The sequence below is a fragment of the Haloarcula salinisoli genome, from assembly GCF_019599405.1.
Lineage (GTDB): Archaea > Halobacteriota > Halobacteria > Halobacteriales > Haloarculaceae > Haloarcula > Haloarcula salinisoli.
Genome location: NZ_RKLQ01000002.1, coordinates 758,052 through 871,294, shown reverse-complemented (window position 1 = coordinate 871,294; position 113,243 = coordinate 758,052). Strand labels below are relative to the sequence as shown.

Sequence of the window (113,243 nt, the reverse complement as noted above, 5' to 3'; positions counted from 1 at the left end):
CGTTCTTGCGGGTCGGGGCGATGTGGTCCGGCCCCTGCCGGGCGTAGTAGTCGGCGGTGAGGACGATATCGAGCAGTTCGGCGTGGGCGTCGAGACGTGATTTTCCACCCTCCAGCTGGACGATATCCAGCAACTCGGAGTCGTTTGCGAGCATCTCGTCGCCGACCGATTGCAGTATCTCCGCTCGTTCCGCCACCGGGCGCCCGGCCCACTCGGACTGGGCCGCTCGCGCCCGGGAGACGGCCTCGGTGACGTCGGCGGGCTGGCAGGCCGGGACCGTTCCCAGTTCGCTGTCGGTGAAGGGGCACCGAACGACCAGCGAGTCACGGTCCGTGACCCGCGGTATCTGCTCTTGCAACCGCTCGACTGTCTGCTCGGACAGCGACGACGAAACGTTCAACCCGGTCATTGTTTCTCGAACAGGCGGACGACTTATCCTTCTTTTGTCGGTACTCCAAGAGGGCTGGCGCGAACCACGCCGTTTTAGCCCGCTGGCCGACCACTGGGGACCAATGAGCGACCACGAGGACCGAGAGACGTTCTGTCACGACCCCATCGGCCACGCCGAGGCCCGCGCGGGCATGACCGTCGGTGAACTGGCCGACAGCTACGGCGAGGCCGGTATCGGCGCCGCCGACATCCACGAGGCCGTCGACATCTACGCCGAGATGCTAGACGACGACGTGACTACCTTCGTCGGCCTGGCGGGCGCGATGGTACCCACGGGGATGCGAGCCATCGTTTCGGAACTCATCCGGGACGGCCACGTCGACGTGCTGGTGACGACCGGGGCCAACTGCACCCACGACACCATCGAGGCTATCGGCGGCAAGCACCACCACGGCGAGGTGACCGCCGAGGGTCACACCGAGCGCGAACACGACGAGAACCTGCGCGACGAGGGCGTGGACCGCATCTACAACGTCTATCTCCCGCAGGAACACTTCGCGCTGTTCGAGAACCACCTCCGCGAGGAGGTCTTCACTGTCCTCGAAGACGAAGGCGCGGTCTCTATCCAGCGGATGACCGAGGAGCTCGGTCGGGCCAACAGCGAGGTCAACGAGGCAAAGGACGTCCACGAGGACGCCGGGGTGTTGGCCGCCGCCTACGAGCACGACGTCCCCGTCTACTGCCCCGCTTTCCAGGACTCCGTGCTGGGCCTGCAGGCCTGGATGTATTCACAGACGAGCGACTTCACTGTCGACGCGCTCGCGGACATGACCTCGATTACGGACGTCGCCTACGAGGCCGACAGCGCCGGGGCGCTGGTCGTCGGCGGCGGTGTCCCGAAGAACTACGTCCTCCAGACGATGCTCGTCTCGCCCGACGCCTACGACTACGCCGTCCAGTTGACGATGGACCCCGCCAACACCGGCGGGCTCTCCGGGGCGACCCTGGACGAGGCCCGCTCGTGGGGGAAACTGGAGAAGGACGCCCGCAACGTCTCAGTCTACGCCGACGCGACCATCACGCTCCCGCTGGTCGTGGCCGCTGCTCGCGAGCGTGTCGGCGAGTAACCCGCCCCTGGCACGCTGGCCGACCTACGGTCCTGCCGGGACGGCGAACACGTAGGCTGCGCCGACTCTCCGACAGTCGGCTCCGTCGTCCACCCGGGCGCCGACCAGCGCGGTGCGCCCGTCACCAGCCAGGGCGACCGGGGTGCCGAAACTCCGCGATTCGTCGTCCGGGGTGAACGTTTTCACTGCGCTCCAGCCATCGGCCGTTCTGTGTAACAGCTGTGGGCCAGCCGTCGGGGTCCCGTCCGCCGAGTCCGGGAGCCGCCCACCGACCAACGCCGTGTCGCCGTCCGCGGACACGGCCACTGCTGTCGCGAAGCCCGACGCGGTATCCCCGTCGGCGGCGAAGCTATCGAGACGCCGCCAGCCGTCGGGACGGTGCTCGAACACGTGCGCTGTCGGGTCGACAAGGGGTCCCGTGTCGGTTTTTCGATCGGAGCCGATCACCGCGGTCGTCCCGTCGTCCGACAGCGCGACGCTGATGCCGAAGTGGTCGCTGGATTCGGCGGGCGGCATCTGTAGTGTCTCGCCACGTGTCGGGGCCCCGTCAGTCAGCCTGTAGTCGTACACTTCCCCCTCGCGACGACCCTCGGGTCCCGGTGCCTCGCTGTTCGCGATGAGTGCCCTGGTGCCGTCACCGTCGATGGCCAGTTCCGCGCCGAACCAGCTCCCCGTCGCGTCAGCTGGCGGGCTGAGACTGTGCTCCCGGGTCCACCCCGCCGCTGTTCGTCGGAACACGGGGACCGTCGAAGAGAACCCGCCCACGAGGACGGTGGAACCGTCCGACGCTATCCCGACTGCCATCCCCAGACTGTCATCGTCGCTGTCGCTCGGACCGAGTTCGGCTTCCTGACTCCAGCCGTCGCCTGAGCGACCGAAGACGTAGGCCTTCCCCGCCCCGCTCGCACCGACGACGGCGGTCGAACCGTCCGCCGAAACCGCGACTGCCTCGCCGAAGTCCATGCTCGACTCTCTGTCGTCCGGTGTGAGTTCGGCCGCCACGCTTCCGGTCTCGCCGTCGACCTCGAACACGTACGCGACGCCGGCCTCGACCGTGGGCGTGCGGTCGCGCCGCTCGGCACCGACGATTGCGGTCGAACCGTCCGCCGACATCGCGAGGGCGTTCCCGAAGTTGTCGTCGGTGTTACCGTCGGGGCCAAACAGTTTGTTCTTCGGTGGGGCCCCGTCCGTATCGGTGGCTGGCTCACACGCTGTCCGTCCCTGCCCGCCCACACAGCCCGCCAGCAGCCCGATACTCGAGAGGCCGACGGCGCCGAGGAGCTGGCGCCTCGTTCGTTCCATCCTGTCGCTCTCTGAGATAAACAACTCGGTCGGAACGTTTCAATACTTCCCTCCCCACCTCGAGTGTGACGGCGACGGACTGCGTCGACGAGTTGGCCCTCGTCGCGATAGCTCACGGGCCGTGAGCAGAGTCCCGCCACTATCGGGAGCTGGTATCGGACCCACCAAGTGGTCGCTTGTCGGTTCGCGGACTACTCGGGTTCGATGGCCGGCGACGGCCGGGTTCGGCCTCAGTTTTGCTGCCAGAGGAACTCGTCGTCCTCGACCAGTTCCTCGAAGTGGCCCTGCTGGAGATAGCCGCCGAAGACGAGCACGCCGATGCCGAGGGCAGCCAGCGGCAGCGCCCAGACCGTGCTGGCGCCGCTGACGACGACCGAGGTCGCCGACACGAAACAGAGCGCCCCGGTCGCGACGGTGATAGCGAAGAGGACGCTCCGGCGGGCACCGGTCTCCGTCTCGTCGAACAGCTGTTGGTCCATAGTGGGTAATGATGGTATATGTGCCAATGCACCTTATTTATAATGGCTAAACGGCGGGGCGCTACGGGCGGAGATGGTCCGACCAGCAACTGCCGTGTGTGGCACTTTCACGCGCTCTCGCTCGGTTTGGCAATCCTTTCGCCTCTCTTCGCGTTCTATCCCCCAATGAGCTACAAGATCGGACTCGTCGGCAAGCCGCCGTCGGACCTGCGGTCCGACGAGGATCGCGAACCTCCGGTTCGCTCACCCTCTGTCGGCAAGTCCACCTTCTTCAACGCTGCCGTCAGAGCAGCGCTCTGACGAGCCGCAAAATCGCATAACGATTTTGCGACGGCGACGATGAACGACGCGTTTTACCCGTAGCAGAGTTGGTGTGGTTGCGACTCTCACGCGCTCTCGCTCCATTTGACAATCCTTTAGCCCCTCTTCGCGTTCTATCCCCCAATGAGCTACAAGATCGGACTCGTCGGCAAGCCCTCTGTCGGCAAGTCCACCTTCTTCAACGCGGCGACGATGAACGACGTGCCGGAGGGCGCGTATCCGTTCACGACTATCGACCCGTCGATGGGCGAGGCCTACGTCCGTGTCGACTGTGCGGCCCCGGAGTTCGAGCACAGCTGTACCCCCAACCACGGCTACTGCGAGGACGGGGTGCGGTTCGTCCCGACGAAACTGGTCGACGTTGCCGGGCTGGTTCCCGGTGCCCACGAAGGGAAAGGACTGGGCAACCAGTTCCTCTCGGACCTCAACGAGGCCGACGTGCTCATCCACGTCGTCGACTTCACCGGCGAGACGGACCTGGAAGGCGAGCCGACCGAGGACCACGACCCACGCGAGGACATCGACTTCCTGGAGAACGAACTCGACATGTGGTATCTGGACGTCTTAGAGAAGGGTATCGAGCGGTACCGCTCGGGCTACCACGGGGAGGACGGCGATATCGAGGTCGACCTCGCGGAACAGCTCTCGGCGTTCAAAATAAACGAGGACGAGATCAAGCAGGTCATCCTCTCGCTCGACCTCGAACTGGACCCCGACGCGTGGGACGACGACGACCGCTTCGAGCTCGCCCGCGAGATTCGCATCCGCACCAAGCCGATGGTCATCGCGGCCAACAAGATGGACACCGAGGCCGCACAGGACAACTGGGAGACCGTGACCGAGGACCCCGACTACGAACACCTGACCTTCGTCCCCGTCTCGGCTCACGCCGAGAAAGCCCTCAAGAACGGCGCCGAGCAGGACGTGCTCGACTACCGCCCCGGCGACACCGACTTCGAGGTGACGGCGGACCTCCCCGAGGCAAAGGCCGCAGGGCTCGAACAGATTCGCGACTTCGTCACGTCCTTCGACGGCACCGGCGTCCAGCAGGCCTTAGAGACCGCGCTGTTCGAGGAACTCGACGCGATTGCCGTCTTCCCCGGCGCGCGCAAGCCACAGGAGGACGGTACCTTCCTGCAGGACTGTTTCGTCCTCCCCGACGGGTCGACGGCCGAGGATTTCGCCTACTTCCTCCACACCGACATCGGCGACGGGTTCCTCCACGCCCACGACGTGCGCTCCCAGCGCCAGATCGGCGCGGACACCGAACTGGACCACCGCGACGTGGTCGAGATTACGACGACGAACTGAGCCGGACAATTTCACTCCTGATAACCGGGTCTGGTAGCTTTTCACGCCCGATTCCGTCCGTTCGGGTATGTCTGACCTGTCACCCTGGCAGCGCTTGTCGTCGTTCGCCGTGAATTACATTGGAGGGCCAAGATGACCGGAACGGCCGATGACCGGCTCGTCGGTCGCTTGCTCGTCAGTATCGGCGCGATTCCCATGGCTACAGAGCCGTACCTCCCCGAACCGCTCCGCAGGGACTTCGGCGTCCGGCTGTTCCTCCTGGCGTTCGTCTCCGTGTTCGTCGGTCCCGCTATCGCTGCCGTGCTGTTTACCGACGCGCTCCCTGCCGTCACGTTCGCTGCCTTCATCGTGCTCTGTACCGGATTCCTGGGGTACTGCGAGCTGTACCGCGCGATAATCGAGATCAACGAGAAAGCTACCGCCGTCGACGGCGGCGACTACGACATCGACTTCGGCGTCGACCGGGTCGACGAAATCGGCGAGACCTACGACACGCTCGAACGGACGGCCCGTTCGCTGGGCGAGTCCCTCGCCGAGGCGAACCGCGCACAGTCCGACTCGGACGCGGCGCGAAAGGACGCCGAGGCGGCCCAGCGAGACGCCGAGCGCGAGCGCACCGAGTTGGAAGCGCTCTCGGACCACCTCGAACAGAAGGCCACGGACTACCGGGACGCTTTATCGGCGGCCGCCGACGGCGACCTGACGGCCCGCGTCGACGCCGACAGCACGAGCGAGGCGATGGCGGCGGTCGGCGCGGCGATAAACGAGACCCTCGACGCGCTCGAACGAACTATCGGCCGCGGACAGTCGGTCTCGCGGCGCATCGCCGACGAGAGCGACCGCGTCGCCGACCAGGGGGCACAGCTCCGGACCGAGACGCGGACGGTCACCGAGCGGGTCGGGTCGATATCGGACAACACGGAGACCCAACGACGGCAGCTCGACGAGGCAGCCGACGAACTGAGCGACCTCTCCGCGACCGTCGAGGAGATGGCCTCGTCGGTCACCGAGATAGCCGAGCACAGCGGCACCGCCGCCGAACTGGGACGGGACGCACAGCGCACCTCGTCGGCGGCACAGAGCGCCGTCGACGAGATTCGACACCAGTCGATGAGCGCCGCCGGGGAGGTCCGACAGCTCGACACCATCGCCGAGGACATGGCCGAGATCGTCGACGTCATCGACCGTATCGCCGAGGAGACGAACATGCTGGCGCTGAACGCCTCTATCGAGGCCGCCCGCGCCGGTGCGGCCGGCGAGGGGTTCGCGGTCGTCGCCGACGAGATCAAGCAACTCGCCAGCGAGACACAGGAGGCCACCGGCGACGTGGAGGCGCTCATCGACTCTATGCGCTCGCAGGTTGGCGACTCCGTCGACGCCATGAGCGAGATGGAGTCCGCGGTCGACCAGGGGAGTGACACCGTCTCCGAGACGATAACCACGCTCGAGGACGTGGTCGACGCCACCGTCGAGATAAACGACAGCATCCAGGAGGTCGACCGCGCGACCGACCGGCAGGCCGAGACCACACAGGAGGTCGTCGGGCTCGTCGACGACGTCGGTGAGATAGCGACTGAGACCGCCTCGGTCGCCGACGACGTCGCCTCTGCCGCCGCCCAGCAAGACGCCACGCTCGGCGAGATGGTCGACGACGTCTCGTCGTTTGCCACTGACGCGGGGACGATGCGCGAGGAGCTCTCGCAGTTCGAGACGGCGGCCGACGAGACGGCGGGGTACTCCCCCGGTGGGCAGCCGGTCTCGACCGACTGAGCCGGCTACAGCAGGAGATACGCGAGCAGGGCCACGATAGCGACCTTCTTCACGAGGACGACGCCGATGATGGTCTGTGTCATCGTCAGTCCCCGAACACGCTCGATGCCGCGCCGGAGGACGGCGGGTGCGGTCGCGAGTTCCCGGACGAGCAGTCGGGATTCGGCCCGGAAGGTCTCGACGGCACCGCCCTCGCCGTCGGTGTAGGCGGCCTCCGCCGTGGGGACCCACTCGTCGCCGGTGTAGGCGAGTTCGACCAGCGTTCCCTCGAGGTGGGCGGCCTGCTCGAAGTCGAACCCGTTGGTCTCACACAGCGATTCGAGGCGCGCCACGTCGCGGTCGCTGTCGAGGTCGTAGCGCCGGCAGACGCGCTCGCTGGTCCAGTCGAAGCCGAACCGACAGACGACCTCGTGCTCTCCGATCCACACGTCGACCACCTCGGCCAGTTCGGCCGTTCCCTCCGTCTCCTTGCGCTTTCGGCGCAGATGCTCGTAGTCGCTCGCAGACCCGTCCTCGGTGGTCGTCACCTCTGACATACTCGGTACACCGTGGTTCGGTTGGCCGCCTGAAAACTGTTCGCTTGGATGTCAGATGTCGACCGGACAGCCGTTTATCTCGCCGCCGCGCATCCCGTCGGCCAGCCAGTAAATCGACAGCGTCAGGACGACCAGCGCGCCGAGCGCGAACTCGAGGCCCTCTAACGGGAGAAAGAGCAGGCCGCCAGTCACGCCCAGCAGCGACAACAGCCCGACCAGAACCGCGGACCCACAGGCCGCACAGCCCGCACCGAGCGTCCCGAGGACGAGTCCCGCCGCCCCCGCACCGCCCTGCTGGAGGTCGAGCCCGTGCTCGCGGAAGTGGTACGCCGCCATCGCGACGTCGACGCCGGTCAGCAGCGCGACCGCCACCAGCAGGAGCCCCTGCGTTGCGGTGAAGTTGGCGCCGACGAAGGGGTACAGCTCCCCGAGGATGGTCAGCCGGCTCGAGAGCGGGAGCGAGCCACCGACCACGAGGTCCAGCACGATGGGCACGTTCAGCGAGACGACGAACGCGGTCAGCGAGAGGGCGCTGGCGAGGACGGCGATGACCGCGTAGGTCGGCACCGTGAGCACGAGCCGCACGGTCCGGCCCATCAGCTGCCAGTCCCGGGGCCGAGTGGGGAGTCGCACGCCCCGCAGCGACCGCCCCACGGCGCCCATCAGTTGACCTCCAGCGCGTTGGCGATGAGGTCGTAGCTCACGCTCCCGTTGGCCCGCGTGGCGAACTGGCCGTCGCGAAAGAGCAGGACGATGGGCGTCTGCTGTGGCAACTCGGCGTCCTCGGCGGCCGTGATGTCCGCCTGCACCGCGTCGTCGTGGGCCTCGTTTCTGGCGTCTGCGACCACCGACGACCCGTCTATATCCGTCGAGTTCGTGAGGAACTGTTCCGTGCGGTCGAGGACGTTGTCGTCGTTGAACTGTCCCTGCTCGGCAAAGTAGTGGTTAAACAGCGCCCAGAACGCCCCCTCGCTGCGGGCAAAGGCCGACTCCAAGGCCTGCGTCGCCGGCTTCCCCCAGGGATAGATGATTGGGTAGGTCCGAACGACGTAGGCCCCCTCGCCCGCGTCGACGATGTTTTCCTCGATTTTCGGGACCGCGTTCTCGTGGAACCGCCGACACTGCGTACACGAGGGGTCCTCGAAGGCGAGCACGACGTTCCCGCCGAGGTCGCCCTGTCGGGGCTGGGCCTCGAGGTTCGCCGCCGCCGGGTGGTCGTCGATGGACTGGCCGCCGTTGCTCCCGTTGGGTCCGCTGCCGCTGCTGCCGCCACAGCCCGCGAGCGAGCCGACGACACCCGCGCCGGCGAGTGTCAGATATCGTCGCCTGTTCATGGCTACTCCGAGGTTCTGGGGTCCTTTAGCCCTTGTTCCAATTTGCACCCGAAAGGGACAACCGCCAGCGACCGGTAGGTGCGGCCGGCCGATGACGAGCCAGTGTTCCGAGCCGGGGTGACTCCCCGGCGGTGACGAACCCTATGAGTGCCGAGGCCCACCACGCAGCCACCGAGCACGGCCACACGGACGACCGTCGCCCGCTCGCTCTGTCGGCTGATTCCTGCGGTTCGCGGGCGGAAGAAATTAGTGACACCTCTCCCGATACCAGCCATGAATTTTCAGCGACGACGGCTGTTGGAGGCGAGCGGAGTCGCACTTGCCGGACTGGCGGGGTGTGCCGACCTCGACAGTGACGACGGGCGGTCAGCCGGCAACGGCGGGCAGTCGTCGACGGCGGGTGAGCCCCTGGAGCTCGACTTCGGCGAGGGAGCGCGGTTCTCGAACGACAGCGGCGTGGCCCTCTCCGTCGAGCTGTCGAACCCCCGACTGCTGGAGACCGTCTCCGTCGTCCGAGACGGGGAGATATACGTCGATTCGCCCGAGTCCAGGCCCTACTTCCTGTTCGTCACGGTCCGGGTGGCAAACGAGGGGAGCTCGGCAATCGACCCTCCGCGCGGGCTGTTCTTCGAGGCAGAGGGCCGGGAGGTCGACGGTGCCGCCATCCGCACCCAGGGCCAGCGGTACCGCGACATCGGCGAATTGGCGCCCGGCGAGGGCGCCGAGGGGACTATCGCCTTCCCCGCCCCCGACGGCGACGGGGCCGGGACGGTCTCGCTCAAGTTCCAGGTCCTGCTCGAGTCCCCGCCGGCGCGGTGGACGTTCGACTTCGCCGACGTGCCTCGCGAGACGGCCGACCTCGAGAAAGAGGGGCTGGGCGAGACCGCCACCGTCCGCGCAGGCAACCACGCCTACGAGTTCACGCCGACCGCCGTGCGGGTGACGACCGCCTACACGGACGGTGACGGGAACGAACACACCGCCCCGTCCGGCTCGACGTTCGTCCTCGTCGAGGCCCGTTCGGAGAACGTCGGCAGCGAGCCCGTGAAGCTGCCGAACCCGTACGACGTTCGGCTGGCGGCCGACGGCTCGGTCTACCGAGGGGGCCAGTACAAGGACGCCGCCGAGCGCTACGAGGGACAGGTCGACCCGTACCCGCCCGGGGAGAGCCAGGCGGGCGTGTTCCTGTTCGACGTGCCCGACGCCGCGTCGAGCCTCACGCTCCAGCTCGCAATCGGGAACCAGACGTTCGTCACCTGGCCGGCCGAGCCAGGCGGCGGCTGACCGACGGCGACAGTCCGCTCACTGTTCCCGTTCGGTTACGCGAACGACGGCAACACCTCTTCCTCGTACAGCTCGACCATCGCCTGCTGGTCGTCGCCAATCTGCATCGTGTAGACGTGGTCGTAGCCGGCGTCGATAGCTTCCTGGATGCTGTCGATGTGGGCCTGTGGGTCGGGGTCGGTAATGATGCTCCCCTCGGCGATATCGTCCTCGGAGACCATCTCGACGGCCTGTTCGAACAGCGCCGGCGTCGCCAGCTCGGTGCTCAGTTCGCCCGGGAGCGCCGAGTTGGGCCACCTCTCGTAGGCGGTCGCGACGGCCTCGGCCTCGGTCTCGGCGACACAGGCCTGGAGCTGACAGAAGCGGGGCCCCTCGCCACCGTGGTCGTCCCAGGTCTCGACGGTCTCCTGTGGGCCGACCGACCAGAACCCGTCACCGAAGTCGGCCGCGGCGGTCGCGGCTCGCTCGCCGTAGGCGGAGACGCAGACGGGCGGTGGCTCCTCGGGCAGCGTGAACAGTCGGGCGTTCTCGACGGTGTAGTGTTCCCCGTGGTGGCTGACCTCCCGGCCCGTCCAGAGGCGCTTGCAGATATCGACGGCCTCCTCGAGCATCTCGATGCGGACGGCGTGTTCGGGCCAGCGGTCGCCCAGGACGTGCTCGTTCAGGTTCTCGCCGGTGCCGACCCCGGCGTAGAACTCGCGGCCGTCGAACATCGCGGCGACGGTGGCGACGGCCTGGGCGTAGACGGCCGGATGGATGCGGATGATGGGCGCCGAGACGCCGACGCCGACGTCGATGTCGTCGGTCGCGGTCGCTATCCCGCCCAGCGTCGACCAGACGAACGGGGCCTCACCCTGCTCGCTGACCCACGGGTGGTAGTGGTCCGAAACCGAGAGGAAGTCGAAGCCGGCGGCCTCCGCTCGCCGCGCGTGCTCGACCAGGTCGGTCGGGCTGTGCTCCTCGCTGGATACTGTGTAGCCTATCTCTGTCATCGTTCTCGGGACCTAGCCTCACCCGTTCCGGGAGTGAGCCCACTGCCGGCAGTCGAAAGGCGGTTTTGGGTAGTCGCGACACCAGGTGAACCGTCCGCCCTGCTCGGCCCCTCGAAGTGGTCCTCGCGTCGCCGGCCCCGACTGTTTCGGGCGGCCGTGCCCACCGACACCACGACAGTCCTCGCCGGAACACGTCGGTGGCCAGCGCCGACCGCTCGGGGTGGCGCGCAGTTGCAACCCAGCGGCTCATTGCTCGCTCGCCCGAACCCGAACGTGGCCATGACAACTGACTCGATTGAGCAACTGCTCGTCGAAGGCGTCCAGGAACTGTACTACACCGAACAGCAGCAGGTCGACGCGCTGGATGCCCTCGCCGAAGAGACGGGCATCCAGGCGGTCAGTCACGCCTTTGCCAGCCACCGCGAGGAGACCGAGGCGCAGGTCCAGCGGCTGGAGCAGGTGTTTGAGGCGATGGGCGAGGAGCCTGAAGCCAGAGAAGACATCGTGGTAACCGCGATGCTAGACGAACACGACAAGTTCGCCGGGGCAAACGACGGCGAAGTACTGGACCGGTACAACATGGGAATGGGACAGAAGACCGAACACTACGAGATAGCGGCCTACGGCAACCTCGTCTCGCTGGCGGAGAAGACCGGCCACGACGAGGCCGCCGAACTACTGGTCGAGACGCTCCGGGAGGAACAGGACGCCCTCGAGGAGCTGACGGAGGCCAGCGAGCAGTTCGACGAGCAGCAGATAGCCAGCGACTGAGCGGGACGGTCCCGGAACAGTGTCAGGTGGGCGACGATGGTCCGGCTCTCCAGCCCGCCCGCCATCGCCCCCGAGCGGGCGCCCATAGAGTGCTGGCTCCGCGCGTCCCGGTTCGGGACTCACTCGTCGCGCAGATATCTCATATAGAGAATACTTTTGGCTCTGGCAGAACCGTGAGAGCCGTGTGGCTGGCCTTCGAGGACGCGGTATGGACAAGCAGGCCATCCGCGAGCGGGTGTGGGACCGGCTGGAGGCCGACGGGGTCGCCCGGTTCCCGTTCCCGCCACACGACCGGATACCGAACTACGAGGGGGCCGCCACGGCCGCCGAACGGGTGACCGAGACGGCCGTCTGGGAGCGCGCCGAGACGGTGAAAGCCAATCCCGACTCCCCCCAGCTCCCGCTTCGCCGGGCCGCGCTCCGGGCGGGCAAGACGGTGTACATGGCGGTCCCGCGGCTTCGGGACCGGCGCTGTTTCTACGAGCTGGACCCGACCGAACTCGACGATATCGAGGCGGCCCCGGCCGTCTCGAACGTCGCCGACAACGCCAGGCAGGTCGGCCCCGAAGCCGTCGAGAGCCTCGACCTCGTGGTCTCGGGGTCGGTCGGGGTGACCGAAGACGGCGCCCGTATCGGCAAGGGCGAGGGGTACAGCGACCTCGAGTACGCCGTGCTCGCCGAACTCGGACTGGTCGACGACTCCACGCCGACGCTGACGACCGTCCACGAACTCCAGGTCCTCGACGGCCCCGACAGTGCCGTTCCCGACGCCACCGTCCCCGTCGACGCCCACGACGTGCCGATGGACTACGTCGTCACGCCCGAACGAACCGTCGAGACCGACACCCCGTATCCGCGCTCCGACGGCGTCGACTGGGCCGCCCTCGACGCCGACCGACTCGCCGAGATTCCGGTACTGGCCGACCGCGCGCCGGAGTGAGTGGCTCCCGCCCCCGGTAGGTCGACTCCGGCCACTCCTGACGGTGATTGATAAGGCTTAATGTAGGCCCTGCTGTCGTAAAAACAAGCTATGGGTGCGTGGTTATGACTGGGGTAAGTCGACGGGAGTATCTCGGTATTGTCGCGGCCAGTGGGGCCGCTGGACTGGCGGGCTGTGGGTTCCTCCCGTTTGGGGGGTCCGAGTCGGCGGGCTACTGGACGTTTGGCGGCGACCTGGCGCGGACGGGCTCGCTGACAGTGCCCGATGGCGAGGGGACTCCGGTGCCCGAATCGGGGCCGAGTGACGGCACGAAGCAGTGGACCTACGAGACGCGTGCAGCCGGCTACGAACCGACTGGGGCGGCCGTCGGTGACGGGACTGCCTACGTCGGGAGCGAGGCCGGTGTTCTGACAGCCATCGACCTCGGGAGCGGTGACATCGAGTGGGAGGTCCGATTCGACTCCGGTCTCGGGGTCGCGCCGGCCGTCGCGGACGATACGGTGTACGTACCCAGTGGCAACACGCTCTACGCGCTGGCCACGGGCGACGGGAGCGAACGCTGGCAGGTCGACACCGGCGACGGGAAGTCGTTCAGTCCGACAGTCGTCGACGGGCGCATCCTGTACTCCGTCGACTACAACCTGGCGGCGCTAGACACCGACGACGGCACGGTTCTCTGGTCGACGGACATTTCGGCCAACGCCGCCCCCGCCGTCCGGGACGGTGTCGTCTACGTGGGCAGCGACAGGGGTGTTGCCGCGGTATCGGTCGCGGACGGTACCCAGCAGTGGACGGCCTTCGACGGTTCGACAGCGGAGGGCGTCGACGTCGACGCCGACAACGTGTACTTCACCGAGGGAGCGTTCGTCACGGCACTGACCAGGGACGACGGCAGTAGACAGTGGCGCCACGAGCTCGGCGACAACATAGCCGTCCCACCGACTGTGGCGGACGGGACGGTGATAGTCGGTCTGTTCGGGGACAGGATAGTCGCCCTGTCGGCCGCGGACGGCAGCGAAAAGTGGCGCTACGACGAGGCGTTCGGACTGGAGGCGTCGGTAACCGTCGCCGACGGGACGGTTTACGCCGGGGACGCGGGCGGGACGTTACACGTCGTCTCGCTGTCCGACGGGTCTCAGCAATGGACCTACGAGGACAACCTCCGGATGCACAAACCGGTCGTCGTCGGTGACACCGTCGTCGCGACCGGCGGGACCGGACGCATCTTCGCCTTCGACAGGGGCTCAGGGACCAAACAGTGGGTCGTCCAGACGTATATGCGGGTCGAGTCGGCACCGGCTGTCGTCGACGGGACCGTCTACTTCGGGGACAACGACCGCGCGGTCAGGGCCGTCGACGCCGCCGACGGCTCCGAACAGTGGGTAAAGTCCGTCGATGCGGCGGTCAAGTGTCCGCCGACAGTCCGAGACGGGACGGTCTACGTCGGGGACAGCGAGGGGATGATACACGCGCTGAACGCGGCAAACGGGAAGAAACAGTGGAGCGTCGACATCGAACACCGCGTGCTGGGGTCGCCCGCGGTGGTCGACGGGACGGTGTACGCCCCCAGCGACGCCGGCCATCTGGTCGCCCTCGACACCGGTGACGGCTCCGAACAGTGGCGCTACGAGCCCGGCGACGGAATCCTCGCTGCCCCGGCTGTCGTCGACGGTACCGTATACGTTTGCGATACGGACGGCAACGTGGCGGCCGTCGCCGCCGGCGACGGGTCGGAACAGTGGACCGCGTCCATCGACGAGGCATATCTCGAGTACACCCCTGCCGTCGGTGCGGACCACCTCTACGTCCCCATCGACGAGACGGTCAAAGCCTACGACCTGGAGAGCGGCGACGAGGCATGGGAGAGCGACGAGCTCCACATCCTCAGGACCGCACCCGCCATAACCGACGAGATGGTGTACGTCGGCGACAACGACGGCACGCTCTACGCCCTGGAGGCGGACGACGGCGACGTCGAGTGGTCCACCGAAATGGGTCAGCGAATCAATGTCAGTTCGCCGCTCGTTACTGTCGACACCGTCTACGTGGGTACCGGCGACGGTGAGCTTCGCGCGCTCGGCACGGACGACGGCGAGGAGCAGTGGTCGGTCTCGACCCAGAGCGGTGTCGAGACGTCGCCGGCTATCGTCGATGAGAAACTCTACGTCGGGGGCTTCGGTCTCACAGCCATCAAGTAGCTGTCGGGCCAGGCAGCTCGTGGGACGTATCGAGCGGGCTCGGACAGACGCACACTCGGCGACTCGCTCGGGCGTCGCGGGTGATGGCGGCGTCGACCCGCCTGCGCACCGATGTCGGCCGCGGCGATAGTGCCACTGCAGGGCGGCCGGGACCTACGTTTATGGACGTGTGATTTCTATAACACGATATGGCACACCAGCCAGAGCGTCCGAAGGAGTACGTCTGCGAGAACTGTAACAACATCGTCGCGGGCGTCGTCGACGGGGAACCGCCGGACCATACGTACCAGCCGCCCAGAGATTGCCGGGCCTGTGGCAACTCCGAGTTCGTCGAACTGGACCGCTATCCGTCGACGCCCCAGCAGTAACGTTACCCCTCCAGCTGGGCCACACAGTCCCGGACCAGCCCGTCGAGATTTTCGGGGAGCGTCGGGTGGTATGCGCGGTCCGGAATCGCTCGCACGTCGAGTCCGAGTTCGACGACGACCTGGAGCGTCTTCGCGAAACTATCGGCGTGGTAGTGCAGTCCCTGCCACCCCAGTACCGTGCCGTCCGTGGCGTCGACCACGAGCTTTGCGAGTCCCTCGGACACGTCCTTGGATTTGAAGACGCCGTCGTCGCTGGCCTGCCGGGTCGCCGACACCACATCGTACCCCGCCTCGCGGGCGCTCTGTTCGCTGTGGCCGACGCGGGCGAACGGATAGACGCCCAGCCCCGAGAAGATGACGTGGTGGTGGACGTTCTCGTAGGGCAGGGGTTGCTGGCCCGACTCCTGGCGCAGGATGTTCTGTGCGGCCCTGAACCCTTGCTCCTTGGCGACGTGGAGAATCGGTTCCTTGCCGTTGACGTCGCCGACGGCGTAGACGTGGTCGGCGTCGACGGTCTGCATGGTGTCGCTGACCCACTCGCCCTCGGTCGAGATTGACGTCTCCGCCAGACCCAGGCCGTCGAGTGTCGGTTTGCGGCCCGTGAAACAGAACAGCTGGTCGGCCTCGTACTGCTTTTCGCTCCCATCCTCGAACTCCACGTACAGCCGGACACCGCCGTCGTCGGTCGGTTCCAGCTCGCACTCGTAGCAGTTCGTCGGTATCTCGACGTCCCAGTTGGCCTCGTAGATGTCGCGGGCGGCGTCGCCGAAGGCGGGGTCGGCCTCGTCGATGGGCCGGGCGTCGTGTTCTATCACCGTGAGCTCCATCCCGCCGGCCTCTGCCAGGTACGGCACGAGTTCCATCCCGATGTAGCCAAAGCCCATCACGATTCCCGAGTCGGGCAGTTCCGTCGCGTCGAGCACGTCGGCGCTGGTCATGTAGTCGACGGTCTCAATACCGGGTGTGTCGGGGACGTAGACGGTCGAACCAGTGGCGACGACGACGTAGTCGGCCTCGAAGGTTCGCCCGCCCGCGCGGACGGTATAGTCGTCGACGAACTCGGCGGTGGCGTGGACAAAGTCGACGCCCTCGTACTCGGCGAGTTCGTGTATCCCCTCGCGGCGGTGCTGGGCCCAGCCCAGCACGTGGTCGTCCTTCCGTTCGACGGTCGCTTCGAGGTCGACCTCGGGCGGGTCACCGACGAGCCGTTCGTCGTGGCGCGCCTGGAACCGGTGGGCGCCGGCCGACAGCACTTCCTTCGACGGCATACACCCCTTGAGGATGCAGAGCCCACCGCCGGGGTCCCCGTCGTCGACGAGCGTGAGGTCGATTCCGTCTACGGGGGCGAGTTCACCGGCGACGGCCGCGCCGGCGCTGCCGTACGCACCGATGATGACGACGTGGGTCATACCTGGCCACTAGCTATCCGGTCTGATAAAGGCACCCGCGGCGTGTCCGGTTCGAGCACGACCGCTCACCCTTAATCGTCGTCGCCCGGGAGAACCGATCGGCGGCGGCTGAGGCTCCGGAAATCGCCGGGCCAGACGTTCGTCACACGGGACCAGACGACCAGCACCGACGGGAGGACCAGCAGGGAGGTGAGGAAGGCATAGACGATAGAGAGCGCCGTCAGGATGCCGAACTGGCCGATAGCGGGGAAGACGGCGAGCGCGAGAACGCCGATGCCGAAGACGGTGGTGAGCATGCTGCCAAACAGCGCACCGCCGGTGCCACGCACCGTGCGGTCGAGCGCGGTCACGAGGTCGGCCGTGTGGTACTCGTCGGCGAAGCGATGGACGACGTGGACAGAGTAGTCCACGCCAAGGCCGATAGTCAACGCCAGCATCGTCCCCGTGATGGCGTTCAGCGGGATACCCAGATAGCGCATGGTCCCGGCCAGCAGGGCCACAGTGACGATGACCGGCACGACGTTGACGATACCGAGCGAGGGGCGGCCCTCGATGACCCAGTAGATGAACACGAGGAAGATGGCGGTCCCGGAAAGCGCGATGGCCAGCGAGACGATGGCGGACTCGAAGATGACGTCGGAGACGGCCTGGAAGACGACGGTGCCACCCGTCGCCGTCGCCTCGAACCGGAACTCGTCGGCGACCGTCTGGGCGTCCTCGGTCACCGCACTGTCGCTGGCGTCGCCTTCGACCTGGTAGGTAATCCGGGTCGCCCGGTAGTCCTCGGTGATGTAGTTGAGCGCCTGCGACCGCGACGACGAGGACAGGAGATACTCGTATATCTCCTCTAAGTTGTCGTCCGGGACGCCGTTGTCGTTGTGGTCGTTGCGGGAAACGAGCGCCCGGAAATCGGGGTCCCGTTCCGCGCGGTCCATGATGACAGTGACGATGGAGGTCGAGTCGGCGCGGCCGTCTTCGCGGACGAACGAGTCGGGCGGGTCCTCGCCCGCCCGATGTATCTGTTCGAGGGCGTCGTCGCTCCGCATCGGCCCCTCGACGTATATCGTCACGTCACCGCCCTGGCTCGAGGTGAATTTCTCGTCCAGGAAGTTCGTCGTCTCGGTGACGGTGTAGTCGTTCGGGGCGAAAGGCTCGGGCAGTGACTCTATCCAGTCGGGGTTGTCCTCGGGCGGGAGGAAGTCGTCCTGGGAGAACGAGGTCGAGATGCCGGTCGCGTACATCCCGGCCCCGCCGGTGACGACGAGTATCACCAGCAGGAAGACAACGGGGGCGCGCTCGGCGATGACGACGCCGCCCCGCAACACGCCACCGAGTCGCGACCCCTCCGAGCCCAGCGGCCGCTGGCTGAACGTGGGGATGGGGTAGCGCTCGCGCAGGCGGTCCAGTTCGACCTTCGCGGCGGGGAGGAAGACGCCGAAGATGAGGAAGGTAAAGACGATGCCGACGGCGGCAACGTAGCCAAAGTCCTGGATGGGCGGGAGGTCACTGGAGAGATTCGAGAGGAAGCCGATGACCGTCGTCCCGGTGACGATGCCAAAGGCGACCAGCAGCTGGTCGGTCGTGATACGCATCGACCGGCCGATATCAGTCCCGTTCTCGCGTTCCTCGCGGTAGCGGTTGACCGCGTGGATGCCGAAGTCGATGCCGACCGCGAGCAGGAGCGGCGGCACCGCGATGAGCATCTGCGAGAAGGGGATGCCGGCAAGCCCCATGAACCCAAAGGTCCAGACGATGGCCATGAACAGGGCGCCCAGGCCCAGCGCCATGTCGGCGAGGTCCCGATAGGCGATAGAGAGAAAGAGGAGGATGAAGATGAGCGCCGCGGGCACCGTCAGAATCAGGGAGTCGGCGACGACGTTGGAGAACTCCTCGGCGAGGATGCCCGCGCCGAAGACGGTTAACGACCCCGCCCCCGTCGTGTCGACGGTGAACTCGGTCTGTCGCTGGATGTCGGTCAGGGGGCTATCCCCGCCCTGGCCCGACCCAGACGAGAGCCCGGCCGGCAGCTCGTGGGTGACGACGCCGATGGTGGCCGACGCGGCGGCGGACTTGCGGTTGAAGTCGTTGCTGAGCAGGCCCGTGAACTGCGGGTTGTCGGCGACATTACGAACGGCGGCGTCGATTTCGCTGTCGGTCGACCGTTCGAGCGTCCGAATCTGGGCCTCGGTCGTCGTCGCCGACGGGTTCAGTTCGCGGGCGACGATCGCGGCCGCGGACGACGTCGAGGTCACCCGGAGGTCGTCGTTTTGCTCCAGGGACTCCTGGGTCCGGAGCATCCGCAACATCGCGGGTTTGGCGAGGACGTTCGTCTCCGACTGGATGAGCTGTGTGCTCCCGGTATCTGCCGAGAACGCCGGCGAGAACTTCGTGTTGACCTCTTCGAAGGCCTCCTCGGCCGGCAGTCCGGTCGTGAACTGCTGGGTGCCGGCGTTCGTCGAGATGTTACCCAGTCCGGCGCCAAAGAGCACCGTCACGACGAGAAAGGCCAGGATTACCTTGCGGGAGTCCTCGACGATGCGGTCGTCGGCCCAGTCGATGTAGCGCTGGTAGTTCATCGGGTCGGTGCGCTCCGGGCCGCGCGGCGGTCGGCCGGCGGCCAGTCGGTAGTCGACACGTAGGGACCGCAACTGGATAAACGCTTCATCACGCCGGTCACTCGTCGTGCTCCGGCGCTGCAGTCCTGAGCCCCTGGTCCGTGGTCACGCCCGGCTCGTCGGTCCACGGGAAGATGGAGTCGGCGACGGTCCCGCTGGAGCCGTCGTACCGCTGGAGACGGTCCCAGATGACCAGCACCGACGGGAGGATGAACATCGACGCCAGGTATGCGTAGATGACCGACAGCGCCGTCAGTAGCCCGAAGGCCCCGAGAATCGGATTCAGCGCGAGCACCAGCACCCCGATGCCGCCGACTGTCGTGAGCATACTCCCGGTCAGCGCGCCGCCGGTGCCGACCACGGTCCGGCGCAGTGCGGGTTCCAGCGCCCGCTCTTCGCGCTCGTCGGCAAAGCGGTGAACGATGTGGACGGCGTAGTCGGTCCCCAGGCCGACGGTGATGGCGAGGATACCGCCGTTGAGGGCGTTGAAATCGATGCCCAGGTACCGCATCGTCGCGACGATGGCGACGACGGCCATCAGGATGGGGATGACGTTCACGACACCGAGGCTCGGCTTCCCTTCGAGCAGCCAGTAGATGCCCACCAGGAACAGCGACGACCCGACGAGCGTTATCAGCAAGCTCTGGAGGACCGTATCGAGGATGAGCGCCCCAGCATCCTTGAAGACGATGGCGATGCCGGTCGGCGAGGCGTCGGCCTGGTAGTCGGCGGCGACCTGGTCACCGGCCCCCGCTATCTGGGCGTTCGTCGCGGTGCCGTCGGCCGTGTAGATGACCTGCGTGCTCCGGCGGTCCTCGCTGAGGAACTGCTCCAGCTGGCCGGGGCTGTCCGCAGCCAACGCGTCGTAGATGACGGGGAGATTGTCGTCCGGAATCCCGTTGTCGTTGCGGTCGTTGCGGGAAACGAGCGCCCGGAACTGCGGGTCACGTTCGGCGCGGTCGCGTATCACCGTCACGAGGCTCGTCACCTCCGCCTCCCGCCCCTCGCCGTCGATTGTCTCGGGCGGGTTCTGGCTGGCGCGGTGGAGTGACTCGAGGGCGCTGTCACGGCGCATGTTCCCCTCGACGTAGACGATCACCTGTTCCTCCTGGTCGAAATGACGGTCACGGAGGTTCCGGTTCTTGACGGACTGGAACTCTTCGGGCGGCGCGAGCGGGCCCAGATACTGGAGGAAGTCGGGGGGCTCCTCCGCGGGGCGGAAGTCCTCGCTGTCGAACTCGGTGCTGACGCCGGTGGCGTACCCGCCCGCGACGGTCGTGGCCACCAGCGCGACGATCAGGAAGATGACCGGGGCGCGCTGGGCAACGGTGACGCCGCCAGAAAGCAGCCGGCCGACGACGGACTCCTCGGAGCTGACCGGGGACTGGCTGAAGACGGGGATGGGGTACCGCTCGCTCAGGCGGTCGACGTACACCTTTGCGGCCGGCAGGAAGATGCCGAAGATGAGGAACGTAAAGACGATGCCGATGGCGGCGACGAGGCCGAAGTCGCGGTTGGGCGGGAACGCGCTGACGAGGTTCGAGAGGAAGCCGATGACCGTCGTCCCGGTGACGATGAAGAAGGCGACCAGCACCTGTCTGTTCGTCACGCCCATCGCCGCGCCGATGTCACTGCCCGTCTCGCGCTCCTCGCGGTAGCGGTTGATGACGTGGATACCGAAGTCGATACCCACGGCTATCAGCAGCGGCGGCACGGATATCAGCAGGGGATTGAACGGGATGTCAGCCAGTCCGATGAACCCGAAGGTCCAGATGAGCGCCATCACGATAGCACCGATACCCAGCAGGAGGTCCACGAGGTCCCGGTAGGCCACGACCAGGAACGTCACGATGAGAACAAAGGCCGCCGGGAGCACGATGCCGAGCGACGTCGCGATGTTGTTGGGGACCTCCCCGAGCACGCGGATATCACCGCCGACGGTGCCGACGATGTCCCTGACTCGCTCCTCTCGGTTGTCGATGTCGGCGGCGTCGTGTGTGACAGTGGATTCGGTCACCGAGGCCGACGCTGCCTCCCGGTTGAAATCCTCGCTGACCGACGACGTGAACGTGGGGTTCGTCTCCGCGGTCGTCCGGACGGCCTGGTCTATCTCGCGTTCGGTCGCGCCCTCGAGGACGTCTATCTGCGCTTCGAGCGTCGTGGCGTTGGAATCGAGGGTGCGTGCGACCTGCCGGGCCGGCGAACTCGTATCGCCGACGCGCATCTCGTCGCTGTCGGCGATGCGTTCCTGTGCCCGCAAGGACCGGAGTAGCGACTGTTTCGACAGCGCGTTGTCGTCCTTCTGCAGCAGCGTCGTGGTGGTCGTCGACTCGCCGAAGGAGGCACCGAAGTCCCGCTGGATATCCTGGAACGTCTCGTAGGACTCCAGGTCCTCGATGAACTGCTCCTGGCCCGCTTCGGTCTCTATCGCGCCCAGCCCGCTGGCGAAGGCGACCGTGACGACCAGAAACAGCAGGACGATGCGACCTGGGTTCGCGGTGATACGCTCGTTCACCCAGTCGATGTAGCGCTGGTGACCCATCCGTGACTATCGGAACCGCATGTATCCGCCGACAGCCAGTACCAGGACCAGCGCGACGCCGCCGATGGCCGTCAGGGGCAGCCCGCCGCCACCGTTCGGGTCGGTGACTTCGATGGGGACCCGGTAGGTGTCGGAGATGGACGAGTCGCCGTCGGGCTCCTCGTAGCGGAAGTCAATCGAGACGGGGTAGGCCTTCTGGAGGGCGCTGCCATCGGCACTGACGCTGAAGGTGATGGTCTTGGACTCGCCGGGCGCGAGCGAATCGATGTAGGACTCATCGTCGTCGGCGTTGATGGGCGAGGAGGTAAACAGCTTCGCCGTGATGTCCGAGAAGGTCTGGTTGCGCGTGTTCGTCACCGTGACCTCGATGTTGCCGGACTGGCCGACGCCGATGGAGGTGTTGGCCGATTCGATGCTGAACTCGTCCTGACTGGGCGCGACCGCTGCCTGGGCTTCGAGGGTGTCGCTCTCCTCGCGGTCGCCGTCGGTGTTGCGGTAGCTCGCGACGAAGTCGAACTGCTTCGACCCCGCCTGGGCGCTATCGGTCGCATCGACGGTGAACGTCACCTCGGTCGAGTCGCCGGACGCCAGGTTCCCGACCGCCTCCTGGGTCTCCTGTGGCGAGAGGTCGTTCTTGTCGCTCGCCCAGTTGATGACGACGTTGTCGACGTCGCGCGGGCCGTCGTTGGTCACTGTCGCGGTGATAGTTCCCTCTTCGCCGGCTCTGAGCGTGCTCTCGACGTCCGAGAGCGTGAACGTCTGTTCGGGGTCAGGCGTGACGCTCACCGAGGTGCCGGTAGACTCCTTGCGGACGCCGTCGGGGTCGTCGAACGCGACGTTGAGCTGGAAGGGATACGAGTCCACCTGGGCGTCGTCGGTCGCGGTGACGTCGTACCGGAACGTCCGGCTCTCGCCCGGCGCCCACGAGTCGACCGAGCGAGTGCTCTCGGTTCGCTCGCCGAAGGTCAGGTCCCCGTTCTGGCTCGTCAGCGTGACGTCGCTGTTGTTCGCGGCCGTCTGGCCGGTGTTCTCGACGGTGACGGCGACGGTGCCAGTGGAGCCGACCTGTGCGTTGGAGTCGACGTTCGTCACGTCGAAGGTGGCGTCGTCGCTGACGGTGACGGTGACAGTTCGGGTCCGCGTGACACTGCTCTCACTTCGCGCGCCGCTGTCGGCGATGGAGTCGTAGTATCTGTAGCTTAGCTCCACCGGGACGCGGTACGTGCCGGGTTCGGCGTCTTCGTCGACGCTAATATCGAAGGCGGCTGTGGTCGGGGCATCGGTCCCAAGCGAGCCAAGCGACCGGGTGCCGGTGGTGATGGATATCGGGGCACTGCTATCTTCCATCTCGACGGTCAGCCCGCGGGCGGTCGTCACTTCGCTGTTCGGAGGGTTCTGCCCGCTGCTGAAGTCGATGTCGCCGCTGTTGACGAGCACGACCTCGAGTGTCGTCTCATCGCCGGCGGCGACGGTGTCGTCCTGAAGCGAGGCGGTGATATCGGGACTGCCTCTGACGGCGGCGGCAGCGGTTCCGGTAGCTATCACGAGCGCGGCGATGGCCAGCAACAGAGGGATGGTGCGTTTATGCATTGATGGCGGGTAGGGCGTTTTCGGGGGTTTTCAGCTCCGCAGCGACCGACCACACCCCCGTGGTGTATCGGCGCTCCGGTTTTGAGCGCATACTCAGTCAGGTGTAACTGAGACACAATTCGTTAATTAGCCTTGTGATTTTCACCTGCCGACGACTCGCGTTGCAGCGGTCCTGCCGGCTGCCGTCCCCGTGATGGCCCTGAGGCTGGTATCAATTCGATTCTACCCTAACTTTAATATGATAAACGAACGTTCGTTCGTCTACGTGGCCGAACGAACGTTCGGCTACGGGGAGTCGAAGACACAATGACAGCAGACACATACGTTGGCGCGATCGACCAGGGGACCACGGGCACGCGGTTCATGGTGTTCGACCACGCTGGTCAGGTCGTCGCCAACGCCTACGAGAAGCACGAACAGATTTACCCGGAGCCAGGCTGGGTCGAGCACGACCCGATGGAGATCTGGGAGAACACCAAAGAAGTCGTTCAGCGGGGCCTCTCCCAGAGCGACCTCGACGCCGAGCAGCTGGCGGCGCTCGGCATTACGAACCAGCGTGAGACGACTATCGTCTGGGACGCCGAGACCGGCAAGCCAGTCCACAACGCCCTGGTCTGGCAGGACCGTCGGACGACGGACCGGGTCGAGGAGATTCAGGACGAGGGCAAGGTCGAGTGGATCCGCGAGAAGACCGGACTGGAGTGTGACGCGTACTTCTCGGCGACCAAGACCGAGTGGATTCTCGACAACGCAGAGCCGCTGAAGATGGACGCCTCCCGCGGCGAGGACGTCCGCGACCGGGCCGAGAACGGCGAGCTGCTGATGGGGACTATCGACACGTGGATGATATACAACCTCACCGGCAACCACATCACGGACGTCTCCAACGCGTCGCGGACGATGCTGTACAACGTCCGCGAGCTGGAGTGGGACGACGAACTCCTCAAGGAGTTCAACGTGCCCAAATCGATGGTGCCGGAAGTTCGACCGTCGTCGGACGAGAACCTCTATGGCCACACCGACGCCGACGGCTTCCTCGGTGCCGAAGTTCCCGTCGCCGGTGCGCTGGGTGACCAGCAGGCCGCGATGTTCGGCCAGACCTGTTTCGACGCCGGCGACGCGAAGAACACCTACGGCACTGGGTCGTTCTACCTGATGAACACCGGCAACGAGGCGGTCGAATCAGACCACGGTCTGCTGACAACCATCGGCTTCCAGATGTCCGGTGAGCCGGTCCAGTACGCGCTGGAAGGGGCGATATTCATCACCGGCGCTGCCATCGAGTGGCTCGAGGACGTCGACCTCATCAACAACGCCGCCCAGACCGCCGAGCTCGCGAGCTCGGTCGACTCGACCGACGGCGTCTACATGGTCCCGGCCTTCACCGGCCTGGGCGCGCCCCACTGGGACGGGCGCGCCCGCGGGACCATCGTCGGGATGACCCGTGGCACCCGCAAGGAACACATCGTCCGTGCGACGCTGGAATCCATCGCGTACCAGACCCGCGACGTCGCGGAAGCGATGGAAGCCGACTCGGGCGTCGAGACGACGACGCTCCGTGTCGACGGTGGCGCGGTCAAGAACAGCTTCCTCTGTCAGCTCCAGGCTGACATCATCGGCACCGATATCGCGCGTCCGGAGGTCGACGAGACCACGGCGCTCGGTTCCGCCTACGCCGCCGGCCTCGCCGTCGGCTACTGGGACACCGTCGACGAGCTACGGGACAACTGGCAGATCGACCAGGAGTTCGAACCGGAGATGAGTGCAGACGAAGCAGACAAGCTATACAGTCGCTGGGACGACGCCGTCGAGAAGTCCCTCGACTGGGCACAGGAGGAATAAAACATGGATCCAGTACTCCTTCAGATCGACGCGCTGGGCGGTCGAACCGCTGTGGAGTTTACCTACTGGCTCATCGCCGCGTTCGCCGGCGGTGCGTTCGGTGCCGCTATCGGTGCGCTCCCGGCGTTCTGTTTCACCGGCTTCGCCGTTATCGCCGGCGAAGCGGCCAACGCGATCGGCATCACCGGCGCAGGCTCCGGTGCCGAACTCGGCGCGTCCGGGCTGACCGGGCTCGTCGGCTTCGGTCCGGTCTTTGGCCCCCACATCGCCTTCGCCGGCGGTGCGGCCGCGGCCGCCTACGCCGCGAAGAAAGAGGGTGCCATGCCGCCCCAGGAGGACGGTGGCTACCACCCCGGTAAGGACATCGCCTACGCGCTCGGGACGCGTCCCGACGTCCTGGCCGTCGGTGGCCTCTTCGGTGTGTTCGGCGCGACACTGAACACTCTGGCCGCCAGTCTGGTGAGCCCGATTGTCGGGTTCGACACCATCGCCTTTACCGTCTTCACCTCCGCGCTCGTCCACCGCATCGTCTTCGGCTACTCGCTGTTCGGCTCGCCCGGCGGCAGCGGCTACTTCGACATGACGCCGTTCGAGAACGGCGAGGAAGTCGCCGCTGACGGTGGGAGCGAGGTGATGCGGCCGGCCGTCGAACCGTGGCTCCCCCACCAGTACAAGTGGAGCGGTGTGACCATGATCGGCCTCGTCGGTGGGCTGCTCGGTGGCTTCCTCGTCATCACGACGGGGAGTATGTTCCTGAGCTTCGGTATCTCCGCGGCGTCCCTGACCTTCCTCAACCTGGGCGTCGAGAAGATTCCGGTGACCCACCACATAACGCTGAACGGCAGCGCTGGTGCGGCGGCGTTCGTCGCTGACCCGACCGGCTCGTCCCAGCTCGTCGCGCTGCTCCTGGGCGGTGTCTTCGGCGTCCTCGGCGCACTGGTCGGTGAGGCCGGCCAGCGCGTCTTCTACGCACACGGGGACACGCACGTCGACCCGCCAGCGTTCGCGCTCCTCGTAGTCACGCTTCTCATCGGCGTGCTGACGGTCGCCGGTGTCACCGTGCGAGGCGTCTACGTCCCGTTCTAACTAATCCGACCACCCTCGGATATCCATTTTTGTACGAACCCCGCAGCCTGAAACCTCAGTCACAATGGATCTCGACACCCGAATCACGCGACGCCAGCGCGACGAGACCGGGCTCGTCATCGACGACGAGGCCATCAGCCCGGTCGCCCACGTCGCAGAGCCCATCGGTCGTGGTCCGGTGTTCGAGACGCTGCTCGACTACCTCGACCCGGTGCTCGACGGCGACCTCCCGCCGGACGCATACGTCTGGGGGCCCACCGGGGCCGGCAAATCCGCCGTCGTCACCGCCCTTTTCGCCCACCTCCGGCCCCGCCGCTCCAGGCTCGGCTCCATCGTCCACACGGCGACCCACGACGGCCCCGGCCGCCGTTCTGCCCCGTCGTTCGTCTACGTCGACGCCCGGGCAGCCACCACCGATTTCGGTCTCTACCACACCGTCCTCGACGGCATCGTCGAGGAGTCGGTCCCGACACAGGGGGTCCGCACCGAGACGCTGCTGGACCAGCTCCGCGAGACGCTGGCCTCGCCGTCCTGCCGCGCCGTCGTCGCCGTGGACCACGTCGGCGAGTCCGAGACCGATGCCCTGTCGGCGTTCGCCGAGCGCCTCGACGGACTCGGGGACGCACTCGCCTGGCTGGCTATCGGCCGCACACCGCCGGCCGACCTCGAATCGCTCCCCCCAACAAAGCGCATCGAAGTGCCGGCCTACGACACCGGGACCCTCGCCGATATCGTCACCAGCCGGGCGATGTCGGGCCTCGACGCCCACGCGCTCACGTACCAGCAGTCCCGCGCTATCGCCGCGTGGGCGAACGGGAACGCACACGACGCGCTGGCCGCGCTCTTTGCCGCCGCCGACCGGGCGAACGAGTGTGGCCGGTCCCGTATCGACGACGAAGACATCGCTCACGCACGCGAAGCGATTCAGCGCCCCTGTGTCCCGCTCGCGCAGGTGCTCACGCTCGCCCCCAACCGCCAGCGAGTGCTGTCCGCGTTGCTGGACGTCGATGCGGGCGACCGCTCGTCGGTCGAGGACACGGCTGCCGCCATCGCCGGCGACGTCGACCTCTCGGCCGGGACGGTCAAACGCTACCTGTACGAGTTCGCCGACGACGGCATCGTCGACCGCGTCCGGACGGACGGGTCGACGAGCGGTCGGCCCCCGAGTCGCGTCGAGCCACGGTTCCCGACGCGGGTGTTCCGGCGGCTCCACGAACGGGGCGGGCCCGATACCGTGTGAGGTGCTGTCGGCCCCGACGGGTACAACGCCGTTGCTGTGAGTCGCTGACGAAAGTATTTCACCGCCAGTGGCGTAAGGCGGTGTATGGCCGGTGACGCTGCGTTCGGGGGCGAAGCCACCGACACGCGCGAAGAGATAATGCACGCCACGTACGCCGCCCTCCAGAAGCACGGCTACGCGGGCATCTCCATCTCGCGTATCGCCGAGGAAGCCGACCTCTCGAAGTCGTCGTTCTATCACCACTTCGACGGCAAACACGATATCCTGCTCGCCTTTGCCGACTACATGCTGGAGGACTTCGAGCGAGCCATGGGAATCGAGTCCACCGGCGACCCGGTCGAGGACCTCTACACGTTCCTCAACCTCATTCTCGGAGTCTATCCGACCGAGCGGGCCGCCCCGGACCAGGTCGAGCGCCTGGGCGCGTTCCTCGAAGTGCGCTGCCAGGCCATCAACGACCCCGAGTTCCGCCAGAAGTTCACAGAGAACCCGGACCGCTACGTCGCCCACCTGACCGAGATCATCGAGGACGGCATCGAGCAGGGCGTGTTCCACGATGTCGACGCCGAACGGACCGCAACCTTCCTGCTGACTATCGTCGACGGCATCATCGTCGAAGCCACGACGCGGACCGACGACCCGCGAGAGGACCTCTGGGAGTCGTTGAGCGAGTACATCGAGGACAACGTCGTCCGTCGGCGGACAGACACCGACATCGCCAGCTGGCGCCAGCGACCGGGCCGGCTGACGACCGGCGGCACGCAGAACAACGCCGACCCGCGGCTGACGACCGGGAGCCCGGGCGACCACCCCTTCTTCCCGTCGAGACCCCTGAAAAAGGACCTGCGTGACCCCGACGACGAGACTGAGGAGTAACACGTCGGGCGCGAGCGACCCGCGCTCCCGACGTGCCCGTATTTCGGCCCGAAAGAACGCAAACGAATTTGATATAATTGTCGTTGCCTAACATTAATATGTCAACCAAGTGTCTTCTCAAATACGCGGAGTTGAGAGACACAATGACAGACACATACGTCGGTGCGATAGACCAGGGAACGACAGGTACGCGGTTCATGGTGTTCGACCACAGCGGACGGGTCGTCACCAGCGCCTACGAGAAACACGAACAGATTTACCCGGAACCCGGCTGGGTCGAGCACGACCCAGTGGAGATCTGGGAAAACACCAAGGACGTCGTGACCACGGGTCTCGACGAGGCAGACCTCGACCCCGGGCAGCTCGAAGCCATCGGTATCACCAACCAGCGCGAGACCACGATCGTGTGGGACAAGGAGACCGGCAAGCCAGTCCACAACGCGCTGGTCTGGCAGGACCGCCGGACGACGGACCGGGTCGAAGAGATTCAAGCGGAGGGGAAAGTCGAGTGGATTCGCGAGAAGACGGGGCTGGAGTGTGACGCGTACTTCTCGGCGACGAAGGCCGAGTGGATTCTCGACAACGCCGAGCCCCTGAAGCTGGAAGCCGCCCGCGGCGAGGACGTTCGCAAGCGAGCCGAGCAGGGGGAACTCCTCATGGGGACCCCCGACACGTGGATAATATACAACCTCACCGGCAACCACATCACGGACGTCTCCAACGCGTCGCGGACGATGCTGTACAACATCCACGAGATGGAGTGGGACGACGAACTCTTAGAGGAGTTCGGCGTGCCAGCGTCCATGCTACCGGAAGTCCGTCCCTCTTCGGACGAGCAAACCTACGGCTCCACGGACGCCGACGGCTTCCTCGGCGCGGAAGTGCCGGTCGCCGGCGCGCTGGGTGACCAGCAGGCCGCGATGTTCGGCCAGACCTGTTTCGACAAGGGTGAGGCCAAAAACACCTACGGGACCGGTGCGTTCTACCTGATGAACACCGGCAACGAGGCGGTCGAATCGGACCACGGCCTGCTGACCACCGTCGCCTTCCAGATGTCCGACGAGCCGGTTCAGTACGCGCTGGAGGGGTCCATCTTCATGGCCGGGGCGGCCATCGAATGGTTGGAGGACGTCGACCTCATCAACAACGCCGCCCAGACCGCAGAACTGTCTCGTTCGGTCGACTCGACCGACGGCGTCTACATGGTCCCGGCTTTCACCGGCCTGGGCGCGCCCCACTGGGACGGGCGCGCTCGCGGGACTATCGTCGGAATGACCCGTGGGACGCGCAAAGAGCATATCGTGCGTGCGACACTCGAATCTATCGCCTATCAGACCCGTGACCTCGCGGAGGCGATGGAAGCCGATTCGGGCGTCCAGACGGACAAACTCCGGGTCGACGGTGGTGCGGTCAAGAACAACTTCCTCTGTCAGCTCCAGTCCGACATCATCCAGACGGACATCGCGCGACCCGAGGTCGACGAGACCACGGCCCTGGGGAGCGCCTACGCCGCCGGCCTCGCCGTCGGCTACTGGGACACCGTCGACGAGCTGCGGGACAACTGGCGAATCGACCGCGAGTTCAGCCCAGAGAAGAGCTCCGAGGAAGTCGACAAGCTCTACGACCGGTGGGACGACGCTGTCGAGCGGTCTCTCGACTGGGCACAGGAGGAGTAACTGCCGACGGAGCACTGCATACGCGGTCCGCCGTGGTGTAGGGGCCGCACACTCCCGACACAACCTTATTTTACAAGCACGCGTCCGTTCCTGGAGAGAGATGCTCCAGGCACTCGCTGTCGGCGGGTTCGGGCCAGCGACGCTTCTGACCGTCGCGGCCGTCGTCTTCCTGGGCGGTCTGGTGAAGGGGACCGCCGGCTTCGGCTACGCCATCGTCTCTACCGCTGTGCTGGCGACGCTGTTCTCGCCGACCGTCGCCGTCGTCGTGATGATACTCCCGATGCTCGTGGGTAACCTCCGACTGCTCGGCGAACTCGACCGGGCCGAGATTCCCCAGTGTGTCGCTCGGTTCTGGCCCTACGTCCTCGGCGCCGCCGTCGGGACGCTGGCTGGGATGGCCATGCTCGGCCGGATTCCCCGACCGGTGCTGGCGCTCGGACTCGGGCTGTTCACGCTTGCCTACGTCGCCGCCACGCAGCCCTGGGTCGTCCTCCCGGGCGAAGCGTGGACGCGCGAGCGGTGTTTCCGACCCGGCACCGCAGCGAAGGTCGGCGTCGGACTGGTCTCCGGTGTCGTCTTCGGTGCGACGAACGCCGCCGTCCAGGTCGTCGCCTACCTCGACAGCCTCGACCTGGACCGCTCGACGTTCGTCGGGGTCCTGGCCATGATACTCGTCGGTATCTCACTGCTCCGGCTCGGGGCGGCGTGGGGACTGGGGCTGTTCGCCGCCGGCGACGCGGCCCCTGTCACCCTCCTCGCGCTCTCGGCTGTCGCCGCCGTCCCCGGCCTCGCGGGCGTCGCCGCCGGCCAGCGCCTCCGGCGACGGCTGGCAGACGGTACGGTGACCGCGGGTGCGCTCCTTTTGCTCACGCTCATCGGCCTGAAGCTCCTCGCTGACGGCGCGACCGGGCTTTGATAGTGATTATTGTATATCATTTCCGGATAGTGCCGACCCCCGGGGTCGGCGCGTACCGGCAAATCGCTACACGAATCACGACGAGTGGCTGCCGTGTGCCGAAAGAGGTTAACAGATGGACCGACGATTGCCACTCGAATGAGCGAGCAACCGAACAGGGGGACCAGCGGGGGGCCACAGCTGGGGAACCTCCTCACGGTCGTGGGGTGGATCGCGATAGGTGCGGTGTCGCTCGCCACCGTTCTGGTCGTCCTCGGAACCATCGTCGTGCTTCCGTTCTCCCGGGAAGTCGCCATCGGCCTCGGGCTCGCACTCGGGGGCGGTATCGGCGGCGTCGTCCGCCTCTTCCGGGCGTCCGAGGGAGTCGAATCGCCCGATCAGACGATGACAGTCGGCGTCGACACCGCCGAGCCGACGGCGCCGGAGCCGGCGGACCTCTTCGACGGCCATCCCGACCCAGTGCTGTACTACGCCGCCGAGGGCCACGGGCCCATCGTCCGGGCGGCCAACGACGCGTTCGGCGAGACGTTCGACGTGCCCGTCGAGCGCATCGAGGGAACGCCGCTCTCCGAGGCGCTCCTGGTCGCCGGCGAGGAGACAGTCGACGCCGACGCGGTCACTGCGGGCGGGCTCGACCGTATCGTCGACTGTGAGACGACGGCCGGGACCGAACGGTTCCAGCTCAGAACGATCGGCGACGGCGAGACCGGCTACCTGCTGTACACGCCACAGACCTAGGTCAGCTCGGCCGCCGTGTGATATCACGGAACGCGGTGTCGATATCCTCGAAATCCGAGAGCGCGTCGTCCATCTCCGCCTGCAGCGTCTCGGCCCGCTGCTCGAGCGATTCGACCTCCTCGTTGCCGTCCAGCGTCTGGGGCGTCTTCTCCCCTTTCAGCAGGGCGAGTTTCGACGTGACTTCCAGATACTCCGCGAGCCGGTCGTCGTACCGCCGGGCGGCCAGCTGCTGGTCGATGGCCGCCACCAGGTCATCCTTTTCGACGGGTTTGCAGAGATAGTCGTCGAAGGGCATATCGATGATGTCGAAATCGGGGTCGACAGCCGTTATCATGATGACTCGCGTCGAGATATCCCGGTCGCGAATCTCTTCGAGAACCTCGTCGCCGCCCACGTCGGGCATCCGCCGGTCGAGCAACACCACGTCGACATCGTCGTCCAGCCGATCGAGCGCGGCCGCCCCCCCGTAGGCGGTCTCTGTCTCGTACCGGTTGCGGAGACGCAGCGCGTAGACGTCAGCCACTTCCGCCTCGTCGTCGACGACGAGGACGGTTGCGTCCGCAGTAGACTCTGACACAGTAGCCTATACTGTCGGGGGATGGCATATAACTATTTGTGAGCCACGTAGTGTCGGCCCCTGTCAGAGTCCCGTCGAAGCGCGGAACGGAACTTTAAAGATTGCGTCACGGCCAGTTTCAGCATAGGAATGCTCGCGCCACCGCTGCAAGTCATCGACAGCTTTCTGCTGAACTACACCATCGGTGACGTCCTGTTGCTCGGGTTCGTCCTCGGTGCCGTCGGCATCCTGCCGACGCGCTCGCTGAAGATGCTGGGTGTCCACACCGTCTCCATCGGTGTGTTGTTGCTGTTGATACCCGCCTCTATGATGGCACCGAACGCCGGCAGCTTGCTCTCGTCATCCTTCGCGTACAAACTCGTCGGGCTCGTCCTCCTCGCGCTCGCGCCCGTCCTGTACTCCGTCGGCCGGAAATAACTACCCCAGTTTTCTCAGTGCGGTGAAGAAATCCAGCGGTGGGCCAGCCAGCCGAATCGGTTCGCTCGCCCGCGTTATCGTCACTTTCTCCGGTGGTGAGAGCTTCTCGCGCACCCGACCGTCACTGACGACGACACCCTCGTCGGCGGCGGTGACCGACACCGTCACGTCGCTGTCGACGTCGGCCACGAGCGGGGGCATCCCGTCGGTCTGTGCCATCCCGGTGATGACCAGCCCTCCGACGGCGGGGTGGACCAGCGGCCCGCCCTCGCTCAGGTTGTAGGCCGTCGAGCCGGTCGGTGTCGCCACCAGTACCCCGTCGGCGTGGCCGCTCGTGTACAGCGAGCCGTCGACGCGGACCTCGAACTCCCCTCCCCCGCCGCTGCCACGGTGTGCGCCCTGCACCACGACCTCGTTGAGCGCGGGCGAGAGCTCCCAGCCGTCGCCGGTCGCCCGGAGTCGCGGCATCGCTCTGGTCCGTGCGCTCCCGGTCTTCTGGATGTGCTCGACCTCGGCGACGACCGTCTCGACGGCCTCCTCGGGCGCCAGCGCGTTCAGAAAGCCCACCTCGCCGAGGTTGACGCCCATGATAGGCGTCGACCCGGCGCCACGGGCGGCATAGAGGAAGGTTCCGTCGCCCCCAATGGAGACGACCAGGGTACACTCGCTCATCTCCTCGACCGGTCGGGTCGACGGGGTCGTGGCGTTCCACGCGTCGTGGTCCTGCAGCGCCCCGCCGGTGGTCTCGTCGACGACGACGGTCGCCGAGACCTCCTGGAGCCGATCAGTCAGCGTACTCGCGAGCGCCATCGCCCGGTCGTTATCCCGCTGTGCGACGATGCCGACGGTCATGGTGGCCGTTCCCGCCGGGTGATTATAAACCCTCCACGACGGCAAGCTTATATTTGTCTGCACGACAGTGTGCATCCATGGCTGTCTGTGGCCGGTGGTCGCGCGAATGAGCGAGGGCCCGGAGGACCGCGACGACGACTGGTTCGAGAGCGCGTTCGACGACGAAGACGAGAGCGACGCGACCGACGCGACCGACGCGACCGACGAGTCCGGCGACGAACCCGACGCCGATAGCGACGCGGGGAGCGAGAGTCCGTTTGCCGGCGACGACGGCGGCAGTCCGTTCGAGGACGATAGCGGTAGTCCATTCGACGACGATGGCGGCAGTCCGTTTGAGGACGATGATGCCAGTCCGTTCGAGGACGACGGCGAACCCGACGGGAACGACGGCGGGAGCCTTTTCGGCGACGACTTCGCGACAGCGTTCGAGTCAGCGGGTTCGCCGGGCGGCGGCGGTGGCGGCTCGGGCACCGAGTTCGAGGACGAGGACTTCGACTCGGATATCCCGCGTATCGATATCGGCATCGAAGGCCTCGACCGGATGATACAGGGCGGGATTCCACGGCGGCACCTGATTGTCAGCATCGGCTCTGCGGGGACCGGCAAGACCACGTTCGGGCTGCAGTTCCTCCATCACGGGCTCGAGAACGGCGAGAACTGCGTGTTCATCACGCTCGAACAGTCCCACGACGACATCATGGACACGGCCGACGACCGCGACTGGGGGTTCGACGAGTACGAGGCCAACGACCAGCTGGCCGTCGTCGACCTCGACCCGGTGGAGATGGCCAACAGCCTCGACAACATCCGCGGCGAACTCCCGGGACTCATCGAGGACTTCGACGCCGACCGGCTCGTGCTGGACTCGGTTTCTCTGCTGGAGATGATGTACGACAACCCCGCCAAGCGCCGCACCGAAGTGTTCGATTTCACGCGGTCGCTGAAGGCCGCCGGGGTGACGACGATGCTGACCTCCGAGGCCAGCGAGGACAACCCCTACGCCTCCCGCCACGGCATCATCGAGTACCTGACCGACGCCGTCTTCGTCCTCCAGTACGTCCGCTCGGAGACCAGAGAGACCCGCCTCGCCGTGGAGATTCAGAAGATACGCAACGCCAACCACTCCCGTGAGACCAAGCCCTACGAGATAACGATGGACGGCATCAGCGTCTACCAGCAGGCCAATATCTTCTGACGGGCCACGCCGTGCCAGTGTTCACCAGGTGACGGCCAACGGAGAGCCGACCGGCAACCACCTTTTATCCGTCCCACCGGCGAACCGTCGGGCATGACGCTACTCGTCCCGTTCGACGGCTCGGCGCTCTCGGAAGCCGCCCTCGAACGCGCCACGGAGTTCGCGGAGTTTACCGGCGAGGACGTGCTCGTGCTGACGGTCGTGCCCGACGAGCCCGAATACGCCCTCTCTCGGAACTGGCTCGATGCCAACGACCCGTTCGACCCGGACGCTATCGCCGAGCGGCTCCGCGAGCGCGTCGCCGACATCGCTCCCGGGGCCGACTTCCGCTACGAGATTCCGGAGGACGTGAGCTCGATGGCCTCCTGTACGACCGACGTGATTCGGACCATCCGTACGGTTGCCCACGAAGTCGGGGCCTCGATTGTCTTCATCGGTAGCGAGAACGCCGGCCGCGTCTCCTCACCCGTCTCCAGTGTCGGCGCCCCAGTCTCCGAGGACCCGGGATACGACGTTTACATAACTCGGCACGCGTGAGCGCGGCAGTGCAGCCGCGCTCTCTCACGCGGATTAGCGGCAGTGCAGCCGCGCTCTCTCACGCGGATTAGCGGCAGGGAGACCGCTTACCGCACGACGGTCACCGGCACCGTCGCTCGGCGGACGACGATTTCGGCGACGCTGCCCAGCAGAATTCTGGACATCCCCGAGCGGCCGTGGCTCCCCATCACAATCTGGTCGATGTCGTGCTCGTCGGCGTACTCGACGATGGCCTTGGTCGGCCGGCCGACTTCCACGACCCGTTCGACGGACTCGACGCCGCCCTCGCGGGCGATAGCCGCCAGTTCGTCGAACCGGTCGCTGGCCTCGGCCTGTTTCTCCTCGTACCACTCCTCGGAGAAGGAAGGGACCGACGCCTGCGCGCTGTAGCCCGCCTCCGCGGGGTTGATGACGTGGAACAGCACCACCGTGGCGTCGGGGAAGTTCTCGACGGCGAAGGCGGCGGCCGCCTCGGCCTGTTCGGAGCGGTCGATCGGGACGAGAACGCGCTTGGTCATACCTCCCATGCCACCGTCGGCGGCTTGAATGTTCGGCCCGTCGGCAGCGAGGTGGTGACCGCAGTGACCCTCCTCGCTACTGCTCCGCGGGTCGCGTTGCTCCCCGCTCCGCTACGAGATGTCTCGCGATGCCAGACATCTCGCTACTGCTCCGCGGGTCGCGTTGCTCGCGGTTCCACCGCTCGCTTCGAGGCGCTTCGCGCCTCGCTCTCCCCGCGTCGCTATCCGAGGTTTTCGCTCACTCCGTTCGCTCAAACCTCGCTACTCCCTGCCGTGCCGTGTCACACACGTCGAGAGCCCGATGAGTTCCACGGGCTCGGAGTTGTCCGGTGAGTAGACCACGCGCTGGCCCTTCTCCATGTAGGGGACCTTCGATTCGAGGTTCGTGGGGATGTTGACGGCCTTGATGGCGTCCTCGTCGCCGAGATTCAGCACCATCGTCGTGTTGATTTGCTTGAATACCGGGTCGGCGATGTCCTGTGGGTCCTGCGTGATGAGATACAGTCCCAGTCGCTCCTTGCGGCCCTGTTTCGCGGCTTCGGTGAACTTCCCGATGACCTGTCGGCCCTGGACGCTGTCGGCGTCGGTGAGGAAGTTGTGGGCCTCGTCCATCCCGAGCACCAGCGGCGTCTCCTTGATGCGGTCGTAGGTGGGGTCGTTCGAGAGCTTCTGGTCGATGAGCAGGCTGGAGACGGCCAGCACAATCGTCGACGCCGTCCGGGAGTCCGTGATGTGGTAGGTGGGAATCACGGTCAGCCCGCCGTCCCGAACCAGCTGTGAAATCTGGTCGGTGATGGGGCGGGCGTCCTGGTCGAAGACGCTCCCGAAGCCCTGGACCCGCCGTTTCACGGCGTCGAAGGTGGCCTCGTGGATGTCCCCGGTCTCGTCGAGCTCCTCCTTGAGCGCGGGGTCGCTCAGGAAGGTCGTGAACTGGTCATACGTGGCGCTGCGCCCGTATTCGCGCTTGAACCGCGGCAAGAGTGTGTTCGTCAGCGCGGTGTACTGGTTGTCGTTGAGGCTGGAGCCGGCGATGAGCCACGGGTTCGAGTGGACCAGCGAGAACGGGATGGTGAACTCGACCTGTTCGGCGCGGTGGTGACTGGCGTTGTACTCGGCGCCTGCTACTTTCGGAACGAAGGCGATGGTGTCGTCGTGCCCGCCCGTCTTGACGCCCTCGCGCTCACAGCGGCGGGCAAAGTCGTCCGTCATCTTGGGGTTGTCGTCGTGCATCTGGGCGTACTCGTCCTGGGGGTCGAACTGGACGACGGCGAGTTCCGGCGTGCGGCCGTCGCCCATCTCGTAGGTGCGACCCAGATACTGCCGGAGGACGTTCTTCGAGCTGTGGGTCTTCCCGGAGCCGGTGCCACCAGCCACGAGCGTGTGCCGGAAGACGAGCGGGTCGCCCGACTCGTAATCGTCTTTGAGTCGATAGTCGATGGTCGGCGGGCTGGCGCTGGTCTTGACCTTCTCGCCGCCGACGGAGAGGTGGCCCAGGAAGACGCCGTCCTCGGGGATCTTCAGCCCGGTCTTGATCTCGGATTTGTCGGTCGCCTCGCGGACGACGGTCTCGGGTTTGGGGACGCGGTCGGTCATCCGGCGCTTGAGCTCGCCGTCGTCGGAATACAGCACCGCGATGGGGTCCAGTGCCGCCATGAACTTGAAGTCCTGCTCGTCGATTTCCGCCTCGCGCATCGCCCGTCGGGCGTGTATCTCGGTGGCGTCGTCGGCGCGGAACTCCTGGGCGTACTCCAGGGCGGAGATGCGACAGAAGAGCCGCTCGCCGTCGGGATAGGGAATCAGGAGGTACTTCCCCAGACGGACCCGTGAGCGGTTCTGGACGGTGACGTAGGCCTGCAGGTTACACTCTTCGTCGTCCTCACTGATGCGGAGCCCGTCGGCCGCCGAGAGGACGCCCAGCCCGGTATCGGTGCCGGCCGGCGTCACGTCCATGGTCTCGAAGTCGTCGTCCGCGGTGTCGCCGACGGCGTCTGTGGTGGTGGCGACGCCGTCGGCAGCGTCGCTGTCGGCCGCCGCTGTCCCATCGGCCGACCCGTCGCTCTCGTCGTCCTCGCCGTCGAAATCAGTGAAATCCCCGAGGTCGGACATACAGCCACCCACGGTAGCCGGGGATTAACACCTTTCCCCAGCACGCCGGATTGTGTTTAGTTAGGAGTCTTCGAGTTCGAACAGCCAGAAAGCCCCGGCTGTCCTCGGAAGCGAAGCTTCCGATTGCCCGCGAGAGCTATGCTCTCGCCCTGGCTGAACTCGGAGGTGGTTCGAAAGACGGCGGCGCCGTCTTTCGTCATCACGAGAGAGGTTCGCTCTCTCGAACGACCTCGCTGCGCTCCTCGGCCTTCGGCCTCCGGTGCTTACTTCGTCCGCCTTCGTTCAGCCAGCCGCCGGGAGACCAAAGGTCTCCCGAGCTCGCGGGCGGCTGTGCCACCCGCGAACGCCCCTTTCAGTCCCTCCCGTCCCCTGGTTGACCAGCCGGCACGGGTGGGGTTTTCTGGCACTCCAAATCGGTTCAAGCTAAGGTAAACGTTACAGTCCGACGGCAAGCCGAGCTTATCGGGGCTCTCCGCGGGGCCGGTGACCGACAACGCGGCGATAACAATAGACAAGTAGTCCTTCCTGACGGGTGATGCAAGTCACATACCTCGAATCGGCGGCGGTGCTGATCGAGACCGAAGACACGTCGGTCCTCTGTGACCCGTGGCTCGTCGACGGCGCGTACTACGGCTCCTGGGCCCACTACCCCGAACCCGATTTCCAGCCGGAGGATTTCAACGACGTGGACTACATCTACGTCTCCCACGTCCACCCGGACCACTTCCACCCGGACAGTCTGGCACGCATGGACGACGACATCCCCGTCCTCATCCACGACTACCGCTGGGACTACCTCAGAGACGCCGTCGAGGAGCTGGGCTTCGAGGCCGTCGAGCTGCCCCACGCCGAACGATACGACCTCGGCAGCGACACCCACATCCAGATTCTCGCCGCCGACGGCTGTGACCCAGAGCTCTGTGGCAACTTCTTTGGCTGCTCGTGGTACGACAAAGAGGCCGACCAGGACGGCTCGACGCAGGTCGACTCGATGGCCGTCATCGCCGACAGCGAGGAGACGGTGGTCAACACGAACGACTGCCCCTACCCCATCGCCGAGTCCAGTTGCAAGAAAATCAAGTCTGAGTACGGCGACATCGACCTGCTCGCCCACCAGTACAGCGCCGCGCAGTTCTACCCACAGGCGGTCACCAACTACACTCACGAGGAGAAAATCGAGGAGCGCGACCGCGTCATCCAGGAGAAACACGACCTCGCCCTGAACTTCATCGACCTGTTCGAACCGACGTACTACCTCCCCTTCGCCGGCGAGTACGTCCTGGCCGGCGACCTCGCCGAGCTCAACGAGTACACCGCCAACCCGCCCCGCATCGAGGCCAAGGCGTTCTTCGAGGAACACACCGGGCCGGAACACGAGTGTGTCTTCCTGAACACCGGCGAGCACATCGACACCGCGACCGGCGAGCGCTCGGCCCCCTTCGAACCAATCGACCAGGAAGCCAAACAGGAGTACATCGAAACCGAACTCGCTCCCCGCGAGTTCGACTACGAACACGACCCGATGCCGAGCCTGCAGGAGTTCCGTGCGTACGTCCCGCTGGCCTACGAGAACATGGAGGGCAAGCGGGCCAACATCGGCTTCGAGAGCGACACCACTGTCCTGATTCCGCTCGTCGCCGACGCCTGTCTGGAACTGTCGATGGACGGGTCGGGCTTTTCCTACACCCGTGACCTCGACACGGACGACTACGACGACGGCTGGGTGAAGATGGATATCGACCCCCGCCTGTTGATGCGCCTGTTCGAGGGCCCCCATCGGGCCTACTGGGCCGACGCCAAAATCGGCTCCCACATCGGCATCAGCAAGGAACCCGACATCTACGAACGGGGCCTCTACAACGCGCTGGGCGAGTTCCACGCCGACGGCGCCGACGTGCAAGCGACCGCGAGTCACGCTCGGGCCGGGTCGGACTGATAGGGACTGCCCTATTTTCGAAGGTTCGTCACATCCATCACGTCCTGAAGCAGCTCGGTCTGAAAGTCGCTGTCCGCGACGACGAGCTCGTCGCCTGTCGACCGCGCAGTTGCGGCAATCAGCATATCCGTCGTCGCCAGTCGGTTACCCTTCTCCAGCAACGCGTCTTGCAGCCGTGCCGCCTCAACGGCGATAGGTTCGTTCAAATCGAGCGTCTGCACGTCCGCTATCTCCTGACGAACGGCGAGTACGTCGGTCTCACCGGTCCCGAGCCGTCCGTTGATATACTCGAAGGCACAGATAGTCGAGGTGTACCACGGACGCCCCCTTTCGAGGTACTCTACGGCCCGCTCGTCGCCTCGCTGGTAGGCGATGATGCCAGAGGTGTCGAGAAACATTACCGGTCGCGTCCCTCGCGGACGATATCCATGGCGTCCTCGGCCTCATCTTCAGATAGCGTCCCCGGAGACATCCCATCGCCAGTCGCAGCGACTATCCGGAGCAGGAACTCGTCCCACGTCTCGTCGTCGCGTTTCGACTCGTCAAGTCTGGCTTTCGTCTCCGAGTCGAGGGGAATTGACGTTCGACTCATATGAATTCGTAGTGAATTCGTGTACCTATCAGTTTCGGCGGCCTCTATGTTGCATGAGGAGACAGAGCGGTGGCCGGGCGCGGCCTCCGTGCCGCGCCGACGGGGAAAGGCAGGCTGTCCAGAGTGAGCATCCGGCGGCGGAGCCGCCGGTTCACCGGACGCGAGCGTGGCGAGCGTCCGGCAGTTTTTCCCCAAGTTTTTGCAAGGAATGGTGTCCGGAGGGCCGCGAAGCGGCCCGAGGACACCCGACGCAGTAAAAAGTGGGTGCCCGTTAGGCGAAAGCAACGGGCTGGCTGCCCGTCTCCTCGTCCTGGTCGATCTTCTCCAGGGCGTCGTAGAAGTCGGCCTGCTCGATGGTGGTCCGGTCGTCGCGGATGGCGAACATCCCGGCCTCCGTCGTGAGCGAGGCCAGCTCGGCGCCCGAGAGGCCCTCGGTCTCGGCGGCGAATGCGCCCAGGTCCACGTCGGCGCCCAGATTCATCTCCTCGGTGTGGATTTCGAGGATGCGCTCGCGCCCCTCGACATCGGGGTTGGGCACCTCGATGAGGCGGTCGAACCGGCCCGGACGGAGGATGGCGCGGTCGAGCATGTCGAAGCGGTTGGTGGCGGCGATGATGCGAATCTCACCGCGGTCGTCGAAGCCGTCCATCTCACTGAGTAGTTGCATCATCGTCCGCTGGACCTCGGCGTCGCCGGAGGTCTTCGATTCGGTTCGCTTGGCGGCGATGGCGTCTATCTCGTCGATGAAGATGATGGCGGGCTGGCGCTCGGAGGCGAGTTCGAAGAGGTCACGGACGAGGCGGGCGCCCTCGCCGATGAACTTCCGGACGAGCTCCGAGCCGGCCATCTTGATGAAGGTAGCGTCGGTCTCGTTGGCGACGGCTTTCGCGAGCATCGTCTTGCCGGTGCCGGGCGGACCGTGCAACAGGACGCCGCTTGGCGGCTCGATACCGACGTCTTTGAACTGCTGGGCGTTCAGCAGCGGTTCCTCGACGGCCTCTCGGACCTCGATTAGCTGTTCCTCGAGCCCGCCGATGTCCTCGTAGGTGACGTCGGGCGAGGACTCGACCTGCATCGCCTGGGCGCGCGAATCCGTCTCGGCTTCCAGAATCTGCTTGACGCTGAAGGAGTCGTTGATGGCGACGCGGTCCCCGGCTTCGAGCGTGTCCCGAATCGACGGGGAGACCTCGGTCAGGACCTCCTGGTTGTTGCCGTGCTGTTTGACGACGACGCCGTCGTCGGTCAGCTCCTCGGCGGTCGCGATGTACAGCGAGGACGTTTTGAGTGTCTCGTTTTCCCGTTCGAGCTGGTCGACGTCCTCGGAGAGGTCGGCCTGGCGTTCCTGGGCGCTGTCGAGCTGGTCGGTGAGCTGTTCGTTGACACGGACTATCTCTTCGAAATGGTCCCGGAGCGCCTCGAGACGCTCTTCCGGCGTCATCTCTGGGTCGAGGTCGAGGCGTGGTCGTTCCGGAAGCGAGGGACTGCGCGACATTTGACTGCCCGGTACTACCGGTTGAGACTAAAAGTGCCTTTGGGTCACACACCCGGTTTGTGTCGGTCGACAGTCGGAACCGGAGTCGGGGGATGGCCGACCCTACTGCAGACTGGCGAACTCGTCGAGATACTCGCCGTAGGTCGACAGGGCCGACTCGACGGGGTCGGGCGAGACCATATCGACGCCGGCGCCCCGCAGCAGTTCGAGCGGGTACTCCCGCGAGCCACTGGCGAGGAAGTCGATGTAGCGCTGCGCGGCGGGCTCGCCCTCTTCGAGGATACCGTCGACGAGCGCGACCGCAGCCGAAATCCCGGTCGCGTACTGGTAGACGTAGAACGCCCGGTAGAAGTGTGGGATGCGCATCCACTCGCGAGCGATGCGGTCGTCGAGTTCGGCGGGCGCGTAGTAGTCGCCCTTCAGGTCGGCATAGAGGTCGTCGAGCCGGTCCGGCGTCAGGGGCTCGCCGGCCTCGGCCATCTCGTGGGTCCGGTGTTCGAACTCCGCGAACATGGTCTGGCGATAGAGCGTCGAGCGGAACCGTTCGAGATACTCGTTGAGGACGTGTCGCCGGAGCTGTTCATCCTCCACGGTGTCGAGCAGGTGGTGGGTCAGCAGCGTCTCGTTGACCGTCGAGGCCACTTCGGCGACGAAGATTTCGTACCCCGAGTAGACGTAGGGCTGGGACTCGCTGGTGTACTCCGAATGCATCGAGTGGCCCAGTTCGTGGGCCAGCGTGTACATCGATTCGACGTCGTCCTGGTAGTTCATCAGGATGAACGGCTGGGAGTCGTAGGTCCCGCCCGAGTACGCGCCCGACTGCTTGTGTTTGGTCTCGTAGACGTCGACCCACCGCGAATCGAGACCCTCGGCCAGCCGGGACTGGTACTCCTCGCCCAGCGGCGCGACGGCCTCGGTGACGTACTCGCAGGCCTGCTCGTAGCTGACTTCGGGCGACTCCTCCTGGACGAGCGGGACGTAGAGGTCCCACATCCGCAGCTCGTCGCCCTCGACCGTGTTCGCCTTCAGTTCGGCGTGGCGGTGGAGTTTGTCCAGATTGTCGTTGACAGTGTCGACGAGCGTGTCGTACACCTCGACGGGAACGTTGGGGCCGTTCAGCGCGCCCTCGCGAGCGGTGTCGTAGTTGCGGGCCTGCGCGAGCTTCACGTCCGTCTTCACCGAGTTCTTGTACGCGGTGCCGACGGCGTTTCGCACGCCCTCCCACTCGTCGTAGAAGGTCTCGTACACCCGCTGGCGGAACTCGCGGTCCGGGTGTTTCTGCAGCGTCGTGAAGTTGTTCAGCGTGATGGGCTGGTCGTCGCCGTCTGGACCCTCGACCGTCGGGAACTCCATGTCGGCGTTGGCCAGCATGTTGTACACCTCGCCGGCGGCCCCCGTGACCTCACCCAGTTCCGCAAGCAGGTTCTCGACCTCCGTCGAGCGGGTGTGGGGTTTTATCCGCAACACGTTGTCGAAATAGTGCTCGTACTCGGCCAGCGCGGGCTCGGCCTCGACCAGCTCGTCGATGTCGCGCTCCGTGAGTTCCTGCAGTTCGGGTTCGAGGAACGATGCCGCCGAACTCGCGTCCGAAGAGAGCGACTGGGTGCGCGCGGTCAGCGCCTGGTAGGTGTCGTCTGTCGTGTCCTCGTCCCGGCGCATCCGGGCGTAGGCGGCGACGTTCGAGGCTTTGCGCATCAGCTGTTCGTACGTCTCAAGCGTCGCCAGGAGGGTGGGGGCGTCGTCCGTGCAACGGCCCTCGTAGGCCTCGAGGTCCTCGATCAGTGCCTCCGCTTCCTCGTAGGCCGCTTCCCATGCCTCGTCGTCGGCATAGAGGGATTCGAGGGCCCACTTGTACTCCTCGTCGATGTCGTCGCGTGCGGGTACCGAACTCATGTGCTTCGGGGTAGGAAAGCCGCCGAAGTAAGCCTTTCCGGGCTGTAGTCGACCCGGGCGGGTGGAAGCAGTCGATTACGACAGCAACGGGTCGAGATCCCCAGCATCGAACTCCGCGGGCATCCGCCCCGCCGTCGCGTAGACGTACACCACCGTCTTGAGGATGCCCCGGAGCGTCGTCGAGACCAGTTGCGAGAGCACCGCTCCGGCGACGAGAATCGGGGCGTACACCAGTGGACTGGGCGTGATTTCGCTCAGTCCGAACGCCAGCAGGTTCGCCAGGACGAAGATGCCGAACCCGACCGCTCGGGGCGCACCGAGTCCGATCACTGTCTCACCGACGTTCTCTCTGAACACCTGCCCACTTCGCCTGAACATGCCCCGTAGCGACTGCTGGGGATCCAGCACGGCGACCGGAACGATGAAAAACGTCATAACGGTCCAGACGGCCCCGAACACCACCGTGAAAACCTTCGATACTGGATTGTCCGAGCTCTCTATCGCGTCGATGATAATCCCGACCGTCGCGGCGATCACTGCCCAGGCCAGCAGGTCGTACTTGGCGGTCCAGGCCCGCGCCATCCCGCGTCTCAGGTTCACGGGTTCGTCGGCTAAGGCGTACCGGGATTCGGCGACCAGCGCACCGGTGAAAAACACCGAGACGAACGTCGTTCCCAGATAGCCCAGGAAGAGAGCGGGGACGGTGACGACAGGATTCCCGCTAATCGTCGCCAGGAACCCGGAGCGGGTCTCGAAGGCTTCGAGTCCCTCGATGCCGACGAGCACGCCGAACGTCGAACCGAGTAGTAGCCCGAGGAAGAGCAGCGAGCTGATTCCGGCTATCAGCGGAAATACCAGCAGCTTCGGGTTGTGCCGCAGGACTACGAGCGCCTGGCCCACCATGCGGATGCCGCGTTTCAGCTGCGCGAGCACCCTCAGGTCCCCTCCCGCACCGACGGGCCGCCGGACGCATACTCGTCGCGCACGAAAAAGTAGAGCGCCCAGATGACGACCGCTGTGATACCCCCGAGGAACCCGGTGAGAAACGACCCCGCACCCCACGCGAACGCGTGACTGATATCGCGTCGTTTCGCATCGCGGTATATCCAGACGGAGACACCCAGATTAACGACGAACGTTATGACCATTATCCCCAGGATGATGAACAGTTCCACGTTGACCGGGCTTCCTGCCTGTAGTGGGAGCGCCATAATTTCGGGTTCGGCAGGGCCGATTATAAATATAGAAGTCGATTTCGCGGCCACGAAACGGCTATTCGCACCCGGAAAACGGCCCGGATGGGGTCAAAGGTGACCCGGCAAGCGTTCAGTCGGCCGACGGGCCAATCACGGCTGGTGGCTCCCAGCGTCGCTACCGGACGAGACGCTCGCCGGCGAAGAGAAGGAGCGTCGCAAGTAGTAGCTGGAGGGCCGTGACGCCGATAGCCATTCCGCCGGCCGCCAGGACGCTGCCGGCCGGTTCCACGAGCCCCCCGCCGTCCTGGACGAGTCCGATGATGACGATGCTCACGACGCTACTGACAAGCGCCGTCAACAACAACCCAGTGAGCACGAACACCCGGAACCCTGCCGTGTCCGAGACCGTGAGAAAGCCGATGGAGAGCCGATCGTGCGGGGCTTCGGCGGCGAGGGCGTCTTTCCCTTCCGGGGACAGCGGCCAGTCCGACTCCTGGTAGTTGATGTAGTACAGGGTGACCGAATCGGGATACGTCTCTGCGGCGACGATGTCGATCTCCTGTAGCTCGTTCAGCCGGTTCCGGACGGTCGCTTTGCTCACGTCCGGTTTGACACGAGCCTGGAGCTGCCTGGCCGAAAAGAAGGGACGCTCCGACGTGACCATCGTCTCGACGACGTGCTCCTGTGTGAGTGCGTTGTCGAGATTCCGGTCGAGCCGGTTGTCGATCCAGTTCGGAAGCTCGGACACGGTAGGTTGGGACAACGATGGGGAGAGTATAAAAACGCGGCCGGATTTCGCGGCCGCGAACCGGGTATCATCCGGCTTGAATCGACGTCTGACCCGCTGTGTCACATCGCCACCGACGGCGGGCTATTCCAGCCCCGACACCACACACCCAGCGACCCGCGCCGCTGTCTGGCGTTCGACATGCAGGTCCTCGAACACCGAGCGGGCGGTCTCGACCGCCTCGTCGTCGGTCTCGAACAGCACATCCGGGTAGTCCACCCCCGAAAGCACCAGCGGATAGGCCGGGGCCGGCGCGACTCCCTCGGGACCCGGCAACGGCTTCGCAGCAAAGACCCGCTCGACTTTCGAGCGTGAGGATTCGCCACGGAGAATCTCGTCGAGCAGGCCGACGACCCGGCGGACCAGCTGCCGGGCGAAGCCGCCGGCCCGAAACCGGACGACCAGCGTATCGCCGTCCCGCTCGACACGCCCACGCAGCTCCCGGACCGTCCCGTCGTCGTCGGGCGTCAGGTTGTGGTAGTCGTGACGACCACAGAGGGCCTCGAGCGTCTCGGTTGCCAGGTCGTCGTCGGCCTCCGGTGCGTGCAGGAAGTAGGTGTAGCGTCGCTCCCTGGCCTCGTGGGTCGCGTGAAAGTCCTCGGGCACGTCGGCGCTCGCCCAGGCGCAGACGTCGGCGGGGAGTTCGCTGTTGAACGCAGACGGCGTGAGCCAGTCGGGCGCCTCGAAGGCGACCGTCTGTGCGACCGCCGAGACGCCGGCGTCGGTGCGACCAGCCGCCGCGTAGCCCTCGGGGATCGCATCACGCTCACAGACGCTCAGTCGGGCCAGGCCAGCAAGGAGCGCTCCTTCGACGGTCGGCACGTCGGGCTGGCGCTGGAACCCGCTGTAGGGCCGGCCGTCGTAGGCGACCCGGTAGGCGCGCATGGCGCGGTATTTGACGAGCTTGCACTTGTGAGCCCCGACTTTGTTTCCGTCCGCTGTGAGCCGACGAGTGGGCCACAGCCGGGCGGACCGGACCGGTTCTCACGGGGCGAGGATAGTAGCGGGGTTTAGGGGACTCGGGGCCGTAGCTGGCAATAGAATGGCATCATCCGCCGAGGACAGCCGCCAGTTTCCCCGTCCCCCACATGAGTTTACCGACGGCGAGAGTCGAACGGTCCGGATGGCGGCCTACGACGGCGAGGCCGAGCCGCTGGTGTCGATGTACACCGACTTCGACGCGGACTCCCGGTCACAGGGGGTCCCGCCCCGAAAGGAGCCCGCCATCCGCGAGTGGGTCACTGACCTGCTGGACGAGGGTCTCAACGTCGTCGTGTGGCACGACGACCGGCTGGTAGGCCACGCCGTGTTGATGCCAGTCGAGGACGAAAGCGCGGAGCTGGCCATCTTCGTCCACCCCGACTACCAGTCGGCGGGCATCGGGACGGAGCTCATCAAAGTACTGCTGGGCCACGGCCAGGAGGAAGGCCTCGAACACGTCTGGCTGGCCGTCTCCCAGCGCAACCACGTCGCGATGCGCGTCTACCGCTCGGTGGGCTTCGAGACCCGCCTGCGTGAACACGTGGAAATCGAGATGGAACTGGACCTGTAGCTCCTCTTGCCGGCAGTATCACTCGCCGGGGAGTTCCTGTCCGCCACCCGCGGGCACCTTCGGCGACTCGATACCCTCCCGGGCGAAGGCATCCAGTACCCGTTCGGTCACGTCGGTCTTGAACGGGTACTCGTTGCGCAGGTCGGTGACGTAGGCCTTGCCCGTCAGCGTCCGGTAGTAGTGGTCGTCGCCGACCAGCACGGTGTACCGGTGTTCCGGCGAGACCCGAACGTACGGGGAGGTCAACAACGCGTCCTCGACGATGTCTCTGGCCCGGTCGGCGTCGGCGTCGACGTCGATGTAGAACTCCACGACGACGAGCATCTCGGCCGCGCTGTCGTTGGCGTTTGCCACCGCGTCGTTCAGGAACGTGAAGTTCGGCACGACCACGACGGTGTCGTTCGGTGTCATCAGCTGTGTCGACCGCAGCCCGATATCGGTTATCTCGCCGTAGTGGTCCCCGATAGCGACCTTGTCGCCGACCTGGTAGGGCTGTTCGACGACGAGGATGAGCCCGCCGACGATGTCCGCGAGCAGGTCCTTCAGGCCCAGCCCGATAGCGGCACCCAGCAGGCCCGAAAAGGCCACGAGCTGGGCGCTCGTCAGCTCGAACAGCGTCGTCACGATGATATACAGCGCCGTGCCATAGACCGTGAACTTCAACAACGGAATCAACAGCGTCACGCGGAAGCGATGCTGTGCGAGCCGGTCGGCGACCGCCGTCAGACCGGCGCTCAGGACTCGCCCGGTGGCGTAGGCGACGACGAGCACGAGGAGTGCCGAGACCACCGTCCCCGGGTCGAGCGACGGGCCGTCGGTGACACTCGCCTCGGTCGCGACCTGGGCCATCCGACTCACGGCCAGACCAACCCCCGTCGGTGCAGCTCCTCGACCGCAGGATGGAGCCCAAGCGGCTGTAACCTGACTTCGGTCCCCTCGACGCGGACGATACCCTTGTTGGCCAGCGTCTGAATCTCGGTACCGATAGCCTCCTGGTCGAGCATATCGGCCAGCTGCGCCCGCTCGACGCCCTCCAGAGCGACGACGAGCCAGAGCAGGAACGCCGCGTCGTCGGAGATACGGTGACAGTCCTCCACCGGGTCGTCGATATACGCCGGCGCGATGGTCCGCCCGTCCATCCCCTCGTTGACACACCGGTCCCACAGCGACGTCGCGATGCCGGGCGTGCCGTTCGAGAGCCGGCGGAGCTTCTCGAAGACGACCGCCTCGATGCTCTCGGCGTCGTCCCAGATGGACCACGAGACCAGCCAGGAGAGGTTCGGCCGCACCAGCGGGACCGACAGGGCACGGTCGCCGGGCAGCGATACGTCGTGGCGGACGAGGTCCAGCGTCTTGATACGGCCGGCCTCGCCGGTGTCGACGTAGTCGGGGTAGGGCCCATCGTCGTGGGCGCGGATGACCGACTCTATCTGTTCGGCGTCAAGCGGGGGGAGGGTAATCGAGAGCGGGAACGCCTCGTCGATGCGCTGGACCGCGGTCAGATACTGCCAGCTGTACCGGTTCCACCCCGTGATGACGAGCGTGTTCGTCATCGCGAGCCGCTCCAGAAACGCCTCGAGCCGGTCGAACCCGTCGATATCGCGGCGATAGAGATAGTGACACCCCTCCAGGATGAGCGCGCGCTCGCCCTCGATTTCGGGTAAGTCCTCACCGTCGGCGATACCCGATATCGAGTACCGACGAGCCCGGTCACCGAGCAACTCGGCGGCGTACTCCAGCAGGGCGGCCCGGCCGCCGAACGGGTCCGAGATGACGGCGACGTTCGAGTCCACCCGGTCCAGCGTCTTGTCCGCGTCGAGATACTCCGCGACAGCCGTCGAGAGGCGTTCGACCTGTGGGCCCAGTCCCGCCGCTCGGAGCTGCTCGATGGGAATCGTCACGCCGTCCGCATCCCCCATGACATGTGCGGTTGCTACAAACCTCCCGTGAACCGTAATAAAAGTTCCCACACCGCCCGTGGCCAGGCGGCCATATCCGAGCGTCTCCCAGCACAACCACGTCGCAATGGGCGTCTACCGCTCGGTGGGCTTCGAGACCCGCCTGCGCGAACACGTCGAAATCGAGATGCAGCGGGGCCTCTAGGACTCCAGTTCGGGTTCGCGGTCGGCCAGCCGTTCGGTCTCGACCAGCCGTTCGGTCTCGACCAGCCGTTCGAGCCGTCGTTCGAACTCCTCGTCGGTCAGTTCTCCCCGGGCGTATCGTCGGCGGAGGGCAGCTATCGGCGTGTCGGCCGTGGTCGCCGCCCTCTCGTCCGCTGTTTCGAGCGGGGCGGACTCCATCTCGGACGATTCGTCCGCTGAAGACGCCGTCCCGAGTATCAGGACGAGCGGCGTGCCGATCAGGAAGCCGACGACGAACAGCGCCCCAGCGAGCCGTGGGAGTCCGAAGAGCCCGAGCAGGACAGTGAGTCCATACGAGAGGACCGTGACGGCGGCGGCGAGCCGCCACGTCCCGAGGGACGGGAACATATGTCAATAGAGCGACGTTAGGCTGAAAAAGCTAGGCCGTCACTCGGCGAAGTCCTCGAACGTCGGCCGGTCGCGGTCGCCCGGGAACTCGTCGACGGGAACGGCAACCTGCTCGCCGTCGTCCATCTCCTTCAGGGTTATCTCGTCGTCCTCGAGGTCGCGCTCGCCGACGATGACGACCGTCTCGGCGTTGACGTTGTCGGCATAGCCCATCTGTGCGCCAAAGGAGCGGTCGGCGATATCGGTCTCGACGACGTGGCCCTGCTCGCGCAGGTCACGGGCGATGCGGGCGGCCGTGGACCGCGTGTCGCCCACCTGCAGGACGTAGTAATCTGTTTCGAGCGCTTCCTCGGGCCAGACGCCGGCCCGTTCACACAGCAGCTGCAGGGTGGCGTGACCCGGGGCGAAGCCTACGGCGGGCGTCGGCTGGCCGCCGAAGCCCTCGATGAGGTCGTCGTAGCGACCGCCGCCGAAGACGGAGCGAGAGACCTCGCCCGTCGCGTCGAAGCACTCGAAGACGACGCCGGTGTAGTAGTCCAGTCCGCGCGCGGTCGACAGCGAGAGTGTGAGCTGGTCCCGGACGCCGAAGTCGTCGGCAGCCGCGAGCACCGCACGGAGGTTCTCGGTGGCGTCGGCCACGGTCTCGGACCGGTCGGCGAGCGTGTCGAGGTCGTCCTCGCCGGTTTCCAGCAGGTCGTCGAACGCCTCGGCGTCGTCGTAGCTGAGCCCGGCCTCGTACAGCGCGTCGAGATACTCGTCGCGGTCGACCTTCGCGCGCTTGTCGACGGCGCGGATGGCCTCGCGAGTGTCGACGTCGGCGTCGAACGATTCGAGCAGGCCCGAGAGAATGTCCCGGTGGGAGACCCGAATCTCGAAATCGTCGTTGTCGAGCCCGAGGTCGTCGAGCATATCGACGGCGACGGCCAGAATCTCGGCGTCGGCGTCGGGCTCGCTGGAGCCGAAGATGTCGACGTTTGTCTGGTAGAACTCCCGGAACCGGCCCTGCTGGACCTGCTCGTAGCGCCAGAACGGCCGCGTCGACACCCACTTGATGGGCTTCTGGAGCTCCTGTTGCTTGGCGACCATCATGCGCGCGACCGTCGGCGTGAGTTCTGGGGTCAGCGCCACCTCGCGGCCGCCCTTGTCCTCGAAGCTGTACAGTTCCTCGACGATCTCCTCGCCACTCTTGTCGGTGTACATCTCGGTCGGCTCCAGAGCCGGCGTCCCTATCTCCCGGAAGCCGTAGCGCTGGGCGGTGTCCTCGATAGTGTCCATCGCCCAGCGCCGCGAACCCATCTCCTCGGGGTAGAAGTCACGAAATCCCTTGACAGAGTCGTACATGATTGGCGCTACAGCGAGGGCGCGCTTGAAACTGTTCGTTCGCGTCTCGCGGCAGCGGCAGGGCCACCGGTTCCTGTAATCGGATGGGTGCTCCTGTCACTGAATAGATAGTATCGGCCGCCGCCGGCATGAAAAGAGTTACACGAGCATACCGCAGGACTCCGGACAGTGACGTCGACTGACGACAGCGAACTCGTGAACGTGAACCGACCCGTCGCCAGCGTCCAGAAGCTGGCCTCGGCAGCACTCTGTCTCGTCGCGGTGGGCCTGAGCGTCTACGCGGCGGTAAACGACGTCTGGTCTTTCGCCGCCATCTTCGCCCTCGGGCTCGCCCTGGCGGTCCAGTCCTACAGAGCCGTCGACGACCCGACGGCCGGGCTCTAGCATCGCCGGCAGCCGTCCCAGACGATGACGAGGGCGCTACCGACGGCCGCGCACCCGTGACTGGGTGTGGTCGGGAAAGACCTCGGCGACGGCCCCGTCGCCGTATTCGTCGACGAGCAGCGCCCGCAACTCCACCTCGTAGTCGGCCTTCGGAATCTCGGCGCTCGGCCCCGTCTCGACCACGAGTTCGTCGGCGGCCATATCGTCGATGGCGCCCCGACCGATGCCCGCGAGCGGCGCGAGGTAGTCGACGTCGAAGCGGTCCTCGACGCTCTGGGCGAACGGGCGCTCGATAGTCGGGACGCGGTCGTCCCGGCGGGTGCCGTCGGCGACGGCGTCCAGCCCGTCGGTCCACTCCCCTTCAGCGACCCGCTCGACGGCGTGCTCGTGGACCTGCTGGATGCCGTTGCGGGGGTAGCCGTCGTCGTGCATCCGCTCGACCGCCTCGCGGGCCACGTCGGGGTCCAGGGCGACCGTCTCGTGGGGGAATCCAAGGGCCTCGGCGGCTTCCCGGGCGGGTTCGGGGCCGACGACGCCGAAGCTCGCGGTCACGAGCGTCACGTCGTAGAAGTCCTCGAGCAGGAGCCCCGCCAGTGTGGAGTCCTTGCCCGCGCTAAACAGCAGGGCCGCTCGCATCTACCGGCGCTTGATGTCGAAGCTCTTCGAGTCGGGCGTCAGCTCCGAGAGGAGCTGTTTCATCTGCTCCTCGTCGATGGTATCGCCGACGCGGCCGCTGCGGGCCAGCGCGACGATCTGCTGTTCGACCTGTTCGCCCACGTCGGGTTTGGACATCTTGACCGTGTTGAGCCGCTTGCGGGCGCCGTCGGTCAGGTGCTGGCGGAGGATGGCCTTCTTCTGGGCCTCGGCCTGTTGCTGGGCGGCCTGCTGGGCCTCGGCGTCGCCCTCGCCCTGTTGCTCTTTGAGCTGTTCCATCTTCTGCTTGCGGAGCTCTTCGAGTTCCTCCTCGCTGGGGTCACCACTCATAGATGTCAATAGCTACCGGGTTCGGCGGGAAAACGATTTCGGAGCCCCAATTAGGCGTAGCGTTCGAGTTCGGGACGGTCGAGGTCCTCGAGAACCTCGCCGGCGGTGTCGTCGAGCAGGCTCCGACCCTCGCCGGTGACGCGTCGGCCGTCGGCCTCGCTGGTCTCGACGTAGCCGGCCTCTTCTAGCTGCTGGAGCGCGGTGCGGATGATGGAGCCCGACCCCTCGGCCTTCTGTTTGGGACGGACGCGGTAGCGGGTGGTACCCTGTTTCGAGGTCCCGTACTCGGTCTTGAGAGCGTTGACGCCCATCGGGCCGTCGACGGCGACCTTCCGGAGCAGGCTGGCGGCGCGTCGCTCCCAGAAGTCCGGCTGTTCGGGCGGGAGCTCGCGGTCGACGCCGGTCTTGGCGACGGCGGTCCACTCGGGGGCCTCAACGGCGTCTTCGTCGTTGAACGTCTCGGTGAGGGCCTCGATGAGGTCCTCTGCGGGCACGTCGTAGAGTGTCGTCATTGGCCCTTGCTTCCCGTTGGCGTCATTTAAGCGCATCGTTGTCCGGCCCGGGGCGTGAACGGTCACCACGCCGGAGCCGCCCCAGCGGGCTCACTCTCTGGCGTTCGCCGCGGCGTGGTCGGCACCGAGAGCGCTGGCGACGCCGGCGCCGAGCAACAGCGGGAACAGATACGTCGCCCCGCGATGGATGAGCACCGCCGAGGCCGCTACGGCCGCCGGGACGGCAGTCGTCGAGACCAGCAGCGTCACCAGCACCGTCTCGATAGCGCCGGAGCCGCCCGGCAGCGGGGTCAGGCTCGCGATGCTCCCGACCGGGACCACCAGCAGCGTCGTCGAGACGGGGACGGCATGTCCCACCGCGTACAGTGAGAGCCACAGCGAGCCGGCCAGACAGGCCCATCCCAGCCCCGAAAAGCCAAGCGTCTGCAACAGCGTCCGCCGGTCCGTGGCGATGCGGTCGATGGCGGCGAAGAAACTCTCGATGCGGGCCGCGATGGTCGCGGTCGTCGGCGGCGACCACTTCGGGACGGTGTGCCCGAGCCAGCGGATGACGGGGGTCAGAAGCCGGACGACGGTGTGCTCCAGTTCGTACCGGTAGCGCCAGCCCAGAAAGCCGGCGACCGGGAGCCCCACCGCCAGCGCCGCGACGGCGACCGCGGCGAAGGCGAGGTTTCGCCCGAGCTGGACGGCACCCACCGTCACGAACGTGAACCCGGCGATAGCGAACGCGACCGAGGGGACAAAGTGGGCCGTGTCGACGCTGGCGATGGCGGCCAGCCCAGTCTCGTACTCCGTGTCGGCCGCCGAGGAGATGAGCAGCGCCGAGAGCGGCTCGCCGCCGGCCTGCCCGAAGGGAGTGACGTTGTTCGAGAAGACGGCCCCAGCGTAGACGAGTACCGCCATGTGGGCCCGTATCGGACTCCCGAGGGCCCGCAGCACCGACCACAGCGCCAGCCCCCACGTTGTGAGCCACAGGACAGCGAGCGCGCCGACGAGGACGAGCGCGACCGGGTCCGCCGTCAGCAGCGCCGAGACGGTCCGGTCGACCCCGACGACCCACACCAGCACCGCGAGGACGGCGAGCGCGCCGACGAACCCGGCGACTGTCGCCGCGCGATTGCCGTCCATACCACATCGGTGGGCCGTCTGGGGTTTGAACGTACCGACCAGAAAATGGAAACTGTGTGGTGGCGACTGCAGGAGCGGGCAGTTTGAACAGCCAGAAAGCCCCGGCGGGCTGAACTCGGGGGTGGTTCGAGAGACGCCGATGGCGTCTCTCGTCATCCCGAAAATCGAAGATTTTCGGAGAACTCGCTGCGCCCTTCACTCGTGGTTCGAGAGAGCAAAGCTCTCTCGTCATCACGAAAGGCGCTTCGCGCCTTTCGAACGACTTCGCTCGTTCCAGTGCTTGCGAACGGGCCGTAGGCCCGTGAGCAGACACCGCAGGCCGAAGGCCAAGGCGCACAGCGAGTCCCCCGAGTCGAACGGTCCGGGGCTTTCTGGCTCTCAAGAACGGTTGATAGGACGGGTGCGGGCAACACCAAACCAACGCTCGTTTTACCCATCGGTACGACCACGACCCATGGACGAACAGACCGCCCTGGGGCTCATCGGCGACCGGCTGGCGGCCGCCGGTGACGACTGTGCGGTCGTCGACGGGCAGGTCATCACGACGGATATGCTCCACGAGCGGACGGACTTCCCGGCGGGGACGACCCGGTACACCGCCGGCTGGCGGGCCGTCGGCGCGTCGCTGTCGGACGTAGCGGCGATGGGGGCCACAGCCACGGCGGCGGTCGCAGTGTACGCGGCCCCCGAGTTCGACGGGACCGAGCTGGGGGCCTTCCTCGACGGCGCGACGGCAGTCTGTGACGCGGTCGGGGCGGAGTACGTCGGTGGGGACCTCGACGGCCACGACGAGTTCACCGTCGCGACGACCGCGCTGGGCGAGACCGACGACCCGGTCCGGCGCTCGGGTGCTGAACCAGGTGACGCGCTCTGTGTGACCGGCTCGCTGGGTCGGACGGCGGCGGCGATTCGCCTGTTCGACCGGGGCGATATCGAGGCGGCCAACGAGCTGTTCCGGTTCACGCCACGGGTGGCCGCGGGCCGGGCGCTTTCCCCCTACGCCTCGGCGATGCTCGACTCCAGTGACGGGCTGGCCCGGTCGGTCCACCAGCTCGTCGGTGCCAGCGACTGCGGCGCGGCCCTGACCGGGCCACTGCCCATCGACGAGCGGGTCGACGAGGTGGCCGAGGACGATGCGGACCGGCGGGAACTGGGCGTCTTCTTCGGCGAGGATTTCGAGCTGGTCTGTGCAATCCCCGAGGCAGAACTGGGGCCGGCCCGGGACGTGACGCACTGTCGGCTCCACCGGGTCGGGACAGTCACCGAGTCGGGCGTCACCCACGACGGCGACCCGTTGCCCGACCGCGGCTACTCGCACTGACGGTGTTCACCCGTCGACGAGCGCAAGCGCCACCAGTTCGACGGCCCTATCTGCGGCACGTTCGCGTTCCTCGTGGGTCAGCCCCGCAAGCGAGTTCTCGGCCGACCGACCTGGTTCGGAGGGCATATACTGTCAGGACAGAGGACACACGGCCACGTATAAACGGACGATAGTTCGGCTCGATTTACACGATTCGTGCGATTTCAGCCGCTGCGGGCGCGAACTCCGATTATCGACCGTTGAGTAAAACCAGCTTACACCGTCGATTTGGACAGTTGCGAGTCAGGCGGCGACTATCTCGAAGGGAATCGGGGTGAAACAGGCCAGGCCGAGTCCGAAGGTCAGGACGCCCAGCACCGCCCGCCGGCTGTCGAGGGGGTCATCGACGGTCGGTCGTGCGGGACCGGCGTAGGCCATCCCCGCCGCGAGTAGCCCCCAGAAGACCCACAGCGTCCAGACGCCGTAGCCGATGGGCGGGGCGTCCTGTGTGAGATAGAGGAAGCCCGCCAGCGCGAACAGGCCGCCGGGGACCGCCGCGGCGACGGTCTCCTGACGCTGGCCGACGATGGCGCGGACGATGTGGCCCCCGTCTAGCTGCCCGACCGGCAGGAGGTTCAGGAAGGTAAAGAACATCCCCGCCCAGCCGGCGAAGACGACGGGATGGACCGCCTCCGTCGGCCCCACCGTGGTCCCGACACCGAGAGTCCTGACGAACGCCTCGATTGCCTGCATCAGTAGCGGGTCGTGGAAGTTGATGGCGTACTCGGCCCCGCCCGACCGGACGCGCTCGGGGACCGTTATCGGGTCGAGCGTGAAGCCGACGACAGTGACGACGACTGTCGCGACCAGACCGGCGAGCGGTCCCGCGACGCCGATGTCGAAGAGGGCCCTGCGCGAGGGGATGCGCCCGCGGATGTTGATGACGGCACCCATCGTCCCCAGCAGCGAGGGGAAGGGGATGAAGTAGGGCAGCGTCACGTCGACGCCGTGGTAGCGGGCGGCGGCGTAGTGGCCCAGCTCGTGGATACCCAGCACGCCCAGCATCGCGACGACGAAGGGCCAGGCCTGGAGCAGGCGCAGTGGTTGCTCCGTGACCGGGATGTAATACCAGCTACTCGCGCCGACAAACAGCGTCGACGCGATAGTCGCGAGCAGCAAGACGACGTTGAGCCACGGTATCCCGCTGCTGGCCTGGGGTTCGGCCACCAGTGCGTACTGCTCGGTCGCCGGGGTTCCGAACCCGTCGCCGACCGGCTGAACGGGTGGTTCAGAACCCGGCTGGACGGGCGACTGCGGGGCCGGCTGTCGTTCCAGCGACAGCGAGTAGCCCGACTGGGCAAACTGCGGCCGGAGCGTCTCGACGACGGCGTCGGGTCGGACCAGCGGCTCGCCGAAGTACCGGACGGTGCCGTCACTCCGGTCGACGGCTGCCACGTGGAACACACCTGCGAGTTCGTCGGGGGACGGCGCCTCGTCGCCGTGACCACTCATCGGCTACGGATAGACAGCGAGGACATTAATACTCGGTGCTCCGACTGAACGGAGCGGTAGAGGGGGACCAGGGTGGTGTGAACGTCGCTACGCGGGCTCGATACGCCAGGTGGTCGCGCTCGTGTACGACCATTTCTCGACGTTGATCTCCGTCGCGCTATCTTTGAGTTTGACCATCAGCGCACCGATCTCTTTGGGGGAGAGTCCGACTTCGTCGGCGATGAACTTGCTCTTGAAGTACATCTCACCGTCGGCCGCCTTCTCTGCCAGGAACGACTTGAGTCGCTGTTCTTTCGAGGGTTCTTCCTCACCGGAGGGCTGCGTAGTAGCGCTCATCTGTGTCACCTCGTTTCTCTCGTGGTTCGGCAAGAGTATATAAAGGAAGGAAGGTTCGCGTCGCTTCGGGGACTTTCAGGTCAAATCAGCCTAAATAGTACTTTTTACGACTGTTTCTAGACCCACGAGACGTTTTATACGACTCTTTAAAGCCGTCGTTTGGTGTTTCAGGCAGTCGCGCTTTCGGGGGTGTAAAACGGTGATAGGTGCCGGTTTCCCGGCCATTTAGCAGCTAATATTGCCTCATGGGCGTCAGACGCCCGGCAGCCGTTCGGGCGTCCAGGGTTAACAACGCTTAAGCGCCTTTCGCGGTTACGCCGGGCCAATGAAAGTCGTCGTCAACGTCGGTGGGAGCGTTCTCGCCCCCGACCTCGAACCGGACCGGGTAGCCGACTACGCGGCCGCCATCCAGTCGCTCGACACGGCGGGTCACACTCTGGGGGCGGTCGTCGGTGGCGGCCCCACGGCCCGCGATTACATCACCACCGCCCGGGAACTGGGCGCAAACGAGATAGAGCTCGACCAGCTGGGTATCGCCGTCACCCGGCTGAACGGTCGCCTGCTCATCGCCGCTCTCGACGACCGCGCCGCGCCGACGCCCGCGGAGAGCTACGAGAGTGGCCGCGAAGCCATCCGTCGCGGGGATATCCCCGTCCTGGGTGGTATCGTCGCCGCACAGACCACCGACGCCGTCGCCGCCGCCTTCGCCGAGTACATCGACGCCGACCTGCTCGTGTACGCGACCTCCGTCGACGGCGTCTACGACACCGACCCCAACAGCGACGGCGAGGCGACCCGGTTCGACGAGCTGACCGCCGGCGAACTGGTCGACGTCATCGCCGACATGGAGATGAACGCCGGCAGTTCGGCGCCGGTGGACCTGCTGGCAGCCAAGGTGATACAGCGCTCGGGGATTCGGACCATCGTGCTGGACGGCACCGACCCCCAGCGCGTCGTCGACGCGGTCACCGAGGACGACTTCGCGGGCACGGAAATCCTCCCGGAGGCATAGATGGCCGAGGACCCCTACGAGGTCGGCCGCGGCAGCGACCGGGCGTTCTGGGCCGAGTCGGTCGCCGACGCCATCGAGGCCCGGAACCCCGACGAACCGATCGTCATCAAGGGCGGCGTCTCGCCCTCCGGTGTGCCACACATCGGCCACTTCAACGAGATAATGCGGGGCTACTACGTCGCGGAGGCGCTGCGCGACCGTGGTCACGAGGTCCGCCAGGTGTTCACGGCCGACGACAGGGACCGACTGCGGGCGGTCCCGCGACAGCTCGCCGACCTGGAGTGGAACATCGTGGGGCTGGGCGAGGTAAACGCCGGCGCGCTCGGCCGCAACCTCGGGAAACCCTACACCGACATTCCGGACCCCTTCGACTGCGACTGTGGCTCCTACGGGGCTCACTTCACGAACCTGCTGAAAAAGAGCGCCGAGCTGGTGGGTGTCGACGTCGACTTTGTCTCGAACACCGAGCTCTACGCCGACGGGGAGTTCGAGGCCGTCACCCGGCGAGTGCTGGAGCGGGCCGACCGCGCCCGCGAGGTGCTCGCACAGTACCAGAACAAGGTCGACGACGACTACGTCCCCTTCCTCCCCCAGTGTGCCGACTGTGGGAAACTCACCGAGGGCGTCACGGAGGTCGACCTCGATTCGGGCGAGGTCCACTACGTCTGTGAAGACGTCGAGGCCGGCGACCAGACCATCGAGGGGTGTGGCCACGAGGGTGTCGCCACGCTTCGCGAGGGCAAGCTCCCCTGGCGCTTCGAGTGGCCCGGGCAGTGGGAGCTTCTCGGCGTCGACTTCGAGCCCTTTGGCAAGGACCACGCCGAGGGCTCCTGGCCCTCCGGCGAAGACGTCGCGGAGAACGTGCTGGACATCCAGCCCCCGGTGCCGATGGTGTACGAGTGGTTCACGCTGGAGGGCGAGCCCCTCTCCTCCTCGTCGGGTAACGTCGTCACCGTCGACGAGGTCCTGGAGATTCTCGAACCCGAAGTGCTGCGGTACTTCTTCGTGAAGAACCCCCGCAAGCAGCGGGATTTCTCCGTCGAGAACGTCGACCGGCTCGTCGACGAGTTCGACCGCTTCGAGGGGATATACTTCGGCGACGTCGAGCCCCGCGACGAGGCCGAGCGCGAACTCGCCGAGCGAGCCTACCCCATGGTCGTCGACGACGTGCGCGAGGAGCGTGTGCGCATCCCCTACACCTTCGCCGCCGTGCTCGGGATGACCGAGGACCCCGACGTCCGCGAGCAGATTGCCCGGAAAGAAGGTCACGTCCCCGACGACGCACCCGAGTGGGCCGTCGAGGATGCACTGGCCCGCGTCGAACGCGCCCAGCGCTGGGCCCGCCGGACCGGCAACGAGTTCGACTACGAACTCAAGCGCGCCGAGATGCCCGCCGTCGACTTTGCCCCCGAGATAGAAACGGCCCTTGACGAGCTGGCCGACTACGTCGCCGAGGGACACGACGGCGAGGCGATACAGAGCGAGATATACGAGACCGCGAAACGCCACGATATCGAGATGTCGGACTTCTTCGCCGCGGGCTACCGGCTGCTGTTCGACGACACCGAGGGGCCACAGCTCGGGACCTTCATGGGGAAACTCGACCGGGACTTTGTCGTGAAGCGGCTGCGGCGCGAGGCCTGACTTCCGCCACCGTCTCCCGTACTGGCCACCAGCGTTGGTGGCCCCTACCGCCGTCTTCGCCGCCTGAGAGTCCGCTAGGAAAATTCTAGTCGACCGTTTCATGATACTTGGTCACAAGTAACAAAGTCTCGCGAGGTCGAACCACCAGATGCACCTTCTGCCAGACGGGTCGGTGATGGGGTACCACTCGGGGGTGCACGAGGGGGAACACGCAGATGCCAACACAGACCAGCGACCCGGACAGTGAACCGATTCTCGACCGTCCCGTACTGCGACGGCCCCTACTGAAAGCGCTCGGCGGCGGTGTGGCGCTCTCGCTCGGTGGTGGTGCCGTCGTCGCCGGACAGGAGACAGAGACCACCGACGGAATCGACAGCTACTACGGCTACCCGGTTCCGGACCCCGAAGCGATTCCGACCGACCTCGAACCCGACCACGAGGTCACGCTCCACGCTGACCTGCCCGAGGACCTGGCCGACCCGGAGCGGCCGCCGTACTTCCACTACGAGCCGAGCGGCCTCGCCGTCGAACCGGGCGACGTCGTCCAGTTCACGGCCGTCACGCCCGACCACTCGGTCACGGCCTACCACCCCGAGATGGGGTTCCAGCAGCGCGTTCCGGACGACGTGGCGCCGTTCTCCTCGCCGGTCCTCAGCGCCGGTGCGGCGTGGCTCTACGAGTTCGACGAGCCCGGAGTCTACGACGTCTACTGTGGCCCACACCACGTGCTGGGGATGGTGATGCGACTCGTCGTCGGCGACGTCGAAGCCGACTACGTCGACACCTTCGAGGGCCGCGAACCGACCGACGACCAGCCGCCGTTGTTTGCCCCGTTCAGCCAGGCCTTCCTCGAACAGGAGCTCAACGCACTGAGCGACGAAAACGAGGAGTGTGAGTGGCCGTGGGTGACGCCGGTCGAGGTCCTCAGCGCGCCCGCGCTCGACCCGGAGAACGTTCAGGAGGTAGAGACCGTCCCGTTCGAGGACGTGCTCGAGGACCTGGAGCGGTTTGACCCCATAGAGACGGAATCGGAGACGGAAACAGAGACTGAAACCGAAGCAGAGGGCTGACCGGCCCACTCGAACGCCGCGATTGAGGTGGCCGGCACGTTCAAACCAAACCCTCTTGCTTTGCTGGCCCAATCTTCGAGTGAATGGTGGGCACGCTGACGTGGGTCCTGGTCGGACTCGCCGCGTACACGCTGGCGGCGATGGCGCTCAAATCCCGTGGTGTATTACCGGAGTACGTCAGCGTCAGCGGCCCGCTAGCGACGCTTCACACCCAGCGAGGAAAGCAGATACTGACGTGGTTGGCTCGACCGAAACGGTTCTGGCGCGCGTGGGGGAACCTGGGAGTCGGTGCCGCCCTCGTCGTGATGGTCGGCTCGTTCCTCCTGGTCGCCTTCAGCGCGTATCAGGCGGTGGTCAACCCCCAGCCCTCGGCGCTGAACGAGCCACGGAACGCGCTGGCGATTCCGGGCGTCAACGACTTCCTGCCGCTGTCGGTCGCGCCCGAAATCGTCTTCGGCCTGCTGCTGGCGCTGGTCGTCCACGAGGGGGGCCACGGGCTGTTCTGTCGGGTCGAGGACATCGACATCAAGTCGATGGGGCTGGCGCTACTGTCGGTTATCCCCATCGGGGCCTTCGTCGAACCCGACGAGACGGAGCTGTTGAAGTCCAATCGCGGCGCGCAGGTGCGGATGTACGCGGCGGGCGTGACCAACAACTTCGCGCTGTCTTTTCTCGCGCTCCTCCTGCTGTTCGGGCCGATTGCGGGCTCTATCGCCGTCGTCGACGGCTACCACGTCGGCGGGACCGTCGAGGAGACGCCGGCGGCCGAGGCCGGCATCGAATCGGGTGACGTGATAACTGGTATCAACGGTCAGGCTGTCCAGCGTCCGGAGGACCTGGAGTCGGCGCTCGCGGCGACCAACGAGACGCGCGTGACGGTGAACTTCCGAGATAAGGAGCCGGTGACGGTCCAGCGGTCGGCTGTCGTCAGCAGCGCCATCCAGAGTGCACCCCTGGAAAGCGGTGACACCATCGTCAGCGTCAACGGGACGAACGTCTCGACTGGCGAGCAGTTCGTCGACGCCGCGCGAGAAAATCCCGTCGCAGTGCTTCGAACCGAAGACGGTCGCACCGTACAGATTCCGACCGGGAGCTACGCGCTGGTCAGCGCCGACGGACCGCTCGCCGAGGCCGGTGCGCCCCCAGAAACCGGCATCGTCATCACGGAGATAAACGGCGAGCGGACCGTGAACACGGTCGCACTCAGTGACGTGCTTGACAATCGGTCTGCCGGCGAATCACTCACCGTCACCGCCTACGTCGACGGTGAGCGACGCACCTACAACGTCACCGCCGGCGACGACGGCGACGGCGGTGCACTGCTCGGTGTCGCCCTCGAACGGGGGGTCTCGGGTATCGAGGTCAACGACTTCGGCCTCGACCAGTACCCGGCTGGGACGTTCCTGAACGCTATCGGTGGGGACCCGGGAACTGGCGCCGAGTCGGCCGACACCGGCTTCTTCCGCCAGGTTTACTTCGCGTTCATCCTCCCGGTCATCGGTCAGGCCCCGGGCGGTGGCATCGGGTACAACTTCCCCGGCTTCACCGGCTTCTGGGCGGACTTCTACACCGTCGAGGGGCCCCTCTCCGTCCTCGGGGACTCGACCGTCTTCCTGCTCGCGAACGTCCTGTTCTGGACCGGCTGGATAAACATCGTCATCGGCCAGTTCAACCTCATCCCTACCTTCCCGCTCGACGGCGGCCACATCCTCCGGGCCTCGACCGAATCCGTCGTCTCCCGGTTGCCGGTGCCCGGTCGGCGGAGCCTCACGACGGCGGTGACACTGGCCGTGACGGCGTCGATGATAGGCGGCCTGTTCGTGATGCTGTTCGGGCCCCGTTTCTTCGCATAGGGCCCGGCGTTTCGTTACCCATTTACTCCCCGCGGTGAGAGAGGGGCGTATGTTCAGACAGCTCCGCTCCGAGGCCGAAGACGCGCTCCGTTCGGCGTTGACGGCCCTGGACCTCCCGACCGAGGACCTCGGTATCGAGGAGCCCCCGGAGGACGTCGAGGCCGTGCTCGCTTCGAGCGCCGCGTTCCGGCTGGCCGGTGAAATGGGTGCGCCGCCGCCGAAGGTCGCCGCCGACATCGCCGACGCCATCGACGCCGACGACCTCGACTACGTCAGCGCGGTGACCACGCAGGGCCCCTACGTGAACTTCCTGCCCGGTGACGCGTACTTCGCCCAGACGCTGGGGGCGGCCACGGACGGCAACTACGGGCGACTGCCCGACCGCGACACCAGCGTCGTCGTCGAACACACCTCGGCGAACCCGACCGGGCCCGTCCACGTCGGCCGGGCGCGCAATCCGATAATCGGCGACGCCGTCGCTCGCGTGCTCGACTACGCCGGCTACGACGTCGACCGCCACTACTACGTCAACGACGCGGGCCGCCAGATTGCGGTGTTCACCTGGGCCTACGAGACCTTCGACGAGTCCGACCTGCCCGAACCCGAGCGTGACTCCCCGGAGTACGAGATGGTCCGCTACTACCGGAGAGGGAACTCGTTCCTCGAAGACGGCGAGGAGAGCGAGGTCGAAGCGGCCGAACAGGAGGTCCAGGCCATCCTGCAGGGGCTCGAAGACGGCGACGAAGACACCTACGAGCGCGTGGCCGAGGTCGTCGACACCGTACTGGGCGGGATGCAGACCACACTCGAACGCCTCCCCGCCGAGTTCGACGAGTTCGTCAAGGAGACCCGGTTCATGCACAATGGGGACACCGACGCGCTTGTCGACCGGCTCCAAGAACTGGACTGTGCCGTCTACGACGAGGACGCCTGGCAACTCGACCTGCCCGAGTTCGAGAAGAACCTCGTCTTCCTGCGCTCGGACGGCACCTCCCTCTACACGACGCGTGACCTGGCCCACCACGAGTGGAAGTTCGACAACTACGACCGCGCGGTCACCGTGCTGGGCGAGGACCACCATCTCCAGGCCGACCAGCTCGCCGCCGCGCTCGACCTGCTGGGCAACGATACAGACCAGCTCCAGCAGGTCTTTTACTCCTGGGTCAACCTCCCCGAGGGCGGCATGAGCACCCGCGAGGGCACCGGTATCGACCTCGACGACCTGCTGGACGAGGCCATCGCCCGCGCACGAGAGGAAGTCGAGCGCCGACTGGACGACCGCACGCGTGGGGACCTGGACGCCGAGGACATCGAGCGCATCGCCCACCAGGTCGGCGTCGGCGCGGTGCGATACGACATCGTCTCGAAACAGCCCACCAAGGGCATCACCTTCGAGTGGGAGCGCGCACTCGACTTCGAGGCCCAATCGGCCCCATACGTCCAGTACGTCCATGCCCGGTGCTGTGGTATCACGGAAGACGCCGGCGAGATTCCCGAGGACCCGGATTTCGACCAGCTCGGCGAACCGGAAGAACTGGATCTCCTGCGCGTGCTCGCGCGGTTCCCGGCCGTTATCGAGGAGGCCGCCGACGACCTCCAGCCCCACACGGTCGCAACCTACACGCGCACCGTCGCCGAGACGTTCAACGCCTTCTACCGCGAGTGCCCCGTTCTCGATGCGGACGAAGAGACGCGTGCGGCCCGACTCGCACTCGTCGCCGGCACCCGTCACACCGTGGCGAACGCGCTGGACGCTATCGGTGTCGAAGCGCCGACCTCGATGTGAGCTCACAGCAGTAACTGATTGTATTCGCCGGCGGACCGCAGTGACTTACAGCCAGTCGGCCCTTTCTGGCTGTAATTGAGCCCAGCTGTAGTAATACACAAACCGCCGGTGCGAGAGTAGACTCCAGAAGAAACGACGGGATTACCTAGTTGAACAGCCCGAAGACGCCGCCGGAGCTCTCCTCGTCGGCGTCCTCGTCGTCGGCTGCCGCCTCCGCCTCGTCGAGGAACCAGGCGTCGTCGACGATGGTGTCGAGGTCGGCCGCGGCGGTGTCGCCCTTGAAGAACACGCCCTCCAGCGCGTCGGTCAGGCGGAGATAGGCGTCCGCGGCGGGGCTGTCGGGCTCGTTGCGGACCAGGGGCTCCTCGTGGGTCGCCTGCGGGTCGTCGGGGATGACCGCAAGCAGCGGGAACTCGAAGCGCTCGTTGATGTCGGCGACGTCCGTGTGACGGGTGACGCGGGTGATGAGCCCGCCGATGACGTTGCCGTCGATGCGGTCGGCGAGCTGGGCGGTCTTGACCGTGTCGCCGACGGCGACCTCGTCGGGGGTGGTGACGAGGACGATGCCGTCCGCGAGCCCCAGCGGGACCGCGACCTCGTGGCTCAGCCCGGCGCCCGTGTCGATGATGACGACGTCGTAGGCGGCCCGGAGCGTCTTGATGACCTTGCGGAGCTTCGCCGGGTCGGCGTCGGCGAAGGCGTCCAGCGACTGCTCGCCGGCGATGACGGTCAGCCCGCCGGGAGCGTCGGTCAGCGCCTCGCTGACGGCCGCGTCGCCGGCCAGAATCTCGTGGACGCTCTTCTCGGGTTCGACCGCCAGCATCGAACCCAGATTGGCCATCCCGAGGTCGGCATCGACCACCGCGACGTCGTAGCCGAGTTCCTGCAGTCCCGCGCCGACGTTGACAGCAGTCGTGGTCTTGCCGACCCCGCCTTTCCCGCCTGCGATGGTACAAACATACCCCGCCATAATCTGTTGTCTGTGTTCTATAGGGGCAGTCATATAAACCCGGCTGTCCGTCAGCCGTCATGACAGTCCGCTAATACCCGGAATTCGTTCGCGTGGCCGGAATCCCAGCGGGGCCATACGCAGTATCGGCCTGAAACAGCATGGAGAGCGGCGGGCGTGGCACGGCGCCTGCGTGGCGCCACGCAGGATGGCCCAGGCAGCGCCGTAGCCGTCGATACCACAGCATTTCGGTGTCGTCACGAACGCCGTGGTCGGTCTGTGGGAGCGAGTGTCGTACGATAACTACTCTGTCAACAGGTTCTTACGCAACCTCACCGAAATCAACACAATGAGTGAGCAGGAACAGGAGCAATCTGACAAACAGAAGTACGAGTTCAAGAAGGTCATCGAGGAACTCAAGGGATACGAGGGGTCAGGCACCCAGCTCGTCTCTATCTACGTGCCCGAGGACAAACTCCTCAGCGACGTCGTCGCCCACGTCACACAGGAGCACTCCGAAGCCTCGAACATCAAATCGAAGGCCACCCGGACTGCGGTCCAGGACGCGCTGACGTCGCTCAAGGACCGGCTGCGCTACTACGACCACTACCCGCCCGAAAACGGGATGGTGCTGTTTTCCGGGGCCATCGACAGCGGCGGCGGCCGGACCAACATGGTCACCAAAGTGCTGGAATCGCCGCCCGACCCCATCGAGTCGTTCCGCTACCACTGTGACTCGGCCTTTCTCACCGAGCCACTGGAGAATATGCTGGCCGACAAGGGACTCTTTGGCCTCGTCGTGCTGGACCGGCGCGAGGCCAACGTCGGCTGGCTGAAGGGCAAACGGGTCGAGCCCGTCAAGTCCGCCTCCTCGCTGGTGCCGGGCAAGCAGCGCAAAGGTGGTCAGTCCGCCCAGCGTTTCGCCCGCCTGCGCCTGGAGGCCATCGACAACTTCTACCAGGAGGTCGCCGGCATGGCCAACGACCTGATGGTCCCGGACCGCCACGAGATGGACGGCGTCCTCGTGGGCGGCCCCTCACCGACCAAAGACGAGTTCCTCGACGGCGACTACCTCCACCACGAGCTCCAGGACATGGTGCTGGGGAAGTTCGACATCGCCTACACCGACGAGTCCGGGCTGTACGACATCGTCGACGCCGCGGAGGACGTCCTCGAAGAACACGAGATGCTCCAGGACAAGCAGGTCATGGAGGAGTTCTTCAAGCAGCTCCACGACGGGGACAAGGCCACCTACGGCTTCGACCAGACCCGCCAGAACCTGAACATGGGCGCCGTAGAGGAGCTGCTCATCTCCGAGGACCTCCGGAAGGACGTCGTCGCCTACACCTGCGAGAACGGCCACGACGAGTACGAGCTCGTCGACAGCTCGAAGACGACACCCGACCACGACTGTACCCGCTGTGGCGCCTCGGTCGACGCCGAGGACGGCGAACGCGAGGACGCCATCGACCACCTGATGCAGCTGGCCGACCAGCGCGGGACCGAGACGGTCTTTATCTCTACGGACTTCGAGAAGGGCGAGCAGCTTCAGACCGCCTTCGGCGGCGTCGCCGGACTGCTACGCTACTCGACCGGCGTCTGATCCATCCAGAATGGGGAATGGGGTGGGGAATGGGGGAGTGGGCAGAGTGTCGGTCCATAAGCGGACACACGCTTCCGTCTGCCGCATTTTGTGCATACGGTGGGATATATAAAATTTCGGTGCCTTACTCGTTAGGATTAACTCAGAGCAGCTGTTCGAGCTGGTGGCGACGACGGCCGAGATCGACGTGTGCGTCGTCACCGTAGCTGTCCGCGAGGCGGTCCACGGCCAGTAATGGGTCCGTCCCGGCCTGTTCGACCCGTTCGAGCAACGCCGTGATCTCCGCGCGGTGCAGCGCCAGCGAGTCGAGCAGGCCGACGAGCAAGAGTAGCGGGACGGCCGCGTCCGAATTCCCGGGGACGGCCTCGTCGAGAACGGTCAGGTCCGGGGATTCGCCGGGGACATCGTCGGCCGGCTCCATCGCCAGACAGGCGCGACAGACCGCTACAGCCGGGGCATTGCCGGGCAGATACTCACGTAGCTCCGCGGGCACCGACACGGCGACAGTCTCGCCGCCACAGGACTGACAGCTCATACGTTCCGCTCACGCCCCAGCCGAAAAGCCCTATCGCCGCCACCCGCGCGGCACATTCATTCAACTAGCAGGCAGTAAATTTATCATCATCATTATTGTTATATGTATAGAGGTGTTCAACCATGGGAAACACACCCACAGGCTCGAACAGCAATGGGACCGACCAGCCCGCCGTCACAGAACAGATTCGGGAGCGGGCGGCTGAACAGCAGACGGACTCCCCCGATGACTGGACGTCCCCGGACGAGCGCCAGCGCAGCCACGCGGCCCGGTACGTCGGGTCGTTCACGAAACTACTGGAACACGACAGCGACACGGGGCTGTTGACCGAGGACGGGGTCGAGGAGTTCGAACGGCTCGAACGGGCAATCCGCGAGAACGACGGCGACGCGCTGGACGCGGTGACTCGCGCGAACGAGACCGATGGGCGACGGTGGATCAGTCCGCGGTCGGCAAACGCCGGGTCTATGAAAGGAGTCCATCCCTCACTCGCCGGTGACCGAACGGCGGTGGACCTCGAATCAGCGAAGGAAGACGGCATCCGCGAGGAGTACGGCGCCGTCGAGATGACCGAACCCCACCCTGTCGACAGCCCCGAAGCAGCGGCGGAACTGCTGGAGGCGTACCTGTTCGCCGTCTGCCGGGACGTCGAGTTCGACGACTACGGGACCGGCGAGCGGACCGACGACACGGCCGCCTTCGACAGCATCGACAGTCACGACTCCATCACCCGATGGGCGGCCGACAAGCTGAACGCGGTCCTCCAGCGCGTCGCCGACCGCCGGGACGAGAACCTCCAGTCGGTCGCCGAGGAGTTAGAGATTCCCACGGCGGCGACAGGTGGCGTCACCCCCGAGACGCTGTTTCGGGGCTACAGCCGGCCCGATACACCGGACCGACCCGACGATCTGACCGGGCAGTTCCACTCGCAGTTCGTCCTCCAGCAGCTGTATCCGCTGTTCCCGTCGGGGTGTGCGCCCTACGTCGCCGGGCTCACCGGTGTCACCGAACTGGACCTCGACGCACTCGCCGTCGAACGCCACGTCCCGATAGCCAACCGCCGGGAGTTCGGCGTCACGTTCGACCAGTTCGTCGCCCTCCAGAACGGCGAGATTCCCGAGACGTACCGCGAGGAGGACTTCGAGTCCGACACGGGTCGCTACCCCATCACCGGCCGGGACCTGGGTACCCACGTCCACACCGACGGCCCCTATCAGGAGTACTACCGGGCCGCCACGGTGTTGCTGTTCTGGGATTTCCCGCGGACGACCCAGTCACCCTACACCCCCGACGAGAACGGCCGGCCGACCTCACCCAACGAGGCCGACGGCGTCACCTTCGGCCCGGTCGACCCGTTCTCGCTGGTCGGGGCTGTCTCCTACGAGGCGTTCAAGGCCGCCTGGGCCCAGAAGTGGCGGTCGTTCACGCGGCTCCGCCCGGAGGCGATGGCCGGGCTGGTCGACCTCGAACAGCGACAGGACGCCTCGCCGCTCGACGAGCAGGTCGTCGACGACCTCGTCGAGAGCGACCCCGCCAGCGCGATTCTGGACGTCGTCGCCGAGTTCAACGGTCGCCAGCGCGACCAGCGGTTCGTCGACGACGACGCCGAGGCCGAGACGTATCTGCTCGGCCAGATGTACCCAGAGGGGTCGCCGACCCACCCGTCCTACCCCTCCGGCCACGCCACGATGGCCGGTGCCGGCGTGACGGTGCTGAAGGCGCTGTTCGACGACACGGCCGACATCACCACGACCGGGATGCGCCCGGTAGGTATCGACCCGGACGACCCGACCGAACACGTCTTTATCGACCGGGGTGACCACGCGGACGACGCCGTCAGCGAGATGACCGTCGGCTCGGAGCTCGACAAACTGGCCTCGAACATCGCCCACGCCCGGATGTTCGGCGGCGTCCACTTCCGCTCGGACGGTGAACGGGGCATCCGTCTGGGCGAACAGGTGGCGATACGCTTCCTGCAGGACCACCTGCGGAGCTACCCGGAGACGGAGTTTGGCGAGTGCTTCGAGTTCACGAGTCGGAACGGGACGCGGATACGAGTGACACCCGACAGCGTCGAGCGGGCGCCGGATAGCGGATAGAGAGATTCAGTCGTCTGCCGTGAGCCGTTCCGCTTCCTCTTTCTCGGCTTCCTCGGCCGCAAGCGCGTCTTCCTCTTCTTCCTTCTTGGCCTTGATCTTCTTCATGCGGAAGATCTCTTCGCGCTCTTGCTCTTCGAGCTTCTGCTCGATGTACTCCTTGTTGTCGTGGAGGTCGGGCAGGAGCTTGAACTCCAGGGCGTTGACGCGCCGCTTTGTCGTCTCGATCTCCTCGAGCATCTTCTTCATCGCCGTCTCGACCTCGGCGGCGAGGATGATGTTCTCGATGAGTTCCTCGTAGGCGTCGGCGGCCTCGTCGATACGGGCGGAGGTTCCCATCACGCCGTAGCCACGCTCGTCCAGTGACTTCTTGACGCCCGTCGAGTCGATCTGGGGGACGACGACGCCCATGATGTTCTTCGACTGGGTCGTCAGTTCGGGGTGTTCCTTGAGTGCGGCCGCGGCACCACGGACCGCCACGTCCCCATCCATCGCCCTGGCCATGTTGATCGCGTCCTGAGCACGGTCGTAGGAGTCGTCGAGGTCCTCACGGACGTCCTGTGCCTGGTCGAGGATATCCATGAACTCCATGATGAGGCCGTCACGCTTCTTCTCCAGCGTATCGTGCCCGCGCTCGGAGAGCTCGATGCGGTCCTCTATCTGCATCAAGTTCTTCCGAGTGGGTTTGACGTCCTTCGCCATTACAGGGCCGTTTCGGGCGTAGCCAGTTAACCGTTTTCAGTCGTCTCTGACGGGTTCGCGCTCGAAAAAATCCGCGTCGTCAGTCGAACCCACGCCGTCCGTGGGTCATGGCGCCAGTTGCGCTAGTCGTCTGCGGGCGACGCACCCGTCGTCTGGCTCTGCGCGGCGCCGTCGAGGACGCTGTGACTGCGCAGGAGGATGAACCCGAAGCCGACCTTCGCGACCAGGTCGATGACCATGAAGCCGGCCGTCTCCGTGAAGATGCCGACCAGGGCGAGCCCCTCGGTGCCGATGAGCCACCAGACGGGGTAGACCAGCCAGACGACGGCCACGAGGTTCCGCAGCGTGCGGAAGGTCCCCTGGGTGTCGCTTGGCAGGTCGGTCACCCGGCTCGACAGCGAGCTGAACAGGAAGTACAGCAACACCAGCAGGAACGCGGTGCTAATTCCCCACCAGATGAGTCGTTCGGCGCCCGCCGCCAGCACGCCGCTACCGGCCGACAGCGTCGCGACGACGCCGGTACCGATCATCAGCACGTCGAGGCTGACGAGCGTGGAGATTGTGTTGCGGTCCGCCCCGGCAAGCAGGGCGAGGTCGTACAACAGCAACGGCGTGGTGAACAGCCAGTCAGTGTACCGGGCCCAGTAGATGGGCGCCTCCGGGTCGTTGGGCAACTCGATGATGGTCAGCCCGAACCCGAGCGCCATCGCCAGGTAGTTCACGAACGCGATTGCTGTTATCAGTATCGTCGCGATGTAGAACTTCTGGCGACGGTCGTCCGTCTCGCCCCAGCCTCGGCCGATGAAGTATAGCATGCCGAGGAACATGCCTGCTGTACCCAGCCATAGCCATATCTGTTCGCTTCCTGGTTGTGGCATAGTGCAACTGGAATTTGGGTTCCGAAGGTAAAGTTTAGCACACCCAATCAGTTGGGTACGAAGCGGCGAAGGTTGCGGAATGTCGGCGGTTACCGCGGTAGACCGAGCCTAATCCGTCCGTCGCTGTCCCCCGTTCTCGTCGGGCCCCGACACGCCCTGACCTGCCCGGAGCTCGACTCGACGGATGGGCTTCTGTCTCCGCCGGAAAAAGTAGATGGTAGCATCGAGACCGAATGCCGGCCAGACTTGCTGTATAGCTGCCCGCCCGTCGAGATACTGCGCTTCCTGATTCGGTAATATTTTACACTTGCAAAACTGGATTGAACCATGATATTCAAGGACGAACTCGTCAGCCTCCTGCTGGTGGGGTTCGTGGTCCTGAGTGTGGTCCCCCTCGCGAGCGGGGGACCGGCGGTGAACAGCCCACAGCAATCAGTTGCGTCCACCGACGTGCAGGCGGATAGTCCCGAGCCGTCGGACGAGATATACGTCCGTGAGAACGGGAGCGCCGTGCTGGTCTACGGGACGGACGGGGACACCACCGGCGCCTCTGAGCCGGACACCGACGTCGAGTACGGCGCCGATATCAGCACCAACCTGTTTTACTTCCTCGCGAGCGAGCCGGTCGAAGGGGAGACGGACGTGACCGGACAGGCCTCGGTGTTGCTGACGGAGGCGAACATCAGCGGCGACGGCCAGTTCTACTTCGACAGGCCGGACTCCCTGTCGAGTCTCTCCTTCGAGGCGGCAGGCCAGCGGACCACCGAGAACGCCGCGTCGAACCTCAGCCTCGAGATGACCCTCGACGACGAAGCGAGAGCGAGCGGCGACGAGCTGGAGTCCGTGTCGACGAGTGGCAACGTCACGGTCACCGGGTCGCGGTTCACCGCCGACAGCACGTTCGACGCACAGATCGCACCGTTGGCGATGGGCATCGAGCCCGGCGACGCGTCAATCGTACTGACGGAGGACGACGGCGATTACACCGTGGCGGTCGAGCGCAACACCACGCTGTCGGCGTACGAACGCGACGAGTATTCGACCCGCGAACGGGCCCGCGAGACCGTCGAGTCGGAGTTCGGGGGCGTCGCGTCGTCGTTCAACGGGAGCGCCGACGTCACCATCGACCGCTACGAGTTCTCGGAGGCCGACAACGAGAGTGCCGAACTCGACATCGCCTACACTGTCGAGTACACCGGTGTCGAGACAGAGCTGACGGAAACCCTGGCCGAGGAGCTCGTCGAGAGTGAGTCCGTCGAGATGGACCGCCCACGCGCCGAGGAACTCACGAACCGGATGCGGGAGCTCTCGATAGAGCGGATTGCGGCGAGCTACGACGCCGACACCGAATCGGTGTCGGCCGACGTCGCGGTCGACGTCCGAAACTACGACGACATCGTGGTGCCGGCGGCCGAAATCGCGAACGCGACCGACAGCGAGGAGCTCGACCCCGAGACGCAGTCAGCGCTCGACGGCGTTCAGACGCGGCTCCAGGCCGGACAGGCGGCGGAGCTGCGCCGGCATATCTCCTGGAGCGCGGAGATCAGTGAATCGTCCCCGGGAGAGGCGACTGTCACCGCGTCTGCCGACTACACGACCGAGAACTGGGACGACTACGTGGCCGAACTCGACAGTCGTGGCATCGATATGTATAACGTGAGCGCCACCGCCAGCGCCGCCACGACGGAGGACGACCGTGTCGACGTGGCCGGCTCACTGACAGTCGACAACGACGTGTTCACCGAGCTCACCAGCCAGCTGGTGGACACCTCGGCGGCGGACGGAACCGAGCAATCGTTCCTCACGTCGCTCCTGCAGGCAGACCCCGAACGCGGGAAGGTGAACGTCTCGGCGGAGGGCGAGCGCATCACGATGGAGGTCGGTGCGCAGTTCAGAAACATCACCGTGCTCCGTAACGCGCTCGCCGAGGACGGCTCCGTTCCGGCGGGGGTCACGAGCGTCGTCGGCCGCGAGGGGACGACGTACGTGACAGTCGAGGACGCCGTGGCGGCGGACGCCACCGAGAGCGACGTCCGGTCGCTCGCCTACGTCGACGAGGAGACAGCGGTGTATATGCCCGGCGAGTGGGACCGCGAGTTCCCGTCGATGGACACGGAGCGTGCAGCCTCCTTCCTCGGGGCCGACCTCCCGGCGAACAACACCACCGCCACGGGGACGGCGACCGGTAGCTCCGGTCCCGGCTTCGGCGCCACCGCCGCGCTGCTTGCGCTGGCCGGAGTCACGTTGCTTCTCACCCGGCGGTCCTGACCGCGTCGCTCGCGTGCAGGACGGACGAACTATTCGACGTCTCTCCGGGCGACGGGCAGTCACGAACCGGAAACGAACAAAAAAACAGCCGCCTCAGTCCGCGGCGACTTCTTCGGCCGTCTCTTCTTCGCGGTAGTGCTCTTCGATGAGCTCCTCGTCGATGCGGTTCAGCGCGTCCTTCGGGAGCATCGAGAGCAGGTCCCAGCCGAGTTCGAGCGTCTCGTCGATGTCGCGGTCGGTGTCGTACCCCTGGTCGACGAACTCCTCCTCGAAGCGGTCCGCGAAGTCCAGATACTTGTTGTCCAGGTCCGACAGCGCCTCGCGACCGACGATGTTCACGAGGTCGCGCAGGTCCTCACCCTCCGCGTAAGCGGCGAATATCTGGTCTTTCACGTCGGCGTGGTCTGCACGGGTCAGGCCCTCGCCGATACCGTCGTCCATCAGCCGCGACAGGCTGGGCAGGACGTTGATCGGCGGCTGGACACCCTGGCTGTTGAGGTCCCTATCGATGTAGATCTGGCCCTCGGTGATGTAGCCGGTCAGGTCCGGAATCGGGTGGGTGTCGTCGTCGCCCGGCATCGTGAGGATGGGAATCTGGGTGACAGAGCCGTCACGACCCTCGATACGGCCGGCCCGCTCGTAGAGCTGGGCCAGGTCCGTGTACATGTATCCGGGGTAGCCACGTCGGCCCGGGACCTCCTCACGTGCGGCACCGATCTCTCGGAGTGCCTCACAGTAGTTGGTCATGTCCGTCAGGATGACCAGGACGTGGTAGTCCTTCTCGAAGGCCAGGTACTCGGCCGTGGTGAGCGCGAGTCGCGGCGTAATCGTCCGCTCGACGGCGGGGTCGTCCGCGAGGTTCATGAAGACGACGGAGCGTTCCAGCGCGCCGGTGCGCTCGAAGTCGTCCATGAACTCGTTTGCCTCCTCGGCCGTGATACCCATCGCGCCGAAGATGACTGCGAACTCCGAGCCCTCGTCGTCGTCGCCTTCCTCTTCTTCCGGCACAGATGCCTGTCGCGCAATCTGGAGCGCCAGGTCGTTGTGGGGCAGGCCCGACGCCGAGAAGATGGGCAGCTTCTGGCCACGGACGAGCGTGTTCATGCCGTCGATAGCCGACACGCCCGTCTGGATGAACTCCTCGGGGTACTCCCGCGAGAAGGGGTTGATAGCTGCGCCGACGATGTCCTGTCGGTCGTCTGGGACGATTTCCGGGCCGCCGTCGATGGGCTGGCCGGTCCCGTCCATGACCCGTCCCAGCAGGTCCTCGGTGACGGGCATCTTCATCGTCTCGCCCAGGAAGCGAACGGAGGCGTCGCGGTCGATACCCTCCGTCCCCTCGAACACCTGGATGGCGACGTGGTCGCTTGCCGATTCGAGCACCTGGCCACGGCGCGTCTCGCCGTCGCCGATCTCGATCTCGACGATCTCGTCGTAGCCGACCGGCTCGTCGGTCTCGACGAACACCAGCGGGCCGCTGATCTCAGTGATTGTCTGATACTCTTTCATTAGTAGAGCTCCCGGAGCTCCGAGGTGATGTCGTCCTCGAGCTCGTCGATGTACTCGTTGTAGTCCTCCTGGACGCCGATACGGTTGAGACGGGGCGCGGCCTCGATGTCGGTGAGTTCCTCGACGGGAACACCGGCGTCGAGCGCCTCGAAGGCCTCGTCGTTGTACGTCTTGATGGCGTCCATGATACGGTACGTCTTCTCGGGTTCGCAGTAGGTGTCGGTCGGGTGGAACGCGTTCTGCTGGAGCCACGCCTCACGCAGATAGCGGGCGATTTCCAGCGTCAGCTGCTGGTCCTCCGGCAGGGCGTCCTTCCCGACGAGCTGGACGATCTCCTGCAGTTCGGCCTCCTCGTCCAGCGTGTCGATGGCCCACTGTCGCGTCTCGGGCCAGTCGTCCCGGACGTTGTCGACGAACCACGGGTCGAGCTGTTCGCGATAGAGCGAGTACGACTCGTTCCAGTTGATAGAGGGGAAGTGCCGACGTTCCGCGAGGTCGGCGTCCAGCGCCCAGAACGTCTTGACGATACGCAGCGTGTTCTGGGTCACCGGCTCCGAGAAGTCCCCGCCGGGCGGGGAGACGGCGCCGATGACGGAGACGGAGCCCTCGGTCCCGTTGATGTTCGTGAAGTAGCCGGCCCGCTCGTAGAACGCCGAGAGGCGCGCCGAGAGGTACGCGGGGTACCCCTCCTCGCCGGGCATCTCCTCGAGTCGCGAGGATATCTCGCGCATGGCCTCGGCCCACCGGGAGGTGGAGTCAGCCATCAGCGCGACGTCGTACCCCATGTCACGGAAGTACTCCGCGATGGTGATACCCGTGTAGACGCAGGACTCTCGTGCTGCGACGGGCATGTTCGACGTGTTCGCGATGAGGCAAGTCCGGTCCATCAGGGCGTTGCCCGTGATGGGGTCTTCCAGTTCCGGGAAGTCCTCGATGACCTCGGTCATCTCGTTGCCGCGCTCGCCACAGCCGACGTAGACGACGATGTCCGCGTCGGCCCACTTGGCGAGCTGGTGCTGGGTGACCGTCTTCCCGGAGCCGAAGGGGCCGGGAATCGCCGCGGTCCCGCCCTTCGCGATGGGGAAGAGGCCGTCGAGCACGCGCTGGCCCGAGATGAGGGGTTCGGTCGGCGTCTCCTTGTCGACGGAGGGCCGCTGCTGGCGCACCGGCCACTCCTGTCGCATCTGAATCTCCTCGCCGGAGTCCAGTTCGACGACCGTCTCCTCGACGGTGAAGCTCCCGGACTCGATGGCGGTGACTTCGCCGCCGTCGGAGTCGGGCGGGACCATCACCTTGTGGTCGATACTGGGCGTCTCGGGGACGATACCGACGATGTCGCCGGGCTCGACCGCGTCGCCTTCCTCGACTTCGGGCTCGAACTCCCAGGTCTTCTCCAGGTCGATACCCGGCGCGTCGACACCGCGGTCGAGATACGCCGAGCCCATCTTCTCCTCGAGGACGTCGAGCGGGCGCTGGACGCCGTCGTAGATGGCGTCGAGCATCCCCGGCCCGAGGTCCACCGACAGGGGCGCGCCGGTCCCTTCGACCGGCTCACCCGGGGAGACCCCGGAGGTCTCCTCGTACACCTGGATGGTGGTGATGTTGCCTTCGATCTCGATGACCTCGCCCATCAGCCCTTCCGAACCGACGTAGACGACGTCGTTCATCCGGGCGTCGAGGTCCCGAGCCGTTACGACCGGTCCCGAGACGCTTTCGATAATACCGTCCTCGCGGACGTCGGATTCTGTTGCTTGACTCATTGTTAGTCCTCGTCCATCAGGTCGATACCGATGGCTCGTTTGATCTGTTCACGCAGCCCGCCGCTGCCAGCGCCCTCGCCGCCGAGGGTGACCAGCACCGGTTCGACGCTCGTCTCGGCGCTCTTGCGAACGCCACGCGAGAGGTGGTCCATGTCGTCGTCGTGCATCACGACGATGCCGACGTCGTCGTCGGAGAGCATCTCCGAGACGGCGTCGTCCAGCTGCTCGTCCTTTGCTTCCGGGGGGATGTCCGCGAACTTGCGAACCCCCGCCAGTCGAAAGCCCGTCGTGAACTCCGGACTCCCGATAACTGCTATCTCCTGGCTCATAGTATCACCAGCTCCTGTTCGATCTCGTCGGGGGAAAGCCCCGCCTCGCGACCGCGGGCGATGGCCCGGATGTTGTCGACCTCGCGCTCCTTGGCGAGGATGTACGACAGCACCGGACAGACCGACAGCGGGTACCGGGTCGACAGCTTGTCGGCGTACTCGAGCAGCGCCGCGTCGAGTGCGCGCTCGAACTCGACCAGGCTCCCGGCGTCCTCCAGTGCGGACAGGGCCGAATCGAGGTCGTCGCCGTACGTGCTGTCACGCACCGCGGCGACCAGGTTGTCCATGTTGCCCGTCAACTGGGTCAGGGACTGCTGGTCGAAGAGTTTGCCGCCCTCGATGTAGTACTCGGCCGGGTCCGTCTCGGCGCCGCTGCGGGCCAGCCGTAGTGCGTTCCGGAGGTTCCGGAAGTCCACCTCGGCCCGCAGGAACTGGACGTACAGCCCGGTCGCGCTGTCGGGCTCCGGGTTGCTCGGCAACCCATCGAGCAGCGTCTCGTAGAAGGCGCGGTCGATAGCGTTCTCCAGGGGCACGAGGACGTCCTGCTCCTCGTACACCTCGTAGGCATCGCCCAGCGACGCACCGAAGATGGTGTCCTCGAGCAAGTCGACGACCTCCTCGATGGAGCCCGCCGACAGCAGTTGGTCGATGCGCTTGTCGCCGAACTCCCCAGCGCGGATGAGGTCGTCCTCGATCTCGCTTTCGTCGGCGCCCGAGTAGAGCCCGCGGATAACCGTCTTGGCGTTCCACGCGTCGAACTTCCGCAGGTAGCGCGCGATGTAGTTGTACAGCGCCCCCTCGGACCACTCCAGCAGGTCGTCGAAGTGTTTCGCGAGGTTGCGGTTCAGCGCGTACTCGACGAGGTCGGAGCCGCTATAGCGGGCCCCGAGTGCGTTCATCTCGGTCTCGTACTCGGTCTCTTCCATGAAGCGAGCGATCTCGCTCGTCCCCATCCGGACCAGCTTGCGGTAGTCGTCGTCGTCGAACAGCGACGCGCGACGGGAGCGGACCCGAGCGATGACGTACTCGTAGTTGCTGCTCCGGCCGCCGGATGCCGCTCTGTAGCTGCTCATTGGTCGTCGAAGAGGCGGTCGCTGATTGCTTTCAGGTTGTTCTCCCAGACCGACTCCAGCACGGAGTCGAACGTGTTGTTCACACGGACGCGGGAGGCCTCGCTCTCGACTACCACGCCGCCGAGACACTCCTGCTCACCGGCGAACGTTGCGTCGTCGTACTCAGTGAGGATATCCTCGATGAGCGACTGGTCCTCGGCGCGACCGTAGACCCGGAGCGTGGCGCCGTCGTCGAACTCGTCGGCGGCGGCGGCAAGCAGTTCGCGGGTCAGCTCCTCGCGGCGGTCGCCCTCGAGGTCGGCGATTGCCTGCTCGACGTCCGCGTGGACGTCTTCGAGCACGTCACGGCGGGCGCCCAGTCGGGCCTGCTTGGCCTCGAGCTTCGCCGAGGAGAGGCGCTGCTCGCGCTCCTGGGAAATTTCGCGCTCGACCTCGGCCTCGCGCTCCTCGCGGATTTCCTCCGCGTCGGCCTCGGCGTCGGCGATAATCTCGTCGGCGCGCTCGTCGGCCTCGGCCCCTATCTCCTCTGCACGCGCGCGGGCCTCGTCTCGGATGTCCTCTACGACTGTTTCAAGGCTCATTGTTGAAAAGGAGGGGATACGTTAGTTAGGAACGACGAAGACGACGACCAGCGCGAGAATGACGAGCGTCTCCGGCAGGACTGTCAGGATGAGTCCACGGCCGAACATGCTGTCGTCCTCCGCGACGGCACCGACTGCGGCGGCACCGATACCTCGCTCCGCGTAGCCCGACCCGAGCGCAGCGAGCCCGACGGCGAGTGCGGCAGCAGCCTTGTTTGGAATCGCTGGTGCGGCAGCGGCGGTACCTTCCTGCAGTACGGCTTGAGTAAGGAATGCGAGTTCGTTGATCATTGTGTTGAAGTCCTCTGTGAAGTTGCTCGTGTCCGAACAGGCGTATGTGACGCCACGGAGTTCATAAAGGTTCCCAAAACACTTCGTCAGAACCCCTTTCTGGCGGTTTAGGCGGGGCTGGCCGTCTGTCAGTGAGCCGGTACCAGTCGTCTCCCTCGGGGAAAATTTCTCGTGTGCGTTAGTGGAATGTATCCGTCGTCAGTCGTCGGTCGTGTAGGTCCGCTCGTAGCCGAACGGACTGTACCGCTTGCCGCCGCCCTCGAAGAACTTCCCGAAGAACTCCACGTACTCGAGACGCACGGCCTGCAGACCCGCGCTCGTGACACCGAGGATGAGCACCAGTGCGTGGCCCAGCACGAGCACCAGCAGGCCGCCGACGACACCGGCGATACCCGAGTGCATCAGGCCGGGGAACATGACGCTGGTGACCTCGTGGCCGTGGTAGGTCCCCTGCTCTAGCATGTAGGCCGGCGAGTGGTTGATACCGAAGTGCCACTCCGGTCCGCTGCTGGTCTCGACGATGTAGACGCCGAAGAACAGGAGGTTGACCACGAACGCCATCCCGGCCTTCGCGAGCAGGACCGCCGCCAGCCGGGTGTAAGAGAGCCCGTTGACGAACACCTGCAGGAAGACGGCCTCGACGAACTCGGCGAAGTCGGCCGTCGCGATGAGTGCGAGACCGATGGCAAACATCACCAGGCCGGCGATACCGACCTCTGCCGGGAAGCCGGCGAAGCCGAGGTGGAACGGGTTCCCGTTGAACACGGCCTCGCTTCCGATGAGGAAGTACGGCTTGCTGCCGGCGGGGAAGTCACTGAAGACCCAGCCCCAGAAGCCAAAGAGCATCAGGAGCCAGGAGCCGCTCTCGGTGATAGCGTCCCAGAGCCCGTGCTGGAGGTTCTTGACGAAGCCCAGCGTCCACCCGATGGCGAGATGGGCCATCCCGGCCAGCACGCTGATGATGAGCCAGCCCAGCGCGTAGTCACCGTACGCGGGCTGGAGCCCCTTGTGGAACGGCGCACCTTCGAACCCGAGCGCCGGCCAGACGACGTTCGAGATGGTGTGCAGCCCGAATATCTCGCCGTACAGGATACCGAACAGCATGGTAAAGCCACCGGCCCACATCGCGACGCCGCCGAGGCTCTTCATGACGTCACCGCTGGCTCTGGAGTACAGCCCGTACCCGAGCAGCGTGTAGACGATACCGTAGCCGAGGTCACCGATCATGAACCCGTAGAACGCCGGGAACGTGAGGAAGAAGAACACCGTCGGGTCGAACTCGCCGTATTTCGGGCGGTTGACGACCTCGACGAGCGCCTCGAAGGGACGGGCCGCGCCGGGGTTGTCCTGGATGACCGGCGGGCTGGAATCGCCCATCGTGACGAGGCCACTGCCTGTCGTGGCGTGGCCCCCGTCCGCGACGGCTTTCTCGGGCTGGTCGTCCGTGTCGTCGGCCGACGGCGTCTCGTCTTCGGCGGCCGCCTCGTCGTGGCCACCCTCGCCCTCGACCTCCTCCTGGGAGTGGACGTGTCCGTCGCTGTCGTAGGCGGCGACCTCGAGCTTCTCGATGTCGATGGCCTCGCCGACGTCCGCGGAGACCTGCTGTTCGAACAGCTCGTACTCCTCGTCGGGAATCCACCCTTCGGCGATGAAGGCGTTCTCCGTCGTCGCGAAGGTCAGCGGTGCTTCGGCCTTCTGGACCTCGATGGAGAGTTTCTCCTCGGCGGCCAGCAGGAAGCCGGCGTAGTCGAGGCGAAGCTCGTCGAGCTCGTTCTCGACCGTGTCGAGCTTCGATTCGAGCTGCTGTTTGCGGTGGTTCAGCTCCTCTAGGTACTCGGTCGGGTCGCCGTCGCCCTCCGGTACCTCGAGCGCGGAGAACGTCGCCCCGACCAGCGCGTCCTGGAGTTCGTCTGCGTCGGCGCGCGCGAAGACGGCGACGACGCCATCCTCACTGAACAGTTCGTAGGTGTCGACGTCGCTGTCCGCGAGGGTCGCGTCGACTTCGTCCGCGTCACCCTCGCCGACCGACACGGCGAGCGTGTCGTAGCCACGGAGCAGGTCCAGGTCGATACCGAGCCGGACGAACGGCTCCATGGTCGAAATTTGGTCTTCGACGTTCCGGAGGTCGTCACGCAGGTCGTCGCGCCGGTCGTCGAGTTCGGTGACCTTCGTTCGGACCTCTTCGAGGTCCTCCTCGAGGGCCTCGTCGGTGACGAGTCGCGTCGGGCCCGCGTCCTCGGCCTCGACGCCGAGGATAGACTCCAGTGCGCGCACGGTGACGAGCTGGTCGGAGGCCTCGTCGGCGCCCTCGACCGGGTCGCCCGGCTCGAAGCCGTCCCAGGCCCCGTCGTACTCGGTGACGTGGAGCATGTCGAGGTCGTGGACCGACTCGACGACGGACTCCATTACGCGTTTCGACCCCGTCACCGAGACGCGACACATCTTCTCAGGTCTGAGCATGTACCGCCTCCTCGAAGAGGTCTGTCACGTAGTCGACCACCTCGGTTTCGCGCCCTTCGGCCTGCTGTTCGAGGTCCTCGCGGGCGTTCTCACCCTCTTCGATGAGGTCCTCGCGCTCGGCCTCGATCTCCTCACGAGCGTCCTCGAGGCGCTCCTGAGCCTCGGCTTCGGCGTCCTCGCGGGCCTGTTCGCGAATCTCGTCGGCCTCCTCCCGGGCCTGGGCGATGGTCTCCTCGCGCTCTTCCTCGGCCTCGGCGACGATATCGTCGGCCTCCTGCTCGGCCTCCTTTATCCGGTCTAGAACTTCTGGCCGTGGCATTCTCTAATCGTCCGAACCTTACCCCAGCGGCTATTTGGTAGTTGCGAAGTTTTCGCGGTATCGAAAGCCATGTCGACGGGGAGGAAAACCGGGGAATTATGTCCAGTAAGGCCCAAGAACCACTAATGGGAGTCCTCGAGAACAAAGCCCGGGCGCGGACGTTCTACAAGTACCTCTCGAAGGTGTACGACGAGATCAATCCGCTCGTCTGGAACGAAGAGATGCGCGACGAGGCTATCGAGATGCTGGACCTCGACGCGGACGACCGCGTTCTGGACGTGGGCTGTGGGACCGGCTTCGCCACCGAAGGGCTGCTCGAACACGTCGACACTATCTACGGGCTCGACCAGAGCCCCCACCAGCTCTCGAGGGCCTTTGAGAAGTTCGGCAAGTTAGGCCGGGTCCGCTACCACATGGGCGACGCCGAGCGGCTGCCGTTCAAGGACGACAGCTTCGACGCCGTCTGGTCGTCGGGCTCCATCGAGTACTGGCCCAACCCCGTCGACGCCCTCGAAGAGGCCCGTCGTATCACGAAACCCGGCGGCAAGGTGCTCATCGTCGGCCCCGACTACCCCAACTCCTCTATCTTCCAGAAGGTGGCCGACGCCATCATGCTGTTCTACGACGAGGAGGAGGCCGACCGGATGTTCCGGGAGGCCGGCTTCGAGGAGTTCGAACACCACATCCAGCAGTCGATGCCGGGCAGTCCGCGGGCGATTACGACGATTGCAGAAGTGCCCGAATAGCGGTCGGCCACGAACGAAGTGAGGGGCCGCTTTTTTCGCCCACGTTTTTGCGGTGAGTGGTGACCGGAGGTCACCCGAACCGGAAAAAGGTGGTCTGGCAGTCGATGCCGGGCAGTCCGCGGGCGATTACGACGATTGCAGAAGTGCCGGAGTAGCTCCACGCCAAAAGGCCACGAAGGCCCACGACTGCCGGTAAATGCAGGCAGATTGCTTTTTCAGCAGCTCTCCCTGTCTACACGTCGTGTTCTACCACGACGACGAACTTCAGTTCGAGGTCGAAGTGGAAGAGCCCGACCCGCAGTTCGCGAAGCTGCTCCAGCAGGCAATCGGCGGCGCCGAGGGCGAGATGCGCGTCGCGCTGCAGTACATGTTCCAGGCCTTCGCCGTCCCCGCCGAGAAGAGAGAGATTCGGCAGTTCCTGATGGAAACCGCCACCGAGGAGCTGGGCCACATCGAGATGCTCGCGACCGCGGTCTCGAAGAACCTCGAAGGGGCCTCCGACGAGGCCCGGGAGGCCGCCCGCGAGGACGCCGTCATCGACGAGATGATGCGCTCTGGCCAGCCACGCCAGGCGCTCTCGGCCGGACTGCACGCGATGCCCGTCGACAGCAACGGCAACCCCTTCACCGGCAACTACGTCGTCGCCTCCGGCAATCTCGCCGCCGACATGTACGCCAACGTCATGGCCGAATCGACCGGTCGACTGCTGGCGACGCGGCTCTACGAGTTCACCGACGACCCCGGGATGAAGGATATGCTGGAGTACCTCATCGCCCGCGATACCATGCACCAGAACCAGTGGCACGCGGCCCTGGAGATGCTGGGTGAACACCGCCCGGTCCCGAACAGCTTCGACCAGGAAAAAGAGAACCAGGAGTACAACTACACGTTCATGTCCACCGCCCGGGAGGAGCGCGAGGAGCCCGACCAGCCCTGGTCCCAGGGTGACGCCCCGGACGGCAAGGGGGAGTTCAGCTACACGCCACAGCAACCCGGCGGCGGCACCCCGGACTTAGACGAGATGATAGACGAGATGTACAACGAAGTGAACTGAGCGGCGCTGTAGCGGGATAGCAATCCGAACACAACGGTTGCGGTGGCCGAGCGCGGCCTCCGGGCCGCGCTGACGGGGGAGGGCAGGCTGTCCTGAGCGAGCATACGGGGAGCGAAGCGAGCCGTTTCACGGGACCGAGCGGAGCGAGGTCCCGCTTTTTTCGCCCACGTTTTTCGAGGAGCGGTTCGAGCGCGCCGGCGGCGCGCCTCGAACCCGACGAAGAAAAAGGTGGGACCGCAGTGCTTTACCCGCGCGGTGCTGTAGGTGGGGCCAACAATGGTACTCGACAATCTCGGAAGTTCTCTCCGGGGAACGCTGGACAACCTCAGGGGGAAGTCCCGCATCTCCGAGGAGGACATCGAGGACATCGTCAAGGAGATTCAGCGGTCGCTGTTGCAGGCCGACGTCGACGTGGCGCTGGTCCAGGAGCTGTCTGACAACATCGAGACCCGCGCCCTGGAGGAGGAACCGCCAGCGGGCACGACACCCCGTGACTGGGTGCTGCGAATCGTCTACGAGGAGCTGGTCGATATGGTCGGGGAATCCACCGACCTCCCCCTCGAAGAGCAGACCATCATGCTCGCGGGCCTGTACGGGTCGGGGAAGACGACCACCGCCGCCAAGATGGCGTGGTGGTTCTCGACGAAGGGGCTGCGGCCGGCCATCATCCAGACCGACACCGACCGCCCCGGCGCCTACGACCAGTCGAAGGAGATGGCCGACCGGGCCGAGGTCGACTTCTACGGTGACCCGGACGAGGACGACCCCGTGAAGATTGCCCGCGACGGGCTCGAAGCGACCGAGGAGGCCGACGTCCGCATCGTGGACACGGCGGGTCGAGACGGCCTGAACGAGGAGCTCATCGAGCAGATCGAACGCATCGAAGCGGAAGTCAAACCGGACCGCAACCTGCTGGTGCTCGACGCCGCGATGGGCCAGAGCGCCAAGAGTCAGGCGGCGGACTTCCAGGAGGCCATCGGCATCGACGGCGTCGTCATCACCAAACTGGACGGGACGGCGAAAGGTGGGGGCGCACTCGCCGCCGTCGACGAGACCGACTCGACCATCGCCTTCCTCGGCTCTGGTGAGACGGTCAAGGACATCGAGCGCTTCGAGCCGTCGGGCTTTATCTCTCGGCTGCTCGGGATGGGTGACCTGAAACAGCTCACCGAGCGCGTCGAGCGGGCGATGCAGGAGACGGGCGACGAGGAAGAGGACTGGGACCCCGAGCAGATGCTGGAGGGGTCGTTCACCCTGAAGGACATGCGCAAGCAGATGGAGACGATGAACAACATGGGGCCGCTCGACCAGGTGATGGACATGATTCCGGGGATGGGCGGCGGGCTGATGGACCAGCTGCCCGACGACGCGATGGACGTCACCCAGGAGCGGATGCGCGATTTCGACGTCATCATGGATTCGATGACCGAGGAGGAACTGGAGAATCCCCGCATCATCGGCCAGTCCCGCACCGAGCGCATCTGTGCCGGCTCCGGGAAACCCGAAGAACGCGTGCGCGAACTACTCGAACAGCACAAGCAGATGTCCCAGATGTTGAAGCAGTTCCAGGGGATGGGCGACGGCGACATGGAGCGGATGATGAAACAGATGCAGCAGGGCGAGGGCGGCGGCGGGATGGGCGGCATGGGCGGTATGGGGCCGTTCTGAGAGCGGTCTCTCGAGACAGGTTTCAGTCGTCGCTCCCGAACGTCGACGACGGTTGGGCTGTCGGCTCGTCGCCGCGCTGGTTCGCCCACGTCGGCTCTACCGGGGCCTCGCTGGAGAGTGTCGTTCGGCCGTAACGACCGAGCAGAACGAGCGCGACCACCCAGTACACGGCGGCGAGCAGCCCTTCGTAGGGGACTGCAACGGTGTTCGCTCCCTCGACCAGCATCGGTGGGACGTTCACTGCGGCGTTGTGCGTGCCGTGCATGACGACAGCACCCAGAAGCTGTCCCCGAGAACTGTTGTAGTACCACGTCAAGACGACAGCGAACGCCAGGATACCCAGCACGTACAGCACCGGATTCTCGCTGTAGACGCCGAAGACGAACATCGGCGCGTGCCATATTGCCCAGACGACGCCGATGAGGAGGCTGGCCGTCAGTGCATCGTAGCGTGCTTGGAGATGGGGGAGCGCAAAGCCTCGCCAGCCGAACTCCTCCTGGCCGCCCCCCAGAAGGCTGGCAAAGACCAGATTGAATCCGAGGAGCGCAGCCACTTCCGGACCCGCTGTGAGATCGAGCGAACCGGTGAGTCCGACGAGGGTCCCGAGAAGCACCACGCTGACGATGAGTGGGACAGCGACGGCGACGGCGTACCACCGGGCCGAGCGCCGCCAGGCGAGTGCGCCGACCAGCCACTGTCTGGCGGACTCACCGCGGAGCATCGTCACTGTGGCTGCTGCGACCAGCGGGCCGAACGCTCCGGGGACGATCGCGAGCAGCCGGACGTTGCCGTGGGGGAGCACCGAGAGTGTCGGTATCCAGACGGTCCAGGAGGTCGCGATGGCGAGAGTGAAAAACAGTGCAACCGGACGGCGCTCTGCAAACAGTGCGAGCCGTGAGGAGTCGGTATCGCTGGATGGCATCACCGGAACAGATGGAGGCCTGGTAAATGCGGTGCCAGGCAGCGCTTCAGTCGCTGAAGTAGCCGACAGCCATTTATCATGTTTCTCCGTCTACCCCGCTACAGTGAGTGCTGACCCTGATATCGAGACGCTCGCTGGGCTCCTCGAAGACGAGACCGTGCGGGTCATCCTCACTGAGACAAGCGACCAACCAATGTCTGCTAGCACACTCGAACAGCGATGTGACGTGTCGGGCCCGACTATCTATCGCCGTCTCGAACGCCTGCAGGCGTGTGATCTCGTGGTCGAACAGACGCGGCCGGACCCCGACGGCGGCCACCACCGGAAACTGTATGCCGCGAACCTCGAGCGGGTGACGGTCGACCTGGTGGACGGACAGTTCGAACTCACCATCGACCGGCATGCGGACATGGCAGACCGGTTCACGAGACTCATCGAGGGGATATAGCGATGCAGGAAACACTGATGCTCGTCTGGTCGCCCGGACACCCGATGACCATCGGTCCCTTCGAGAGTACGACGTTGCTGTTGCGCAATCTCTACGAGATGGTCGGCGCTGTGCTGGGCCTGTTTATCGCCTATCAGGCGTACCGGGGGTACCGGCGAAACGATAGCCGACCGATGTTGTTCATCGCCCTTGGGTTCGGCATCATGCTCGGTCCCCCTGTCCTGCTGTTCGGCCTGATACTCGTGGTCCCATCGATGTCCGAGGTAGCCGTCCAGTTGCTCATCCAGACGTTCGAGATCGCTGGCCTGCTCAGTATCATCTACGCACTGCGGATGGACGTCTGAGGGTGCCCGGTTTGTATACGTGTCCGGACCCCGAACCGACCGCGTGCACCAGTCACCGCACACGTCCGAACGCGTGGTAGCGGGAGACAGCGTTGTCGGGCGTGAGATGAGAGGCGGAACCGAATGCAACAGGGCGAAGGCGGCGGCATGGGGCCGTTCTGAGGCGGCGAGCGTTCGTTTACTCTCTCCGGGCGAGGACGATGGCGTACAGTATCAGACACATCCCGACGAGGTTCGTCAACGAGCTGGCGAGGCCGACCATCCGGGCGCTGGCGCTGGAGAAAAAAGCCACTACCACAATGACGACCAAACTAACGACGGTCATCGTCGCGATACCACCGCCCAGAAACAGCATCGCTCGACTCCGGTTCCGTCGGTACCCCTGGAAAGCGAGTCCGGTGATGGCGAGACCGACGAGGAGTTCCAGGACGCTAACGACCTCGGCGATTGCCTGAGGCTCCACCATCTCAGAGCCCCTCCCAGAGGTCGGTAAAGGCGTCGGCGTACTCGGCTGTCGAACTGTCCGTTCGGAGGCTCACTTCGAACTGGCCATCGTCCAGCGAGACGAGCAGTTCGTCTAGCTGGGCCTCGTATCGTTTGCGGTGGTCGCCGTCGGGGTCGGGGACGACCTCGGCGTCGACGAGGCCACAGCCTTCGAGCTGTTCGAGTCTGCGGTATACGGTCGAGAGCGACATCTCACACTGGTCGCTGAGAGCTGGTGCGGTCATTGGTTCGTGGCTGGTGGCCGCGAGTAGCGAGCGTGCGTACTCGTCGTCGAGGAGGGCGAACACGTCAGCGGGGTCACAGTCGTCGGCCACGCCGCATCGTTGACAGGCTGGTACAAAAAACGTCCACGAGCGTTCGCTGGGCCAGCGAACGCGGGGCGCGTAGAGCGGGCCGACTTTTCAGTCGCTGGGAATACCCGGCCGTATTTATCAGGTGAAATTGCCAAGCATATTCTATGGCCGAGTCGGACGGTGAGTTCATCGAGTGGAGCGACGAGCGGTACAGTACACAGATCGACCGCTTCGACGAGCAGCACAAACACCTGTTCGGGCTCCTGAACGACCTGCACGTGGCCATCGAGGCGGGCCACTCCGAGGCAGTAGTGGGGGATATCTTGGAGGAGCTGGAGCGGTACACCGAGTACCATTTCGGCGACGAGGAGGAGTTCATGCAGGACTGCGGGTACGCGATGGACTGTGCGAACTGCTTTTACGACCACAAGGACTTCCACGAGGAGTTCGTCGAGACAGTCGGGGAGTTCCGCGAGCGCCACGAGAACGGCGAGCCGATAACGACGGACGTACTGGAGTTCACGAAGGAGTGGCTGGACGCCCACATCGCCGGTCCCGACATCGACCAGAAGTACAGCCAGTACTACCAGGAGGAGGTGCCCGACGATTACGAGTACCAGCCCGGCAAGCTAAACGAGAGCCGAGAGGGCGAGCGGACCTACGCGGCCGAGGACACGGAGGTGGAACTCGAGAGCGACGTCTACGTCGGCGGGACGGTATCCATACCGAAAGGGACGGTCGCGGACTGGTTCGCACGGCAGGTCGACCGCCACGGCGACCGGCCGGCCGCGTACGTCCCGACGGGCGACGGATACGAACCACAGACGTTCCGTGAGCTGTACAGGCAGGCGTGGCGGGTCGCCGCCGGCCTGCTGGACGCCGGCGTCGAGCCCGGGACGACGCTCGGTATCTGTGCTCGCCCCTCGTACCGCTGGTCGATCGTCGATATCGCCTGCCACCTCGCGGGCGTCGTCTCCGTCCCCATCCACGCGGGCCAGACAGACGAACGAACGGTCACGGTCGAGGCCACCACGGACATCGAGACGGTCGTCGTCGACGGCACCGCGAGCGAGGCCGTCAGGGCAGGCCCACAGCGGGTGTTCGACATCAGCGACTTGCCCGCCGGCAACCGCGACAACCTCCCGGGATTCGACGCGGACCCCGACGACGTGGCGACCATCGTCTCCCCGCCCGGGGCGGAGATGGGGACGGTCGAATGTGCGGTCACACACCGGAACCTGCTGGCCGCGGCCGCGATGCTTTCCGAACAGTTCCCGGCCACGCGCGGGTCGACCGGGACTGCCGTACTGCCGCAGTCGCGTATCTTCCATCGGGCAACGACGTACTACCTCTGGAACCGAGGGGCAGCGGCGGCGTACATCCCGGCGGACGACATCGTCGGCGGGCTCGAAGCCGTGGAACCGGACGTCCTTATCGGGTCCCCGGAACTGTACGACCACCTCCGGTCGGAGCTGGAGGCGTCGATAGCGGAGCTGGGCGGGCTGAAACGGCGGCTGGCCGACGGCGCTGCGATCGACAGGGGAGAGGCCGTCCAGAACGGGAACACGGGTTCGCTGACGGATTCCGCGGCGGCACGTGTCGTGTTCGGGCCGCTCAGAGAGTCGTTCGGGCTCGGGAACCTCGACCACGCGCTGTCGGGGACCGATCCGCTCGACCCGGAGACGGCAAAGTTCCTCTGGGGCGTCGGTGTCCCGGTCAGTCAGGTCTTCGGGACGACGGAGCTCACGGGCGTCGGCTGTGTCAACGAGTACGGCGCCGAGCAGCTGACGGCACTGGGCGAACCGCTCCCCGGGACCGAGGTCGCTGTCACCGACGACGGTGCCGTCGCCTTCCGTGGCGACCACGTCGTCGAGCGCTACTGGGAGACGAGCGACGTCGCGACGGCGGCGACGACCGGCGAGTGGTACGTGACCGGCAAGGCCGGACGGTTCGACGACGAGAGTCGGCTCCGACGGCGCGACCCCGTCGAGGCGACGAAGTAGTCGGGCTACCGGTTGCGTTTGCGGGCCGCCTCGCTCTCGTTGAACGCACCGACCATCCCTTCGAGTGCGTCTGACTCGACGCCCACGGCGGGCGCCGTCAGCGGCGAGAGACTCACCGCGCCGTCGACGATGGCCCGGCGGTCGCTCCCTTCGGGGTAGCGCTCTGCCAGGTCGGCCTCGCCGTCGAAGGGGTTCTCCCACCCCGCGGTGTCCGGCCAGACGACGTCACGCAGCGCGATGTCGCCGACGGTCCCCTGGGTCGCCTGGTCGTCGACGTCGGTCTCCGTGTCGTGTTCGACCTGCAGGTCGTAGTCGTGGTATGGCTCGGTCAGCCGTATCTCGGGGTCGGCCACGTCGACGGGGACGTTCAGGTTCAGGAAGTCCGCCGTGTCGAAGATGTCACCCGACAGCGCCCGGGTGACGACCTCGGTCATGACCCGGGCCGGGCGGTCGAAGTCGTAGTCGTCTGCGGGGTGGACGAAGAAATCCTCACAGTGGTACGCCGACACCGCGACGGCTGGCGTGCCCAGAAAGCCCGCTTCGACGCAGGCCCCGACCGTGCCCGAGCGACCGACGACGTAGTTGCCGGCGTTTGGCCCGTGGTTGCAGCCCGAGACCACGAGGTCGAACGACTCGTCGAGCCCCCGGAGTCCGTACGCCGCGCAGTCGGCGGGCGTCCCGTCCAGGGCGTACCCCCACGGGTGGCTCTCGCGAGCGGTGCGGTGGCTGCGGGTCCGCCCGACACCGCTCTGGTTCTCCATGGGCGCGACCACCGTCACGTCCGCGACCGCCCGAAGTTCCTCGTAACAGCTCGCCAACCCCGGCGCGTCGATGCCGTCGTCGTTCGTCAGTAGCACCCGTGGCTCCGTCATTAGGGGTATGTGGGGGTCAGCCCGTGTGAACACTTCGGTCCCTAGCAACCAGAGTGGTTACTGATGTGAACAGCGGAGTCACTGCCGGCGTATACAGCCAGAAAGCCCCGGCCAGTTACACTCCCGCGACTCGCTATGGTCCTCGCTCACTACGTTCGCTGTGGTCCTTGCGTCGTCGGGGTTCGTGTAGCAAGCGGGGTCGGCTCTGCCGACCTCGTTAAGCGTGGCGGCGTAGCCGCCACGCAGCCGCCCCTTTCAGTCCCACCCATGCCGGCTGGTCAAACAGCGCCGGGTGGGACTGAAAGGGGCGACTCGTTCGGCGAAGGCGGGCGACGTAAGGACCACAGCGAACACCGTGAGCGAGGACCGCAACGAGCCCCCCGAGCCGAACGAGTCGGGGCTTTCTGGCTGTTCACACTGCCGGTAGGCGTCGCCAACGTCACAGTCGCTAGCGGGGCTTTCTGACGCTCGGTCGCAGTAGCACTCACGAAGAAAAGAAAATCAGTCACACAGATTGCAGCGCCAAAGACGGGTGCTTTTTGCGACTGGACACGCTGGAGTGTCCTAATGACCGTCCGCGAGGTGGCCCAGCAGGCCTACCGGGAGTCACTGCCCGTGTTGGCACTCAGTGCGGTCGGCGGCCTCTTCGCTGGCGTCGTTCTGGGTGGGATGGACGCCGAACTGGAGCAGGTGGCGGGGCTGCTCGTGCTGGTGCCGGCGCTGCTGGCGACCCGAGGGAACGTCTACGGCTCGCTGGGGGCGCGGCTGGGGTCGGCGTTACATCAGGGGCTGGTCGACCCGACCTTTTCGACGGACGACGAACGGGTGAACGCGGCGGTGGCGGCGGCACTGGCCAACGGCGTCATGGTTAGCGTCATCGCGGCGTTCCTGGCGGTCGCGTTGCTGGGGGCGCTTGGGCGGCCGTCGGCGTCGCTGTCGACGCTGGTCGCCATCGCCCTGCTCGCGGGGCTCATCTCCGGAATTTTGCTGACCATCGCGGTCGTCTCGGTCGTCTTCGTCGGCTACCGTCGCGGCCTGAACCCCGACACGCTGGCGGGCCCGGTGGTGACGACGACCGGCGACGTCGTCGGCATCGCGACGCTGCTCGTGGCGACCCGTATCGTCCTCGCGCTGGGAGGTGGGTAGTGTGGCGGCGTCGGCGTGGACGGTCCGGGGTATCGTCCGCCGGATGCTGCCAGTCCTCGTCGTCCTCACCGCGATCGAACTGGGCAGTGGCATCGTCCTCGATACGTTCGAATCGACGCTGCTGCGCTACCCGACACTGCTCGTGCTCGTGCCGGTCACCATCGGGATGGCCGGCAATCTGGGGAGTATCCTCGCGGCGCGGTTCTCGACGGCCCTGCATCTGGGCCTGCTCTCCTTTAGCCCCGACGACGACCGACTCGTGGGCAACGCCGTCGCCACCATCGCGCTGGCGGTCACCGTCTTCCCGCTCGTGGGCGCCGGCGCGTGGCTGTTGCAGTCCCTGCTCGGCGGGACCCGGCTCTCGCTGCCGACGGTCGTCGCGGTCGCGCTCCTCAGCGGCGTCGTGCTGGCGGCCCTGGCTATCGCCGTCACCATCATAACGACCTACGCCGCCTACCGGTTCGAACTGGACCCCGACGACGTGGTCATCCCCGTCGTCACCAACGTCTGTGACGTGCTGGGCGTGCTGGTGCTGTTTGGCGCGGTGCGGCTGGTGGTGGGCTGACGCCGACCGACGAGCCTTTGCTTGTCGTGGCCCGACCATCGACCGTGCAGTCAGCCGTCGCCGCCCTGTCACATCCGGTCGTCGGCCTGCTCGCCGAGGTGTTCCTGCGGGTCCTGCGAATCGCTATCTTCCTCTCGATAGGCGTCTTCCTCGCGAACCTCGCGGTGTCGTTCGGTCTCGTCGAGAAGATAGCCGTCGTCTCGCAGTATCTCACCGGCCCGGCGAACCTCCCCGACGAGGTCGGCACCGCCATCCTGACGACGACGGCCTCGCCGACGGCGGGCTACGGGATGCTCGCGGACTTCCGCGAGTCGGGCGTGCTCGACGACCGCGCGACGCTGGTCGCGGTGACCATCAACACGTTCTTCGGCTTCGCCCAGCACATCGTCACCTTCTACGTCCCGATTCTGATTCCCATCCTCGGGGCCCGCGTCGGCGTCCTCTACGTCACGACTCGGGGCCTGGTCGCGCTCGCCATCACGCTGACCGGCATCGTCGCCGGTGCGGTCCTGCTCGATAGCTCGAACGTCGACCGGAGGGCGGTGGCCGCGACGCCGGATGGCGGCGCCGAACCGCATACGGACGCCAGTACGGCCAGCGACGAGCCGGGCGAGGACGAACCCGAGACAAATCTGGAGCGAGTTCTCGAAGCGCTCTTCGAGACCGGCGAGAAACTCCGCGAGATTCTCCCGCGGCTGGCCGGTATCTACGTCGTCGTCGCCCTGCTGGTCGCGTACTCCGAGGAAATCATGGCCTATCTCGGCGGCTCCGGGCAGGCGCTGACGGCGGCCGCCGACGGCCTGACCGGCCTGCTCGGGCTGCCCGGCGCAGCGGTCCCGGTCGTCGCCGCCTTCGCGCTGGATACCACCTCCGGCGCAGTCGTCATCGCGCCACTCATCGAGAACGGTACCTTCACCGCCCGGACGGCGGTCGCGACGATGCTCGTCGGCGGCATCGTCTCCTTCGCCGTCTCGACGTTCAAACGCTCCATCCCGTTCCAGTACGGCATCTGGGGCCGGGAGTTCGGGTCGAAGGTCATCGCCGTCAACACGGGGCTGAAAATCGGCTGGATTGCCCTGGCGCTCGTGGTTCTGTTGGTCTGAGGGCTGGCTAATAGAGATTTAAACCACTATTGTTTCAGTTTCAAGCGGAGATAGTGGAAGTATGTCCGATTAGTCCCTGGTAGTTATACCTGGTTGCTATTTTAGGCGTTAGAACCAATTATTCAATTCATTTATGATAATTTCACTTTCACCCGTAGACACACCATTAATCAGGAACAGAGCGATTACAGAGTATGGCTAAGTCCCTTTCCGAAACAAACACGGGGGAAAAACTCCAATTAGAACTTACAAATCTTGAGCATCAGTATCAGCCTGAAAGGCTTGAGGGGTTGCCGATTAAGGCTTTAGAAGGAAAAGCGAGATTGGCAGTAGACAGATATGAAGAAATCATTAGTGGATTCCCCAGAAGAGATGGGCTCAAAGGCCCTTGGAGGGCACTTGCGCACGGGGATATCGATGAGTCGCTTTCTCCCCTAACGCAAGAACAACAGAAGTGTGCTTTTGACACCCTTGAGCGCTGTATAGATAATATCACTGAAGTTGCCACGAAACGGGAAGACAAGCAACGTACAGAAGAATCGGAGTTGATTAGCGTAGATTCTTTGGAATCGATTATTTCTCTGAGATTCTGACACAAGCGTCTTCTACTGCACGACCATTAGGAGAAGATTAGTAGCCCGACGACAACCAGCCAGAAAGCCCCGGCCGGTTCCGGTCGGGAGACTCGATGTCGTTCGAAAGAGCGCACTGCGCTCTTGAACCACGCTCCTCACTCACTTCGTTCGTTACGGTGCTTACATCGTCCACTTTCCCGGAGCCAGCCGCCCTTTTCAGTCCGCCCGTAGCCGGTTGGCCAGCCAACATGGGTGGGACTGAAAGGGGCCGCGCTATCGGCGAACCCCGGCGACGCAAGCACGCAACGCGAGCGCAGCGAGTCGTGGGAGCCGATAGCGCGGGGGCTTTCTGGCTGTACTCTACGTTAGCGCCAAAACAAGCAGTACTGGCCAAATCCACCACTCATGCAGAGTCCGGAATCGGGTCGGAGATGACCACCGCGTCGCCCTCGACGACACAGTTGCCGTCGCCGTCGTCGACAGCGGTCGCCAGCCGGAAGCGGTTCTCCTTGAGCTGTTCGACGACCTCACAGTGGGCGGTGACGCGGTCGCCGATGTCCACGGGCCCGCGGTAGGAGAGTTCCTGCGAGAGGTAGATGGTCAGCCCCGGGAGCCGGGCCAGGGCGGCGCTGATGATGCCCGAGACCAGCGTCCCGTGGGCGATGCGGCGGCCGAAGCGACTCCCCTCGGCGAACTCCGCGTCCAGGTGGAGCCGGTTCGTGTCGCCGCTTACCTCGGCGAAGCGCTCGATGTCGTTCTCCGAGAGCGTCTTCGAGAAGCGGACGTGGTCGCCCACGTCGATGCCGTCGGCGACACCGTAGCTGTCGAACTCCCAGTCGTCGTCCTCGTAGAGCGTGTCGGGGCGGGTAAAGCGGCGGCGCTCGGGGTGGGGCTCGCGGGAGAGTTCCGGACGGGTGATATGGGGGACGTATCGGGAGATATCCGTCGTCGTCACGATACCCACGAGTTCGCCGTCCTCGACGACCGGGAGCTTCTTGATGCCGTGGGTGCGCAGTCGGTCGACGGCGACTTCCAGGTTGGCGTCGGGCGAGATGGTCACCAGCGCCGTCGCCATCACGTCCGCGACGGTCAGCTTTCGCGTGTCGCCCTCCTCGGCGGTGACGGCGACGATGTCGCTCTCGGTGATGATGCCGACCGACTCCCCGTTGCGCTCGACGACGAGCGAGCCGATGCCCTCGTCGCGGAGTCGCGTCGCGGCCTCGACGATGGGACTCCCGGGCGTGATAGTGCTTGCGGGCGTCTGCATGACCTCTCTGACGTGCAGGGCGAGCATCGACTGGCTTCTCTCAGGCCAGTGTCATAACTCCCCGCCCGAAAGGTTGTGTAGGTGGGTGCCCTCGGTCCGACGATGAAAGGTCGCCGAGTCGGTGTGGTGGTCGTGCTGGTCCTGCTCGCGGGCTGTGGCGGACTCGTGCCCGCGGACGACGGCGGGTCCGCCCCGGCGGCACCGGGGACGGCGGCAAGCCTCCCGGCCGACACCACACAGGTCAGTGTCACGGCCGTCGTCGACGGCGACACCATCCGCATCGAATACGAAAACGGCACGCGCGACACCGTTCGGCTGGTCGGCGTCGACACGCCGGAGGTCAACGCGGAGAACGACCCCGCGGAGTTCGAGGGCGTCCCCGACACTGCGGCCGGCGCGACCTGTCTCCGCGAGGCCGGGACGAACGCCTCGAACTTCGCGAAGGACCGACTCCTGGGCCGCACCGTCGGCATCGTCACGGACCCGAACCTTGACCGTCGCGGGTACTACGACCGCCTGCTGGCCTACGTGGTCGTCGACGACCGCCTGTTCAACTACCAGCTCGTCGCGACCGGGCGCGCCCGCGTCTACGACAGCGACTTCAGCCGCCAGGGGTCGTTCACGACCGCCGAGACGGGCGCCCGCGACGACCGCCGGGGCCTCTGGCGCTGCGCGGACCCCGAGACGGCCGACTGGGCGACTGACACGGCGACGACGAGCCCCTCGGGACTCGCCCTGGTCGACATCCACGAGGACGCCGCCGGCAACGACAACGAGAACCTGAACGACGAGTATCTCGTCTTCGCGAACCGCGGTGACGACCCCATCTCACTCGACGGCTGGACCGTCACCGACGCCGCTGACCACAGCTACACCTTCGGGACCTACTCGCTCGGGCCAGGGGAACGGACCACCCTCTACACCGGCAGCGGGACCGACACCGAGACGGCGCGCTACTGGGGCGCCGGCGGCGCGGTCTGGAACAACGGCGGCGACACGGTCACCGTCCGGACGAGCGCGGGCGACGTGGCCCTGCAGCGGGCGTACTGACGGGGCGGTCGTATTCAGGTAAGAGAGATAGAGTGCTCATAGCCAGAAAGCCCCGCCCGTAGCCGGTTGGTCAGCCGGCATGGGCGGGCTGAAAGGGGCCGGTTTCTCAGCGAACCCCGACGACGTAAGCACCCACTGGAGCGTCGTTCGAGAGAGCAGAGCTCTCTCGTGATGCTGCAAGACCGGAGGTCTTGCACAGATCGCGAATCTTCGATTCGCTCACTCACGAAAGGCGCGCAGCGCCTTTCGGACGACAGCGAGTCGCGGGAGCTGAGAAACCGGGGGCTTTCTGGCTGTCTGTATGCTACTTCTCTTTCTAAACACTTCCTCAAGTCCCCAGCGGGCGTACTAAGCCTCTCGCCACCGTAAGCCGGGTATGGACTGGCGCCGGTACACCCCCTCGCCACGCGCCGTCGACTGGGGGCTGTTCGTCGCCGTCGCGACGCTGTTTGCGACCGGCGTCGGAACCATCTTCGCCGGCACCGCCGTCGCGGCGTGGGTCATCGACCTGCACGCGGTCTCGGGAATCGTGCTGGTCTGTCTGCTGCCGGTCAAGCTCTGGCGGGTCCGCCACCGAGTCGCACCCGAGCGGCTGACGGGGGCACGAGTCGTCTCCATCGCGCTCGCCGTCGACGCGACGGGCGCACTCGTCACCGGCGTCTGGTGGATTTTCGGCGGCTCGCTCGACCTGGGGCTGTGGGGGCTCTTCCACCTCCACACCGCGCTTGGGCTGCTCGTCGCGCCCCTGCTCTTGGTCCATCTGCGCTACCGCTATCACTCGCCCGAGACGGCAGTTCGGCACGGCCGCCGCGACGCCATCCGCTACGCCGGCCTCGTCACGACCGGCGCCGTCGTCTGGCGACTCCAGGGGCCGGTCAACGACGCACTGGAGACGGCCGGCGCCGACCGCCGCTTCACCGGCTCCCGAGAGGAGGGCAGCGACGCCGGGAACCGCTTCCCGGTGACGAGCTGGGTCGCCGACGACCCCGAGCCAATCGACAGGAGCGAGTGGTCCCTACGCGTCGGCGGCCGCGTCGCCAGCGCGGCGTCGTACGACGCCGCGGAACTGCCGACGGGTGCCAGCGACCGGGCCCTGCTCGACTGCACGAGCGGCTGGTACTCCGAGCACGACTGGCAAGGGGTGCGCGTGGCCGACCTGCTCGACGCTGCCGACCCCGACGACGCGGCGGCCTGGGTGCAGTTCCGCTCGGTGACGGGCTACCGCTGGAGCCTCCCCATCGAGGAGGCCCGGGATGCCATGCTCGCGACGCGTGTCGACGGCGAGCGCCTCGCACACGGCCACGGTTACCCGCTTCGACTCGTGGCGCCCGGTCGCCGAGGGTTCCAGTGGGTGAAGTGGGTCGAGGAAGTGCGGGTGACCGAGCGCCGCGAGGTCGGTGAGTGGCTCGCCATCTTCGTCAGTGGCATCTGAAAGCCGACTGCCTATCACCAATCCGACGGTAGAGACGGCATGGTCGACACCGACCAGCGAGCGGTCGAGGAAATCGTCCACCAGGGAGACGCCCTCGGAACGCGAAAGATTATCCATATCCTCGAACGGCACCACGACGACCGCCCCGGCGTCCCCCGGGCGGCCATCGACGCCTACGCCCGCGAACTGCACGACCGCGAGGACAGCAGCTTCGACACCGAGGCCTTCTGGAACGTCGTCGACGAGCTGCTCACCGACTCGGACAGCTGGGTCGACGACGGCGACCGCTTCTACGAACTCGAAGGGGACCGCATCAGCCAGTACCCGGCCACGTGGCACGACCGGCTGGCCGGCGAACGCGACCCCGCCGCCTATCTGCGCTTCTTCGAAGCGGAGGCCCCCTCGGTCCTCGGCACCGCGCCTGGCGGTCGCCAGCGCGCCGACGAGGACCAGCTCATCGACGTCATGACGGTCGTCGGCGGGCTGTCGCGTGACTCGGCCAGGACCGCCATCGAAGCCGCCCGCGACGACGACCGCATCGTCGAGGACGCCGACCAGCACCCGAAAGCGGGCGTCTATCTCACGGAGTGAGTCAGAGCAAGGCGTCGATGGTCGCCCAGAGGTCCGGGCCGTCAGTCCGGTACTCGATGGGAACGAACCCAGCGGCTCGCGCTCCCTCGACGTCCTCGCTGTCCCCGACCATCACGTACTCGTCGGCGGGGAGCCGCTCGCGGAGCAGTTCAAACGGGGCCGTGTCGGGTTTGTGGGCGCCCGCCTCGTAGGAGGCGACGACGGCGTCGAACTGGTCGGTGAGGCCGTGGTGGTCGAGTTTGCCGACCTGCCACTCGCGGGGGCCGTTCGTGATGACCGCGAGGGCGCTGTCCTCGGCCAGTCCGGCGAGGCTCTCCCGGGCCGCGTCGGGGACCGTCGTTCCCGCGTACGTCCGCTCGCGTAGCGTCGCGACCATCTCGTCCGGGTCGGCGTCCGAGTCCGCGGTGTCGGCCACCGAACGGACTGCCGCCATCGACTGGCGGTAAGGGTCCGGCTCCAGATTCTCGAAGGCGTCGCGGAAGGCGTCCCGCGCCGTCGTCAGGACCTCGTCGGATGGCTCGACGCCGTGAGCATCGAAGACGTCCCGCAGGATATCGGCGTCAGAGCGGGTCCGGTGGACCAGCACACCGTCGAGTGCGAAACAGAGCGCCTCGGTCATTCGGTGTCTATCGGCTTCCCGTCCTCGGTCGGGGGCGCCACGGAGTCGATGTAGCTCTCGGCGTCGGGCGCTCGCACCGTGACCCCGACGTGGATATCACCGAGTTCCGCGGGCTCGCCGACGGCGAAGTTCACGCGGCTCTCGAAGGCCGCCTGCTTCTTCAGGTCGAAGGCGAAGCTGTCGCCGGCCAGGTTGTCGAAGAAGACCGAGCGAGCCGTGTCCAGAATCTCCGCGCGGTGGAGTTCCTCCGAGAAGCCCTCCATCGTATGGACCTCGGCGACGAGTTCCCCCTCGCGGTGGTCGGGGTCGGCCTCCGGGAAGAGGTTCCGGATGGCGTCCGCGACCCGTGCGGTGACCTCCGTGTCGTTGACCGGCGCCCGTATCTCGACGTCGACGCTGTAGACGCTGCTCACGACTGGGCCTCCACGCCCTCTTCCAGCAGCGTCTGGATACGCCGCTGGAACGCCGCCAGCGAGTCGGTGTTTTCGATGGTCACGTCGGCCATCTCCATCGCCTCGCCCATCCCGAAGCCAAGTTCCCGCTCGTCGCGGTCCTCGAGGGACTCGCCGCCCTCCTCGACGCTCGCGTCCCGCCCCCGCAGGTCCAGCCGCTCGGCGCGAACGTCGAAGGGGGCCGATATCTCGACGAGCACGAACGCGTCGCCGAAGGCGTCCCGGAAGGCCCCGACCTCTACGTCCGAGCGGATACCGTCGACGAGGACGGTGTCGTGGCCGGCCCGCTCGTCCTCGATAATCGGCAGCGAGCGCTCGGCGATGGCCCCCGGCCCGTTCTCCTCGCGCAGCGCTTTCGCCACGGTCCCGTGGTCGGTCGCCGGGTCCAGCCCCCGCTCGCGACACTCCGCGCGAATCACGTCGCCCATCGTCACGACCGGGACGCCCATCTCGCGTGCGACCTCGGCCGCCTCGCTCTTGCCGCTGCCGGGGAGTCCGACGACACCGATGACTGTCATTGGCCGTTCGTTGGCTATCACCGTCTAAAAGCGCTGTTGTTCTACGAGGCGGTGTTCGGGGGCTATCGTGTGGTCGGACGTACGCGGGTTTTCACTCTACGGCCGGACGTCCCAGTCGCATCGCCCCACTCGTGCCGATGAGCCGTCTTGCTCCCCGTGGTTGATCGGCAGATACACACAGTCACTGCACCGGCCATATGGCCCCTAGGTTGCTTTGAACCGACGGACCAGTCGGACCAACACTACGACGATTCGCCCGCCTGTGTCGTCACCCGATAGTGGTCGCCCCGGAACTCGTAGGTGCGATCGACTCTCAATAGCGGGAAATCCCTATCGAACTCCTCCAGCCGGACCCGGGTGGCCTCGTATTCCAGGCTCAGTGCGATAGCGTCACGTAGCTGATTGTCGCGGACGACCTGCTCGATGATGACCTCCTCTGCATCGGGCTCGGGGTCGTCGATTCGTTCAAGAATGTACGCGTCGCGTCCGTCATCATCGCCGGCCTCGCCTCGGGTCGACCGTGCGACCAGTGTCTTGCCGTCCCACTCCACCTCGGCGATGGCCGCTCTGGGGGTCAATTCCAGCGGGCTGGCCTGCAGTTCGAAGCTTGTCGCGAGCACGGTCGGCTCTTTGTAGGAGACTCCTTCGAACCACCCATCGGTTGCGAATGCGTAGTGCCCGCCGCCGAGCCCATCGGCTGAGAGTGATTCCGTCCCTTGGACTAAGTCGATGGCAGCGCCATCGCTGACGCTCCCAGTCGTAACGGTCAAAGTCCACGTGTGGGCCTCGCCGGCAGCCAATCGGTACGCTGGTAGTGGCGTAGCCCGAGGCATGATGTAGTACCAGTCGCCATCGACTCGCTTGTACAGTTCCCAGCCGTGGGAGTTCGTCTCGAACCACTGCTCACTCTGGTTTCGGAGCGTGAAATCGGTCGGTTGATCCAGTTGGACTGTCTGGGTTTCCGGAACGAGGAGGACTGGCATTGCCTGGGGGTCGACTGCATCGTAGCAGACGACCTGAGCGGCGTCATCGAATGGTGGGCATGCGTCCGAGGCAGTGTCACCGGGGAACTCCGGCACCGATTGGGTCGATTCGGTTGGAGAGGTGCCACCGCCCACTGTCGTCACCGTCGTGTTCGATTTCGTGTTCGGTTCGTCCGGGTCAGCTGTACAGCCGGCGAGCAGCGCGCCTCCAGCTGCAGAGAGGGCCGATAGAACCTGTCGTCGGGAGGGCTTGGCCATGAACGTTCGTTCCCGATAGGATTCGTATATGTTTTGTGTCAGTACAGGACGACTCAAACACACGGACAGCACGAACAGGTGATTACTCGTCACTCTTTACTGATTGTATCAATATCACCCTTTCCAGAGATTGTCTCCTGCACGATACGCATACACACCGAGCAGGCGGCTCATTCACGCTGGCCCGCACTCAGCCGCCCAGTGAACCGTTCTGTGTCACAGTAACAACCGGACGGCGGAGTGGGACTGCTGGCGCTCGGTACTGTCTACCGCGTTAGTCACAGCAGCAACTGCGTCCCCGAACCCAAATGCTGCTAGCGCTCACGCACGACAACGAATTCAGCGAGCTCCCGAAGATACTCCACGGACTGAGAGTTGGGCGCATCGACGGTATCCAGCGCCTCCAGGGCGGCGTCGGACTCGGCGCGGGCCTTGGCGTTTGCCTCCTCGGTGGTGAGGTCGGTCACCTCGACGAAGGAGGGCCGTTCCATCTCGGCGTCGTGGCCGGTGGGTTTGCCAAGCGTCTCCTCGTCGGCGACGTCGTCTAACACGTCGTCGCGCATCTGGAAGGCCACCCCCACGCGCTGGGCGTACTCGCCCATCGCCTCGACGGTGTAGGCGTCGGCGTCGGCGGCGATAGCGCCCAGCTCGGCGGCCGCCCGGAACAGCGCGCCCGTCTTGCGGCGAGCGAGTTCCATGTACTCGGTCTCGTTGGTGGGCTGGGCGACCAGCTCCATGGCCTCGCCCTCACCGAGTTCGACCATCGCCTCGGAGACGGTCTGCATCGCCCGCTCGTCCGACGAGAAGAGGGCAAAGGCCTCCCCGAGCAGGCCGTCGGAGGCGATGATGGCCGGCCCGTGGCCGTAGGCCGCCCACGCCGCCGGGGTCCCGCGGCGGACCTCGGACTCGTCGATGATGTCGTCGATGACAAGGGAGGCGTTGTGGACCAGTTCGATGCCGACAGCGAAATCGACGGCGTCAGCCGGGTCCCCACCCAGCGCCTCACACACCAGGACCGCCACCGTCGGGCGCACCCGTTTCCCGCCCGAGAGCACGACGTGGCCGACCTGGTCTGCGAGTTCGTCGGGTTCGACGTCGTCGATGACGGCCTGTAGCCGCGACTCGACGCGGTCACGACGCGCCTCGAGATACTCCATTACCGTCGGCTTGGGACCACGGGGAAAAGTACCTGACGACCCAGTGTTCGGGGCGCGTCGAACAACAAAAAAACAGCGGCCGCGTAGTTAGTCGTCGTTGTCGTTCTGGACCGGCTGGCTCGGGCCGCCGGAGAAGACGAACTCGTGTTCCGCGGCGGTCTCGAAGCGGTCGAGGATACCCCCGAGCGGCTTCGCGTAGCGTTTGAGCCGGTCGGCACGTTCGGAGACCTCGTCCAGCTCGTCGGCCTGCTGTTTGGAGGTCTCGGCCGCGCTCTCGGCTTCCGAGCGGATGGACTGGCTCTGTCCGGTCGCCTGTTCGAGCACGTTCGCGACGTTCTGGAACTGGTCCAGCTCCTCGTTGATGTCGACGTGGGGGTTGCCCTTCAGCGAGTGGAGCCGGTCGATGACCACGTTGAGGTCGCCGGCCAGCTCTTCGAGGCGGGCCTCCTGGTCGGTCGCGTCCGTGTTGATGTTCTCGACGGAGGCAGTGACTCGCTCGGCGGACTGACGGACGTTCTCCGTGTTGGTCAGCACGATGTCACTGGACTCGGCGACCTCTTCGCTGAAGGTCTTGAGCTGGCCGGTCGTCTTCTCCAGCTCGCCGAGCATGTCGTTGAACTCCGTCGCGATGCGGTCCATCGCGTCGTTCTCGTTGTCGATCTCCATGCGCTGGGTGAGGTCACCGTTCGCACACTGCTGCATGACCTCGCTGTAGTCCTCCGCTTTCTCCTGGAGGTAGTCGGTCATGGCGAGTGCTTCCTGCCGGGAGACCTCCGCTTCCTTCCGCGCGGATTCGGCCTCCTGGATACGGTCACGCAGTGCGTTGCGCATGTTCGCGAACGAGGCGGTCAGCTGACCGAACTCGTCGCGTCGGGTCACGTCGAGGTCGACGTCGAGGTTCCCCGCCTCCAGACGCTCGGCTTTCTCGGTCAGCCGGTTCAGCGTGCTCACAGTCCCGCGACCGAAGACGAGCCCGATGAACGCGATACCGAAGAACGCCGCGCCCGAGAGGACGAGCAGGTTGTTCTGAATGGTGTTCTGGAGCGCGTAGGCGGTCGAGACCGGCACGTGCGTCGCGACGACCCACTCCTCGTCTGCGACCGGGTGGTACGCGATAACGTACTCACCGGCGAGAGACGGTTTGACGTCACTTGCCTGGACGAAGCCCTTCTCGCCCTCCAGGCCGCGCTGGACGAACGACTGCCCGATGCCGGAGGTATTCTCGTCGTACTCCTGGAGCGAACCGGCGTTCGCGCCCAGAGCGGTCTGGCCGCGCGTCCCGGCGACAATCCGGCCCTGGGAGTCGATGACCTGCGAGTAGACGCCCTGGGACGGCTGTGGCAGGCTGTTCGCGAGCGCGTTGAGGTCCGTCTGCATCACGAGAATCTGGTTCTCACCGCTCTCCGTCTCGATCGGGGTGACGAAAGAGACCAGCGAGGTCTGGAGCGCGTTCGTCGCTTCCGCGATGTAGACACCGTCCTCGCCGTAGGTGAGGTTCTCGTTGCGCCACGGGGCCTCACGGCTGAGCTGTGGTTCCCCGATACGCGTAGTGTCAGAGCTTGCGGTGACAGTGGTCGTGGACCGGTTCACGATCTGAATCTTGATGACGTCGTCCGGGAGCCGGTCGTATTCGTCTTCGAGGAACCGTTGCCGTTCGCTCTGGTTGCCGTTCCGGACCACCTCGAACTGTGAGAGCCGGCGGGTGGTGTCACGTCGTGACTGGCGCCACTCGACGAGCTGTGTCGAACTGGAGTTGGCGACACCGATGTACTCAGTCTCGGTGTCCGTCGTGAGCTGGTCGCTGGTCTGGGCGTACGTGTTCGCGCTCACGCCGAGGATGACTACAGTGACCAGCAACAGCGCCACGACGAACTTCGCCAGGAAGCTTCTGGCCAGAAAGCCAGGGAGAATGCTACTGGCGTCATCTACACTTACGTCGTCTGGTGTGTCTTCGGCACTCATTTGTTATCGAATCTGTCCGCAGCCACATATCGGTCAGGGATTTGCTTTGCGTACTCTGTGATATCGGGTGCTGCACTGTTTAGCTCTTCAGCGGCCGTCTCTGGGCCGTTCGCGATGGCGTTGCTCATCGCGGACGCGGCCTCGGACATGATGTTCATGTTCTGGTTGGTGTCGACCGGCACCGGCGGGTAGACGTCCGGTTCGCTCGGTCGGCCACCGGGGACGTTCTCCATTCCCTTACGGAACGCGTTCATGTACCCCTCGCCGGGCACCGGCGGGGCGTTGCCGTCCTTGACCTGCTGGTCGACCCAGTCGAGGCGGGCGTAGCCCGCACGCGGCTGGTCGCCCTCCCACTGGCGGGTCGAGAGCATGAGGTTGGCCTGTCGGGAGTTGGCCCACTGGAGGTAGAGCCACGCAGCCTCGGGGTGGTCCGTATCCGCCGTGATGGCGGTCGACCAGACCCACGTGTCGACGACGGGGTCCTGCCCGTCGGGGCCCTCCAGCGGCGGGAGCCACTTCGTCTCTTCCATGATCTGCGTGTCCACGATACCGGAGGTCTGTGGCGTCGAGTACATCATCCCGACGTCGCCCTCGCTGTAGGCGTTGTTGTTCTTGTACCAGTCGTAGGAGCTGGGGTTCTCGGGGCCGTAGTTGTGGAGGATGCTCGCGAACCGCTCCAGCGAGGCGATACCCTCCTCGGAGTTGAGCGCCGCCTCCTTGTTCTCGCGGTCGATCCAGTCGGCGCCGTAGGTCTTGAACATGGTCCCCCAGTTGGCCGCCGACAGCGTGCCGGAGCTGGTCCGGGAGACCATGCCTTCGCGGTCGACCTCGTCGGACTCGGAGATGGTCTTGGCACAGTACTCGAGTTCCGCGAAGTTCGTCGGTTCGTCGAGATCGAGCGTCTCGAATGTCGGCTTGTGAATCGCCGTACAGCCGTAGGCCTCGATACCGTTCGGGAAACCGATGAAGTCGGTGGAACCGTCCTCGTTCGGGAACGTCATCAGCTCGATGGTCTGGTCGAGGAAGTCGTCCATCGCGAGCCACTCCCGGTCGGTGAGGTCGTCGTTCTCGATGTACTGCCAGAGGTCCCGGACCCATGGCTCCCCGTCTTCACCGTAATGGTACCCACCGGCGGGCCACAGCCCGCACATGACACCGTCGTACGCTGGGCCGTCGTAGTCCTCGTCGTTCCGCAGAGCAGCGCGCGCATCGCGCCAGTACTGCTCCTCTGAGATTGTGTCGTAGGTGACCGTGATACCCGTCAGGTCCTCGAAGTAGGATTTGACCTGGTTGGTCGTGGTCGCGTACGGGTGCAGTGCGTTCCCGAACGTGAGTTCGATGCCCTCGCCCTCGAACTGTTTCCAGTCGATGTCTGCCTTCTTCGCGTGTTCGTTGAGCTTCTTCCCCCACTCATCGATGCCCCGCTGTTTCGGCGGGACGTCCGTCGGGCCGTATTCGGTCTCCGAGTCCGAGAAAATTCCACCACACCCGGCGAGTCCTACCGTCCCCGAGACTGCCAGTGTTTTGAGTGCGCTCCGTCGTGATATGCGGTCAGTAATCCGGTCTGTCATTGTGATCTATGTATGCGCCGAGAGGTCCCACGCCGGTCGCCGGAGCGACCGACCCATACTCGCCCCTCTTGCTGACACGTACATCATTAATCACCCATCATAAGTTTACCGGAAATGGGGGTTCTGACAGTAAAGAAGAGCCTACTAACAGTCTTTTACACGCCAGAAAACGCCAAATTTAGCCAGTGATACGACCCGGTCAATCAGGGATTACATATAGGTAAAAATTCCGGCCGACTCAGGAATCGAACGCAGCCACCAGCGCTGGGACGACATCGGCGAAGTCGGCGACGATGCCGTAGTCCGCCACGTCGAATATCGGCGCGGTCGGGTCGCTGTTGATGGCGACGGTGGTGTCGCTCTCGCGCATCCCGGCGAGATGCTGGGTAGCGCCGGAGATACCGATGGCGAGGTAGACGTCGGGCGCGACGGTCACGCCGGACTGTCCGACCTGCCGCTCGGCGGGCAGCCACCCCAGTTTCACCGGTGGGCTGGCGGCCGCGACCGTCGCGTCGATGGCCTCGGCGAGGTCGAAGACCACGTCGAGGTTCGCCTCGGCACCGATACCGCGTCCGACCGCCACGACCACGTCGGCCTCGGTGAGGTCGCGGTCACCGAGCGTCTCGGAACCGGTCACCCTCGACCGGACCGCCCCGTCGTCGATGTCGGCCGCGAACGACCGGATTTCGGCGTCACCGGTCGCCTCGGCGGGGCGCCACTCGCCGGGTCGGAGCGTCACGACGGCCCGGCCACTGTCGACAGCGAACCTCGTCACTGTCCCGTCACCCTCGCGGGCGACGGTCAGGCCGTCCGCGGCGTCCAGTTCGACCGCGTCAGTCACAATCGGCCAGTCGAGTCGGGCGGCGAGCGCCGGGGCGTACGCCAGCCCGGTCGCCGAGTTCGGCGCGAGGACGACCCGCGCGTCGAGAGCGCCGACCAGTTGTGTCAGTGCCCGTGTGGCGATATCGTGGGTGAACGCCTCGCCCTCGGCGACCGTGTGGACCACGTCGACGCCGTCACGGGCGAGCTGTTCTGCGAACCGCTCGGCGTCGCCGCCGACGGCGGCGGTGTGGACGGGGTCGTCGGTCGCCTCGGCCAGTTCCAGTCCGGCCGTCTGTGCCGCGCGGCTCACCTCGCGCAGCCGGCCACCGCGGTGCTCGGCGACGGTGAGAACGGTCACGGTTCCACCCCGTGTGCGCGGAGGACCTGGGCGAGGTCGGCCACCGCCTCCTCGGGCGGCCCCTCGAACAGCGTTACGCCGCGGTCCCGGTCGGCGGTACCGACCCGGGTCAGCGACCGCTCGATATCGGACGGTTCGAGTCCCAGGTCGTCGAGTGAGCGCACCGCGAGGTCGGCCCGGTGTGTGGCCCTGACCGCCCCGAGGCTCGCCGGCCGGGGCTCGTTGCAGCCGGTCCCGACGGTCAGGACGGCCGGCAGGTCGACGTCGACCAGGTCGACGTGTGGACCGTCGCGGTCCGAGCGGACCGAGACGACGCCGGCGTCGCGGTCGAGCGCGATATCGGTGACGACCGTAGCCCAGCCGTACGACAGGGACGAGGCCAGGGTCACCCCGGTCGCACCGAACCCGTCCGGACCCGACCGAGCCCCCGCCAGTACGATGTCGGGGTCCACGTCGTCGACCACCTCGGCCAGCAACCGCGCTTTCAGTCGTGGGTCGAACAGGGCCGCCGCCGCGAGCGAGTCGTCCCAGACACGTATCCCGCGGTCGCCCCCCTTCGCCAGGGCGGCCCGGACGACCGGGTCGGCCGCCGGCGGCCCGACGGTCGCCGTGACGATTGTCACGTCCCCGTGGGTCTCCCGCAACCTGACGGCCGCTTCGAGCGCGTGAGCGTCCCACGCACCGAGGCGGTACTCGGTGTCGGAGTCGCCGTCGGCCCGGGACACCGGTGCCACTGTGACAAGGATTTGCACACCGAACGGTGGGCGGGCAGCGAGAAAACGCTACCGCCGGGCCGCTCATACTGGTGGCTGTACGTTCCCAACGATGTTCGCCACCCCGGGGTGGCGAAGGACGTCAGTTTGGGACAGCCGCCAGTATCAGTCCTCGATTTCGGTGACGTCCTCGTCGGGGAAGGAGATGAGGTTCTCCCGCCCGATGCGGAGCTTGTCGATGCGGTCGTCCTCGTCCATCGACGAGAGCAGCTGGGACACCTTGGCGTTCGACCAGCCGGTCTCCTTGACGATTCGAGCCTGCTTCATCCGACCGCCGTTCTGGGTGAGCAGCCGTTCGACGCGTTCCTCGTCGGAGAGCAACTCGACGTCGATCTCGTCGGCCGACTCACCGCCGGCAGTGGTCGACGCGGGCGCCGACGGTGTGTCCCCATCGTCGCTGTCGGTCGTGCTTCCGCCCACGGCCGGGAACTCGTCGGACTCGTTCATGTAGAGCAACGCGGCCACGACCCCAAGGACAAGCAGGATGCCCAGACCGCCCCACAGCGGAAACCCGCCATCCTGGATGGGGCCCTGGTCGGTCCCCGTGCCCGTGCCCGTGCTGTTCGGGTTCCGGCCGCCATCGTAGACGATGTCCAGGTCACCACGCTCGAACCTCGTCGTCGGGCTTCCATCGATACGGAGGTCGCCGTTGTCGATATAGGAGTTCTGCGGTGAGTTCGTCAGCACGTACCCCTGGGGCGGGGAGATGACGAGCGACTGGCCCGCCGCGAGGTTAGTGAGCCACGTCCCGCTCTGCGTGTAGAACGCGTCTTCGAGCCGGAGCTGACTGCCGCTGACGGCCGCGAAGTTCGTCCAGTTGAACGAGAGAACTAGCCGCCCCTGTCCGTCGTCCACGACGTACTCACGGTTGATGTCTCGCAGTTCCATGTCCCGCCCGGTCGCGCTGGCCGCCCCATCACTCGCCGTCTGGAACTCTACCAGTGCGTTCTCCTCGGTGTTCCCGGCAACGAACGTCTCACCCAGCCGTTCGAACGCGCGGGTGTCGTTCTCGTCCGTCAGATCGAACCGCTCGACGACCCGCCAGCGCGCGTCGCCGTCCGGGTGCAACTGTACCTGAAACGTCGTGTTCTCGGACGCCAGTTCCTGGGCCGCAGTCGGCTGCGCGGCCGGCTCGCTGGGGGCGGCGGCAACCGGTGTGGCTGCCGAGGCCGCTGGGAACGCAACAAAGAGGAGGGCAAGGAGGACGGCGGATACCCGCGGGGCCATATCACACAAAGAGTGTACAGGCTGTCGGCAAAACCCTTTCTATCGAAGAATAAAACGTCAGCGGTGGCGGTGAAACGTCTCGGCGCTTCTCACGCGACAGTTATGGGTGGTGTAATGGGAGAGATTTTTGTACGCCGCCGGTATACGAGTTGACAATGCGACCGCTTCCTGCCCTCCTCGTCGCGCTGCTGTTCGTCACCGCGGCGGCGTTTCCGGTCGCTGGCGCATACGCGACCCCGGAGCGGACCTTCACGACGACGGTTCCCGCCCAGAGTATCGACACCGTTCAGAACACGACGAATCAACTCACCATCCCCGGCGGTGAGGTCCAACGGACCAGCTACAACGAGACCGGCGTCGACGTCGGCACCGCCACCGAGGCCTGGTCGACACAGCTCCAGCACCGACACGACGCCCTCTCGTTCGAGGAACGCTTCCAACGGGCCGACGGACGCGAGGCGCGGGCACGACTCGTCACCGACCGCCTGGCAGCTATCGAAGCCCAGGAGCAGGCCCTCGACCAGCGCCAGGACGCCGCTATCGCCCGCTACGCCCGCGATGAGATCTCTGCAGCGGCGTTCCTCAGGACGCGCCTCGTCGTCAACGCCGAGGCGAGCGAGCTACTGGAGACCCTCGAGCAGGTCTCGGCTGCCCCCGACAACGCGCCCGAGTACTCACTGAACGACTCCATCATCGCCCGACTGCGCTCGACCGAGGGCGAACTCCGGACGCTCACCGGCCCTATCGGAGACCAGCTCCAGTCGGGTGATTCGGCCGACCGCACACTGTACATCGAGGTCGCCGATGCCAGCTATATGCTCGCGACGGTGACCGACGACGAGTACCTCAGGGAGACCCGCCTCGACGACGCACGGGACGCCAGTGCGCCGGACGAGTTCCTCGGCACGGCGGTCAACGACGGCGACCCCGAGACGGACCGGCTGGACGTCGCGGACGAGCGGGCGGCCGAGCTCTACCCGTGGCTCTACGAACGACAGCGCCCGAGCTTCACGTTCTACGGCGACTCGGGCATCTACGAGCTGACGGCCGACCATCCAAACGGCGACCTGCGGGCGTATCTCGACGGCGGGACGACCGACGTCTTCTACGAGGAGCAGGTCCGCGACCTCTCGGACGTCCAAACGACGGCGATCGCGCGCAACGTCAACGGCACCCTCGCGGTGACGGTCCGTCAGTCCAGCGCGACGGGGCCGCTACTCGTCACCGCCTCGAACAACGAGACCGGCGCGACCGTCGACGGGACCGTCACGATAGACGGCCAGCCCGTGGGGACCACCGGGACCGACGGCGAGCTCTGGACCGTCGAACCGCGCGGGGTCTACACCGTGACCGTCACGGCCGACACAGGCACCACCAGCGTCGTCGTGCGGGCGAACTGAGCGAGCGCCAGCCGTGTCCCTGACTGCCAGTGCCACGGCGCCCTAGTGACGAAAGCGACTAAAGCACCCCCTCGTTGGGTCCGGTATGGCCGTCATCGAGCAGCTCGGTTTCATGCTGGTCTTTCTCGCCGTCGGCGCGGCCGCACGCAGCGTCTCCCTGCTGACCGCGTCGCGGACGGAGACGTTGACGGCCGTCGCCTTCTACGTCGCCCTCCCAGCGCTGGTCTTTGCCTCTACGTTCGACCGCCCGCTTGGTGAACTAATCTCGCCGGCACTGCTGGTCGGCTTCTGGACCGTCCTCGCAGTGACCGTCGCCGCCGGCTGGCTCGTCCACCGCCGCCGGGAGAGCGACGCCCGCCGGAGCGTCGCCATCGTGCAGTCCTACCACGGGAACATGGGGTTTCTGGGGCTCCCGCTGGTGGCGGCGACCCTGGGCGGTGAGGCAACCGCCATCGCCAGCGTCGTCCTCGGGCTGGGCGCGCTGACCCAGGCCCCCGTGACGGTTATGACGCTCATCCGCATCAACGATAGCGACGCGTCGCTGTCGGGCGAGCTACGGGCACTGGCGACGAATCCTGTCCTCGTCTCGCTGGCCGCTGGCATCGCCGCCTCGGTCGGCGGCGTCGGCGTTCCGGCGCCAGTGGTCACCGGCCTCGACACCGTCGCGACGCTCGCGCTCCCCCTGGCGCTGGTCTGTGTCGGTGCGAAACTCGACACGGAGCTGTCCCTGTCGACGCTCCGGCCGACGACCGGCGTGGTCCTGCTGAAGGTCGTCTGGATGCCCGTCCTCGCGTGGGCCGTGTTCTCGGCGCTGGGCGTCGGCTCGACAGCGCTGTCGGCGGCCGTCATCATGCTCGGTGTCCCCACCGCCGTCTCCACGTACGTCTACACCAGCGAACTCGGCGGCGACGCCGCCTTCGCCTCGATGAACGTCGTCGTGACGACCGTGGCCTCGCTGGGGACGCTCTCGGTGCTCGTCTGGCTGTTCGGCTGAACGAGCGACTGTATTCTTCGGGAGATGTACACCGAGAGCTACAATCTGACTCGCAGCGACTGCAAACGACCAGAAAGCCCCTTTCATTCCGCCCGTAGCCAGTTGGCCAGCCGGCATGGGCGGGGCTGAAAGGGGCCGCACCCTCGACGAAGCCCGGCGAAGTAAGCACCGGAGCCGACCGAAGGGCGGCGAAGAGCACAGCGAGCCGCGCGAATCGAGGGTGCGGGGGCTTTCTGGCTGTTCGAGCTGTTCCTATTAAACGAGATAGCAGCACAGGACACCACCTCAAGCTTTTACACACTGCTGTCGCTCGTTCGAGTATGGCCTACCACCACATCGACCCCGCGGAGCTGCCGGAAACCGAGGACTACCCGTGTGACCGGCGGGGAATCTCGGACGCGGCGGAGCTGCTGGCGCTGCACGCGGCCACCTACGAGATGGCGCCGGGCGAACAGCTCCCGCGCTCGTATCACTACCACAAGCAACGGGAGGAGCTGTTCTACGTCGTCTCGGGGCCGGTCCACGTCGAGACGCCCGAGGGGGAGTTCGCCGTCGAGACCGGCGAGGTGTTCGTCGCCGAGCCCGAGAGCCCCCACCGTGCCTTCGTGCCCGAGGACGCCGACCAGTCGGCCCGCGTGCTCGGCGTCGGCGCGCCGAAATCGGACCCAGGGTTGCCCTACGAGCCAGACGAGTGATACGGATTGTTGGAGCTGTTTGCCGCTGATTTCCGACCTTCGGCTGGCGGTACCGCCAAGAGACTACAACACTCCGTATCGGTTGGGCTACGCTTTTCCCGTCGGCCCGTTGAGGGACTTCCATGACACGCAAGCAGGAAGTCAAATCGGCACTTCTCGACAGCGGCGTCACGGCCGTCCTGCGTAACATTCCGGAAGACCAGATGGTCGACGTGGCCCGCGCCGTCCACGACGGCGGGGTGCGCGCGCTGGAACTGACCGCCGACGCCAAGCGGTGTTCCGACCAGGTCGCCGCCGTCGACCGGGCCCTGGAGGACACCGACGCCATCGTCGGCGTCGGGACGGTGATGGACCCCGCCGCCGCGCGCAACGCCATCGAGGCCGGCGCGGAGTTCATCCTCGGGCCCCACTTCGACGAAGACGTCGTCGAGGTGTGCAACCGCGAGGGTGTGCTCTGCATCCCGGGTGTCATGACACCCACGGAGGCCGCCGACGCGATGGCCGCTGGCGCGGATATGCTGAAGATGTTCCCGGCCTCGACCGTGGGCCCGGGCCACATCAGCGCGATTCAGGGACCCCTCGGCGACGTCCCCATCATGCCGACCGGCGGCGTCGACGCCGAGAACGTAGCGGACTACTTCGAGGCGGGCGCCGTCGCCGTCGGTGCCGGCTCGGCGCTGGTCGACTACGAGGCCATCAGGAACAAAGATATGGAGGGCGTCCGCGAGAGCGCGGCCGAATTTGTCGAGGCCGTGGAGCAGGCGAGGAATCGACCGTAGGGAGATTCCTCGGAAAGAGCGAGCGGGGAGCGTAGCGAGACCGACCAGCGGGAGGTCTCGAAGCGAACCGGCGACCGCAGGGAGC

The 113,243-nt window shown here is 65.8% G+C and carries 109 protein-coding genes (1 of these 109 only partly in view); 49 read left to right on the top strand and 60 right to left on the bottom strand.

The genetic code is table 11. From position 1 onward, the window contains the following. A protein-coding gene (locus EGD98_RS13665) for a succinic semialdehyde dehydrogenase (RefSeq protein WP_220588922.1) crosses the window boundary here: on the bottom strand, positions 1-409 show its 5' portion. 1,172 nt of this gene lie to the left of the window's left edge; the window shows 409 of its 1,581 coding nt (coding positions 1-409); the start codon lies at positions 407-409; its stop codon lies off the left edge, out of view. 103 nt (positions 410-512) lie between these two features. Here EGD98_RS13665 and EGD98_RS13660 point away from each other — a divergent pair, with 103 nt between their 5' ends. Beyond that, positions 513-1,517, top strand: coding sequence for a deoxyhypusine synthase (locus tag EGD98_RS13660; protein WP_220588921.1), 1,005 nt, complete (start codon positions 513-515; stop codon positions 1,515-1,517). 24 nt (positions 1,518-1,541) lie between these two features. On the opposite strand, the gene EGD98_RS13655 is transcribed toward EGD98_RS13660, so the two are convergent. Beyond that, positions 1,542-2,819, bottom strand: coding sequence for an FG-GAP repeat protein (locus tag EGD98_RS13655; protein WP_220588920.1), 1,278 nt, complete (start codon positions 2,817-2,819; stop codon positions 1,542-1,544). Positions 2,820-3,049: 230 nt separating this feature from the next. Further along, the gene (locus EGD98_RS13650) at positions 3,050-3,298 is read right to left on the bottom strand and encodes a hypothetical protein (protein ID WP_220588919.1); all 249 of its coding nucleotides are present in this window, start codon (positions 3,296-3,298) and stop codon (positions 3,050-3,052) included. A 165-nt stretch (positions 3,299-3,463) separates the two neighbouring features. On the opposite strand from EGD98_RS13650, the gene EGD98_RS21045 reads away from it, so the two are divergent. From EGD98_RS21045 to EGD98_RS13640, 3 genes are all read left to right on the top strand, one after another. After that, positions 3,464-3,598 (top strand): hypothetical protein, encoded by a 135-nt coding sequence (locus EGD98_RS21045; RefSeq protein WP_268899185.1) that lies wholly within the window; start codon positions 3,464-3,466, stop codon positions 3,596-3,598. Between the two features lie 144 nt (positions 3,599-3,742). Beyond that, positions 3,743-4,930: a redox-regulated ATPase YchF gene (locus EGD98_RS13645; RefSeq protein ID WP_220588918.1), complete on the top strand. Its 1,188-nt coding sequence runs from the start codon at positions 3,743-3,745 to the stop codon at positions 4,928-4,930. A gap of 132 nt (positions 4,931-5,062) precedes the next feature. After that, on the top strand, positions 5,063-6,700 hold the full coding sequence (locus EGD98_RS13640; protein ID WP_220588917.1) for a methyl-accepting chemotaxis protein: 1,638 nt from the start codon (positions 5,063-5,065) through the stop codon (positions 6,698-6,700). A gap of 5 nt (positions 6,701-6,705) precedes the next feature. Here EGD98_RS13640 and EGD98_RS13635 read toward each other — a convergent pair whose 3' ends face one another. The 3 genes from EGD98_RS13635 to EGD98_RS13625 are packed head-to-tail and all read right to left on the bottom strand — an operon-like array spanning position 6,706 to position 8,570. Further along, positions 6,706-7,236, bottom strand: coding sequence for a hypothetical protein (locus EGD98_RS13635; protein WP_220588916.1), 531 nt, complete (start codon positions 7,234-7,236; stop codon positions 6,706-6,708). A 51-nt stretch (positions 7,237-7,287) separates the two neighbouring features. Continuing rightward, positions 7,288-7,899 carry a hypothetical protein gene (locus tag EGD98_RS13630; protein WP_220588915.1) on the bottom strand — a complete coding sequence of 204 codons (612 nt, stop codon included), beginning with the start codon at positions 7,897-7,899 and terminating at the stop codon, positions 7,288-7,290. After that, positions 7,899-8,570, bottom strand: a complete 672-nt coding sequence (locus EGD98_RS13625; protein ID WP_220588914.1) for a DsbA family protein — start codon at positions 8,568-8,570, stop codon at positions 7,899-7,901. The genes EGD98_RS13630 and EGD98_RS13625 overlap by 1 nt, the downstream gene beginning before the upstream one ends. Before the next feature lie 273 nt (positions 8,571-8,843). Between EGD98_RS13625 and EGD98_RS13620 the strand changes: the two genes are divergently transcribed. After that, positions 8,844-9,854: a DUF4352 domain-containing protein gene (locus EGD98_RS13620; protein ID WP_220588913.1), complete on the top strand. Its 1,011-nt coding sequence runs from the start codon at positions 8,844-8,846 to the stop codon at positions 9,852-9,854. 35 nt (positions 9,855-9,889) lie between these two features. Here the strand turns inward: EGD98_RS13620 and EGD98_RS13615 are convergent, their stop codons facing one another. Then, a complete protein-coding gene (locus EGD98_RS13615) occupies positions 9,890-10,846 on the bottom strand; it encodes a TIGR03557 family F420-dependent LLM class oxidoreductase (RefSeq protein ID WP_220588912.1) in 957 nt (318 codons plus the stop codon). Between the two features lie 279 nt (positions 10,847-11,125). Here EGD98_RS13615 and EGD98_RS13610 point away from each other — a divergent pair, with 279 nt between their 5' ends. From EGD98_RS13610 to EGD98_RS13595, 4 genes are all read left to right on the top strand, one after another. Then, the gene (locus EGD98_RS13610; protein ID WP_220588911.1) at positions 11,126-11,617 is read left to right on the top strand and encodes a YciE/YciF ferroxidase family protein; all 492 of its coding nucleotides are present in this window, start codon (positions 11,126-11,128) and stop codon (positions 11,615-11,617) included. A gap of 208 nt (positions 11,618-11,825) precedes the next feature. After that, positions 11,826-12,557, top strand: a complete 732-nt coding sequence (locus tag EGD98_RS13605; RefSeq protein ID WP_220588910.1) for a 5-formyltetrahydrofolate cyclo-ligase — start codon at positions 11,826-11,828, stop codon at positions 12,555-12,557. A gap of 104 nt (positions 12,558-12,661) precedes the next feature. Beyond that, positions 12,662-14,755 (top strand): outer membrane protein assembly factor BamB family protein, encoded by a 2,094-nt coding sequence (locus tag EGD98_RS13600; RefSeq protein WP_220588909.1) that lies wholly within the window; start codon positions 12,662-12,664, stop codon positions 14,753-14,755. A 188-nt stretch (positions 14,756-14,943) separates the two neighbouring features. Continuing rightward, a complete protein-coding gene (locus EGD98_RS13595) occupies positions 14,944-15,123 on the top strand; it encodes a hypothetical protein (protein WP_220588908.1) in 180 nt (59 codons plus the stop codon). Between the two features lie 2 nt (positions 15,124-15,125). On the opposite strand, the gene EGD98_RS13590 is transcribed toward EGD98_RS13595, so the two are convergent. The 4 genes from EGD98_RS13590 to EGD98_RS13575 all read right to left on the bottom strand — a co-directional run bounded on the left by EGD98_RS13590 (position 15,126) and on the right by EGD98_RS13575 (position 23,279). Then, complete coding sequence (locus EGD98_RS13590) at positions 15,126-16,532, bottom strand: dihydrolipoyl dehydrogenase family protein (protein ID WP_220588907.1); 1,407 nt, start codon at positions 16,530-16,532, stop codon at positions 15,126-15,128. Positions 16,533-16,603: 71 nt separating this feature from the next. Beyond that, positions 16,604-19,108, bottom strand: coding sequence for an efflux RND transporter permease subunit (locus tag EGD98_RS13585; RefSeq protein ID WP_220589424.1), 2,505 nt, complete (start codon positions 19,106-19,108; stop codon positions 16,604-16,606). 97 nt (positions 19,109-19,205) lie between these two features. After that, entirely contained in the window at positions 19,206-21,689 is a 2,484-nt protein-coding gene (locus tag EGD98_RS13580) for an efflux RND transporter permease subunit (RefSeq protein WP_220588906.1), read from the bottom strand. A gap of 6 nt (positions 21,690-21,695) precedes the next feature. Further along, positions 21,696-23,279, bottom strand: coding sequence for a COG1361 S-layer family protein (locus EGD98_RS13575; RefSeq protein WP_220588905.1), 1,584 nt, complete (start codon positions 23,277-23,279; stop codon positions 21,696-21,698). Positions 23,280-23,585: 306 nt separating this feature from the next. On the opposite strand from EGD98_RS13575, the gene glpK (EGD98_RS13570) reads away from it, so the two are divergent. The 7 genes from glpK (EGD98_RS13570) to EGD98_RS13540 all read left to right on the top strand — a co-directional run bounded on the left by glpK (EGD98_RS13570) (position 23,586) and on the right by EGD98_RS13540 (position 31,653). Beyond that, positions 23,586-25,121 (top strand): glycerol kinase GlpK, encoded by a 1,536-nt coding sequence (gene glpK / locus EGD98_RS13570; RefSeq protein WP_220588904.1) that lies wholly within the window; start codon positions 23,586-23,588, stop codon positions 25,119-25,121. 3 nt (positions 25,122-25,124) lie between these two features. Beyond that, positions 25,125-26,207: a DUF7973 family transport facilitator gene (locus EGD98_RS13565; protein WP_236039479.1), complete on the top strand. Its 1,083-nt coding sequence runs from the start codon at positions 25,125-25,127 to the stop codon at positions 26,205-26,207. A 64-nt stretch (positions 26,208-26,271) separates the two neighbouring features. Beyond that, complete coding sequence (locus EGD98_RS13560) at positions 26,272-27,447, top strand: AAA family ATPase (protein WP_220588903.1); 1,176 nt, start codon at positions 26,272-26,274, stop codon at positions 27,445-27,447. An 84-nt stretch (positions 27,448-27,531) separates the two neighbouring features. Then, positions 27,532-28,323, top strand: coding sequence for a TetR/AcrR family transcriptional regulator (locus EGD98_RS13555; RefSeq protein WP_220588902.1), 792 nt, complete (start codon positions 27,532-27,534; stop codon positions 28,321-28,323). Positions 28,324-28,466: 143 nt separating this feature from the next. Further along, the gene (glpK, locus tag EGD98_RS13550) at positions 28,467-29,999 is read left to right on the top strand and encodes a glycerol kinase GlpK (RefSeq protein WP_220588901.1); all 1,533 of its coding nucleotides are present in this window, start codon (positions 28,467-28,469) and stop codon (positions 29,997-29,999) included. A 100-nt stretch (positions 30,000-30,099) separates the two neighbouring features. Beyond that, positions 30,100-30,915 carry a TSUP family transporter gene (locus tag EGD98_RS13545; protein WP_220588900.1) on the top strand — a complete coding sequence of 272 codons (816 nt, stop codon included), beginning with the start codon at positions 30,100-30,102 and terminating at the stop codon, positions 30,913-30,915. A gap of 138 nt (positions 30,916-31,053) precedes the next feature. Then, positions 31,054-31,653, top strand: coding sequence for a hypothetical protein (locus EGD98_RS13540; RefSeq protein WP_236039478.1), 600 nt, complete (start codon positions 31,054-31,056; stop codon positions 31,651-31,653). Between the two features lies 1 nt (position 31,654). Here the strand turns inward: EGD98_RS13540 and EGD98_RS13535 are convergent, their stop codons facing one another. After that, a complete protein-coding gene (locus EGD98_RS13535) occupies positions 31,655-32,230 on the bottom strand; it encodes a response regulator (RefSeq protein WP_220588899.1) in 576 nt (191 codons plus the stop codon). Positions 32,231-32,359: 129 nt separating this feature from the next. Between EGD98_RS13535 and EGD98_RS13530 the strand changes: the two genes are divergently transcribed. Continuing rightward, the gene (locus tag EGD98_RS13530; RefSeq protein WP_220588898.1) at positions 32,360-32,647 is read left to right on the top strand and encodes a DUF8006 family protein; all 288 of its coding nucleotides are present in this window, start codon (positions 32,360-32,362) and stop codon (positions 32,645-32,647) included. On the opposite strand, the gene EGD98_RS13525 is transcribed toward EGD98_RS13530, so the two are convergent. Beyond that, positions 32,648-33,499 (bottom strand): NAD(+)/NADH kinase, encoded by an 852-nt coding sequence (locus EGD98_RS13525; protein WP_220588897.1) that lies wholly within the window; start codon positions 33,497-33,499, stop codon positions 32,648-32,650. Between the two features lie 106 nt (positions 33,500-33,605). Here EGD98_RS13525 and EGD98_RS13520 point away from each other — a divergent pair, with 106 nt between their 5' ends. Together EGD98_RS13520 and EGD98_RS13515 are read left to right on the top strand one after the other, a co-directional pair. Next, the gene (locus EGD98_RS13520) at positions 33,606-34,694 is read left to right on the top strand and encodes a KaiC domain-containing protein (protein ID WP_220588896.1); all 1,089 of its coding nucleotides are present in this window, start codon (positions 33,606-33,608) and stop codon (positions 34,692-34,694) included. A 93-nt stretch (positions 34,695-34,787) separates the two neighbouring features. Then, positions 34,788-35,231: a universal stress protein gene (locus tag EGD98_RS13515; protein WP_220588895.1), complete on the top strand. Its 444-nt coding sequence runs from the start codon at positions 34,788-34,790 to the stop codon at positions 35,229-35,231. An 86-nt stretch (positions 35,232-35,317) separates the two neighbouring features. Here the strand turns inward: EGD98_RS13515 and EGD98_RS13510 are convergent, their stop codons facing one another. Both EGD98_RS13510 and EGD98_RS13505 read right to left on the bottom strand, forming a co-directional pair. Then, on the bottom strand, positions 35,318-35,749 hold the full coding sequence (locus EGD98_RS13510; protein ID WP_220588894.1) for a universal stress protein: 432 nt from the start codon (positions 35,747-35,749) through the stop codon (positions 35,318-35,320). A gap of 261 nt (positions 35,750-36,010) precedes the next feature. Continuing rightward, positions 36,011-37,855, bottom strand: a complete 1,845-nt coding sequence (locus EGD98_RS13505) for an ATP-binding protein (RefSeq protein ID WP_220588893.1) — start codon at positions 37,853-37,855, stop codon at positions 36,011-36,013. Between the two features lie 535 nt (positions 37,856-38,390). On the opposite strand from EGD98_RS13505, the gene EGD98_RS13500 reads away from it, so the two are divergent. Then, positions 38,391-39,791: an MBL fold metallo-hydrolase gene (locus tag EGD98_RS13500; protein WP_220588892.1), complete on the top strand. Its 1,401-nt coding sequence runs from the start codon at positions 38,391-38,393 to the stop codon at positions 39,789-39,791. Positions 39,792-39,802: 11 nt separating this feature from the next. On the opposite strand, the gene EGD98_RS13495 is transcribed toward EGD98_RS13500, so the two are convergent. The 8 genes from EGD98_RS13495 to truA all read right to left on the bottom strand — a co-directional run bounded on the left by EGD98_RS13495 (position 39,803) and on the right by truA (position 46,636). Continuing rightward, on the bottom strand, positions 39,803-40,189 hold the full coding sequence (locus tag EGD98_RS13495; protein ID WP_220588891.1) for a PIN domain-containing protein: 387 nt from the start codon (positions 40,187-40,189) through the stop codon (positions 39,803-39,805). Continuing rightward, positions 40,189-40,383, bottom strand: a complete 195-nt coding sequence (locus EGD98_RS13490) for a DUF7557 family protein (RefSeq protein ID WP_220588890.1) — start codon at positions 40,381-40,383, stop codon at positions 40,189-40,191. The genes EGD98_RS13495 and EGD98_RS13490 overlap by 1 nt, the downstream gene beginning before the upstream one ends. A gap of 271 nt (positions 40,384-40,654) precedes the next feature. Beyond that, positions 40,655-41,875, bottom strand: a complete 1,221-nt coding sequence (gene pan2, locus EGD98_RS13485) for a proteasome-activating nucleotidase Pan2 (protein ID WP_220588889.1) — start codon at positions 41,873-41,875, stop codon at positions 40,655-40,657. Positions 41,876-41,977: 102 nt separating this feature from the next. Further along, positions 41,978-43,768, bottom strand: a complete 1,791-nt coding sequence (gene pepF, locus EGD98_RS13480) for an oligoendopeptidase F (RefSeq protein ID WP_220588888.1) — start codon at positions 43,766-43,768, stop codon at positions 41,978-41,980. A gap of 75 nt (positions 43,769-43,843) precedes the next feature. After that, positions 43,844-44,701 (bottom strand): DUF6159 family protein, encoded by an 858-nt coding sequence (locus tag EGD98_RS13475; RefSeq protein WP_220588887.1) that lies wholly within the window; start codon positions 44,699-44,701, stop codon positions 43,844-43,846. 2 nt (positions 44,702-44,703) lie between these two features. Then, positions 44,704-44,979, bottom strand: a complete 276-nt coding sequence (locus tag EGD98_RS13470; RefSeq protein ID WP_220588886.1) for a hypothetical protein — start codon at positions 44,977-44,979, stop codon at positions 44,704-44,706. Positions 44,980-45,139: 160 nt separating this feature from the next. After that, complete coding sequence (locus tag EGD98_RS13465) at positions 45,140-45,712, bottom strand: hypothetical protein (RefSeq protein WP_328762967.1); 573 nt, start codon at positions 45,710-45,712, stop codon at positions 45,140-45,142. Positions 45,713-45,835: 123 nt separating this feature from the next. Continuing rightward, positions 45,836-46,636 carry a tRNA pseudouridine(38-40) synthase TruA gene (gene truA / locus EGD98_RS13460; protein WP_220588885.1) on the bottom strand — a complete coding sequence of 267 codons (801 nt, stop codon included), beginning with the start codon at positions 46,634-46,636 and terminating at the stop codon, positions 45,836-45,838. Positions 46,637-46,793: 157 nt separating this feature from the next. Between truA and EGD98_RS13455 the strand changes: the two genes are divergently transcribed. After that, positions 46,794-47,303 carry a GNAT family N-acetyltransferase gene (locus tag EGD98_RS13455; protein WP_220588884.1) on the top strand — a complete coding sequence of 170 codons (510 nt, stop codon included), beginning with the start codon at positions 46,794-46,796 and terminating at the stop codon, positions 47,301-47,303. A gap of 18 nt (positions 47,304-47,321) precedes the next feature. Here the strand turns inward: EGD98_RS13455 and EGD98_RS13450 are convergent, their stop codons facing one another. Both EGD98_RS13450 and EGD98_RS13445 read right to left on the bottom strand, forming a co-directional pair. Then, on the bottom strand, positions 47,322-48,152 hold the full coding sequence (locus EGD98_RS13450) for a mechanosensitive ion channel family protein (protein ID WP_236039549.1): 831 nt from the start codon (positions 48,150-48,152) through the stop codon (positions 47,322-47,324). 5 nt (positions 48,153-48,157) lie between these two features. After that, the gene (locus EGD98_RS13445; RefSeq protein ID WP_220588882.1) at positions 48,158-49,222 is read right to left on the bottom strand and encodes a hypothetical protein; all 1,065 of its coding nucleotides are present in this window, start codon (positions 49,220-49,222) and stop codon (positions 48,158-48,160) included. Between the two features lie 58 nt (positions 49,223-49,280). On the opposite strand from EGD98_RS13445, the gene EGD98_RS21040 reads away from it, so the two are divergent. Continuing rightward, positions 49,281-49,406, top strand: a complete 126-nt coding sequence (locus EGD98_RS21040; protein WP_268899184.1) for a hypothetical protein — start codon at positions 49,281-49,283, stop codon at positions 49,404-49,406. Here EGD98_RS21040 and EGD98_RS13440 read toward each other — a convergent pair. Together EGD98_RS13440 and hisS are read right to left on the bottom strand one after the other, a co-directional pair. Continuing rightward, the gene (locus EGD98_RS13440; protein ID WP_220588881.1) at positions 49,403-49,792 is read right to left on the bottom strand and encodes an SHOCT domain-containing protein; all 390 of its coding nucleotides are present in this window, start codon (positions 49,790-49,792) and stop codon (positions 49,403-49,405) included. The genes EGD98_RS21040 and EGD98_RS13440 overlap by 4 nt on opposite strands. A gap of 39 nt (positions 49,793-49,831) precedes the next feature. Further along, on the bottom strand, positions 49,832-51,133 hold the full coding sequence (hisS, locus tag EGD98_RS13435) for a histidine--tRNA ligase (protein WP_220588880.1): 1,302 nt from the start codon (positions 51,131-51,133) through the stop codon (positions 49,832-49,834). 168 nt (positions 51,134-51,301) lie between these two features. Between hisS and EGD98_RS13430 the strand changes: the two genes are divergently transcribed. Continuing rightward, complete coding sequence (locus tag EGD98_RS13430) at positions 51,302-51,517, top strand: hypothetical protein (protein ID WP_220588879.1); 216 nt, start codon at positions 51,302-51,304, stop codon at positions 51,515-51,517. Between the two features lie 36 nt (positions 51,518-51,553). On the opposite strand, the gene EGD98_RS13425 is transcribed toward EGD98_RS13430, so the two are convergent. From EGD98_RS13425 to EGD98_RS13410, 4 genes are all read right to left on the bottom strand, one after another. Continuing rightward, positions 51,554-52,153: a DUF7411 family protein gene (locus EGD98_RS13425; protein WP_220588878.1), complete on the bottom strand. Its 600-nt coding sequence runs from the start codon at positions 52,151-52,153 to the stop codon at positions 51,554-51,556. Beyond that, entirely contained in the window at positions 52,154-52,501 is a 348-nt protein-coding gene (locus EGD98_RS13420) for a DNA-binding protein (protein ID WP_220588877.1), read from the bottom strand. Positions 52,502-52,551: 50 nt separating this feature from the next. After that, entirely contained in the window at positions 52,552-53,013 is a 462-nt protein-coding gene (locus EGD98_RS13415) for a 30S ribosomal protein S19e (protein WP_220588876.1), read from the bottom strand. A gap of 90 nt (positions 53,014-53,103) precedes the next feature. After that, the gene (locus EGD98_RS13410) at positions 53,104-54,141 is read right to left on the bottom strand and encodes a lysylphosphatidylglycerol synthase transmembrane domain-containing protein (protein ID WP_220588875.1); all 1,038 of its coding nucleotides are present in this window, start codon (positions 54,139-54,141) and stop codon (positions 53,104-53,106) included. A 454-nt stretch (positions 54,142-54,595) separates the two neighbouring features. On the opposite strand from EGD98_RS13410, the gene thiL reads away from it, so the two are divergent. Continuing rightward, entirely contained in the window at positions 54,596-55,462 is an 867-nt protein-coding gene (gene thiL, locus EGD98_RS13405; RefSeq protein WP_220588874.1) for a thiamine-phosphate kinase, read from the top strand. Between the two features lie 282 nt (positions 55,463-55,744). On the opposite strand, the gene EGD98_RS13400 is transcribed toward thiL, so the two are convergent. Together EGD98_RS13400 and EGD98_RS13395 are read right to left on the bottom strand one after the other, a co-directional pair. Beyond that, positions 55,745-56,953 carry a site-2 protease family protein gene (locus EGD98_RS13400; protein WP_220588873.1) on the bottom strand — a complete coding sequence of 403 codons (1,209 nt, stop codon included), beginning with the start codon at positions 56,951-56,953 and terminating at the stop codon, positions 55,745-55,747. Between the two features lie 87 nt (positions 56,954-57,040). After that, complete coding sequence (locus tag EGD98_RS13395; protein WP_220588872.1) at positions 57,041-57,289, bottom strand: DUF7123 family protein; 249 nt, start codon at positions 57,287-57,289, stop codon at positions 57,041-57,043. Between the two features lie 325 nt (positions 57,290-57,614). Here EGD98_RS13395 and pyrH point away from each other — a divergent pair, with 325 nt between their 5' ends. From pyrH to argS, 5 genes are all read left to right on the top strand, one after another. Then, positions 57,615-58,301 (top strand): UMP kinase, encoded by a 687-nt coding sequence (gene pyrH, locus EGD98_RS13390; RefSeq protein ID WP_220588871.1) that lies wholly within the window; start codon positions 57,615-57,617, stop codon positions 58,299-58,301. Further along, a complete protein-coding gene (gene lysS, locus EGD98_RS13385) occupies positions 58,302-59,945 on the top strand; it encodes a lysine--tRNA ligase (RefSeq protein ID WP_220588870.1) in 1,644 nt (547 codons plus the stop codon). It abuts the gene before it with no gap. Between the two features lie 215 nt (positions 59,946-60,160). Beyond that, positions 60,161-61,015 (top strand): cupredoxin domain-containing protein, encoded by an 855-nt coding sequence (locus EGD98_RS13380; RefSeq protein ID WP_220588869.1) that lies wholly within the window; start codon positions 60,161-60,163, stop codon positions 61,013-61,015. An 83-nt stretch (positions 61,016-61,098) separates the two neighbouring features. Next, positions 61,099-62,868 carry a site-2 protease family protein gene (locus tag EGD98_RS13375; protein ID WP_220588868.1) on the top strand — a complete coding sequence of 590 codons (1,770 nt, stop codon included), beginning with the start codon at positions 61,099-61,101 and terminating at the stop codon, positions 62,866-62,868. 49 nt (positions 62,869-62,917) lie between these two features. After that, a complete protein-coding gene (gene argS / locus EGD98_RS13370; RefSeq protein ID WP_220588867.1) occupies positions 62,918-64,654 on the top strand; it encodes an arginine--tRNA ligase in 1,737 nt (578 codons plus the stop codon). Positions 64,655-64,799: 145 nt separating this feature from the next. On the opposite strand, the gene EGD98_RS13365 is transcribed toward argS, so the two are convergent. Further along, positions 64,800-65,624: a MinD/ParA family ATP-binding protein gene (locus EGD98_RS13365; RefSeq protein ID WP_220589420.1), complete on the bottom strand. Its 825-nt coding sequence runs from the start codon at positions 65,622-65,624 to the stop codon at positions 64,800-64,802. A gap of 328 nt (positions 65,625-65,952) precedes the next feature. Between EGD98_RS13365 and prf1 the strand changes: the two genes are divergently transcribed. Further along, complete coding sequence (prf1, locus tag EGD98_RS13360) at positions 65,953-67,206, top strand: peptide chain release factor aRF-1 (RefSeq protein ID WP_220588866.1); 1,254 nt, start codon at positions 65,953-65,955, stop codon at positions 67,204-67,206. 142 nt (positions 67,207-67,348) lie between these two features. On the opposite strand, the gene EGD98_RS13355 is transcribed toward prf1, so the two are convergent. Continuing rightward, positions 67,349-67,741, bottom strand: a complete 393-nt coding sequence (locus EGD98_RS13355) for a DUF6276 family protein (RefSeq protein ID WP_220588865.1) — start codon at positions 67,739-67,741, stop codon at positions 67,349-67,351. A gap of 122 nt (positions 67,742-67,863) precedes the next feature. Between EGD98_RS13355 and EGD98_RS13350 the strand changes: the two genes are divergently transcribed. Next, positions 67,864-69,840: a vanadium-dependent haloperoxidase gene (locus tag EGD98_RS13350; protein WP_220588864.1), complete on the top strand. Its 1,977-nt coding sequence runs from the start codon at positions 67,864-67,866 to the stop codon at positions 69,838-69,840. A 6-nt stretch (positions 69,841-69,846) separates the two neighbouring features. On the opposite strand, the gene EGD98_RS13345 is transcribed toward EGD98_RS13350, so the two are convergent. Then, positions 69,847-70,539, bottom strand: a complete 693-nt coding sequence (locus tag EGD98_RS13345; RefSeq protein ID WP_220588863.1) for a V-type ATP synthase subunit D — start codon at positions 70,537-70,539, stop codon at positions 69,847-69,849. A 122-nt stretch (positions 70,540-70,661) separates the two neighbouring features. Further along, a complete protein-coding gene (locus tag EGD98_RS13340; RefSeq protein ID WP_220588862.1) occupies positions 70,662-71,417 on the bottom strand; it encodes a bacteriorhodopsin in 756 nt (251 codons plus the stop codon). A 327-nt stretch (positions 71,418-71,744) separates the two neighbouring features. On the opposite strand from EGD98_RS13340, the gene EGD98_RS13335 reads away from it, so the two are divergent. Continuing rightward, positions 71,745-73,685 carry a PGF-CTERM sorting domain-containing protein gene (locus tag EGD98_RS13335; RefSeq protein ID WP_220588861.1) on the top strand — a complete coding sequence of 647 codons (1,941 nt, stop codon included), beginning with the start codon at positions 71,745-71,747 and terminating at the stop codon, positions 73,683-73,685. A gap of 93 nt (positions 73,686-73,778) precedes the next feature. Here EGD98_RS13335 and EGD98_RS13330 read toward each other — a convergent pair whose 3' ends face one another. The 8 genes from EGD98_RS13330 to ahaH form a co-directional block, all read right to left on the bottom strand. Then, positions 73,779-75,194, bottom strand: a complete 1,416-nt coding sequence (locus tag EGD98_RS13330) for an ATP synthase subunit B (protein WP_220588860.1) — start codon at positions 75,192-75,194, stop codon at positions 73,779-73,781. Next, complete coding sequence (locus EGD98_RS13325) at positions 75,194-76,954, bottom strand: ATP synthase subunit A (RefSeq protein ID WP_220588859.1); 1,761 nt, start codon at positions 76,952-76,954, stop codon at positions 75,194-75,196. The genes EGD98_RS13330 and EGD98_RS13325 overlap by 1 nt, the downstream gene beginning before the upstream one ends. Positions 76,955-76,956: 2 nt before the next feature. Then, positions 76,957-77,283, bottom strand: a complete 327-nt coding sequence (locus tag EGD98_RS13320) for a V-type ATP synthase subunit F (protein WP_220588858.1) — start codon at positions 77,281-77,283, stop codon at positions 76,957-76,959. After that, a complete protein-coding gene (locus EGD98_RS13315; RefSeq protein WP_220588857.1) occupies positions 77,280-78,356 on the bottom strand; it encodes a V-type ATP synthase subunit C in 1,077 nt (358 codons plus the stop codon). Before EGD98_RS13315 ends, EGD98_RS13320 begins: the two co-directional genes overlap by 4 nt. Further along, complete coding sequence (locus tag EGD98_RS13310; RefSeq protein ID WP_220588856.1) at positions 78,353-78,937, bottom strand: V-type ATP synthase subunit E; 585 nt, start codon at positions 78,935-78,937, stop codon at positions 78,353-78,355. The genes EGD98_RS13315 and EGD98_RS13310 overlap by 4 nt, the downstream gene beginning before the upstream one ends. A gap of 21 nt (positions 78,938-78,958) precedes the next feature. Beyond that, a complete protein-coding gene (locus tag EGD98_RS13305; RefSeq protein WP_220588855.1) occupies positions 78,959-79,228 on the bottom strand; it encodes a F0F1 ATP synthase subunit C in 270 nt (89 codons plus the stop codon). Between the two features lie 198 nt (positions 79,229-79,426). Further along, positions 79,427-81,688 carry a V-type ATP synthase subunit I gene (locus tag EGD98_RS13300; RefSeq protein ID WP_220588854.1) on the bottom strand — a complete coding sequence of 754 codons (2,262 nt, stop codon included), beginning with the start codon at positions 81,686-81,688 and terminating at the stop codon, positions 79,427-79,429. Then, positions 81,675-82,007, bottom strand: a complete 333-nt coding sequence (gene ahaH, locus EGD98_RS13295; RefSeq protein WP_220588853.1) for an ATP synthase archaeal subunit H — start codon at positions 82,005-82,007, stop codon at positions 81,675-81,677. Before ahaH ends, EGD98_RS13300 begins: the two co-directional genes overlap by 14 nt. Positions 82,008-82,132: 125 nt before the next feature. On the opposite strand from ahaH, the gene EGD98_RS13290 reads away from it, so the two are divergent. From EGD98_RS13290 to EGD98_RS13280, 3 genes are all read left to right on the top strand, one after another. Further along, positions 82,133-82,753: a methyltransferase domain-containing protein gene (locus tag EGD98_RS13290; protein WP_220588852.1), complete on the top strand. Its 621-nt coding sequence runs from the start codon at positions 82,133-82,135 to the stop codon at positions 82,751-82,753. A gap of 241 nt (positions 82,754-82,994) precedes the next feature. Then, entirely contained in the window at positions 82,995-83,807 is an 813-nt protein-coding gene (locus EGD98_RS13285) for a manganese catalase family protein (protein WP_220588851.1), read from the top strand. Positions 83,808-84,083: 276 nt separating this feature from the next. Further along, the gene (locus tag EGD98_RS13280) at positions 84,084-85,475 is read left to right on the top strand and encodes a signal recognition particle protein Srp54 (RefSeq protein ID WP_220588850.1); all 1,392 of its coding nucleotides are present in this window, start codon (positions 84,084-84,086) and stop codon (positions 85,473-85,475) included. A 22-nt stretch (positions 85,476-85,497) separates the two neighbouring features. On the opposite strand, the gene EGD98_RS13275 is transcribed toward EGD98_RS13280, so the two are convergent. Next, positions 85,498-86,397, bottom strand: coding sequence for a CPBP family intramembrane glutamic endopeptidase (locus EGD98_RS13275; RefSeq protein WP_220588849.1), 900 nt, complete (start codon positions 86,395-86,397; stop codon positions 85,498-85,500). Between the two features lie 103 nt (positions 86,398-86,500). Here EGD98_RS13275 and EGD98_RS13270 point away from each other — a divergent pair, with 103 nt between their 5' ends. After that, positions 86,501-86,845: a helix-turn-helix domain-containing protein gene (locus EGD98_RS13270; RefSeq protein WP_220588848.1), complete on the top strand. Its 345-nt coding sequence runs from the start codon at positions 86,501-86,503 to the stop codon at positions 86,843-86,845. A 2-nt stretch (positions 86,846-86,847) separates the two neighbouring features. Continuing rightward, positions 86,848-87,189 (top strand): DUF7521 family protein, encoded by a 342-nt coding sequence (locus EGD98_RS13265; protein WP_236039476.1) that lies wholly within the window; start codon positions 86,848-86,850, stop codon positions 87,187-87,189. 178 nt (positions 87,190-87,367) lie between these two features. Here EGD98_RS13265 and EGD98_RS13260 read toward each other — a convergent pair whose 3' ends face one another. Further along, the gene (locus tag EGD98_RS13260; protein WP_220588847.1) at positions 87,368-87,655 is read right to left on the bottom strand and encodes a DUF7521 family protein; all 288 of its coding nucleotides are present in this window, start codon (positions 87,653-87,655) and stop codon (positions 87,368-87,370) included. Position 87,656: 1 nt separating this feature from the next. Next, positions 87,657-88,007: a helix-turn-helix domain-containing protein gene (locus EGD98_RS13255; RefSeq protein WP_220588846.1), complete on the bottom strand. Its 351-nt coding sequence runs from the start codon at positions 88,005-88,007 to the stop codon at positions 87,657-87,659. 143 nt (positions 88,008-88,150) lie between these two features. Between EGD98_RS13255 and EGD98_RS13250 the strand changes: the two genes are divergently transcribed. Then, positions 88,151-89,989 (top strand): bacteriohemerythrin, encoded by a 1,839-nt coding sequence (locus EGD98_RS13250; RefSeq protein ID WP_220588845.1) that lies wholly within the window; start codon positions 88,151-88,153, stop codon positions 89,987-89,989. Positions 89,990-89,994: 5 nt separating this feature from the next. On the opposite strand, the gene surE is transcribed toward EGD98_RS13250, so the two are convergent. After that, complete coding sequence (gene surE, locus EGD98_RS13245; protein ID WP_220588844.1) at positions 89,995-90,861, bottom strand: 5'/3'-nucleotidase SurE; 867 nt, start codon at positions 90,859-90,861, stop codon at positions 89,995-89,997. 567 nt (positions 90,862-91,428) lie between these two features. Here surE and EGD98_RS13240 point away from each other — a divergent pair. From EGD98_RS13240 to EGD98_RS13225, 4 genes are all read left to right on the top strand, one after another. Further along, positions 91,429-92,007, top strand: a complete 579-nt coding sequence (locus tag EGD98_RS13240; RefSeq protein ID WP_220588843.1) for a magnesium transporter — start codon at positions 91,429-91,431, stop codon at positions 92,005-92,007. 43 nt (positions 92,008-92,050) lie between these two features. Next, positions 92,051-92,572, top strand: coding sequence for a magnesium transporter (locus EGD98_RS13235; RefSeq protein WP_220589418.1), 522 nt, complete (start codon positions 92,051-92,053; stop codon positions 92,570-92,572). Between the two features lie 44 nt (positions 92,573-92,616). Beyond that, positions 92,617-93,675: a nucleoside recognition protein gene (locus EGD98_RS13230; protein WP_220588842.1), complete on the top strand. Its 1,059-nt coding sequence runs from the start codon at positions 92,617-92,619 to the stop codon at positions 93,673-93,675. Between the two features lie 194 nt (positions 93,676-93,869). Beyond that, positions 93,870-94,268 (top strand): hypothetical protein, encoded by a 399-nt coding sequence (locus EGD98_RS13225; protein ID WP_220588841.1) that lies wholly within the window; start codon positions 93,870-93,872, stop codon positions 94,266-94,268. Between the two features lie 385 nt (positions 94,269-94,653). Here the strand turns inward: EGD98_RS13225 and EGD98_RS13220 are convergent, their stop codons facing one another. Further along, on the bottom strand, positions 94,654-95,544 hold the full coding sequence (locus tag EGD98_RS13220) for a CBS domain-containing protein (RefSeq protein WP_236039474.1): 891 nt from the start codon (positions 95,542-95,544) through the stop codon (positions 94,654-94,656). A 75-nt stretch (positions 95,545-95,619) separates the two neighbouring features. On the opposite strand from EGD98_RS13220, the gene EGD98_RS13215 reads away from it, so the two are divergent. From EGD98_RS13215 to EGD98_RS13205, 3 genes are all read left to right on the top strand, one after another. Continuing rightward, positions 95,620-96,567: a lamin tail domain-containing protein gene (locus EGD98_RS13215; RefSeq protein ID WP_220588840.1), complete on the top strand. Its 948-nt coding sequence runs from the start codon at positions 95,620-95,622 to the stop codon at positions 96,565-96,567. A gap of 376 nt (positions 96,568-96,943) precedes the next feature. Beyond that, a complete protein-coding gene (locus tag EGD98_RS13210) occupies positions 96,944-97,999 on the top strand; it encodes a molybdopterin-dependent oxidoreductase (protein WP_220588839.1) in 1,056 nt (351 codons plus the stop codon). Positions 98,000-98,038: 39 nt separating this feature from the next. Continuing rightward, a complete protein-coding gene (locus EGD98_RS13205; protein ID WP_220588838.1) occupies positions 98,039-98,590 on the top strand; it encodes a hypothetical protein in 552 nt (183 codons plus the stop codon). Between the two features lies 1 nt (position 98,591). On the opposite strand, the gene EGD98_RS13200 is transcribed toward EGD98_RS13205, so the two are convergent. From EGD98_RS13200 to EGD98_RS13155, 10 genes are all read right to left on the bottom strand, one after another. Beyond that, entirely contained in the window at positions 98,592-99,209 is a 618-nt protein-coding gene (locus EGD98_RS13200; protein ID WP_220588837.1) for an HAD family hydrolase, read from the bottom strand. After that, complete coding sequence (locus EGD98_RS13195) at positions 99,206-99,622, bottom strand: RNA-binding domain-containing protein (protein ID WP_220588836.1); 417 nt, start codon at positions 99,620-99,622, stop codon at positions 99,206-99,208. The genes EGD98_RS13200 and EGD98_RS13195 overlap by 4 nt, the downstream gene beginning before the upstream one ends. Beyond that, positions 99,619-100,179, bottom strand: a complete 561-nt coding sequence (locus tag EGD98_RS13190; protein WP_220588835.1) for an AAA family ATPase — start codon at positions 100,177-100,179, stop codon at positions 99,619-99,621. Before EGD98_RS13190 ends, EGD98_RS13195 begins: the two co-directional genes overlap by 4 nt. Before the next feature lie 242 nt (positions 100,180-100,421). Beyond that, positions 100,422-101,420 carry a hypothetical protein gene (locus EGD98_RS13185; protein ID WP_220588834.1) on the bottom strand — a complete coding sequence of 333 codons (999 nt, stop codon included), beginning with the start codon at positions 101,418-101,420 and terminating at the stop codon, positions 100,422-100,424. 314 nt (positions 101,421-101,734) lie between these two features. After that, positions 101,735-102,577, bottom strand: a complete 843-nt coding sequence (locus tag EGD98_RS13180) for a polyprenyl synthetase family protein (protein WP_220588833.1) — start codon at positions 102,575-102,577, stop codon at positions 101,735-101,737. A gap of 87 nt (positions 102,578-102,664) precedes the next feature. Then, positions 102,665-104,539, bottom strand: a complete 1,875-nt coding sequence (locus EGD98_RS13175) for a methyl-accepting chemotaxis protein (RefSeq protein WP_220588832.1) — start codon at positions 104,537-104,539, stop codon at positions 102,665-102,667. Then, positions 104,536-106,110, bottom strand: a complete 1,575-nt coding sequence (locus tag EGD98_RS13170) for an ABC transporter substrate-binding protein (protein ID WP_220588831.1) — start codon at positions 106,108-106,110, stop codon at positions 104,536-104,538. Before EGD98_RS13170 ends, EGD98_RS13175 begins: the two co-directional genes overlap by 4 nt. 238 nt (positions 106,111-106,348) lie before the next feature. Continuing rightward, entirely contained in the window at positions 106,349-107,290 is a 942-nt protein-coding gene (locus EGD98_RS13165) for an electron transfer flavoprotein subunit alpha/FixB family protein (protein ID WP_220588830.1), read from the bottom strand. After that, positions 107,287-108,042 carry an electron transfer flavoprotein subunit beta/FixA family protein gene (locus EGD98_RS13160; protein WP_220588829.1) on the bottom strand — a complete coding sequence of 252 codons (756 nt, stop codon included), beginning with the start codon at positions 108,040-108,042 and terminating at the stop codon, positions 107,287-107,289. The genes EGD98_RS13165 and EGD98_RS13160 overlap by 4 nt, the downstream gene beginning before the upstream one ends. Positions 108,043-108,168: 126 nt before the next feature. Then, positions 108,169-109,290, bottom strand: a complete 1,122-nt coding sequence (locus tag EGD98_RS13155) for a helix-turn-helix transcriptional regulator (protein ID WP_220588828.1) — start codon at positions 109,288-109,290, stop codon at positions 108,169-108,171. A 155-nt stretch (positions 109,291-109,445) separates the two neighbouring features. Here EGD98_RS13155 and EGD98_RS13150 point away from each other — a divergent pair, with 155 nt between their 5' ends. The 4 genes from EGD98_RS13150 (at position 109,446) to EGD98_RS13135 (ending at position 113,158) form a co-directional block, all read left to right on the top strand. Further along, positions 109,446-110,690, top strand: a complete 1,245-nt coding sequence (locus EGD98_RS13150) for a DUF7094 domain-containing protein (protein ID WP_220588827.1) — start codon at positions 109,446-109,448, stop codon at positions 110,688-110,690. 85 nt (positions 110,691-110,775) lie between these two features. Further along, on the top strand, positions 110,776-111,684 hold the full coding sequence (locus EGD98_RS13145) for an AEC family transporter (protein WP_220588826.1): 909 nt from the start codon (positions 110,776-110,778) through the stop codon (positions 111,682-111,684). A gap of 320 nt (positions 111,685-112,004) precedes the next feature. Beyond that, positions 112,005-112,379 (top strand): cupin domain-containing protein, encoded by a 375-nt coding sequence (locus EGD98_RS13140; RefSeq protein WP_220588825.1) that lies wholly within the window; start codon positions 112,005-112,007, stop codon positions 112,377-112,379. Between the two features lie 122 nt (positions 112,380-112,501). After that, the gene (locus EGD98_RS13135) at positions 112,502-113,158 is read left to right on the top strand and encodes a bifunctional 4-hydroxy-2-oxoglutarate aldolase/2-dehydro-3-deoxy-phosphogluconate aldolase (protein ID WP_220588824.1); all 657 of its coding nucleotides are present in this window, start codon (positions 112,502-112,504) and stop codon (positions 113,156-113,158) included. Positions 113,159-113,243: the final 85 nt, after the last annotated feature.

Coding starts and splice junctions, on each gene's coding strand:
- EGD98_RS13660 (WP_220588921.1), top strand. CDS start 513: ATGAGCGACCACGAGGACCGAGAGACGTTCTGTCACGACCCCATCGGC.
- EGD98_RS13655 (WP_220588920.1), bottom strand. CDS start 2,819: ATGGAACGAACGAGGCGCCAGCTCCTCGGCGCCGTCGGCCTCTCGAGT.
- EGD98_RS13650 (WP_220588919.1), bottom strand. CDS start 3,298: ATGGACCAACAGCTGTTCGACGAGACGGAGACCGGTGCCCGCCGGAGC.
- EGD98_RS21045 (WP_268899185.1), top strand. CDS start 3,464: ATGAGCTACAAGATCGGACTCGTCGGCAAGCCGCCGTCGGACCTGCGG.
- EGD98_RS13645 (WP_220588918.1), top strand. CDS start 3,743: ATGAGCTACAAGATCGGACTCGTCGGCAAGCCCTCTGTCGGCAAGTCC.
- EGD98_RS13640 (WP_220588917.1), top strand. CDS start 5,063: ATGACCGGAACGGCCGATGACCGGCTCGTCGGTCGCTTGCTCGTCAGT.
- EGD98_RS13635 (WP_220588916.1), bottom strand. CDS start 7,236: ATGTCAGAGGTGACGACCACCGAGGACGGGTCTGCGAGCGACTACGAG.
- EGD98_RS13630 (WP_220588915.1), bottom strand. CDS start 7,899: ATGGGCGCCGTGGGGCGGTCGCTGCGGGGCGTGCGACTCCCCACTCGG.
- EGD98_RS13625 (WP_220588914.1), bottom strand. CDS start 8,570: ATGAACAGGCGACGATATCTGACACTCGCCGGCGCGGGTGTCGTCGGC.
- EGD98_RS13620 (WP_220588913.1), top strand. CDS start 8,844: ATGAATTTTCAGCGACGACGGCTGTTGGAGGCGAGCGGAGTCGCACTT.
- EGD98_RS13615 (WP_220588912.1), bottom strand. CDS start 10,846: ATGACAGAGATAGGCTACACAGTATCCAGCGAGGAGCACAGCCCGACC.
- EGD98_RS13610 (WP_220588911.1), top strand. CDS start 11,126: ATGACAACTGACTCGATTGAGCAACTGCTCGTCGAAGGCGTCCAGGAA.
- EGD98_RS13605 (WP_220588910.1), top strand. CDS start 11,826: ATGGACAAGCAGGCCATCCGCGAGCGGGTGTGGGACCGGCTGGAGGCC.
- EGD98_RS13600 (WP_220588909.1), top strand. CDS start 12,662: ATGACTGGGGTAAGTCGACGGGAGTATCTCGGTATTGTCGCGGCCAGT.
- EGD98_RS13595 (WP_220588908.1), top strand. CDS start 14,944: ATGGCACACCAGCCAGAGCGTCCGAAGGAGTACGTCTGCGAGAACTGT.
- EGD98_RS13590 (WP_220588907.1), bottom strand. CDS start 16,532: ATGACCCACGTCGTCATCATCGGTGCGTACGGCAGCGCCGGCGCGGCC.
- EGD98_RS13585 (WP_220589424.1), bottom strand. CDS start 19,108: ATGAACTACCAGCGCTACATCGACTGGGCCGACGACCGCATCGTCGAG.
- EGD98_RS13580 (WP_220588906.1), bottom strand. CDS start 21,689: ATGGGTCACCAGCGCTACATCGACTGGGTGAACGAGCGTATCACCGCG.
- EGD98_RS13575 (WP_220588905.1), bottom strand. CDS start 23,279: ATGCATAAACGCACCATCCCTCTGTTGCTGGCCATCGCCGCGCTCGTG.
- glpK (WP_220588904.1), top strand. CDS start 23,586: ATGACAGCAGACACATACGTTGGCGCGATCGACCAGGGGACCACGGGC.
- EGD98_RS13565 (WP_236039479.1), top strand. CDS start 25,125: ATGGATCCAGTACTCCTTCAGATCGACGCGCTGGGCGGTCGAACCGCT.
- EGD98_RS13560 (WP_220588903.1), top strand. CDS start 26,272: ATGGATCTCGACACCCGAATCACGCGACGCCAGCGCGACGAGACCGGG.
- EGD98_RS13555 (WP_220588902.1), top strand. CDS start 27,532: ATGGCCGGTGACGCTGCGTTCGGGGGCGAAGCCACCGACACGCGCGAA.
- glpK (WP_220588901.1), top strand. CDS start 28,467: ATGACAGACACATACGTCGGTGCGATAGACCAGGGAACGACAGGTACG.
- EGD98_RS13545 (WP_220588900.1), top strand. CDS start 30,100: ATGCTCCAGGCACTCGCTGTCGGCGGGTTCGGGCCAGCGACGCTTCTG.
- EGD98_RS13540 (WP_236039478.1), top strand. CDS start 31,054: ATGAGCGAGCAACCGAACAGGGGGACCAGCGGGGGGCCACAGCTGGGG.
- EGD98_RS13530 (WP_220588898.1), top strand. CDS start 32,360: ATGCTCGCGCCACCGCTGCAAGTCATCGACAGCTTTCTGCTGAACTAC.
- EGD98_RS13525 (WP_220588897.1), bottom strand. CDS start 33,499: ATGACCGTCGGCATCGTCGCACAGCGGGATAACGACCGGGCGATGGCG.
- EGD98_RS13520 (WP_220588896.1), top strand. CDS start 33,606: ATGAGCGAGGGCCCGGAGGACCGCGACGACGACTGGTTCGAGAGCGCG.
- EGD98_RS13515 (WP_220588895.1), top strand. CDS start 34,788: ATGACGCTACTCGTCCCGTTCGACGGCTCGGCGCTCTCGGAAGCCGCC.
- EGD98_RS13510 (WP_220588894.1), bottom strand. CDS start 35,749: ATGACCAAGCGCGTTCTCGTCCCGATCGACCGCTCCGAACAGGCCGAG.
- EGD98_RS13505 (WP_220588893.1), bottom strand. CDS start 37,855: ATGTCCGACCTCGGGGATTTCACTGATTTCGACGGCGAGGACGACGAG.
- EGD98_RS13500 (WP_220588892.1), top strand. CDS start 38,391: ATGCAAGTCACATACCTCGAATCGGCGGCGGTGCTGATCGAGACCGAA.
- EGD98_RS13495 (WP_220588891.1), bottom strand. CDS start 40,189: ATGTTTCTCGACACCTCTGGCATCATCGCCTACCAGCGAGGCGACGAG.
- EGD98_RS13490 (WP_220588890.1), bottom strand. CDS start 40,383: ATGAGTCGAACGTCAATTCCCCTCGACTCGGAGACGAAAGCCAGACTT.
- pan2 (WP_220588889.1), bottom strand. CDS start 41,875: ATGTCGCGCAGTCCCTCGCTTCCGGAACGACCACGCCTCGACCTCGAC.
- pepF (WP_220588888.1), bottom strand. CDS start 43,768: ATGAGTTCGGTACCCGCACGCGACGACATCGACGAGGAGTACAAGTGG.
- EGD98_RS13470 (WP_220588886.1), bottom strand. CDS start 44,979: ATGGCGCTCCCACTACAGGCAGGAAGCCCGGTCAACGTGGAACTGTTC.
- truA (WP_220588885.1), bottom strand. CDS start 46,636: ATGCGCGCCTACCGGGTCGCCTACGACGGCCGGCCCTACAGCGGGTTC.
- EGD98_RS13455 (WP_220588884.1), top strand. CDS start 46,794: ATGGCATCATCCGCCGAGGACAGCCGCCAGTTTCCCCGTCCCCCACAT.
- EGD98_RS13450 (WP_236039549.1), bottom strand. CDS start 48,152: ATGGCCCAGGTCGCGACCGAGGCGAGTGTCACCGACGGCCCGTCGCTC.
- EGD98_RS13445 (WP_220588882.1), bottom strand. CDS start 49,222: ATGGGGGATGCGGACGGCGTGACGATTCCCATCGAGCAGCTCCGAGCG.
- EGD98_RS13440 (WP_220588881.1), bottom strand. CDS start 49,792: ATGTTCCCGTCCCTCGGGACGTGGCGGCTCGCCGCCGCCGTCACGGTC.
- hisS (WP_220588880.1), bottom strand. CDS start 51,133: ATGTACGACTCTGTCAAGGGATTTCGTGACTTCTACCCCGAGGAGATG.
- EGD98_RS13425 (WP_220588878.1), bottom strand. CDS start 52,153: ATGCGAGCGGCCCTGCTGTTTAGCGCGGGCAAGGACTCCACACTGGCG.
- EGD98_RS13420 (WP_220588877.1), bottom strand. CDS start 52,501: ATGAGTGGTGACCCCAGCGAGGAGGAACTCGAAGAGCTCCGCAAGCAG.
- EGD98_RS13415 (WP_220588876.1), bottom strand. CDS start 53,013: ATGACGACACTCTACGACGTGCCCGCAGAGGACCTCATCGAGGCCCTC.
- EGD98_RS13410 (WP_220588875.1), bottom strand. CDS start 54,141: ATGGACGGCAATCGCGCGGCGACAGTCGCCGGGTTCGTCGGCGCGCTC.
- thiL (WP_220588874.1), top strand. CDS start 54,596: ATGGACGAACAGACCGCCCTGGGGCTCATCGGCGACCGGCTGGCGGCC.
- EGD98_RS13400 (WP_220588873.1), bottom strand. CDS start 56,953: ATGAGTGGTCACGGCGACGAGGCGCCGTCCCCCGACGAACTCGCAGGT.
- EGD98_RS13395 (WP_220588872.1), bottom strand. CDS start 57,289: ATGAGCGCTACTACGCAGCCCTCCGGTGAGGAAGAACCCTCGAAAGAA.
- pyrH (WP_220588871.1), top strand. CDS start 57,615: ATGAAAGTCGTCGTCAACGTCGGTGGGAGCGTTCTCGCCCCCGACCTC.
- lysS (WP_220588870.1), top strand. CDS start 58,302: ATGGCCGAGGACCCCTACGAGGTCGGCCGCGGCAGCGACCGGGCGTTC.
- EGD98_RS13380 (WP_220588869.1), top strand. CDS start 60,161: ATGCCAACACAGACCAGCGACCCGGACAGTGAACCGATTCTCGACCGT.
- EGD98_RS13375 (WP_220588868.1), top strand. CDS start 61,099: ATGGTGGGCACGCTGACGTGGGTCCTGGTCGGACTCGCCGCGTACACG.
- argS (WP_220588867.1), top strand. CDS start 62,918: ATGTTCAGACAGCTCCGCTCCGAGGCCGAAGACGCGCTCCGTTCGGCG.
- EGD98_RS13365 (WP_220589420.1), bottom strand. CDS start 65,624: ATGGCGGGGTATGTTTGTACCATCGCAGGCGGGAAAGGCGGGGTCGGC.
- prf1 (WP_220588866.1), top strand. CDS start 65,953: ATGAGTGAGCAGGAACAGGAGCAATCTGACAAACAGAAGTACGAGTTC.
- EGD98_RS13355 (WP_220588865.1), bottom strand. CDS start 67,741: ATGAGCTGTCAGTCCTGTGGCGGCGAGACTGTCGCCGTGTCGGTGCCC.
- EGD98_RS13350 (WP_220588864.1), top strand. CDS start 67,864: ATGGGAAACACACCCACAGGCTCGAACAGCAATGGGACCGACCAGCCC.
- EGD98_RS13345 (WP_220588863.1), bottom strand. CDS start 70,539: ATGGCGAAGGACGTCAAACCCACTCGGAAGAACTTGATGCAGATAGAG.
- EGD98_RS13340 (WP_220588862.1), bottom strand. CDS start 71,417: ATGCCACAACCAGGAAGCGAACAGATATGGCTATGGCTGGGTACAGCA.
- EGD98_RS13335 (WP_220588861.1), top strand. CDS start 71,745: ATGATATTCAAGGACGAACTCGTCAGCCTCCTGCTGGTGGGGTTCGTG.
- EGD98_RS13330 (WP_220588860.1), bottom strand. CDS start 75,194: ATGAAAGAGTATCAGACAATCACTGAGATCAGCGGCCCGCTGGTGTTC.
- EGD98_RS13325 (WP_220588859.1), bottom strand. CDS start 76,954: ATGAGTCAAGCAACAGAATCCGACGTCCGCGAGGACGGTATTATCGAA.
- EGD98_RS13320 (WP_220588858.1), bottom strand. CDS start 77,283: ATGAGCCAGGAGATAGCAGTTATCGGGAGTCCGGAGTTCACGACGGGC.
- EGD98_RS13315 (WP_220588857.1), bottom strand. CDS start 78,356: ATGAGCAGCTACAGAGCGGCATCCGGCGGCCGGAGCAGCAACTACGAG.
- EGD98_RS13310 (WP_220588856.1), bottom strand. CDS start 78,937: ATGAGCCTTGAAACAGTCGTAGAGGACATCCGAGACGAGGCCCGCGCG.
- EGD98_RS13305 (WP_220588855.1), bottom strand. CDS start 79,228: ATGATCAACGAACTCGCATTCCTTACTCAAGCCGTACTGCAGGAAGGT.
- EGD98_RS13300 (WP_220588854.1), bottom strand. CDS start 81,688: ATGCTCAGACCTGAGAAGATGTGTCGCGTCTCGGTGACGGGGTCGAAA.
- ahaH (WP_220588853.1), bottom strand. CDS start 82,007: ATGCCACGGCCAGAAGTTCTAGACCGGATAAAGGAGGCCGAGCAGGAG.
- EGD98_RS13290 (WP_220588852.1), top strand. CDS start 82,133: ATGGGAGTCCTCGAGAACAAAGCCCGGGCGCGGACGTTCTACAAGTAC.
- EGD98_RS13280 (WP_220588850.1), top strand. CDS start 84,084: ATGGTACTCGACAATCTCGGAAGTTCTCTCCGGGGAACGCTGGACAAC.
- EGD98_RS13275 (WP_220588849.1), bottom strand. CDS start 86,397: ATGCCATCCAGCGATACCGACTCCTCACGGCTCGCACTGTTTGCAGAG.
- EGD98_RS13265 (WP_236039476.1), top strand. CDS start 86,848: ATGCAGGAAACACTGATGCTCGTCTGGTCGCCCGGACACCCGATGACC.
- EGD98_RS13260 (WP_220588847.1), bottom strand. CDS start 87,655: ATGGTGGAGCCTCAGGCAATCGCCGAGGTCGTTAGCGTCCTGGAACTC.
- EGD98_RS13250 (WP_220588845.1), top strand. CDS start 88,151: ATGGCCGAGTCGGACGGTGAGTTCATCGAGTGGAGCGACGAGCGGTAC.
- surE (WP_220588844.1), bottom strand. CDS start 90,861: ATGACGGAGCCACGGGTGCTACTGACGAACGACGACGGCATCGACGCG.
- EGD98_RS13240 (WP_220588843.1), top strand. CDS start 91,429: ATGACCGTCCGCGAGGTGGCCCAGCAGGCCTACCGGGAGTCACTGCCC.
- EGD98_RS13235 (WP_220589418.1), top strand. CDS start 92,051: ATGCTGCCAGTCCTCGTCGTCCTCACCGCGATCGAACTGGGCAGTGGC.
- EGD98_RS13225 (WP_220588841.1), top strand. CDS start 93,870: ATGGCTAAGTCCCTTTCCGAAACAAACACGGGGGAAAAACTCCAATTA.
- EGD98_RS13220 (WP_236039474.1), bottom strand. CDS start 95,544: ATGCTCGCCCTGCACGTCAGAGAGGTCATGCAGACGCCCGCAAGCACT.
- EGD98_RS13215 (WP_220588840.1), top strand. CDS start 95,620: ATGAAAGGTCGCCGAGTCGGTGTGGTGGTCGTGCTGGTCCTGCTCGCG.
- EGD98_RS13210 (WP_220588839.1), top strand. CDS start 96,944: ATGGACTGGCGCCGGTACACCCCCTCGCCACGCGCCGTCGACTGGGGG.
- EGD98_RS13205 (WP_220588838.1), top strand. CDS start 98,039: ATGGTCGACACCGACCAGCGAGCGGTCGAGGAAATCGTCCACCAGGGA.
- EGD98_RS13200 (WP_220588837.1), bottom strand. CDS start 99,209: ATGACCGAGGCGCTCTGTTTCGCACTCGACGGTGTGCTGGTCCACCGG.
- EGD98_RS13190 (WP_220588835.1), bottom strand. CDS start 100,179: ATGACAGTCATCGGTGTCGTCGGACTCCCCGGCAGCGGCAAGAGCGAG.
- EGD98_RS13185 (WP_220588834.1), bottom strand. CDS start 101,420: ATGGCCAAGCCCTCCCGACGACAGGTTCTATCGGCCCTCTCTGCAGCT.
- EGD98_RS13180 (WP_220588833.1), bottom strand. CDS start 102,577: ATGGAGTATCTCGAGGCGCGTCGTGACCGCGTCGAGTCGCGGCTACAG.
- EGD98_RS13175 (WP_220588832.1), bottom strand. CDS start 104,539: ATGAGTGCCGAAGACACACCAGACGACGTAAGTGTAGATGACGCCAGT.
- EGD98_RS13170 (WP_220588831.1), bottom strand. CDS start 106,110: ATGACAGACCGGATTACTGACCGCATATCACGACGGAGCGCACTCAAA.
- EGD98_RS13155 (WP_220588828.1), bottom strand. CDS start 109,290: ATGGCCCCGCGGGTATCCGCCGTCCTCCTTGCCCTCCTCTTTGTTGCG.
- EGD98_RS13150 (WP_220588827.1), top strand. CDS start 109,446: ATGCGACCGCTTCCTGCCCTCCTCGTCGCGCTGCTGTTCGTCACCGCG.
- EGD98_RS13145 (WP_220588826.1), top strand. CDS start 110,776: ATGGCCGTCATCGAGCAGCTCGGTTTCATGCTGGTCTTTCTCGCCGTC.
- EGD98_RS13140 (WP_220588825.1), top strand. CDS start 112,005: ATGGCCTACCACCACATCGACCCCGCGGAGCTGCCGGAAACCGAGGAC.
- EGD98_RS13135 (WP_220588824.1), top strand. CDS start 112,502: ATGACACGCAAGCAGGAAGTCAAATCGGCACTTCTCGACAGCGGCGTC.